Genomic DNA, 108,838 nt, shown 5'->3' on the forward strand with positions numbered 1-108,838 from the left:
CCCGACGAGGGCGAGTCGGTCACGCAGGAAGACGCCTTCGGCGTCGTCGAGTCGATCAAGGCCGTCTCCGATCTCTACGCGCCGGTAAGCGGCGAGGTCGTCGCGGTCAACGAGGCGGTGTTCGACGCCCCCGAACTCGTCAACGACGAGCCCTACGGCGAGGGCTGGATGCTCGAGATCGAGCCGGCCGACGGGGACGAACTCGAGGAGCTGTTGACCGCCACCGAGTACGAGGACCAGATCGCATAAGGCGAAGAGTGGTACCAGCGCTTCTCGTTACCGTTCCAGCGACCAGAGATCGGTCGCCAGTTTCGCCATCTTAGTCGTCCGATCGTCGATGTCGTCCATCGTCCACGAGTCGTACTCGGCGGCGATCGCCCGGGTCATCGCGAACCGGGACGTCTCGTAGACCGCTTTCTTCGCGTCGAACGGATTCGCTCCCGCCTCGACGTTCTTGTCCGTCTCGAGCAGGGTGAGGTTGCCGAGTACGTCCCGTCGCTCCTCGAAGATTGCCTCGGTCGTGTCCAGTTCCGCCGGCCAGGCGTTGTACTTCTCGGCGCTAAACGCCGCTCGAGGGGCCACGTGCTCGAGATCCGCCTCGGGGAACTCGTCCGCACTCACCCCGTCGAATCGTTTCTCCTCGAGTGCGTAGAGCATGTACCTCGTCTGGTCGTTGAGCTTCATCCGCTTGTTCTCGATTCCCGCCCGGACCTCCGGGTCGCTCGGAGCCTTCTCGAGAAGCCGTACTCGGATCGACTCGACGGGATCGTCGCTGTCGAAGGCAGTAGAGCAGACGTCGGCGTAGAGTCGGTCCAGCTCGCTCCCGGTCGCGTAGTTTGCGACCTTCCAGCGGACGAGAAACTTCTCCAGGACCTGCAACGCCTCGATCGCGCGGTTCGGACTCTCGAACTCGCGGAAGATCCGGAGCATGAGCGTTCTCGCCTGTCCGGATTTGAGCATCTCGAGGTGCTCGAGTTTCGTGTTGATTGCCCCGTTACCCGACTCGTCGTAGCTGTCGATCTCACAGTTGACGAGGTCGACGTAGCGTCTGGACTGTCTGGCGATGTCCCTGATGAACTCCTCGATGGTGAGACTCGACTCTGGAACGCGCTCGTCGAGGAACGTCTGGAAGACATCGTAAAGCTTGTAGTTCGAGACGCTGTCGTTGAGGTCCGGCTCTGGCGTCGACATCAGGTAGTGTCGGAAGAACATACTCGGCTTGCGAAGTGCCGGAACGACGGCGTCGACGATGCGTTGCCACTGCGTCTTGACCTCGTCGTAATCGACGTCGTCTCGCTGTGCCGCGAGGCTGAACAGGTAGTTTTTCATCAGGTCGACCGACGAGAGTTCCATTCCCCTGTCGTTCAGCGTCTCGAACAGGCGAAACGCCGACTGTTCCCCGTCGCACTCGATCGTGACGAGCGTCATCGACCGAAGCAGTCGCTTCCGGAGGAAATCGACCTCCTCGATATCGAGATCGTCTAGCTTGTCCGTGTAGAACTCGAACGCCTCCTGCAACAGGCCGTCCTCGGCCTCGTCCCACCGGCGTTCGAGCAACGACTCGTAGATGTCGTTGTCGAACCGGCTGAGGGTCAGCTTCTGGAAGTCGTCCCGGTCAACCTGCGACTCCCAGAGGTACATGTCGTCGATGTTCTCGGCCGACTCCTCCTTCCCCGCCGAGAGATACCGCTCGCGAATCACCATGAGCAGAATCGAAAGCGTCGTAAGCCGCTGCTGGCCGTCGACGACCTCGAGGACGTTGGGGTCGTTCAGTCCTCCCGAGCGTTCGATGACGACGAGCGAGCCGAGGAAGTGCGTGTCGTCCCCCTCCAGCGCAGTCAGATCCTTCCACAGCGCGTCCCACTGCTCTTCTTCCCAAGAATACTGGCGCTGGTAGTCGGGAACCTCGTACCGATAGTTCCGCCTGAAAACGCTCTCGACGGTGTCCTCGTTCGCAGAGAGGCCGATTCCGCTAGCCATGCCAGAAACTCACAAATGGCTGTAATTAGAACTTCCGATCGACGTGTTAGGAAGTCCAGGTAAACTCACCGGTAGAGACGACCGGTGTCGGTACGACGCCGTCCGAAGGCGACGGGCCCGAGATCGAACCGGCCGACGAGGACGAACTCGAGGTGCTGTTGACCGCGACGGGGTACGAAGACCAGATCACGTGAGAGGCTCGACAGAGGATCAGAAAAACGGCACCCAGACGGTCGTCGGCAGCACGGTCACGAGATAGAGGGCGACGACGAGCGCGGTTCCGAAGACGATTCCTGCGGCCGGCGGGTCGACGTGTGTCTCGCCGTGGGCGTAGAAGACTCGCTGGAAGAGTTCGCCGAACAGCGCGGACGCGATTCCGACCGCCGCGCCGACCAGCAGTGCGACCTCGAGCGAGCCGCTTCCGGCGAGGACGGCCGCATCGTTGTACGGAACCGGTGCGTCCTCGATCTCGTCGGGACCGAGCGCGACGGCAAGCGCCGCCGTACTCGCCGGCAGGGTGACGTGGTGGGTGACGGGAACGTTCTCGACGCCACAGTTCAGAAACAGCAGCGTCGCCGCGCTGATCCCGAACGCGAGGAAGGCGCTGCCGGTGACGACGGCGACGTACGCCCCGAGAATGCCGGCGACGAGCCCGGTCGTCGCCACGTGTCCCCACCTGTACTGGTGGGGGAGCCACGGTTCGACGACCAGTCGAGCACGGATCCTCGAGCGGACTCCGGACTCGTGTTCGATCCTCTCGGCCGTCGCCTGGCCGCCGTCCGGCGCGGGCTCGCGTCGTTCGCCCCGTTCGAACGGACTCATGTCGAGGACGTTTCCGCGAACCCTCCCGACGAGACTGTACCTCAGGATCAGCCGGTGAAACAGCGCCGAGAGGACGACGCCCATCGCGATCGGATCGTAGGGCATGCCAAGCGTTACAGAGAGTTCGGTGAGCCAGAATCCGAGGACGCCGAATGCGCCGCCAACCGCGAGGACGTCCGGCTTGGTGCCAAGCGCCCGGGTGACGTTTTTCGCTTCGTGATAGCGAAACCCCGTGTTCAGGTATCCCTGCCGCGCTGCATAGGCCGTGGCTGCGGCCCCGCCGCCGAAGCTCACCGCCGGCGAGAACGCGGGTCCGAACGCGACGTCGTCCGTGATCGCGGTCGCACCCGGATCGACCAGCACTGCCGCTTCGCCGACGATCACGAGAAAGCCGGTGAAAATAAACGCCGGCAGCGCACCGATAGCCGCCCCGAACGCGCCGCCGCCGAAGGCGGCAATAAGCGACTCCAACGAGAACAGCGCCTCGAGAAGGTCCTCGATCATCACCGACCATCCCCGTCGAGTTCCGGACGAGAGACGGCGAAGCTAGCCCTCATCTGTGTTTGTGTATGACTTACCACACCGATAATAGTATTTTATGGCGAACGTGTGTCGAATGACCGTCTACCTATCCAATCCCGAACGGAAGACGGCGACACTGTTCGACGAACTCGAGAGTGAGATGTGACGAGCGACGCTGTCGAGGTCACGCTGTGACAGTCCGACCGTCAGTCACGAGCGTCAGGAAACGTCTCCCGTCCCTCGTCCGTGATCACGCTCTCGAGCAAGGAAACGGGCGTCGCGTCGTAGGCGGGGTTTTCCACGTCGAAGCCCTCGGCGGGTTCGGGCAACACCTCGCTGCCGGGGCGGAACTCGTTTTCGAAGATGAAGCCCTCGGTGACGAGCTTCGAGGACGAGCCGAGTACGGTGACGGGAACCTCGAGGTGATTCGCCGCGGTCGCAAGCTGGAAGGTGCCGACGCGGTTGTACAGCGTCTCCTCGACGATGCAGTCCATGCCGACGACGACCCGGTCGCACTCTTCGAGGTAGTGGCCGCCGGCGCTGTCGGTGATCAACGTGGCCTCGACGCCGGTCATCGACGCGAGTGCGCGGGCGGTCTTGCGGCCGATGTACCGCGGCCGGGCCTCCGTGACGTAGACGTCGAACGTCTTGCCCGCGTCGGTCGCGTACTCGAGGGCCTCGAGGACCGTCGAGGAGTAGTCGTGAGTCAGCAGCGTCGCGCCGTCGTCGAGGACGTCGGCCGCGTTCTCGGCGGCCCGTCGCTTGCCGGACTCGATGCGGGCGACGACCTCGTCGATTCGTTCTGCGGTGCGTGCTTTCGCGTCGTCGACGTCGGCGTACTCGCCGTCTGCGACGGTGTCGACGACGTCCCGGACCGCGTTCTGCAGGGAGGCGTGAGAGGGGTTCGCCTGTCTAAGCACCGTGCCGTTTTGCTCGAGTGCGCGGACGTACTCCTCGACGGTGGCGTACTCCCGGTCGAGCAACTCCTCGAGCGCCCAGGTCGCCTTTACGGCGACCACCGAGGAGCTGTGAGTCTGCATTGCCTGAATCTCCTCGACTGTCTCGTCGATCATACCGGAGTTGACTCTCGTCTACACAAAAGACCTTCCGGGAAAATCGACTCGGGATCACGTCCCGGAACACTTCGTCGACGCGTGTGCGTCTCGAGTACCGACCGGTTCGAAATAATTACTGTCGTTCGCCGCGATACCTGGCGTATGGATACGGCAACGATTAGACGGTCCGGATACGTCTGGCTGATCGTGAGCGGACTGCTCGCTCTCCTCTCGCCCCGCCGTGCGGTCTCGTTCGACGCCAGACTCTGGAACTGTGGCCTCGAGAACGTCGGCGACCTCGAGCCAAAGCCCTGGCTGGTCAGGTCGACTCGCGCCGTCGGCGTCGGCCTGATCGCGACCGGCGTCGTCGGATACGTCCTCGAAGGGCGTGCTGGCAGAGAACGGGCCGAGAGCGAAGAGATCGAGATCATCGACGAGACGACCACCGACGTCGATTGATACGACTGGACAACGGTGGACGTCGATGCTGTCGTCCGAGACAGTTACAAGTCGTCGTGGTCGCTCACGTCTGGCCCCCGAATCGGAACGAAACTGACGGGGCCACAGTCTAGGCGCTCGAGGCGTCCGTCCGTTTTCTTCGCGAGGACGAGTCGCTGCTCGGCGATCCCGATCGGCGCGAGGACGAGTCCACCCTCGCGAATCTGCTCACAGATTGGATCAGGAAACGCCCGGACGGCACAGGTCAGGTAGATCCTGTCGTAGGGGGCGTGTTCGGGCCAGCCTGCCCGGCCGTCGCCGACGCGGACGGAAATCTCGTCGTAGCCGAGTTCGGCGAACCGTTTCCGGGCGCGCTCGGCGAGGTCGCGGTCGTACTCGATGGTGTAGACGTGTTCCGGGCCGACGATCTCGGCCGTCACGGCGGCGTGATAGCCGCTGCCCGTGCCGACCTCGAGGACGTCGTCGCCGGGCTCGGGTGCGAGGTGGTCACACATCTCGGCGACGATGCTCGGTGCGCTGATCGTCGCGCCCTCCCCGAGCGGGATCGGTCGGTCGGCGTAGGACGCGTCTCGCCACGCCTCTGGGACGAACTCGTGTCTGGGAACGGCCCGGAGCGCGTCTTCGGTCGCTTCGAGTTCGGGGTCGACGTGCTCGACCAGCCGTTCGCGCGCCTCCGTGGGGTCTACGCTCACGCTCGAGCGTACGACGGCGAGGTGCAAACACCCGTCGGTGCGGTAGACACCCGCCACCGCTCGTTTATACTGTCGGTCATAGCGACGTGAACACGGCTGGTGACAGCACGGCCAGACACACGTTCAACGGCCGGATCACCCGGACACCAGCTCACCGGTCCATGACCGACAGTATTACTCTCGGGGTCCGTAGACGAGCCCATGGGACAGAACGGGATCGAACGACGCCTCCGCGAGGAGCGACTCGAGGACGGCGTTCTGTTTCCGGCCTACGAGGACTACTGCGTCGCGAACGTTCCGGAGACGGCGCTCGCGATGCTCTCGTCCGGGTTCGACCGGGCGCTTCCCGATCGGGTCCTCGAGGACGTCGCGACCGCCGTCGACCACGTCGTTCTCGTCGTGGTAGACGGGTTCGGCTACGAGGTGTGGCAGCGTGCGTACCGCGACCACGCGTTCCTCTCGCGACTCACCATCCGCGGGACGGTGACGCCGCTGACGTCGGTATACCCATCGGAGACGGCGTCGGCGCTGACGACGCTTTACACGGGGCGCGATCCGATCGAGCACGGACTGCTCGGCTGGTACCAGTACCTCGAGTCCGTCGGTCGCGACGTCGTGACGCTTCCGTTTACGACGCTTTCGGGCGAGGCGCTCGTAGACGTCGCTCCGGACGCGGACGCGAACGAGTTGTTCGCGGGGACGTCGCTGTACGAACGAGCGCGTGCGGCCGGAATCGACGTGTGGACGATCCAGCCGGCCGATTACGTCGGCTCCGGATACACGCGGGCGGCGACCGCCGGTGCCGAACGGGCGGGCTACGACGGAGCGAGCGAGTTCGCCCGCTCGATTCGACGAACGCTCGAGGCCGCCGCCGGGCCGACGCTCGTCCACGCCTACGAGCCGACGCTCGACGAACTCGCCCACGCCGGTGGGACCGACACTCGACGCTACCGGACGGCCCTCGGTGAGATCGCGGACGCGCTCGAGCGTGAACTGCTCCAGGAGCTCGCCCCGGCCGTCGCCGAACGAACCGTACTGATCGTGACGGCCGACCACGGAATCGTCGACACCGTCCCCGAAGAGAACGTCGACCCGACCGCGTGGGACGACTGGGACCGACTTCAGGAGACGTTTCGACGCGACGCCGACGGCGAGCCCCGGCTCCCGACGGGCAGCCCGCGAAACGTTCACGTCCACGTCCGGCCGGACCGGCTCGCGGACGCCCGGGAAATCCTCGAGCGAAACCTCGACGGGCTGGTGTTCGACCGGCGGGAGGCACTCGAGCGGGACCTGTTCGGACTCGGCTCGCGGTCCGGGCTGTTCGACCAACGGTGTGGCGACCTGATCGCCGTTCACCGGAATCGCGGCGTCTGCTGGCGGGCCGGGGATCGCAAGCTGGTCGGGATGCACGGCGGGCTGACCCCGGCGGAGATGCTGGTGCCGTTTGCCACGGCTCGCCTCGATACGCTCCGGGGGTGATCACAGCGACGAGGCATCGACCCGGCCCTCGTTGGACGCCCGATAGGCATCCTCGCGATCGTGGCCCGACGACGCCGAAGATCTCGCCGCGTTCAACCGAGAACGTGCTGTCCTCTACGGCGACGAATCCGCCGTACTCATTGCGGAGGTTCTCGACTTCGATCATCGACTACGCCGACCCAGGGATCGATCTCAGCAAAAGTGAGCGATCCGTAGAATCACGAGCCGGAAACGGTCCGGACGTGTGCCACATACAAAGTTTGATTATTAATTGTGATGATATCCCACTCATGCAGTCCGAAACGACAATGTATACGCGCAGACGGTTCGGGGGACTCGTCGCGCTGGGTGCGGTGGCGCTGAGCGGCTGTATCGGCGACGACGACGAACCGGTAGAAGACGATGACGAGGAGGTAGACGACGAGGAGGTAGACGATGAGGTCGGCGTCGAGGACCAACCCGACGACGCCGCCGCGATGTTCGTGACGCCGGACGACGGCGACACGGTCGAGTCGCCGGTCGAGATCGAAGCCGAGGTCGAGGGGGTCGAACTCGCGCCGGCCGGCGAGGCCGTCGTGGGCGAGGGACACCTGCACGTGCTCGTCGACCAGGACTGTCTCGAGGACGGCGAGACCTTCCCCGGTCCGAGCGACGAGGCCGAAGAGGACGGCTTCTATCACTGGGGCGACGGCCAGTCCGAGGGAGAGATCGAACTCGAGCCCGGCGAGTACGACCTGTGTCTCCAGCTGGCCGACGGGCCACATCGCGCGTTCGGCGAGACCGACGAGATCACGATCACTGTCGAGGAGTGATACGGGTTGCTGTGCCGATGTCCCGGTGCAACCGCAGAACGGTCGCGGGTGCGCCGGGACAGGCGGACAACGGTCCGTATGAGAACGGCTCCCGGCACTGGAGGGTATCGAACCGAGCGTATAGGGTGACAGACGCCGAAGCTCCCGCTATGACACAGGTCCGGACCGTCCCTGCCTCACACGGGACCCGCCTCGAGGTCTCCCACGTCGTCGCCGAACCGCCGGCAGCCGCGTGGGACCTCCTCGTCGACACCCACCGCTGGCCCGACTGGGGCCCGACGATCACCGGCGTCGAGGCTACCGACCGGCGGATCCGGACCGGCACGACCGGCCGGATTCAGCTCGCCGCCGGCCCGTGGCTGCCGTTCGAGATCACCGACTGCGATCCCGAGGCCCGATCCTGGACGTGGAACGTCGCGTGCGTTCCCGCGACCTGCCACCGGGTCGAGACCCTGGGCGAGGAGCGCTGTCGGATCGTCTTCGAGCTCCCCACCGTCGCCGCGGGCTACGTCCCCGTCTGTCTGCGGGCCCTCGAGGCGCTCGCGGACTGTCTCGAGGAAGGTGTGTAACGAGTCAGGGCGGACGCTCCAGCGAGAATCGGTCGTCGGTCCGGGTGTACTGGCTCCCCGCCAGCCGCCCGATGGCGTCGACCTCGCCGACGTCGACCCGCCCGTCGGTCGTCACCGATTCGTCGAGGTGGACGTACCTGACGTCCCCGAGGACGAGCGTCGAGCCGCCGACGTCGATCAGCTCCCGGCGGGTACACTCGAGTGCCGCCGTCGCTCCGGCCACGCGCGGGACGTCGACGACGCTCGAGTCGGCTCGCTCGAGGTCGGCGTGGTCGAACTCGCTCTCGCCGGGAGGCAGCGTCGCGCTCGTCTCGTTCATCGCCTCCGCCAGTTCCTCGGTGACGAGGTTGAGGACGAACTCGCCGGTCGCACGGACGTTGCGCGGGGTGTCTTTCAGCCCGTCGGGGCCGTTGACGGGCGCGAACAGGACGACCGGTGGCTCGACCGACGCCACCGTAACGAAGCTGTACGGCGCGAGGTTGTCGACGCCGTCGGGGCTGTGAGAGCTCACCCAGCCGATCGGCCGGGGAACGATGAGACTCGAGAGCACGCGATACAGCGATCGCTCGCGGTCGTCGACGTCGATCGCGATCGCGTCGTCGGTCCCGGTCATCGGCTCGCCCCCGTCCCGTCGTCGTCGGGCCAGTCACCGGTGACCCGCATCCCGGTCGCCAGGTCCTCGGCCTCGAGGTCGGCCGCAATCGCGTCCCGGTCGCGTCGGTCGATCGTGACGTCCTCGCGGGCGAGGAAGACGACGAGATCGGTCAGGAGAATCGCCTGCTCGCGGAGGTCGCGGGGCTCGAGTTTCTCGAGCGTGTCCGCGGCCGTATGCCCCCAGCCGCGGCCGCGGTCATCCGACGTGCTCGTCACGTGATAGCCCGGGACGCCGTGGGCGACGAACGGCCAGTGGTCGCTGTGGGGGCTCTGTCGGGGCACCGTCTCGATCGGGTGGTCGTACCGGTCGGCGACCGTCTCGGCGGCGGCCTCGAGGTCGTCGAAGCCGTGGGTATAAAGCGACAGCGTCCGGTTCCCGACGACCCCGTCGTTGTTGACGACCGCCGCGATCGACGCGAGATCGACGGTCTCGGCGTGGTGGTGTGAGCCGACGAGGCCGACCTCCTCCGCGCCGTAGGCGACGAACTCGACGCGGGTCTCGAGGTCGTCCTCGCGGGCCGCGAGCGCGTTCGCGAGTTCGACGACCATGGCGGTGCCGGCGGCGTTGTCCAGTGCGCCCTCGGCGACGTCGTGGGCGTCGATGTGGCTCGTGACGAGTACTCGCTCGTTGGTGTCGGGGCCGAGTTCGGCGTGGACATTCTGGCTCTCTGCTGGCCCGATCTCGGCGTCGACGGCGACCGAGACGGGTTCGTCCTCGTAGCGACGACAGAGACGCGCACCGGTCTCGCTCGAGACGCCCACCGCCGGAATCTCGCCGATCGGGTGGTCGTCGGTGCCGACGCTGCCCGTCGGCGGCAGCTGTCCATCGACGTGATTTCGGTAGACGAAGCCGGCGGCCCCGTGCTCGACGGCGTGGTAGTACTTCTCCCGTCGGTGGAGATACCGATCGTAGTAGTCGGGGACGTCGCTGCGAACGACGACGATCGCCCCCTCGAGGTCGGCCGTCTCGAAGTCCGCGGGGAGGCCGTAGCCGAGATCGACGAGCGGTCCCGTGACCGTCTCGGCCGGGCTCCGTGGTAGGGCGATGCACTCGAGGCGGTCGTCGCCGGCGTCGATTTCGCTGTCGCCTCGCGTCCAGCCCTGGATCTCGACGGGCTCGAGGCGGGCGTTTCGCGCGCCGGCGTCGGCGAGGGCGTCGCGGGTCAGTTCCGCCGCCACACGCTCGCCCTCGCTGCCGGCCATACGGGTACCGACGTCGACGAGGTTTTCGAGGTGGCTCCAGCCGACGTCGCTCGTAAATACGTCACCGATCCAGGTGGCCATAGTCGTCCCTGTCGGTGGTAGCACCTAACCGTTCGGAAATCAGTGACGACGGAGACGCGTCTCGGCCGTCGAATGTGATATGAATGGTGGACCCCGCGATTGCCCGGCGTTCCGGTCGGGGGAATCCCGGTCGCGTTCTCCACCCCGCGACCCGTCGAGCGACAGGTGTCCGACGGTCCACTGCTCGCTTCCGCGCCTGATGGGCTGTCGCCGGTTAACCACGATGGGGTGTCCCTGCGGACGGCCACCGTGGACCGCTGTCCCCGACGGACGAGGCTTCCACGTTCGCTCCCGGGGCCCCGGCCGGTCTGACCGGACGCCCGCGGGCTTCGGTCCCCGCTAAAGGCCATAAGGCGGGTTGTGAGCAGGGCCTAGCTGCCCGACCTAGTCCAGTTTCTTCTAGTCGCCTCCCGCTTAAGGGCCTTTCGCCTTCGAAACCGGCACCCGGCGTGGGGGCGGACCGACATCAGAGCGGGGCGAAGCACCGTCTCCTCGGCCGGGAGGGAGTTTGCGAATTTATGACCGAGAGTATCGTACGCCCGCTATGGACCAGCGAGCGACAGTCGACGACGGCGAACGACGAACGCTGCAGGTACTTGCCGTCGTCGTCGGTGTCCTCGCCGTACTCGTCGTCTTACCGTATCTCACGTACGTCCTCGCGGCCGTCGTCCTCGCGTACGTCCTGTTCCCGCTCCAGCGGACGCTCGCACCCCGTCTCGGTCGGTCCGTCGCTGCACTCGTCGGACTCGTCGTCGCGACGATCGCGATCCTGGCTCCGATCACGGTCCTCGTAAGCGTCGCCGTCGAACAGGCACTCGAGCTCGCGGACGCACTCGCGGCCGGGGACGTCGACGTCGACGCCTTCGAGACACAGCTGGCCGAGTACGGCATCGACGTCGACGTCGAAGCGCTGTACTGGGCGCTCGAGGAGCCGATCGAGGCCGGCGCACGCGGACTCGCCGCCGATGCCCTGGGGATCGTCGGCGGACTGCCGGGCGTGTTGATCGGCGTGCTCGTGTTGTTGTTCGTGCTCTATTCGCTGTTGCGTGACGGCGACCGTCTCCTCGAGTGGACCACGTCGGTGATGCCGCTGCGCGAGGAGGTGCAAGCGGAACTGATCGACCGGCTCGACCGGCTCATGTACGCCTCGGTCGTCGCGAACGTCGCCGTCGCGGCCGTCCAGGCGATTCTGACGGTGATCGGGCTGGCGATCGTCGGAATTCCGGGCCTCGCGTTCTTTGGGATCCTCACGTTTTTGTTCGCGCTGTTGCCTCTCGTCGGCGCGTTCGCCGTCTGGGCACCGATCGCGATCTACCTGGCCGTCGTCGACCAGCTGCTCGCCGGCGCGTTCTTGCTCGTCTACGGGAGCCTGGTCAGCCTCTCCGATAACTTCCTCCGGCCGATTACCGTCGGTCGGGGCGCAGACCTCGACGCGGCGACCGTCATCGTCGGCATCTTCGGCGGCGTCGCCATCTTCGGCATCTTAGGCATCTTCTTCGGCCCCGTCATCCTCGGTGCGTCCAAGACGATCCTCGAAGTGTACGCGCGAGAACGGGACTCGACCCGCGAGCGCAGACACGAGCACGAGTACGAGCGTGAACGCGAACCCGGGACACTCGAGTCCGGGTCGCGTCCGGAGCCCGGACTCGTCGGCGTTCGACTGCGCGGCGGGGCGGAACGTCCATCGAGCGACACTCGAGAGGGGTGACCCGTCATCAGACGATCGGTTCGCTCTCGCCGTAGACCGCGATCACGACCGCCGCTGTGTACGTCCCCGACTCAGCGCGGGCCGTCTCGACGCGGATGCGGGGATCGCCAAGTTCCCACTCCCGAAGGTCGCTCCCGGCGGCGAGGCCCTCGAGGACGCGAGTCTCGACGTCGGCGGCGTCGATCTCGCCGGCGGCCTCGTAGAACAGTCCAGGGCCGTCCTCGACGGACTGCACCCAGCCGAGTGCCGCGCTGACGCTGCTCGGTCCCGCGGCCGTCGCCGCCGCCTCGACGACGGTCAGGCGGTTCCCGGCGGGGCCGAGGTCGGGCGCGGTGCCGACTGCCTCGACGTCGACGCCGGCGGGGATCACCGAGGAGACAGGGACGAGGTTGTAGTTCTCGATCCCCGCGTCGGCGAGTGCGGCGTCGTAGGCGGCCATCTCCGTCGGGGCCGTCGCCGCCCCCCAGACGACTCGAATCGTGCTCATGGCCGTCCGTCGGGGATCGGTGTCGTAAGGCCTTGCGATTCCGATGCCGGAGCCGGGCGCGACCGCCGGTTCGACAACCTTTAGCAGTCGCCGGACCCAAGCGAGGGCCATGAGTTCCGTCCCCGACCGCTCCGAGGTCGACCAGCAGTACAAGTGGGACCTCGAGAGCGTCTACGCGACCGACGACGACTGGGAGGCCGCCTCCGAAGAGGTCTCCGACCTGATCGAGGAGCTCGCCGCCTACGAAGGAACGGCGACCGAAGACGCCACGACCCTGCTCGAGGTGCTCGAACTGCGCGATTCGGTTATGCGAGAGGTCTCGACGGTCGCAGCTTACGCCCGGATGCGCCGCGACGAGGACACGACCAACCAGGAGGCCCAGGCGATGTTCGCACGCGCCCAGTCGCTCGTCACCGACGCCCAGTCTGCGGCGTCGTTTCTCGAGCCCGAACTCCAGTCGCTCTCCCGCGAGGAGTTCGACGAGTTCCGGACAGCCGAGCCCGACCTCGAGACCTACGACCACTACGTCGACGACGTCCTCCGGATGAAACCTCACACTCGCTCGAGCGAGGTCGAGGAACTGCTCGCGGACTTAAGCGAGGTGACGGGTGCGACGGGCGAGGTCTACACCATGCTTTCGAACGCCGACATGGCGTTTCCGACCGTCGAGGGCCCCGAGGGCGAGCCCGTCGAGATCACCCAGAGCAACGTCGTCACCCTCCTCAAGCGGCCCGACCGGGAGTTCCGCCAGCGCGTCTACGAGGGGTACTTCGACGAGTGGGCGTCGATGCGCAACACGGTCTCGACGACCTACGAGAAAAGCGTCACAGCCGACGTGAAACTGGCCCAAGCACGGAACTACGACACCGCCCGCGAGGCCGCCCTCGACGGCCCGAACGTGCCCGTCTCCGTCTACGACACCCTCGTCGAGACGGTCACCGACAACCTCGAGACGCTCCATCGCCACGCCGAACTCAAACGCGAGGCCCTCGAGGTCGACGAGCTCCGGATGTGGGACATCTACATGCCGCTGACCGGCGGCGAAGGCCCCGATGTCGAGTACAACGACGCCCGTGAGCACATCGTCGAGGCACTCGCCCCGCTCGGCGAGGCCTACCAGTCCCGCGTCGCCGAGGGACTCGACTCCCAGTGGGTCGACGTCTACGAGACCGACGGCAAGCAGTCCGGTGCCTACTCCGGCGGCACCTACGACACCCAGCCCTTTATCCTGATGAACTACCAGGACGACGTCTCCTCGATGTTCACGCTGGCTCACGAACTCGGCCACTCGATGCACTCCGAGCTGACGAAAGACGAACAGCCCTACGTCTACGCCGACTACGAGATCTTCGTCGCCGAGGTCGCGAGCACCGTCAACGAGGCCTTGCTCACCGAACACTTACTCGAGACCGTCGACGACGAGTCGTTCCGTCGTCACGTCCTGAACGAGTTCGTAGAGCGGGTGCGCTCGACGCTGTATCGCCAGACGCTGTTCGCCGAGTTCGAACACCGCGTCCACGAACTCGAGGAAGCGGGCGAGCCGCTGACTGCCGACCGCTTAGACCAACTCTACCGCGGGCTCAAAGACGCATACTACGAACCGGCCGTCCTCGACGACCGCATCGCCCGCGAGTGGATGCGGATCCCGCACTTCTATCGGGCCTTCTACGTCTACCAGTACGCCACCGGCATCTCGGCGGCGCTTGCCATCGTCGAGCGCATCCTCGAAGAGGGCGACGACGCCGCTGCCGACTACCGCGAGTTCCTCCGGCGCGGCTCCCGGGAGTACCCCCTCGAGCTCTTGCGGACCGCCGGCGTCGACATGAGCACGTCCGAGCCGATCGAACGCGCACTCGCGAGCTACGAGAGACGTCTCGAGGAGATGGCGTCGCTCACGTAGCGAGAACGGGGGAGGTTAGGCGGCGTACTCGACGGTCTCGACACGGACCGCCACCGACTCGCCGGTTCGGTCCTCGATCCGGTCTGCGACGTCGCTTGCGAACGCGTCGGAGTCGGCCTCGCCCTCTTCGGCGAGGACGATCGTCACCGTCCGCGGACCGGTAAACGGCGACAGATCCCCGTACTGAGTCTGGATCGAGACGGCACTGAGGTTCTCGTAGGCGGGGTCCTCGAGCGTCTCGTCCGTGGCACTCGCGACCGACCTGTCGACGGCGACCTGTTCGGCCGTGGCGACGCCGACCGAGAGCGTGAGTCCAACGACGACGATCGCGAGGATGCCGACGCTCACGAGCGACCGGTCGGTGGCTCGATTCCGGTCGGGACGCTCTTTCTGCCGGTAGCCGAACGACAGCAGGACGGCGAGGACGGCGAGGTTGATCAGGATCATCGTCACGACCAGCAAGGTCGCCGTCCCGATCGCGAGCGCCGGCTCGAGCCAGGCGATCGAGAGCCCGGTCGCAGCCGCCGTCGGGATCAACGCGGCGGCGATCATGACGCCGATGATCGAGGTCGGCCCCTTCGTCGTCAGCCCGATCCCGGCGGCTGCCCCGGCGGCCAGCCCGACGACCAGCGAGAGCGCGTTCGGAGCGAGCCGCACGCCGAACAGCTCGAGCGTGGACAGCTCGAGCGTGTCCGGGGTGAAGCCACCGAACCGGAACCCGAAACCGAGTACCGCCGCGGCCCCGACCGCGAGTCCGAGACCGTACAGCTGCATCCAGAGGCTGTCGACGATCATCTTCCGATCGCTCGTCACGAAACCGACGCTCGCGGTGAGCGCTGGCCCGATGATCGGCGCGATCACCATCGAGCCGACGACGATCGCTGGCGAGTCGAGCAACAACCCGGCGGTTGCGATCAGCGCGCTGCAGACCATCAACGCAACGTAGGACATCGTATCGCGGCTCAGGTCCCGCGCTTTGGTGCGTAACTCGACGCCAGTTAGGGGCTCGTACTCGCCCGCGTATCGCTCCTCGAGCAGCTCTGCGGTCTCGGTTACCGCCGTCTCGGTGCTCCCCACGATCGTGTACTCCCCCGTCTCTATCCCGCGCTCCTCGAGGGCATCGAGGACGTTCCCGACGGCGTTGCTCGGTACCGGAACCTCGAGTAACACCATCTCTCGATGGTCGCTCCTGTCCTCGAGCGAGAGCGTGACGAACGTCAGATCCGCGTCCGCGAGCACCTCGCGGGCCGCCTCGAGGTCGTCGCGGGCGACGGCGATCCGGAGGAGACGCACGGAACGTTCGAGAACGGGTATCGGGAAAAACCTCTGCCATGCGCTCGCCCGGGATTGTTCGGTGCCGGACGAAGGTTCGACGCTAGGGCAAGCGAACGACCGAGAGCCAGAACTCTTCGAGCGATCGGATCGCGTCGATGAACCCGTCGGGGTCGACGGGCTTTCTGAGGTAGGCGTTGGCACAGAGTTCGTACGACCTGACGACGTCGTCGTGTGCGTCCGAACTCGTCAGGACGATCACCGGAATCGTCTGAAGATTGGAATCGTTTCTGATCTCTTCGAGCACCTCCTCGCCGTTTTTTCGAGGGAGATTCAGATCGAGCAGAATAATCGCCGGACGCGGTGCGTCGACGTAGTCGCCGCGCTGGTGACAGAACTCGAGTGCGTCGACCCCATCCTCGACGACGTGTAAATTGTTCGCAATGCTCCCATCTTTGAACGCCTCCCGTGTGAGTCGGACGTCGCCGGGATTGTCTTCGACGAGAAGGATGTCAACCGGATCTGGCCCGTCTTGGCCGCTCATTGTGTTCACCTATCGCGGGGAGCGCAAATGAAAACGTCGTTCCCTCACCGGGCTCTGAGTCGACCCGGATCGTGCCGCCGTGACGTTCGACGATCCGCTGACAGAGCGCGAGGCCGATTCCCGTGCCGCTGGATTCGTGACGACTGTGTGCACGATGGAACAACTCGAAGACGCGATCCTGGTCGTCCGAATCGATCCCGATTCCCTCGTCGCGGACCGATACCGTCCACTCCGTGCCGTTCCGGGTTGCGGAGACGTGAATCCGTGGTGGATCGTCGCCGCTGTACTCGATGGCGTTTTCGAAGAGGTTCTGGAACAGCTGTCGGAGCTGGTTCGGGTCGCCGCTGACGCGTGGAAGCGACGCCGCCGTAATCGTCGCGTCGGTCTCGTCGATTTTGACCTGGAGGTCGTCGCGGACGTCCTCGAGGACGGCCTCCAGATCGACCGGCTCTAACGGATCGCCCTCCGTTTCCACCCGGGAGTACTCGAGCAGACCGTCGATCATCGACCGCATCCGGTCGGCCCCGTCGACGGCGAACGACAGGAACTCCGTGCCGTCCTCGTCGAGTTCGTCCTCGTAGCGTCGCTCGATGAGCTGGAGGTACGACGAGACCATCCGCAACGGCTCCTGTAAGTCGTGTGAGGCCGCGTACGCGAACTGCTCTAACCGCTCGTTCGACTCCTCGAGGTCGGCGACCAGCTGTTCGAGTTCCGTCTGGTACTGGTAGCGTTCGATCGTCTCCGCGAGTATGTTGGCGACGCTCTGGACGAACGTGACGTCCTGGTCGGTGAACGTTCGGCGGGCGGTGTCGTGCACGCCGAGGATCCCCCACGGTTCGTCGAACGGACCGACGACGATGCTGATGCCGCTTCGGACGTCGTGGCTCGTCAACAACTCGGGGCCGTCGAACCGCGTTTCCGTCTCGAGGTCCTCGACGACGATTGGACGGTCGTTTGCGAGCGTGTAGGCGGCCTGGGAATCCGCCTCGACGGCTGACACCGTCTCCTCTCCGACAAGACCGTCCGCCCAGCCGACGCCATGGCGAAGGAGGAGGTCGTCGCTTCCCGCCTCGAGGTCGAGCACTTTGCAGTGCTCGGCATCGAGGACGTCCGCCACCTGCCGGGTCGCGTCGTGCATGAGCTCGTCGAGATCGTCCGTTTCGAGCGCGAGCTGTCCGAGATCGGCGACGACCTGTTGCTGGCGGGCTCGCCGTCTCAAGTGTCGCTCGCGTTGCTTTCGACCGGAGACGTCGCGTCCGACCCCCGCAAGCACCGTCTCGCCCGCCGGGTTGTCGAGCGTCGAGGCGACGAACTCGTAAGGAACGTACTCGCCGTCTTTCGTGAACAGTTCCGCCTCGATCTGTATGTGTCCGGTTTCGAACCCCTCCGCGATCACGTCCTCGATCCGATCGCGTTCGTCCTCGTCGAAAAATCCCATGGCGCTCATCGACTCGATTTCTGCGTCCGTGTATCCCGTCACCTCGACGAGGCTCTCGTTCCAGCGCTGTAGCGTCCCGTCCGCCTCGAGCACGTAGAAGACGTCGGTCACGGCGTCGAGCACCTCGTCGGTGTACAGTTTGTAGCGTTCGAGGCGATCGACCGCGTCCTCTAGGGTCTCCTGTGTGTCGTGCAGCTCCCGGTTGCGCTGCTCGAGCTGGTGCGTTCTCGTCTTGGCTTTGCCGTCGTGGACGCCCACGGCAAAGCCCGCGGCGCTGCTTAGCGCCGTCAGGATCGGCACCGACGTCGCGGGATCCGAAACGCCGCCTTCGGGCTGGAGGTGATAGACGACGAGCACCGTCGTCATCGCGCCGAATCCGCCGAGACACCAGCTGGCGACGTCGGGATAGAACCGGTGGGCAACGCCGGAGCGCGACAGCCAGTAACCACTTCCTACGAGGATCCCGCCAGGAACGACGACCAGCAGGGTGACAACGAAAACGTTGCCGGCCGGTTCGCCCTGACTTAGCTGAGCGAAAGCGCGACCGACGGCAAGCATAATATACAGCCCGCCGAGAACGACGATGGTGCGTCTCGACCCGCCCGTGAGAGAAGCCGTTTCAACGAGTCCACTACCGCCTATCACGAGCGGGTCGATAATGTGCGTTACGTCTTATTATCTGGAGTCGAAGGTATGGGAAATAATAGTATTCTGGTTCAACGACCGACTCCCTCGACGTCTCTCACCCCGACCTCGAGGGAGTCGTTCGTGTATTCCGATCGCCGTCGACCCGACCCGACCCGATCCGACCCGATCCGCTCCCGACCTCGATTCTCAAGGCGTGACGACCGCCCGGCCCTCGATCTCGCCGTGCTCGAGCCGCTCGGCGACGGTGTTTATCTCCTCGAGATCGTACCGGTCGGTGTGTAACTCGACGTCGCCGCGTTCGACCAGCGCGACCAGTTCCTGGAGTTCGGTGTACTGACCCACGAGCGTTCCCCGGTAGGAGAACTCGCCGTCGACCAGCGCCTGGCAGGGTTCGTGGATGTGGCCGCCGTAGCCGATCACGTGGTGGTCGCCGCCGGCGGCGACGATCTCGGGTGCGTAGCCGGCCGTCTCGTCGGTGCCGACGAAGTCGAGCACCTGCTGGGCGCCCTCGTCGTCGGTGAGGTCGGCGATGACGTCGGGGAGGTCCTGCTCGCTCGAGTCGACGGTCTCGGTGACACCGAAGTTCTCGGCCAGTTCGAGGGCCTCGTCTTTGACGTCGACGGCGACGACGTCGGCGGCGCTCATCGCCTCGAGACACTGGATCCCGATGTGTCCGAGTCCACCGATGCCGATGGCGACGGCGGTGTCGCCGGGGTTCAGCTCGTCGACGGCCTTCTTGGCGGCGTGGTAGGCGGTGATGCCGGCGTCGGCGTGGGGGGCGATCTCGGTCGGGTCGACGCCATCGGGAAGCGGAATGACCGCCCGTTCGTTGGTCAGCAGGTACTCGGCGAAACCCCCGTCGGTGGTGAGCCCGTTGAAGGCCATGTTCTCGCAGTACATGTCCTCACCCAGCCGGCAGGGTCGACAGATACCACACGTTTGGACGGGGTGACAGATGACCGGGTCGCCCTCTTCGACGAGGGTGACTTCGTCGCCGATCTTGGCGACGATTCCCGCATTCTCGTGGCCCAGCGTCATCGGTAGCTCCTGTGGGGCGTAGTCGGTCCACATCCCCTCGATGATGTGGTTGTCCGTCTGGCACCAGCCCGCGCCCTCGACCTCGACGACGACGTCGTCGGACCGCTCGGCCGTCGGCCGGTCGACCTCGTCGATCGAGAGGGCGTCGCTCATGTCGTCGGTGTACTCGTGGAGTCTCGCGGCGTGCATGGGTCCACGTTGCGAGTCAACACACGGCAATAAAAATCCTCGCGCCCGGCAGGCCGTTCCCGCCGATTTCGCGGGGCGGTACGCCCGACCGGTCCCGATCAAGCCGTCGTTTCCTCGCGAGGCGACGGCGTCCTCGAGACGGCCACGAGTAACGTCGTATTGGTGGAATTGTACGGACTTGGCGAGGGTCACGCTCGCTGAGAGCCAGGGAAAGAGTGATGGACTATGGTGTGTATTCGCATGCCACAATGTACCACCAGAACGGCGAGGACGTGTTCGTCGTCGACGCACACGTCCACCTGTGGGATGCGACCGAAGAGAACATCACACACAACGGGGGCGAGGAGTTCATCCAGTGCTTCTATGACTACCACACAACGTTCACGCCGGAAGAGCGCGAGTGGGAGATGTCGGAGTATCGATACTATGGCCCCGATCGGATGGTCGAGGACCTCTTCGGCAACGCCGCCGCCGACATGGCCATCTTCCAGCCGACGTACCTCACCGATTTCTACGAGGAGGGGTTCAACACAACCGAACAAAACGCCGAACTCGCGACCGAGTATCCCGAGCGGTTCGTCCTCAACGGTACCTTCGATCCCCGGGACGGCGAGGAGGGCCTCGAGTACTTAGAGCAGCTCCACGACACCTACGACATCCCGGGCGTGAAACTGTACACCGCCGAGTGGCGAGACGACTCGAAGGGGTGGCGACTCGACGACGAGGAGGCCTTCGAGTTCTTAGAGAAGTGTGCCGAACTCGGCATCGAGAACATCCACCCGCACAAGGGGCCGACGATCCGGCCGCTGAACCGCGACGCCTTCGACGTGAAAGACGTCGACGATGCCGCGTCGTCGTTCCCCGAACTCAACTTTATCGTCGAACACGTCGGGCTTCCCAGGCTCGATGACTTCTGCTGGATCGCCGCCCAGGAGACCAACGTCTACGGCGGCCTCGCGGTCGCTGCGCCGTTCGCCCAGAATCGACCGGGCAAGTTCTCGGAGATCATGTCCGAACTGCTGTGGTGGCTCGGCGAGGACCGCCTGCTCTTTGGCTCGGACTACGCACTCTGGAACCCCGACTGGCTCGTCGAGGAAGTGATGGAGGCCGAACTCACCGCGGAACACCGCGCGGAGTACGGCGTCGAATGGGACGTGGAGACGAAAAAGAAGGTGATGGGCGAAAACGCCGCCGAACTGTACGACATCGACGTCGAGGAGAAGAAACGCCAGTTCCAAGAAGACGAAATCAGCACCGAGTTCGGACTCGAGGATCACTACGGCGAACCCGCGGCGGCCGACGACTGATGGCGGGACCGCGGCGAGACACGGTGCTCGAGGCCCTCGAGCCCGTAACGGACCCGGAGCTGGATCGCTCGATCGTCGAACTGGAGTACGTCGAGGAGATCGACGTCGACGGCGAGGCGGTGACGGTGACGATCACGCTCCCGACGGCGTGGTGTTCGCCGGCCTTTGCCTGGATGATGACCGTCGACGCCCGCGACGCACTCGAGGCGCTGCCGTCGGTCGAAACGGCGACGGTCGTCCTCGAAGATCACATGCACGAAACGGAGATCACCCGCGGCGTCAACGAGCGACGTTCCTTCGAAGAGACGTTTCCCGACGCCGACGGCGGCGTCGAGGCCGTCCGGGCGGAACTGGACCGCAAGGCCCGGATCGCCCGCCAGTACGACGCCGTCGAGGCGCTGCTCGAGGCCGGTCTCGAGCCGGCACAGGTCGTCGACCTCCGACTCGGTGACCTCGAGGGGATCGGCGACGGTGAGAAAGCGACGGTGTACCTCCACGACCGGGCCGTGGCAGTGACCGTCCCCGCAGCCCCGCTCGTGTCCTACCTCGAGAAAGCGCGCGAGACCGGCGTCGCCACGGACGCCGACGACGTGCTGTTCAGGACGCCCGAGGGAGAGGTCGTCGACCCCGGCGGGTTCGAGGTCGTCCACCGCCGGGGACGACTCGCGAAGGTGAACATGTCCGGTCAGGCCGGGATCTGTAGCGGCCTCCACGAAGCGAGACGTGGACGTCTCGAGGAATCCACCGGTGATTGAAAATCACCGACCGACGACCTCGACGTATCGCACCTCGACTTCGACGGATTCGTCAGTGTGCTGGTCGACCCGGTCGTGTATCCGTTCGGTGAGGTCGGGATACTGTTCGCCGGGTGGCCCACCGATCGTGACCACGACGCGCTCGGGACTCTGGAACGGGTAGTCGTCGCCGAGGGTGACCTGGAGGTCGATGAGCTGTAGCTCCTCGTCTTCCGCCTCGAGGAGGTCCTCGACGTCCTCGCGGGCGTCCTCCTCGAAGGTGCCGGCGAGATACGAGGTGTAGGTGATCCCGGCGAGAAACGCAGAGAGGATCAAGACGACGAGCGCGAGCGCGCCGATCTGTCGTCGAACCCGCCGCTGGGTCACGTCGAGGTCGAACAGGCTCTCGGGGCGATAGCCGGCGTACCACAGCGTGGCCAGCCCCGCGAGGTTGACCGAGAGCACGTTGACGAACACGAGTACCGTCGAGCCGATCGCGGCCGTCGGTTGGCCGAACGCGATCGCGATGCCCGCTGCTGCGGCGGGCGGGATGAGCGCCGCGGCGATCATGACGCCCACGAGCGCGACCGAGACGCCGGTCGAGATGCTCAGGATGCCGGCGACGCCAGCGCCCAGCGCGATCACGAGCGAGAGCAGATCCGGCGCGAGTCGCTCGGCGATCTCGTCGACGGCCGCGATGTTCATTCCGGGTGGGACGATGTTGCCCATCCTGACCAGCCACGCGAAGATGGCTGCGGAACCGATCGCGAGACAGACACCGAGTATCTGGTACTTCGCGCCGCGGTACAGCAGGTCCGGTTCGTCGAGCACCGTTCCGATGCCCGCCCCCAGTGCGGGACCGATCAGCGGCGCAATCACCATCGAGCCGACGACGACCGCCGGCGAGTCGAGCAACAGGCCGGCCGTGGCCACCAGCGCGCTGACGACCGTCAGCGTCACGTAGATGCCAAAGGTTGGCGTCAGGTCCTCGGCGTGTGTCTGCAGTTCCTGGCGCGAGATCCGATCCTCGCCGACGCTGCCCTCTGCGTACTCCTCGCGCAACGCCTCGAACTTCCGGGAGACGACCGTCTCGGCGTCGACGACGACCGTGTAGGAGTCCTCCCCGATTCCCTCGTCGTGGATCGCATCAAGCACCGACTCGACCGCCTGGGAGGGCAACGGAAAGTAGACGACCGCCGTGTACTCCCGGCCGCTCGTCTCGTCGGTGACGACGTAGTCGATGCCCTCGTCTTCGAGCACCTCGAGGATCGTCTCTCGTTTGCCCGTCGGAATCGTCAACTGTACGAGACGCACGGTCGAGGATGACGGAGGCGGGGGTCATAATTCCGGGGTTACGTGTGAGACGAGGTCGTCGACCGCTTGCCGCTCCGATCCGTCTCGCGGCCCTTATGCCGGCCGACGGCGTAGCCTCGGGCATGTTCGATACGCGCCCGGACCGCGAGGCGGAGGTCGTCCTCGTCGGCCGCTCGAACGTCGGCAAGTCGACGCTCATGCGGGAACTGACCGGTCACAGCTTCGACACCGGCGGGAAACCGGGCGTCACCCGCGAGCCGAATCACTACGACTGGACGGCCGAGGACTTCGTCATCACCGATCTGCCCGGCTTTGGCTTCATGAGCGGCGTCGAGGAGGGCCGTCGCGAACAGATCAAGACCGACATCGTCCACTACCTCGAGGCGTACGCCGAGAACGTCCTCGTCGCGATTCTCGTCGTCGACGGCAAGAGCGTGATCGACATCATCGACCGTCACTCCGGCCCCGAGGAAGTCCCCTACGACGTCGAGATGTTTCACTTCCTGCGAGACCTCGAGGTCCCCGTCGTCGTCGCGGTCAACAAGATGGACAAGGTCGACGACGAGGACGAGCGCCTGGACGAACTCTGTGAGCGACTCGGTCTCTACCCGCCGTGGCAACAGTGGCAAGACACCATCGCCCCCATCAGCGCCAAGCGTGGACAGATCGAACCCCTGACCGAGGCCGTACGAACGCACCTCCACGAGCAGAATCGGGACGATCTGTTCACGTTCTTCTAGCGTCTCTTCATCACACGACTCGGTTGTGCAACTCCTCGCCGGCCTCGAGTCGCTCGACGTTCTCGCGGACGAGCTCGCCGACATCGCGGTAGTAGTCTTTCGTGTAGGCCGCACAGTGAGGCGTGACGATCACTTCGTCTAGCTCCCACAGCGGCGAGGAATCGGGGAGTGGTTCGGTCTCGAAGACGTCCAGTGCCGCGCCCGCGATCGCGCCCGCCTCGAGGGCGTCGATCAACGCGGACTCGTCGACGACGTCGCCGCGACCGACGTTGACGACGTAGGCGTCCTCGCGCATCGCCTCGAAGACCTCGGCGTCGATCAGGTCGCGTGTCGTCTCAGAAAGCGGCAGCGTGACGACGACGAACGCGGCGTCGGCGACCGCCTCGAGCAACGCGTCGGTCGGGTAGACCTCCTCGAAGCCGGGGACGGGATCGCCGGAGCGACGGACGCCGGTCGTCCGGACGCCCAGCGAGCCGACGACCTCGGCGACGCCGCGTCCGAGCGTCCCGGTACCGACGACGCAGGCCGTCGTCCCGGGGAGCGTAAACGCCTCGTCCCATGCGGGGCGGTCCCAGGTCCGCTCGGTTTGATTCGTGACGTGGACGTGGAGCCGACGGGAAAAGGCAAGCAGGTAGCCTGCGACGGTCTCACCGACCGTCCGGCCGTGAATCCCCGTGCTGTTCGTGAGGACGGTGCCGTGTTCTTCGAACGCGTCGAACGGAAAGCGGTCGACGCCAGCCTGGATCGAGTGAACCCACTCGAGATCCCAGAATGCGTCGCGGTGCTCGAGGGTGACGACGGCGTCACAGTCGTCGATTCGGTCGTCGTCGATCACGCAGACGTCGACTGACAGGTCCGAAAGCTCTGTGACGAGCTGGTCGGGCGGAAAGACGGCTTCGACGGACTCGTGGACGCCCAGTCGCGACAGCTCGAGAGTCGGTGGCATACGCGTCGCTACGAACGAGTCGGGGTTCAATCTTCGGTCGAAGACGGGCGGCTCGGGTGAAAACCATCGTCACACGGGGCTCGGTGGGGGTAACTCTTCGTCATAGCCGCCCCACGTGGAAGTGAGACGCGAGGGGTTTTCGGTCTGTCGCTCGGGTACGACTCCGACGAGCGTGTCACAGTGATTAATGCCCCGCGTTCTATGGTTGCACCAGAACAAACAACCACCCTCTGTGGATAACACCATTCATGGGGGATTCTAGTGAGACGAGTCAACTGCCCCGCGCACGGTGGCGCGGGGCTTGTCAGTGTCAGTGAACTCCGCCTCTGCCGACCGTAGTTAGTCGGACGAGACAAATCCCCGGTTCGGCGTTGACGAGACGCGTCGCGTCTCGTTCGCACATCAGGTTTCGCAGAAACCTGAGGACGTCACCGTTCCTGACTTCAGGGCGAGTTGACTGTCGCCCGTCCGCCGAGACGACTGTAGGCCCCGACGGACAAACCGCCACCCAACATTCTTTGCACCCACGTAATCCGCATTCTGTGTTGCACCGCAGGATTCACACTCAAACTCCGCCTGTTGCACCCTATTCCCTTCGCTCGTATGCCCACACTCGGGACACCGACGACTCGTGTTCTTCGGACTGACAAGCTCGACACGAATCCCGTGGGCTTCAGCCTTGTACTCCACAAGGTCAACGAGTTGCCGGTGTGCCCACTGGTGGAACTCCTTGACAGGTGGCGCACGCTCTCGAATGTGCTTCAGGTTCTCGAAGGCGATGTATTCGCAGTCGTGTGTGCGTGCTTCTTCGAGAATCTGATTAGCGACCTGATGAAGTTGGTCACGGAGATACCGTGATTCTCTCCCACTCATCTGCTGGATCGTCCGATGGGCAGATTGTGTCCCAGTCTGCTGAAGGTTCCCACGGATCCGTTCGAACTCCCGGTGGCGGTGCCTGAGTTCTCTCCCCGATGCGAAGTACGCAGTGCTGGTGGTGGCGATGTTGACGATGCCGAGGTCAACGCCGAGAACTGTCCTGTCCTCGTCGTCATCCTGTTTTTCGACCTGCTTCTCGGGCTTCGGCTTGCGAAATCCGAGGTGGAGGTAGTAGTCACCACCACGTTTTGACAGCGTAGACTCCGTTACTTCCCACTCGTCATCGGTGAGGTATTCGTATTGATACCCGCCTTCTTCGTCGGGGAGGTTCAGGTCACACCGAATCCGCCCATCGACGGTGGAGAGCGATACAGACCCGTCATCAAACAGCGTCATCGTCCGGGTGTCGTATTTCACCGTGTTACTGGTAAACTCCGGTCGAGACGTTTTGTAGTGTTCGTCAAGGTCTTCGATTGCTTCGACACCATCGAGTGCGGCTGCGGCCTGATGGGTGGCGAGGATTGCGTGCTGGCTCCCGAGACGTGTTTCCTCCAACACCGTGTCGTAGGCGAGGTCCTGGAGGTAGGTTTTCCGCGTCTCACCAACGTCCCATCCGATGCGGCTACTGATGTTACAGGCAGTTTTCCACTCAGTGATGGTGGCGTCGAGCAAGTCCTGTTGCTCGTCGGTGAGGATGGGTCGGGTGATTGCGGTACGTCTCAGGTAGTCGTCTGCCACGAGTTTCAATAGATGATAGAGGTACTTAATGTTTCGTGGTATGTGGCGGCAAGTGTCGGCTTCAACCCCGCCCACGGTGTTGACGCAAATCGGAGATTTGCGAAAGCCGAAAACCGAAGGTTTTCGGAAGGGCGGGGAATCCGCCTTGGTTTTCTTTGAATTCTGTCTGAAGACCCTCTAACGTCTTCTCCCCCTCGTGAACGTCCTCTGGCACGTCTACGGTATCTTGTTGTGGATTGTGGACGAGTAAGGCGACGAGCAGTCTGCGGCGATGAACGTTCGATAACGCCTCGAAATACTCGTCCATACCCTCTGTTATTTTGAGCTACTCACGCATGTGTGTTGCGCCTTAACATACAGGTACTTTCCCTGTCCTGATCGGTCACTACCACGTAGATCGACTCTCAGTCGATGCCGCACTCGCGCTGAGTTCAGCACGACTTGCTTGAACTATTCAGCTTCTGTCAGGAGTGGCGTGACCGACTCAGAGCGTGTAGTCAGCACAACGACTCCATTTTTCAGGCATTTACCTTTGGATCACCGCTCAGTATGCGTCTCTATCACCGGTAGTCGAACGACGTCACGACATGGCGGAGACGGCGATCACCGAGAAGGTCGTTACGAAAGTCGCGGACCGAGAAGGCGTCCCCATGACCGAGCTCGGGCCACCGTTGTACCGGGCGATCAATCCGGCTGCGCTCGATGCGCTGGTTCGAAGCTTCGAGGACAAACAACGCGCCGGAAGCGTCGAGGTGGCGTTTGCGTACAACGGATACCGCGTCACCGTTCGCGACGATCGGACGGTTCGGATCGACGACGGTACGGACGACGATTCGCCCGAAACCGACGAGTAACGACCGGTTCGTTTTCTGGTTTGTATGGCGAGTACCATGCCAGCCTAAATGGTTTGGGATAACCGGGATGGCATCATCTCGTATATGGAAACCTAATGTCCACACTCGAGACGGACGTCGTCCACTCGTTGCTAGCCGACCGTCGTCGCCGGTATCTGCTGTGGATACTCCACGAGAGAGATGCCGTCGACGTCGAAGAGCTCTCGAGCCGAATCGCGACGCGAGAAGCGGAACCGACACAGCCGAATACGGACGACCGTCGGCAGCGGGTCGAGATCTCGTTGCACCACAATCACCTCCCGCGACTCGCCGACCACGGTGTAATCGAGTACGACGCGGAACGTGGTACCGTCTCGGCCACGTCACGTCTGGACGAGCTCGCGTCGACGATCGAACGGCCGGTCGCCGTGTCGGATTCGCAGGGCTCGTCCCCGCCGCTGTAACGACCGGGCTTAACACAGACGCTTCGCTGGCACGAGAACCCACTCGAGGTGGAATCGGACGCGATCGTCAGTACTCCGGGAGCCGATCCGATCGGTCGGAGCCGTCGACGAACGGCAGCGACGCTCTCCTCGCCGGTACCTCCTCGCCGTCGACGCGAACCGTTAGCTCGTCCGCATCGAGCCCCCACTCGACGATCGCGAGTGCGATCGGCGTCTCGAGCAGCGGACTCGCCTCGGCGCGGGTCACCTCGCCGACGCTCGCGTCGCCGTCGAAGACGGCGGCACCCGGTTCGGGGACCGCCTCGCTCTTGCACTCGAGTCCGATCAGCTGTCGGCTCGGCTGGCCCCGGTTTTCGACCCGGGAGACGACCTCCTGGCCGACGTAACAGCCCTTCTCGAAGTCCAGGGCGTTTCGCAGCCCCAGCACGTTTGGAATCGTCCCTTCGAGTTCGGTCACAAAAAGCGGCGAGCCGGCCTCGAGAGTGAGCGTGTCCCAGGTGCGATAGCCGAACGGAGCGGCGTTGAGTCCCTGCGTCTCGAGGGTATCGTAGACCGCGTCGGCGCTTTCGGCCGCACAGATCACCTCGTAGCTCTCCTCGCCAGTCAGGGCGTCAGTCCTGACGACGGTCACGCCGACGTCTCCCATCGAGCCACGGACGAACGAGTAGCGCCGGTCGGGGGAGGCCGCGCCGTTGAGGACGCTCGCGACCTTCTCGGTCGCCTGGGGGCCGTGGACGCCGAAGACTGCGAACTCGTCGGTCGCAACGTGGATCTCGACGTCCTGAATGAAGACTTTCTCCCGCCACTCGGTAGCGAGTTCTTCGGCCCGATCCGGAGGGGTGAAAAGCAAGAGCCGCTCGCCCGCGTTGTAGACGTACAACTCGAGTTCGATCCCTCCCTGGGGATCGAGAACGAGCGCGTAACACCCTTCGCCGTCCGCGTCGGGGACGCGGTTCGAGACGACGTTGTCGACGTACTCGCGGCGATCGTCGCCCTCGACGACGACCACGCCGTAGGCGGGTTCGAACAGCCCGACGCCGTTTCTGACGGCGCGGTGGGCTCGCTCGGGTCGTCCGTAGTGTTCGACGACTCGCCTCCCGTCTCGCTTGTCGAACGTCGCGCCGTGGTCGGCGTGGATAGACTCGATGACGGTCATGCTGTAGGCAAGACTCCGGACGGTATCAGGAGTTTCGATCGATGCGGCGACGGAGCGTCAAAACGGGATCCGTTCCCGGAGCCACTCGACCAGGGATTCGTCCTCGTCGGTAGCCGGCGCGTCTGGAATCACGCGCTCGTCGGGTTTGATCACCGTGCGCCCGTCGTTGGACTCGACTTCGATGAGGCCGTCGTCTTTCAGGCGCTCGAGTGCCGTCTCGAGATCGTCGATCTCCGTCGAGACGGCGGCCCGGAGTTCGAAGACGGTCATCCCGTCGTCCGCCCGATTCACGAGCGCGTCGAGTACCGCCACCTCGGTATCGCTGCGGTTTCGGTACTCACGCTTTGCTCTCATCCATGTGGGTATTCGACAAGCCAGGATTTGACGTTTATCGTTCCACTCTCGACAGCCGATACGTCCACGGCGGTACGACAGTCTTTTCTTCGATATGGTATGCGGTACGTTTTTGCCTTTGCGGGCGGGTGTAGTATTCAATGGGCCTGCGATGTTCGCTGCTCGGGCACGACTTCGGTGAGACCGAGGTCGAGCGCGAGCGCGACGAACAAGGCAGCGAGGTCGTGGTAACCGTCCGCGAGTACCAGGAGTGTACCCGGTGTTCCGAACGCCGCGTCGTCACCGAAAGCACCGAGGTAACGAGCACGACCCCGGAGTCGATCGACGCCGAGTTCGACGGCCCCGAAGCGACGGCCGTCGACACGCAGGGGGCCGATCCGGTCGGCGACGTCTCCGGGTCCGACCCGACGGTCGAGGCCGAGTCCAAGCCCGAGCACGCTGGCAATCTCGAAACCACCAGTGCCGAGGTGATCGACGACGGCGACGACACGGAGCAGGGGGCGACTCTCGAGACCCCGCCGTCCGACGGAGACGCGACGGACGACGATTCGATCCCAACCGACGAGAACGGCGAGCCGATCACCGACGACGCCGAAATCCTCGAGGACGAGCCGGATTCGCCCACGGACCGAGAACACGGCGAGTGGCCGAAATCAGACGACGTCGGCCCCCCGGTAGCGGAAGCCGAGCCGTCGACGTGGCCAGACGCCGACGCCGCACAAGAGTCGGGAGAGCGCGTGAATCCGGCGTCGTCGACGACTGCTGACGCCACCGGGTCGGCCGGCGAGGACGACGACGCCGTCTTCGTCGATGCCGACACCGACACCGTCGGCCGCGGCGATTCGGGCGTCGAGGACGACGCGGAATCGGGAACCGGCATTGCGAGTGCTCAATCCGCTCCAGCGCCCGGCGAAGCCGTCGTCCGTGGAGGCGATCCCACCGAATTCTTCTGTCCGGAGTGTTCGTTCGTCGCTCCCGAGGACCGCGCCTCGTTACGCGTCGGCGACATCTGTCCCGAGTGTCGGAACGGCTACCTCGGAGAACGTGACCGGCGCTGACGCAGCCGACACGGTTTGACGACGAGTTCACGAGCGAACCGTCAGCGACTCGGTGATCGACCGACAGACGGTATCGTACTCGCCGTATGCCCCATCGGGACTCGAGAGACGAGTAACCACACCCGAGAGCTATGAAAAGAGGTAAACACTCCCCCGTGTATCCAAAACCCATGAAAGAGTACAAGATGCGTCGCGGTGAATATCTTGAGGAACGGATTCCGGATATGGAATCGACAGTCGAGGAGTATTTCGGATCCATCACGGACACACAGGAGTACAAAGGAAGCGACCTCTACGTGATCGGAGAGCCGGACAATCCCGTCTTCGAGAGGATCGTCGTCGGGACCGTCGAATACTCCGGCAAGAAGGACAAACTCGGCGTCGAGTTCCATGAACGCGATCCCACGGAGCTTGGCCCCGACGAGCTCGAGGCCGCGGAGGATGCCGTCGATGCGAAAAACGACTTCTTGCTCGAGGCGACCGGCCGGGACGCGAAATCCCGTCGCGACTCGATGAAACGCGCCGTCGAGGACGACCCGGACCACGACCTCTGACCGTCGTCCGGACGTCTCGCGACGGCGAAATCGAACGCCGCCCGTCGGCATCACCTCGTATCGGGCTGCAACGTCGGCGTTCGCTCGCGGTTCGGGAGCCGGGGCAGTCCGAAACCGATTTGGGGGTGACGAAACAGCACTCGAGTAATGGACCTGCAGGCGTTTCTCGTAGCGACGCTGGCCGCACACGTCGGATTTGCAATCTTCGTGACCGCCCACGCCTACGTGACCGGCCGCGAGGCTGGTAACTGGCCGTACCTGACGCTGGCGATCGGACTGGCAGGAGTCGCGGGCTATTTCTTCTACGACCGCGACGAACCCGCGATCTAAGACGACTTAATGCTTACAGCGATAGCGAGGCGAAAGCCCATCGGCTTTAGCTATTGACCTCCTCCTCCGCGTGAACGCGGAGGAATCCCACCACGGGATTTCAGGCCGAGTGTAGCGGCCTGTTAACCCTGTCAGAAAATATATCCCAAGTAGCTAGGAATGTCACTTATTGCTGTCGGTAGTGTCTCAACACACGCTCCCGTCGTGGGAGCAGGCACCTGGCCTCCCCCACCACAGGCCGAACCCCTCCCCACCCCAAACCCAACCCCATCGAGTCTCTCTTTCCGACACACCCCGTCGCCACGAGGCTGCCGGGGAGACGACAGACGGTTTATACCCTCTCGCGAGAACCCTCGAGTATGGCCGCTACGACCCACCGGTGTATCTGTGGGGCGACGCTTCGGTTTCGACAGGACCTTCGGAAAGAACAGCAGGGAATTTATCCGACCTGGAAGTGCAAAGACTGTGGGACGCCGGTCCCCGGCAAGATTGCAGAGAAACTCAGACACCAACACCCATCCTAGTGCGTCGACTACCGCAAGTCGCGGCCGGATCGCAAGAGCAACGACTCACAGAGCGCGTCGACGCCGTTCGTGTTGCGGAGCCGACGCTGTTTGCTCGCGCCGCTTTCTCGCTCGTAGACCGTTTTGATGCCGTCGATCCCGAGTCGTTCACACTCCCGATCGACGAGGTCGCCGAGTTCGACGGTGCTCTCACAGTCCTGGTCGATGAACGTCGCGTCGTGGCCGTACCGGATCGCCCGCCACTTGTTCTCGTCGAGTAACTCCCGGCGGTGTTCGTGACTCGAGGCTCCGTCCTCGTAGGCCTCTGCCAGCGCCTCGACGAGTGCGTGTGAGTATTCGACGAAGGCCATCACGACGTCGGGATCTGCCTGGCCGTCGGGAGTGCGGATCTCGACGGAACCGTGTCCGGTGTGTGGCCGGACGTCGTACCAGAGTTCGCCCCGGTCGCCGATCGCACCGGTCTCGAGCATCCGTCGTTCGAAGCGATCGAACGCCTCGTAGTCCTCGAAGTACGTCGGCATCCCGGTGTTGGGCAGCCCCTCGAAGATCTTCGCGCGGGCGGAGGCGAGGCCGGTGTCGAAGCCGTTCCAGTACGGGGAGTTCACAGACAGCGCGAGCATGACGGGGACGTACCAGCGCAACTCGTTTGCGATCCAGACCGCCTTGTCCGCGTCGTCGACCCCGACGTGGACGTGCAACCCAGCCGTCGTGTTTCGGTGTTGGGGGTACTGGATGCGCTCGAGTTGTGAGCGATAGCGGGGTTTCTCGGCGTGTTCGAGCTCGCGCCACGTCGCCAGCGGGTGGAGGCCGGCGGCGGCGATCTCGAAGCCGTGCTCGCGGGCGTGGTCGACGAGCGCCCGCCGAATCGAGAGGAGCGCGTCTCGAGCCTCCTCCGGCGCTTCGATCAGCGGCGTCTGAGTCTCGATGACGAACTTGAACAGTTCGTGGTCGAGTCGACCCTCGAGGATTTCGGGCGGATCGTGTTCGTAGACGAGTTCGTCGGTGCCGCTTGTCGGACGGCCGCGTTCGTCGACGACGAAACACTCCTCTTCGATTCCCAGCGTGCCCATCCGCGTGAACGATTCCGGCGACCCGCGTTCCATCGTGTCGCCGTTTCGGGCGAGACGGTAAATACGGTTTGGAGTCGGAATCGCACGTGGCGTCTGGCGTCGACGGCTTCGATCGACCGGGCGGAGATCAGAACGGACCCATACCGCCCATGCCGCCACCACCGCCACCGCCGCCTTGCTGTTGCATCTTTTGCATCATCCGTTGCATCTCCTGTTCGGAGCCCATTCCCTGGAACTGCTTGATCGTCTTTTCCATCATCTTGTACTGCTCTAACAGCTCCCGGACGCGCTCTTCGCTCGTGCCCGAACCGCGGGCGATGCGCTCGATCTGGCTCGCGCCGATCGCTTTCGGATACTCCTTTTCGGCTTCGGTCATCGAGTCCATGATGACGCTGAACGTCCGCAGTCGGTCCTGGGTGACGTCCATCGCGTCGTCGGGCAGCTGGTCTTTGATCCCGCCGCCGAAGCCGGGGATCATGTCCATCACCTGATCCAGTGGCCCCATGTTGTTCATCGCCTCCATCTGTTTTTGCATGTCGTTCAAGGTGAACTGGCCCTGAAGCATGTCCTCGGGATCCCAGTCTTCCTCTTCGATCTCCGTCTGCTGCATGGCGCGTTCGACGCGCTCGGCGAGCTGGCCGAGATCGCCCATGCCGAGCAGCCGCGAGATGAAGCCCTCGGGCTCGAAGCGTTCGACGTCCTCGACCTCCTCGCCGGTGCCGAGGAAGGCGATCGAGGAATCGGTCTGGTCGACGGCGGTCAGTGCGCCACCACCTTTCGCGGTCCCGTCGAGCTTGGTGATGGCGACGCCGTCGATGCCGACGGACTCGTCGAACTGCTTTGCCTGGTCTTTCGCGCCCTGGCCGATGGCAGCGTCGAGTACCAGGAGTGAGGTGTCGGGGTCGACGACCGACTCGATCTCTTCGATCTCCTCGATCAGCTCGTCCTCTAAGGCGTGGCGACCGGCCGTGTCCACGATGTGGACGTCGGCCTCGCTTGTCTCCGCGAGGCCGTCGCGAGCGATCTCGACGGGATCGTCGGCGTCGGGATCGCCGTAGAAGTCGACCTCCGCCCGTTCGCACATCTGTTTGGCCTGGTCGTACGCGCCCGGGCGGAAGGTGTCCGTCTGGATCACGGCAGGCCGGAGCCCTTTCGTCGAAAACCACCACGCCATCTTCGCGGACGTGGTCGTCTTCCCCGACCCCTGCAGCCCTGCGAGCAGGATCGTCTGTTCCTCGAGTGGCAGTTCGGTCGACTTGCCGATGAGGTCGACCAGCTCCTCATAGACGATGTGCAAGACGAAATCGCGCGCCGGCGTCCCCGCCGGGGGCTCTTCCTCGAGGGCGCGTTCTTTGATCGAGTCCGACAGCTCCATCACGAGCGAGACGTCGACGTCGGCCTGCAACAGCGACCGTTGAATCTCCTTGACGACCTCCTCGACGTCCTCCTCCGAAATGCGGGACTTCCCGCGGAGTTTGTCGAGGGTGCCGCGGAGAGAACTTCCGAGATCGTCGAGTACCATTTGACGGAGATAGGAGGCGACGGCGTTAAAGGCTTTTTCTCCACGCTGTCAGCAGATATTTCGGCTCGCGGACCTAGCCACCGCGTATGGGCACCGATTCGCGTGACGACGTCGAACGCGATCCGGACGGTTCGATTACCGTCACCGAGGAGGACTCGATCACGGTCACCGACGAAGGCGGCTTCTACGTCGCGAAAGACGAGGAGACCGGCGTCTCGAGCCAGGGCGAGACCAGAGCCGACGCCATCGAACGGCTCGAGCGGGCGCTCGAGGTCTACGTGGAATCGATCGATGAAGACGGTGACGACTGGCTGTAAATGAAAGTCAATTACGACCGCTAGCGAAGACGGCCGTTCGATGCCGAATTGACGCGATGGCGAAACTACATTAGGTTATTTTCTACGTATTTCGGAATTAGAAATGGTTATAGTGCTGGGCGAGAGTAATCAGTATCGTATGACTCACAGCGGCGATCACGACGGCGGCTATGCGAGCCGTCGTGCGGTTCTCACCGCAGTCGGGAGCGCCACAGGCGTCTGCGTCGCCGGCTGTCTCGGGGGTAACACCGACACGGTGAGCGTGCTGTCGGCCGGGAGTCTCGCACAGACGTTCGAGGACCACGTCGGCCCGGCGTTCGAGGACGAGACGGGGATCGCCGTCCACGGCGAGTACTACGGAGCGAACGCGGTGATGCGGATGGTCGAGGATCGAACCAAACACCCCGACGTGATCGTAAGCGCCGACGCAACCCTCCTTCGCGATCGACTCTACGGCGAGTTCACCGACTGGGACGTCGAGTTCGCGGCAAACAGCGTCGGCATCGGCTACAACGACGAGACGTCGTTCGGACGGGGCCTCGAGGACGGCGAGCCGTGGTACGACCTCGCGAGAGCGACTGAGGAAGGCGACCTCGCGATCGGCGATCCCGACCTCGATCCGCTCGGTTACCGTGCGGTTCAGGCGTTCGAACTCGCCGAACGCGAACACGACCTCGAGGGATTCCGCGACGAGCTGCTCGAGCTGGTCTACGAGGAGCCCGAAGAGCCCCAGATGATGGCCGGCGTCGAGAGCGGCTCCCGTGCCGGTGCGGTCGTCTATCGGAACATGGCGGTCGATCACGGCATGCCCTTCCACGAGTTTCCCGACGAGTACAACTTCGCCGACCCCGAGCTAGCCGACCACTACGCGACCGTCGAGTACACCACCGACGAGGAGGGATACACGGCCGAGGGACGGCCGGTGCTGTACAACGCGACGGTCCACGAGACGGCCGACGCCCCGGAGGCGGGCCGCCAGCTCGTCGAATTTCTCGCGGACAACCCCGGCCTGCTCGAGGACGCCGGACTGACCGTCGGCGACGCGCTCCCGCGGCCGACTGGAGACGTCCCGGAGGCGATCGACGTATGAGTCTCGCCAGGTCGACGTCCACACGTGAGTCGAGTCGGCTGCCGGAACTGCTCGTCCCGGTCGTCCTCGGCGGACTCATCCTCGTCTACTTCGCACTCCCATTTGTCGCCTTCCTCGCCCGAACCGGGACGGCGGATCTCCTCGCCGGACTCTCCTCGCCGGAGGCCCAGGTGGCGATTCGTAACTCGTTGCTCACCGCGCCTGTCTCGACGGCGATCGCGACCGTCTTCGGCGTTCCGCTGGCGTACGTCCTCGCTCGCAGCACCTTCGTCGGGAAACGGCTCGTCGAGGCGCTGGTCGTCCTGCCGCTTATCGTGCCACCCGTCGTCGGCGGGGCGATGATCCTCACGGCTGTCGGCCGGTTCACCCCGATCGGCTCGGCCGCGGCTGCCGTCGGCATCTCGCTCACCGACAGCCTGCTCGGCGTCATCCTCGCCCAGACGTTCGTCTCCGCCCCGTTCGTCGTCATCACCGCTCGAGCGGGCTTTGGGGCCGTCGACGAACGGTTAGAGCAGGCCTCCAGGTCGCTGGGCTACGGGCCGCTCGCGACGTTCTGGAACGTCTCAGTGCCGCTTTCTCGCGGTGCGATCCTCGCGGGGATCGTCCTCACCTTCGCCCGGGCGATCGGAGAGTTCGGCGCGACGATGATGGTCGCGTACAACCCGCGAACGATGCCCACCCGAATCTGGGTCGATTTCATCGCCGGCGGCATCGACGCGATCGTCCCGCTCGCGCTCGCGTTGCTCGCTATCACGCTACTCGTCCTCGCGGCCGTCCAGCGGTTCGGTCGGGTGCCGACGGTGATCGACCGATGATCCTCGAACTCGAGGAACTCACCCACCGCTACGGGACCGAGTCGGCCCTCGAGGACGTCTCCTTCGGTCTCGAGGCCGGCGAACTCGTCGCCGTGCTCGGTCCGAGCGGCTGTGGGAAGACGACGCTCGTCCAGGCGATTGCCGGCCACGTCTCTCCGACCGCGGGCCGGATACGGCTTCGCGGCGAGGACGTCACCGACGCTCCGCCCGAAGCGCGCCACGTCGGGCTGGTCTTCCAGGAATCGACGCTGTATCCACACATGACCGTCGGCGAGAACGTCGCGTACGGACTCGCAGCACGCGACGTCGAACCTGGCCGGCGAGACGAGATCGTGACCGACTACCTCGAGCTCGTCGATCTCTCCGAACAGCGCGAGGCCTACCCCGGGGAGCTAAGCGGTGGCCAGCGACGCCGCGTCGAACTCGCGCGGGCACTCGCGCCACAGCCGGACCTGCTGTTGCTCGACGAGCCGCTGTCGGCGCTCGACCGGACGCTTCGCGAACGGTTGCGAGGGGAGGTCGCACGCATCCAGCGCGAGACCGGCGTCACGACGCTGTTCGTCACCCACGACCAGGAGGAGGCGATGGCGCTCGCCGATCGCCTCGTCGTGATGAACGACGGCAGCGTCTCCGCGGTGGGCACGCCGCGGTCGCTCTATGAGTCTCCGCCGACCCCGTTCGTGGCGTCGTTTCTCGGCCGGTCGAACGCACTCTCGGCGACCGTCGTCGGTTGCGACCCACTCACCGTCGCGGTGGACACGCAGGAGCTACGACTCGAGGGCGTCGACGCCGACGTCTCGGAAGCCGACCCCGTCACGTGTCACGTCCGACCGGACGACCTCTCGCTTTCCCCGCCAGAGGCCGCCGATCCGGATACCTCGGTGCCGGCCGAGGTCGTCCGCGTTGCCGACGTCGGTCGCCGGTACGAGGCGACCATCCGGCTCGAGACCGGCGAACAGCTCGTCGTCGAACGGACCACGAACCCGCCGAACACTGGCGACGAGGTCGCCGTCGAGGTTCCCGCACAGAGCGTAACGGTGTTCTGTGCCAACGACGGCGACCGCGTCGTCTCCCCTGCCTCGACGAAGCCGTGATCCCGTTCTCGTTCGCCCGAACACACTTGTCTCTCCCGTGTGATGACTCGAGCATGAGTCGACTGGTCGAACACGACGCCCAGGGACCGCGAAAACTGACCGAAGACGACATCGATCCGGAGAAAGGCGACGTCGCGATCTGTCAGTGCGGGCTCGCCGACTCCTATCCGTTCTGTGACGGCAGCCACCGACGGACCGAAGACGAAGACGCCGACGCCGTCTACGACTACGACGTCGACGACGCCGACCGTCGCCCCGTCGCGGAGATCGTCCACGCCGACGAGGAGTGACTCACGAGCGGTCCGGACCCGCCGCCGACGGGACTATGTGACTCGCCCACGAAACCCCGGCCAGAGACGGATGGCCGACAAACGGCGACTCGGGCGATTCCTCCGGTCGAAACTCGAGGAGGCGGGCGAACAGTACGAGGAGCTGCGCCGCTCGACCGACGAACAACTCGAGGAGGCCAGAGAGGCCTACCAGGTGGCAAAACGCGCACGGCAGTTGCCGACCGACGAGGAGGGACGAGCGAAGATCGTCTGTCGCCGCCACGCCGAACGGCGTGCGGCCCAGCTGGACGAGCAGTACCGGCCGGCGTGTTACGAGGCGGACCATCCGGACTGCGAGGGCTGCGTCGAGGACGTTCACGAGGGCCGGATCGAGACGTGGTGAGCGGTCGAACCGACCGCCGGCGGCCGTGGCCGAACAATCATATAGTTCGCCTCCGGAGGGGAGATAAGAGCGTACCGAAGATGACGAGACACTACGATCACGAGGAAGTCCAGGAGTTCTGGCAGTACGTCTGGGATCGAGACGACGTCTACGCCCTCCCCGAGGACGCCGAGGACCCGACGTACGTGCTCGGAATGTTTCCGTACACGTCCGGCGACGTCCACATGGGCCACGTCAGAAACTACGCGATCACGGACGCCTACGCCCGCTACCGGCGAATGCGCGGTGACGACGTACTCCACCCGATGGGGTGGGACGCGTTCGGACTGCCCGCAGAAAACGCCGCCCTCGAGCGGTACACGGATCCCGAGTCGTGGACTCAAGTGTGTATCTCCCGGATGCGCGAACAGCTCGAGGAACTCGGTTTCGGCTACGACTGGTCCCGCGAGATCACCACCTGCGAACCCGACTACTACCGCTGGAACCAGTGGCTGTTCACCCGCTTCTACGAGAACGACCTCGTCGAGTACGAGGCGGCGATGGTCAACTGGTGTCCCGACTGTGAGACGGTACTCGCCGACGCCCAGGTCGAGACCGACGGCGACAGCCGTCGCTGCTGGCGGTGTGAGACGTCCGTCCAGCGACGCGAACTCGACCAGTGGTTCTTCACGATCACCGACTACGCCGAGGAGCTGTACGCGGGGTTAGACGACCTCGAGAGCTGGCCCGACGGCGTCTGTGAGATCCAGCGTAACTGGATCGGGCGCCAGGAGGGCGCCGAGGTCACCTTTTCGACCCCTGCAGGCGACGTCGAGGTGTTCACCACGCGCCCGGAGACGGTCTACGGCGCGACCTTCCTCGCGCTCTCGCCCAGTCACGACCTCGTCGAGGAACTCGCTGACGGCGAGGACGACCTCGCGGTAGCCGTCGACGACCTCCGGGAGGGCCAACCCGGCGAGGCCGGCTACGACGGCGTCGACACCGGCGTCCGGGCGACCCATCCCCTGACCGACGAGAAGCTGCCGGTCTACGTCGCCCCCTACGTCTTAGAGGACGTCGGCACCGGCGCGGTGATGGGCGTTCCGGCACACAACGAACGCGACCACGCCTTCGCACGAGAGCAGGGCCTTCCGATCGAGGCGGTGATCGAACCCGACGACGGCGAGATGTCCTGCCCCGAGGAGCCCTACACCGGCGAGGGCACGCTCCGGGAAAGCGACGACTACGACGGCCTCGAGAGCGCCGTCGCCGCTGACCGCCTGTGCGAGGAGGTCGACGCGATCGAACCTGCGACGACGTATCGCTTGCGGGACTGGCTCATCTCCCGGCAACGATACTGGGGGACGCCGATCCCGATCGTCCACTGCGAGGCGTGTGGTCACGTCCCTGTTCCCGACGACCAGTTGCCGGTCGAACTCCCCGAGTTCGTCCACACGACGGGCAACCCGCTCGCAGCACAGGAGTCGTTCGTCGAGACGACCTGTCCCGACTGTGGCGGACCGGCCGAACGCGAGACCGACACGATGGACACCTTCGTCGACTCCTCGTGGTACTTCCTGCGCTATCTCTCGCCCGACCTCGCCGAGGCACCGTTCGACGCCGAGGTCGCCGAGGAGACCCTCCCCGTCGACGTCTACGTCGGCGGCGAGGAACACGCCACCTTACACCTGCTGTACGTGCGCTTTTTCACGAAGGCGCTTGCGGATCTCGGCCTGCTCGAGGTTCGCGAACCGATCGAACGGCTCGTCAGCCAGGGAACGGTGCTGTACGACGGCGAGAAGATGTCTGCCTCGAAAGGCAACGTCGTCGCCCCCCAGGAGTACGGCGCGGAGACGACGCGGCTGTTCGTCCTCTCGGCTGCCCATCCCGAACAGGACTTCGAGTGGACGGCGAACGACGTCCGTGGCGTCTACGACCTCCAGCAGACGCTGTACGGGATGGTGGCCGAGTTCGTCGAGGGACCGCTCGGTCGAGACGAACGAACGCGCCGGGACGAGCACCTCGAGCGGGAGATCGATCGAACGATCGCCGCCGTCGAGACGGAGTACGATCGATTCCGGTTCCACCGGGCCATCACCGAGATCCAGGAGCTGGCCCGGCTGTTACGCCGCTACCGGGAGTACGGCCGGCCACACGACGACGTCTACCGCCGGGGGCTGTTGACCGTCGCAGCCGTACTCTCGCCTGCGGCACCACATCTCGCCGAGGAGCTCTGGAACCGCCTCGGCGGCGACGGACTCGTCGTCCAGGCCGACTGGCCGGAGCCCACCGGCGACGTGTCGACGTACAGACTCGAGCGACGCCTCGTCGAACGAACCCGCGAGGACGTCCGGGACATCGTCGGCGTCGCGGACATCGACGATCCCGAACGGATCGAGCTGGTTGTCGCCCCGGCCTGGCAGCATCGCGTCCACGAACTCGTCCGCGAGGCCGACGCCGACGCCGCCGCCGTCGTCGAACGGGTTCGTGGCGACGACGCGATCGATCGCGAGGCCGAAGCCGCCGCGTACGCCGCCGACCTCGCCGAACGGGCGACGGTCGATCCGGTGCTGTCGTGTGAGCGCGAACTGTCCGTTCTCGAGCGTGCCGGCTGGCTCCTCGAAGACGAGTTCGACGCGACGGTGACCGTTCGCAAAGCGACCGAAGACGACGCACTGTCGGCGAAAGCCAGTCCGGGCAAGCCAGCGATACACATCGGCAACGAGACAGGACACGATATGTGATCGAACCGGCAAAGACAAGTTCTTCCACTCCTCCTTGACGGATAGACCACATGATGAAAGAGGGGAACAACGGAGTCGAACAATCCCAGCACATGACTCCGAGCCAGGCCGTCGTCGAGGCCGTCGCCGACGCCGAGAGCGTTCCACCCGAATCGCTGTGCCCGCCGGAGTACGACCCGTTACACAGCGTGATCGATCCGCAGGCGCTCGACGCCCTTTTCGAACCCAGGGCGGACGGGACGCCGCGGTCGTCGGGTCGCGTCTCGTTCACGTTCTGTGGCTACGACGTCACCGTCGACTCCGACGGAACGGTCACACTCGAGTGAGCCGATCGTCGGAAATCACAGGGACGATAGAAACGACGATCCAAACCGAATCGAACCACCGTGACTGTCGCCGAAGAACGGATCGAGCGCCTCGAGGACCTCGCTCGAGCGGCTGCCACTGACTGTCACGAACAGCGGGCACGATACTACGTTCGACTGGCCCGCCGGATCGCGGAACGGAATCGGCTGTCGCTGCCGAAGCGGTTCAAGCGATTCACGTGTGATGAGTGCGACCGGTACCTCCGACCCGGAAAGAACGCCCGCGTCAGACTCGGAGACGGCCACGTCGTCGTCACGTGTGACTGTGGCTCCCAGGCCCGGTATCCGTACGACGACGGCTAGCGACTGCGGACTCCGGCGGTCGCTGTGACGTTTCGATTCGCGAAGATTGAAACCGCTCGCGGACTTCTCACCTCGCATGGACGATCAAGAACTAAGACGGCGCGCACACGATCTCGACGTGACCGTCTGGGTCGGCAAAAGCGGTCTCGAGGCGGTCGTCGACGAACTCGACGACCAGCTTACAGACCGAGAACTCGTGAAGGTGAAGTTCCTCAGAGCCGCGAGAGCGGGGAGTTCGACGGACGAGAAGGCGGCCGAGCTGGCAGACCGGGTGGACGCGGACCTCGTCGACGTCCGGGGCCACACCGCAGTGTTGTACCGATGAGTGCTCCGGTTCTCGAGACGGAACTCGGTCCGGTCGGATCTGCCCTCGAGGACGCCGGTCTCGACGCGACGGTCGCGAACACACTCGAGGGAGTGGTCCTCTTCATCGCCGCGTTCGTCGTCGTCTACGGCCTCGGGCGGACGGTCGTGTTACCTGTTCTCAGCCGGACGTTCGACCGACGCGACCTCGACGAACACGCCCAGAAACCGCTGTTGTTGATCGGCCGATTCGGTGTCGTCTTCGTCGCCGTCGCTGTCGCCTTCGGGTTTGCAGATTACGGTAACTTCCTCGTCTCGATGGCCGGCATCGCCGCAGCCGGGGCGTTGGCGGTTGGGCTGGCGATGCAAAACGTCATCGCGAACTTCGTCGCGGGCGTCTTCATCTACACCGACAAACCGTTTCGGATCGGCGACTGGATCGAGTGGGACGGCGGCGAGTACGCTGGCGTCGTCGAGGACATCAGTCTCCGTGTCACACGGGTCCGGACCTTCGACAACGAGTTGCTCACCGTTCCGAACGGCGACCTCACCGGCGGCGTCATCAAAAACCCCGTCGACGGGGAGAAACTGCGCCTGAAGTTCGTCTTCGGCATCGGCTACGGCGACGACATCGAGCGGGCAAGCGAGATCATCGTCGAGGAGGCAGAACGGCACCCGGAGATCATGGACGAGCCCGCCCCGAGCGTGCGACTCACCGAACTCGGCGACTCCGACGTCGGTCTGCAGTCGCGGTTCTGGATTCCCCAGCCGTCCCGCGCCGACGTCGTTCGGATCAGAGGCGAGTACGTCACGAGCGTGAAAGAGCGGTTCGACGAGGAAGGGGTCGACATCCCCTATCCCGTTCGTACGCTCGAGGGTAGTCTCGATCTGCGCGACGCCGAACGGATCGCCTCGATGGCGGAGTGAGACCGCCACCGAACGCGATCGAGGACAGCCTGCCGCGCTCGATCGTTGCGACCAGAAGAAAAGCCCAATTAGCTGGAGCTCCGGGTATCGTACATGGGACTTGGCAGTACTGCAAAGAAGATCCAGGCGCTGTCGGATCACGCCGAGCAGATGTACAAGCAGGTACAGGAACTCCAGGGTCGGATCACCCGCCTCGAGGAAGAAGTCGACGAGACCCACGAGACGGTGACGACCCTCGATCACGAGCTGGCCGAACAGCGGGCGTTACTCGTCGCGATGGCCGAAGAGCAAGGGCTCGACGCCGAGGCGATTCTCGCGGAGGCGGCGATCGAGGAAGCAGAAGACGACGACGCAGCCGACGCCGACGACGAGGCGACCGTCGAGGACGCACCAGCCGCAGAGTCCGGCGAGTAATACTGTCGGTCATACCGACGTGAACACGGCTGGTGACAGCACGGCCAGACACACGTTCAACGGCCGGATCACCCGGACACCAGCTCACCGGTCCATGACCGACAGTATAAGGCACGACCGACCAGATCGATACACATCGATCGTGACACGATCGCGCGTTCGCTGACTGTTGTCCGGCCACGTCGACCGTAGCGACTCGAAACCAGTGGCGACACAAGAGCTAACAGCTGGGGCAACATTTGCCAGCACGATGACGACCCACGAGCGACCGTTGGACTCCGTCCTCGAGACCGTCGGCGAGACGCCCCTCGTCCGGATACACGACGCCCCCGAGGACGTTCCCGTCTACGCGAAACTCGAGTCGTTCAACCCCGGTGCCAGCGTCAAGGATCGCATCGGCGTCTACATGCTCGAGCGGCTACTCGAACGGGGCGACCTCGAGCCCGGCGGGACGGTCATCGAGCCGACGGCGGGAAACACGGGTATCGGGCTGGCGATCGCGGCCGGCCAGCTCGGTCTGAATGCGGTTTTCGTCGTCCCGGAGAAGTTCAGCGTCGAGAAACAACAGCTGATGGCCGCACTGGGTGCAGAAGTGATCAACACGCCGACCGAGGACGGCATGGGCGGTGCGATTTCCCGCGCTCACGACCTCGCCGAGGAGTTCGACGACGCGGTCGTTCCCCAGCAGTTCTCGAATCCGCTGAACGCCGACGCTCACTACGAGACGACCGCACCCGAGGTCTATGAGGCGCTCGAGGGCGAGGTCGGCGCGATCGTCGTCGGCTGTGGGACCGCGGGCACGCTCGTGGGGATGGCGCGCTACGCGTTCGAGCGCGAACCCGCCACCTACGTCGCCGCCGTCGAACCCGAAGGGTCGCTGTTCGGCGAGTTTCTCGGCGAAGACTGCGAGGAAGGCGAGTACAAGATCGAGGGGATCGGCACCCACGAGCCGTCGACCAACGACCTGTTCGAACCCGAGCTGGTCGACGACGTGTACGCGATCGGCGATCGGGAGACCCACAAGGAGCTGACCCGGCTCGCACGCGAGGAGGGCCACCTGGTCGCCTCGAGTGCCGCCGCGGCGAGCGTCGCCGCCAAACGGGTCGCTCGTCGGATCGACGCAGGCGAGCTCGCAGTTCCCCACGAGACGGTCGTGACCGTATTTCCCGACTCGAGCGAGCGATACCTCTCGAAGGGGATCTATCGGTCGTTCGAGGAGTGGACAGGATGACCGTCTCAGCTGATGCCGGCCGTCCGAACGTCCGGCTCTACACCGTCGCCCTCCGAAACCTCGATGAGACCGTCGAACAGCTGTTTGAGCGTGTTCATCGTCTCGTCGTCGTGGGCCGTCGAGTCGATCACGTAGATTCCGAGTGCGTCGGCGCTTTGGACCCGTCCGGTGAAGACGTGCAGGAACCGAAAGACGGTCTTGAGATCGGTGTACATAAGCAGCGTCGAGATCGAGTGCAACAGGATCCGGTTTCTGGACAGTCCGCGGCTCTCGTAGAACTCCTGGAGGAACTCCGAGACGCCGATCCCGACTCCGGTCATGTCGACCGGAGAGGAGGCGTACTTGATCCGGGGATCGGCCTCGGTCGTCTCCACGCCTCGCTGTCTCGAGACGCAGTCGACGATCCCGACGTCGACGTCTGCGATCGTGGTGTCGGGGCCGAGACGGCCGTCGAACGTCGAGAGGACCTTATCCGCGCTGTCTTTCGTAGTGACGACGATCGATCCCTCCCCTCGCGTGGCCCCACTGGCGAGTACGTCCAGTCCGAGGTTGCGTTTTCCCGTCAACGGCTCGCCGGTAAGGAGCACGTTCGTCCCGGGATCGAGATCGGCGGTCGGGACCACCGTGGCGAGATCATACATAGCAGACGTTCACATCCATCGTCGACTCTATCCCCCTGTACACGTCGGCGTCTGCTATGACAATGCGGGAATCGGCTTATAGAACTTATGATTGGACACGATGGCGGTCCGCTCGACGCTCGGTTCGAGGCGCTCTCGCGGGCGGATCGTCGTCCGAGCGGGCGTAGATATTTCACCGCGACGGCAGTAGTCGTTCGGCATGCCGATTCGTGACTCCGTACCGTCGGTGCCGTCCGATCTCGAGATTGCCCGCTCGATCGACCTCACACCGATCGAAGACGTCGCCACGACGCTTGGACTCTCGAGCGACGACCTCGAACGCTACGGCGACCACAAGGCGAAACTCACGAGCGAGGCGGTCGACGACGCCCTCGCAAGCGAGGCCGACGGCACGCTCGTGTTCCTGACGGCGATGACGGCGACGCCCGCAGGTGCGGGCAAGACGGTCACCGGCGTCGGCCTCGGACAGGCGCTCGAGCGACTCGGCGAGCGCGTCGTCGTGGCGATCCGGGAACCGTCCCAGGGGCCAGTCTTCGGCATCAAAGGCGGCGCAGCCGGCGGCGGCTACTCGCAGGTTCTCCCGATGGAGGAGATCAACCTGCATTTCACCGGCGACATCCACGCCGTGACCGCCGCTCACAACCTGATCGCGGCGACGCTCGACGCCCACGTTCACCACGGAAACGACCTCGGGATCGACGTCCGCAACGTCGACTGGAAGCGTGCGCTGGACGTCAACGACCGCGCGCTTCGGGAGACCGTGGTCGGACTTGGCGGCTCGAGCAACGGCGTCCCTCGCGAGGACGGCTTCCTGATCACCGCCGCCTCGGAGGTGATGGCCGTACTCTGTCTGGCGAGCGATCTGCCGGACCTCAAACGCCGAATCGGCCGGATCGTCGTCGCCGCAGACAGCGAAGGCGAGCCGGTCACCGTCGACGACCTCGCGGTCACCGACGCGGTCGCGACCCTGCTTTCCGACGCGCTCCGGCCCAACCTCGTCGGCACCGTCGAGGGGACGCCCGCGTTCGTCCACGGCGGCCCGTTCGCGAACATCGCCCACGGCACCAACACGCTCGTCGCCGACCGCGTCGGTCTCGCACTTGCGGACTACGTCGTCACCGAGGGCGGGTTCGCCGCCGATCTCGGCTTCGAGAAGTTCGCCAACGTCGTCGCCCGCGAGGGCGTCGTCCCCGACGTCGCCGTCCTCGTGGCCACGGTCCGGGGGCTGAAACACCACGGGCTCGAGCTGTGGCCGATAGAGGAGGAGCGACTCGCCGCGGAGGACGTCGACGCCGTCCGGGCTGGCTTCGAGAACCTCGCTCACCACGCCGGCGTGCTCGAGCGCTTCGGCGTCCCCTACGTCGTCGCGATCAACCGCTTCGCCGACGACACCGTCGCCGAACTCGAGGCCGTCCTCGAGGCCTGCGAGGAGCGGGGGATGCCGGTCGCCGTCTCGGCGGTCCACGCCCGCGGCGGCGAGGGCGGGATCGAACTCGCCGAGATCGTTCGCGAGCTGGCCGGGACCGGCTCGTTTTCACCGCTGTACGACCTCGAGGAGTCACTGGAGACGAAACTCGAGACCGTCGCCCGCGAGGTCTACGGCGCTGCAGACGTCGCGTTCACCGACGACGCCCGCGCCGACCTCGAGCGACTCGAGCGCGACGGCTTCGGGGAACTCCCGGTCTGTGTCTCGAAGACCCAGCACTCCCTGACCGACGACCCCGCGAAGAAGGGTGCACCCGAGGACTGGACGCTGACGGTCCGGGAACTGTATCCTTCCGCGGGAGCGGGCTTCGTCGTTGCACTCACCGGCGACGTGCTTACCATGCCCGGCCTGCCGGCCGACCCTGCAGCCGAAGCGATCGAACTCGAGGACGACGGCACCGTCCACGGCCTATTCTAGCTGTCCGTTGAGCACCTTCGCGGCCGTGAGGATCGGGTCCCAGACGGGGCTAAACGGTGGCGCGTACGCGAGATCGAGATTCTCGAGTTCCGAGACCGTCAGTTCCGCGTGCAAGGCCGTCGCGACGGTGTCGATTCGCTTGACACCCTCCTGCCCGACGAGACTCGCTCCGAGAACGCGCTCGCTCTCGCGGTCGGCCACGAGCGTCACGGTGAGTTCGCTCGCGCCAGGGTAGTAGTTGGCTCGTGACGCGGCGTCGATCGTGACCGAGACGGGGTCGAAGCCGGCCTCTCTGGCTTCGTCCTCGTCGACGATACCCGTCCGCGATGCCCCGAGTTCGAACGCCTTCACGATCGCCGTACCGGCGATGTCGCCGGTCTCGGTCGGTGAGCCGGCCACCGTCTGGCCGATCGCCCGACCCGCGCGATTCGCCGTCAGTCCGAGCGGGACGTGGGCGGGCTCGCCGGTGACGACGTGGCGCTCCTCGGCGCAGTCACCGGCGGCGTAGACGTTCTCGTCGTTCGTCCGGCCGTACTCGTCGGTCGCGATGGCTCCGGTCTCGCCGATCTCGATGCCTGCGTCTTCGGCCAGCGAGACGTTCGGCGCGACGCCGACGCCGACGATCACGACGTCCGCCGGGACGGACTCCTCGTCCTCGAGTTCGACCGCCTCGACCCGCCCGTCGCCGGTAAAGCCCTCGACGGCCGTCTCGAGGTGGAGGGAGACGCCCTGCTCGCGGAGGTGGTTCTCGACGACGCCGGCGGCCGTCTCGCCGAAGGGCGCGAGGATGGTGGGCAACATCTCGAACATCGAGACCTCGAGGCCACGTCCGGCCAGTGCCTCGGCCATCTCGACGCCGACGTAGCCGCCGCCGACGATCGCCGCCCGTTCGAGATCGTCGCTCACGTCGTCCTCGATCGCGTCCGCCGCGTCCATGTCGTGGATCGTGAACACGCCCTCGAGGTCGATGCCGTCAAACGGCGGCTCGATCGCCCGCGCGCCGGTCCCGATCAGCAGGTGATCGTAGGACTGTTCGAACCGCTCGCCGTCTCTCTCGACTGTGACCGTCTCGGCGTCGGGGTCGACCTCGACGACCTCGTGGCCCGTCCGGAGATCGATGTCGCGTTCCTCGCGAAACGTTTCGGGCGTCACGCTGACGAGGTCCTCGAGGTCCTCGATCTCGCCTTTGACGTAGTAGGGCATCCCGCAGGCGGCGTAGGAGACCCACTCGCCGCGCTCGAAGACGGTCACATCGAGTCCCGGTTCGTCCCGTTTCGCCTTGCTCGCCGCGCTCATCCCCGCTGCGTCGCCACCGACGATCACGAACCGTTCGTCCATGCAGCCGTGTAGACGCTCTCGTTTCTAAAGCGTTCCTCAGCCGTCACAACGACGTACAATATATCGAACGCGTCTGGCCAAGGCCAAATCAGGCATTTTACATGACCGGCTACGTAATAGGGGGAGAGCAACGTCGACGCCGACGGTGTCAACGACGGGTGATATACGAACGTAACGCTAGCCGATACTGGCGACGAGTCCGCCCAGCAGACGGCTAGACGAGCAGCTGGATGTCCGACTCGGCCATGTGCTGGATCGCGGTGGCCGCGCCGACACCGGTGGTGACGCCGTCGTAGAAGTCGTCTTCGTCGTAATCCATCAGCTCGATCGTCATCTGACAGGCCTGCAGATCGACGCCCTGATCCAGCGAGAGCTCGATCAGCTCCTCGATAGTGGCGGTCTCGTTGTCGGCGATCTTCTTTCGCATCATCTTGGTGGCCATCGCGTCCATGCCGGGCAGGGCCGCCACGGCGTTTGGCACCGGCATGTTCGGGTTGCCGACGGCGCTGAGTTTGAGCTCTCTGGCCTTTTCCTCGTGGAGGATGTCGAGTCCCCAGAACGTGTGGAAGACGACGACGTCCCAGCCGAAGGCGGCGGCCGTACTCCCGAGGATAAGCGGCGGGTACGCCATGTCGAGTGTCCCCTGCGTGGCGACGATCGTCATCTTCTTCCCGCCGTCGGCCGTCTCGAGGTCGGCCAGCGACGACTCGAGCTCGTCGACGCGTTCACGAAGCGCCTGGAAGTCGGCGGCGTCGACCGCGGGATCGGCGTCGTCGGCCGGTGTGGGGTTGTCCGTACTCATCTCAGTCAGTCTTCTGTACGTAGTGTTTGTAGACGCCGTCGCCCTCGACCTGCTCGAGGAGATCGACGCCGTCGGTGCCCGCTGCCCAGCCGTCGATGTCGCTCATGCTCCCCGAATCCGTCGCCACCACCTCGAGGACGTCACCCTCTGCTAGGTCGTCGATCGCCTGTTTCGTCTTGACGACCGGCATCGGGCAGGACTGTCCTTTCACGTCGAGTGTCTCCGTAACGTCGTATTCCGTGCTCATGATTATTTGTATTGGGTATGATGTACAATACCACTGCGTTGGATAAAAACGTACCGGTCACACTGGTAACCACGCCGTGTTACGCCCGTTCGTTGTGCTGGACGGGACGTTCCAAGTATTGCCTACTGTCGGGAACCGGCCACCTAACCGGACGATGGGTCCGGGTAGCGACCACATACAAATGTAGGTGAGTGTGACAGTCGGGTTCGTGGTCACGTCGTCCGAGAACGGTTCGACGGATCGACCACGGTCGGTACCCATGCTCGATCAACCGCTTACAGCTAGAATCCCCACTGCGATCGCCCTCGGAGTACTCGTCTGTGGTCTCGTTACCGCAGTCGCCGTCGCAGGCGTCGTCCTCGCCGGTCCACCGCCTACTGACGATTCCACGACCGTCGGCACCCACTCGTCCGACGCCAGCGTTGTCTTCCAGACCGAACGCGAAGACCAGTCCGAGGAACCGATCGAACCCGAGTACGTCGAACCGGTGCCCGAAGAAGACGACCCCTACTACGAAGCGGCCGCACGCGACGGCAGCTGGGTCAGTTACGTCAACCCCCGTGACGAGTACCGGGATCCGTATCTCGGCGACGGCTCCGGGAAGCTCTGTGTCACGCTGCTCAACGAAGACGGCGACGTGATCGTCGGCGAGAGCGTGCCCAACACGACCGTTACGGTACCGACCGGCGACTCGCTCGCCTGGCATACCTCGGCCGATCCCTTCACCGTCGAGTATCCGCTCACGGACCACCACGTCCGCCCGCTCGATGCCGACCAGTTCGGGACTACCCCGGATCTACCACAGGGTGACGGCTACATGGACAGTCATTGCATCGAGTGGCACGGTCTCCCCGAGGACGAAACCGTCTCCTACGGCGAGGTCGAGATCGACGGCGAGTACGAGGAGTACATCGACGTCGTCGGCTACCACCAGCAGGCACACGATTCCTGGGACAGCGACGTCGATCCGATCGAGGACGCCGTCTCCTACGAGGAGGCAGGTGGTGGCTGGACGTACCGAACCGACGGCTCGCACGGCCAGGCGGTCGTCGTCCTCCAGCTCGATCCGCCGACCGACGCCTCCGACGACGCCGGGACGGACGATGACGCAGGCGACGACGACACAGCTGACGGAGAAGACGACGAACGTGCCGACCACGACGTCGCCACAGGCACCGCGAGCACCGACGATACGTCCCCGGACGCAGGCGACGACGAGGTTCCCGGGCTTGGCGTTCTCGCTGCGCTCGTTGCACTCGCCGTCGCTCTCGTTTGCGCGCGTCGCTGATCCTCGATTGGAGAGCGAAGCTAGAACAGATCCTCGAGATCGTCGTTCGCAAACGCCGCAGCAGGGTCTGCCTCCGACGTCTGCTCCTCTTCGGTCTGTGCCTTTCGTGCTCGCTCCAGAAACGACTCGAGTCGCTCGGAGCGTTCGGCACCGCCGAGCAAGACCAGGGCGGCGAGACGGTCACTCTCGAGTGGGAAGTCACCGCCTCGGACCTGCATGCTCTCGGTTTCGTCCTCGAGCCAGCGACGGGCGCGTTCGACGCCCTTGCGGGGAATCCGGTCGGGGTCGCCGATAACGACGAGCAGTGCCGCCTCGGCGTCGGTCGCGTCGGGAAGGCTGGTGCCGGTCAGAAGCGCCTGCCTGGCGACGGTCACGACGGTGTGGACGTTCTCCGCGCTGTCTTCGGCGGCGAGTTCGCTCGCGTAGCCGAGCGCGGAGACGCCGCCGTTGCGAAGCGTGTTGATGACCTCGCTCGAGTCGACGACGCTCTCGGCCGCGATGGCACCGCGATCGCTCGAGCCACGTCCGGTCAGTCCGCCACCCCCGCGGTCGAAGACCTCGCCCGAGGCAAACAGGAGGCCGACGCGTCTGGCGATCCGGTCGTTGATCGTCTCGAAGGCACCCTCGATGCTCTCGCCTTGTTCGTGCCAGGCGTCGTTGTCGATCAGCAGCGTCGAGTCGGCCTCCCGGACGAGGGTCTTCAGCGAGCGACCGGCGTTGGCCTGGTACAGCGACCCCTCGTTGCGGCCGGGGAGGATCCCGAGCGCGTAGACGGGGACGTCGTAGATGCGCTCGAGCGTCGAGGCGAGTACCGGTGCGCCGCCGGAGCCCGTCCCGCCGCCGAGTCCGGCGACGATCCAGATCGCTTCCGTCCGCGAGGACATCTGTCGGTCGAACGCGTCGACGACGCTGTCGACGTCGGCGTCCATCACCTCGGCTCCGAGCTCGTTGTCGCCACCGACGCCGTGGCCGTTGACGCGATCCTGTCCGACGAGGAGGGTCTCAGCGACCGACAGCGACTGGAGGTCGGCCGTCGCGGAGTTCACTGCGAGGGCACCCTGCACCGCGTCGAATCCCCGTTCCGCGTCGAACCTGGCGAGCCGTTCGGTGATCTTCCCACCCGCCTGGCCGACGCCGACGAGAGATACTTTCATACGGATACCCGGACTCCGAACCAGTTGAACGTTGCGACTGTCAGCCGAAAATCACGATCCGACGTCCCGGGATTTATCCGGGAAGGCACGGCGAGTCGCCCCGTGGACTCGTCTCCCGACACCGACTCGAGCGAACCACGACCCCGAAAACGCCTGTCGCCGTCGGCCGACGATCGACGACGATGGTAACCCCTATCAGGTAACCAGCCGTTTGCCCGGACATGTTCTACGAACAGCGCCTGTCGGCTCCGGAAACGCCGACAGCGTTGCAGACGGAGTATACGGAGAAGCTCGCGGCTATCCTCGAGGGGATCGACCTCGAGACCGCCGCTGCAGAGACCGGGATCGACCGGGACCGACTCGAGGCGCTGCTCGAGGACGAGTCACCCGACCTCGAGCTCGAGGAGGTCGCCGAGATACAGGCACTCGCAGACGGCGAGCCGGATGCGGAGACGATCGTCGAGATGGCGTGTGACAACCTCCTGCTCGGGATGACCACCGCGGTGCTCGACGTCGAGGCGGTCGCGGCCGACCTCGAGCTCGATCTCGATCCGAAGGAGGTCCAACAGAAGATCGAACGCCGTGCACCGATGTCGTTCGAGGAGTTCGTTCACATTCAGCACGTGATCGCAAGCGCCACGCCGTGATACTGACGGCTGTGGCTGTGGCTGTGGCTGTGGCTGTGTTCCGGCGGGACCGCGAGACGGGTCGCGGTTGCACCAGTACCGACTCGCAGCCGTCGGTATGAGTCCGCAGCGACGTGCGATGCGAATCGTTCGGTAGCCTTTTCCCCACGGATAGCAACCTACCGGGTATGTTTGGAGGAGGCGGCGGCGGACTCAATCCGCGCAAGATGGAACAGATGATGCAACAGATGGGCATCGACGTCGACGAACTCGACGCCGAGGAGGTCATCATCCGCACCGAGGACGCCGAACTCTACTTCGGCGATCCCGAGGTCACCAAGATGGACGCCCGCGGACAGGAGACCTACCAGGTCATCGGTTCGCCCGAGGAACGCGAACGCGGCGCAGGCGAGGCCGAGACGGACGCCGGCCCCGACATCCCCGACGACGACGTCGAGATCGTCGCCATGCGGGCGGACGTCGACGAGGAGACGGCACGCGAGGCGCTCGAGGCAAACGACGGCGACCTCGCGGCGGCCGTCGAAGCACTCGAGTAACGTGCAACGCGTCCTGCTCGTTCGCGAGGATCGCGAGCACCTCGTCGAACCCGGCGAGGAGTTCGGCACCGACCTCGGCGTCCTCGAGGTGCCCCCCGATCCCGAACCCGGCCAGACGCTCGAAACCCACCTGGGTGAGCAGTTCCGGGTGCGCCGACTGCGCGGTCCGGATCTCTTTCATCACTTCGAACGGACGGGTGCGCCGATGGTGCCCCGCGACGTCGGCCTCGTGATCGGCGAAACCGGCGTCGCGATGGGCGATCGGGTGCTCGACGCCGGCACCGGGACGGGCGTGCTCGCGGCGTCGATGGCCCGCGCCGGCGCCGACGTCACGACCTACGAACGCGACCCCGAGTTTGCGGCCGTCGCGCGCGAAAACATGACGCTTGCAGGCATCGACGACGCCGTCGAGGTCCGAACCGGCGACGTCACCGACGACCTCGAGACCCTTTCCGAACACGAGCCGTTCGACGTGGTGACGTTGGATACGGCCGACGCGCCCGATGTGGTCGCCCACACGCCGGGACTGCTCGTCGACGGCGGCTTTCTCGCGGTCTACAGCCCGTTCGTCGAGGACAGCCGCGAGGTCGTCGCAGCGGCCCGTGAGGCCGACCTGGTGGACGTTCGGACCCGCGAGACGATTCAACGCGAGATGGACTTCGACGATCGAGGCTCGCGGCCGTCGACGGCCCCCGTCGGTCACACGGGCTATCTGACGATCGCGCGCAACGAGTGAGTGCCCGGTCCGACGTGGGGATTTAGGTGCCGGGAGCGCGTCCCAGGGCGCATGGAACGTGTCTCACTCGATGACCTCGATCCTGCAGAAGCCATGGACGGCGTCCACCTGGCGATGATGGCCGGCGGCGAATCGATGAACATTCAACACGTGGCGGTCGAACCCGGCGCGGTCATCGACGAACACAGCCACCCACACGAGCAGACGGGCTTTCTCTACGAGGGCGAGTTGACGTTTCTGGTCGACGGCGAGGAGATCGTCGTCGGTCCGGGCGACTCCTACGCGATTCCCGGCGACTGCCCCCACGCCGCTGAAAACCGCGGCGAGGAGACGGTCCGCGGTATCGATATTTTCAGCCCGCCGCGGGAGAATCCGAGCTGGCAGGACTAGAGTCGACGGCAGTCACTCGGCGCGCTACTCGTAGGGGTCTTCGACGATGACGGTCTCCTCGCGGCCGGGACCGACGCCGACGGCGTAGACCGGCACCTCGAGTTCGTCCTCCAAGTACTCGAGGTAGGTCTGTGCGTTCTCGGGAATCGCCTCGTAGCCCTCGGCGGCGACTGCTTCCCAGTCGACCTCGGGCCAGCCGTCGAACGTGCGGAACGTAGCCTCACACTCGCCCCACTGCTCGGTCGTTGGGGGCATCGTCAGCAGCTCCTCACCGTCGCGTTCGTAGGCGTGACCGACCTTGACCTCCTCGAGACCGGCCAGCACGTCGATGTGGTTGACCGCGAGGCCGGTGAAGCCGCTCGCTCGCGCGGCGTGGCGAAGCATCGGGACGTCGAGCCAGCCGACGCGGCGGGGGCGGCCGGTGACGGTACCGTACTCGCCGCCTTCGTCGCGGATGTAGGTCGCGAGTTCCTCCTCGTCCTCGTCGGCATCGTCGGCATCGTAGCCGGGGGTCTGTCCCTCGACGCCACCCAGTTCCGTCGGCAGCGGGCCGGTGCCGACCCGCGAGAGGTAGGCCTTGACGACGCCGATGACCTCGCCCTGGCCGACGACCGTCGGGCCGAGGCCGGTGCCGACGCAGGCCCCGCCCGCGGTTGGGTTCGAGGAGGTGACGTAGGGGTAGATGCCGTGGTCGATGTCGATCGAGGTTCCCTGGGCTCCCTCGAGCATGACCTCGTCACCCGCGTCGATCCGTTCGGCGAGGTAGGTGCCACAGTCGACGGTCATCTCCTCTTCGGCGAGTCGCTTCCCGTACTCGCGGTAGGTCTCGAAGAGGTGATCGACGTCGAATGCCTCACCCGTCTCCGCGCCGAAGACGTCCTCGGCGAGGGCTCGCTTCTGTGGGACGACGTACTCGAGGCGTTCACGCAGCGTGTCGGGATCGAGCAGATCGCCGATGCGCACACCGCGACGGCCCGCTTTGTCCTCGTAGGTCGGTCCGATGCCGCGTTTGGTCGTGCCCGCGGCGAGGTCGTCTTTCTCGTCTTCTTCGATGCCGTCGAGCACGCGGTGGTAGGGAAAGATAGTGTGGGCACGCTCTGCGACGCGGACGTCCGGCTCGAGGCCGCGGTCGCGAAGCGTATCGATCTCCTCGAACAGCGTCTCGGGGTTGACGACACAGCCGTTACCCAGGACGCCGACTTTGTCCCGGACGGCTCCGGAGGGGACGAGAGAGAGCTTGTACTTCTCACCGTCGTGGACGACGGTGTGGCCGGCGTTGTCGCCGCCCTGATACCGGACGACGACGTCGGCAGCGTCGCCGTAGATGTCGACGACGCCGCCTTTGCCTTCGTCGCCGAGTTGCGACCCGACGATGGTGACAGTCATAACAGCGTTCGGTTCTTCCCCGGCCGATAAACCGATTACGGTCCCGCTGCTGGCGGCTGTTCATACTGTCGGTCATAGACCTGTGAACTGGTGTCCGGGTGATCCGGCCGTTGAACGTGTGTCTGGCCGTGCTGTCACCAGCCGTGTTCACGTCGGTATGACCGACAGTATCACTACCGACTGCTGTACGTCCGTTCCGGGGAAACCGCGACTCGTCTTGCGGTTGCCCCAGATAAGCGTTGCAGAATCCTAACGTTCGCCGGCTTTCGGCTAATACAAGTGCGCGCGCCTGCAACCGCCCAACGTCGTCGACGCTCGGTACCTCTGCGACTCGACGGTCAGAACCGTTAACTACCCTCACGTCGTAGTTCGGCCCGACATCGTCTTCTGTCGTTCCTCGAGAGTAACCTTTAAAGGGCGCAAAGACAAGTTAACAAATGCCATGATAGATCGACTTGAGAAGGAAGTTGACATGCTGGAACGTCATCTGCAGGTCCTGAAGATGGTCATCGAGAACGAGCCTATCGGTATCGTCAAGATGTCTAACGAGACGGGCTACCCGCATCACAAGGTCCGATACTCCCTCCGCGTTCTCGAGGAAGAAAACCTCATCGAACCCTCCAGCCAGGGCGCGATCAAAACCGAACGCACCGCCGAGTTCGTCGACGACCTAGACGGCAAGATCGACGAAATCGTCGACAAGCTCGAGGGTATGAAGATCGAAGACGTCGCCGAAATCGAAGGCTGACGACTACCGAAGGCGAGACCGACTTTTTGACGCGAGAGCTGCTCGTCTCTCGATACGGACGTGTCCTCACAGCTCCGGAACGGTCACGTGAAAACCGCCCGAGCGCGCCTCGGCGAGACACAGGTGGTAGCCTGCTTTCCGCGAGAGGTTGACGTAGTTGAGCTTCGAGGACCGACTCAGAAGTCCGCCACTCGTGGCCCGTTCGGAGACCTCGAGTGCGCCCGGCTCGAAGTAACTCGCAGTGACGGCAAACGCCGCTGCGAGGTCCGGATAGTTCGCTTTGACGGCCGAAGCCGCCTCCTCGAGGCCTGCAAGCAGGTCCCGCGAGGCCGGATCGCGGGCGTCGTCGAGGGCGGCGACGATCAACGGGTTCCCCATCTTGTCGAAGGCGACGACGTCGAAGGTCACCTCGTCGGGGACGTCTTCGGTGTCGTCGTCCGCGAGCGAAATCGTCGCGTCCAGTTCCGCCCGGTCGATTCGCGGGATCGCATCGTAGAGATCCTGCAGACCTCCCGACCGACCGGTGTCACGGATCTCGTAGAGGAGTTCGTCGACGAGCCAGTCGACGAACCGGTACTCCATCGTCGTCGCCAGAAACTCCTCGTAGGCGTCCCCGTCGACGACGGCACCCGAGTCGTCGAACGAGGTGTGTCTGTCGAGTCGGAGGTTCGTGGACACCTCGCTCGCATCGGCGTCACCCGCGTGTGCCGTCTCGAGGGTTGGCTCCCCCTTCGACTCGTACCTGACGAAGAGGTTCGTCTCCGCGAGCGCCTCGGCCGGTGAGAGTCGGGGACCGTCGGCCGTCGCGGTCGCGTCCTCGCTCGCGGATCGCGCCCGCTCGAGTTCTGCCTCGAGGTCGTCGATCCGGGACTCGAGGCGTTCGATCGTCGCGGACAGCTCCTGGTTCTCCGACCGGAGCCGATCCCGTTCGGCCGCGAGTTCGTCGCGCTGGGACTCGATCGCCTCGTGGCGCTGCTCGAGCCGTTCGATGCGCGCACGGAGCGTCCGGACGGGTTCCGACGCGTCGGTGCCAGTACCCGACGAGGCGTCTCCGCTGGAGTCGACGTCGCCGCGGCCTCGGGTCGGTTTCGCGTCGGAAAGAGGTTGCGTTCCGGTCGGGTTACCCGCGTCGGTATCGCGTTGCTCTGTCGGCTGATTCGAGCGACGTCCCTCTCCTGTGGACGGTGGCTGCTCGGACACAGCACGCGGGGAGGCACTCGATTCGGGCTCGTCCGTGTTGTCCGGATCGATCGACGGAATTCGTCGGGTTTTTCGCCAGCGCTTTTCCTGCTCGAATCGCTGTTTGAGTTCGGAGGGGTCTTTCTCTTCTTCCGCTTTCGGCTCGTCGTCCGCGTTCTCATCGTCGGTATCCGCGGACGCGTCGGTATCGGGATCTACCTCGGTCGCAGACGTCGTAGCCGTATCGGGTTCGTCGGTCACGACGGTCGAATCGACGTCGGAAGTCGCCCCGGTCCCGGATACGGCCGTCGCATCGGTCGTACAGTCGTCGTCGGCCGTCCCGTCGTGTGGCTCCGTCTCGAGAGCCCCAGGGATCTGGGTCGCGCTCGAGGGGGCTTCCGACTCGTCGTCTGCCGGAGTGTGGTCGTCGACCCGCGCGTCGTCGCGTTCGCCTTCCGTCGTCGGCTCAGTCGGCCCTGTGGCGTCGGTTGCCGGCTCGGTCGTCGATTCGGTGCCGGCGTCGGTCCCGGCCGTGATCTCCGAGGCGTCTTCGGCGAGGCCGTCGACGTCTGACGTGATCTCGTCCACCACGTCGTCCGTCGCGGGCTCGGCCGGGGTGCGACCGGCATCGGCACTCGCCGTGGACTCGTCCGGAACGCGATCGGGGTCTGCCGAGAACGTCACCGACGTTCCGCCCGTCTCGTTCGAGCGTTCATCGGGCGTGGAGCCGGCCTCCGGCGCACTCGAGGGCGTCCTCGAGTCGTCTCTCCCGTCGCTGACCGACGCGGCAGACGACGTCGAGTCGTCGGCCTGTCGTTCGTCGTCCGCGTCCGTCGGTCCCGCTTCGTCCCGGAGGTCGATCACGTCGACGTCAACGTCGACGACCTCGTAGATGCCGACCTCGTCTTCGGCGCGTTCGAACGCCTCCTCACCGGTGAACAGCCGCTCTGCGTTGCCAACGTAGGCGGCCGCCATCCGCCGGCCGCCGTAGTAAACGAGATAGTAGTCGCCACTTAGCACCTGTTCGCTCAGTTCGACGTATCCGGTGAACGATCCCGATTTGAGCGTCTCGTCGACCGCCGACATCGGGGTCTCGTTCGTGTAGTACTTCGCCTGCGTCTCACCGTCGTGGGTCTTCATCGCAGCGAGCAACGGCAAGGCCGGATCGGGCGCGTCGTAGACCGTCCCGGACGTCTCGAAGTCCTCGAGGTCGCCGCCGTCGACGCCGACGATGCGGCCGTTGAGCATGAACAGCCACGTTCCGACGGCAGTGACGGCACCCGAGAACTCGGCGGCGGCGAGGCTGGCGAGTTCGTCTCGACCCCCTCCGAACGAGCGAGAATCCCACCGCTCGACGCGTTCCTGCGTGCGCGATTCCATATCCCAACAAGTGGGATCTGTACCAAATACGTTTCGCCTGTCTTTTCGTTTCGTCTAAACAGGTGATGAGAGCGACAGATACGACCGCTAGATCTTCGATTCGGCGTCCTCGGCGAGCTCTTTCATCCGCTTGCCGATCCGTCCGGCGCTCGAGAACTCGTCTTCGCTCATCGCACTCGCCAGGGCGTTCCCGAGCACGAAGACGGCGTGTTTGTGCTCGCTTTTTGATTTGTGGACGTGCGACGGGTCGACCTCGAGTTCGCGGTAGGGTTCGAATAACTCCTCGTCGACCTCCTCGCGCTCGGCGAAGTACTCCATGATGACCACCAGTTCCTCGTGTAGCTCCAGAAGTTCGTCCTTATGCATACCGACGCGTAGGGGCGGTTCGAAGTTAAGGTTTGTGTGGGTTGACCTCCCAGAATTCGGTGTTTCACGCGGTCTACGAGCCGGTCAGCCGGTACGGGTCGATCCCGTCTACGGACCTGCGAGTTCACCCGGCGACGACGGCTGTTGGACCGGGGCGATCCGCGAGCGAACCGTCGGCTCCCGTCCCGGCGTCGCCCTCGAGATCGACCCGGACGTCCGATCCGACGGCGTCGACGGTCGCCGCAGTGACGAACGACTCGTTCCCGGCGACGATCGCGACCGTTCGGTCGTCGACGGACTCGAGACTGAACGCGTACGGTCCGTCGGTCCACGCCGCGTCGCCGTCTGTCAGCTCGCGTTCGCTTCGCTCTGTGAGGTACTCGCGAGCGGCGGCCTCGAAGGCGTCTGCCTCGTCGGCTCCCTCGAACCGGATCGCCCAGGCGTAGCCGTCGAGGTCGGCCTCGTCGTGTTCGGCCCGGAGTTTCCGATCGTACGTCCAGCCACTCGCCGCGTCGGCGCTTCGGTCCGTCTCGAGTTCCGTCTCGAGCACCTGCCGGAGGACGTACTCGCCCATCACGTCGGCGTCGGCTCGCTCCCATCCCGAGTCGGCCGCCGACAGGCGCGCGTCGAACGGCTCGAGAGCGTCCGTCGCCGGCGACCCCTCGAGCACGCCCCGCATCGTTACGGGAGGATCGTCGTACAGCGTCCAGTGGTCCGCCGGGTCGTCGAACCGTTCGTCGACGTACGCGTGGCCGTGGTGGTACGGTCCCCAGACCAGCTTCGTCCCGGGTGCAGCGCCGTCGTAGAGTCGTTCTACGAGTTCGTCTTCCGGTTCGACGGGCGCGTCGTACCGATCGGTGTAAGCGGAGGAGCCATAGACCGCAGCCCCTTCCATCACGCTAAGACGGGCGAGGTCCGCGTCGGTCGTCCCCCGATGATAGTCGGGAACGTTCGCTCGCAGGCGCTGTGGTGCATCCTGCTGGAACTGCGTCACGTGGACCAGTTCGTGGACGAACACCCGTTCGATCTCCGCGGGTGGGGCGCCGTCCTCGGGCATCACGTAGACCGCCTGCATCGGACTCGCGACGCCGCCGACGCGCAACTCGCCGTCCGAATCGGCCGGATCTGGCCGGTCGATTCCCATGACCGCGTAGAAACTCGTCGGATCTCTCGGAACTCGGGACGTGTCGGGTTTCTCCTCGACGTAGACGACCGGCGGACGCAGTTCGGCCTCGAGCATCGTCTCGACGCGCTCGAGAGTCCGGTTCTCCTCGAACGGGAGCGTCCCGCCACGGACCTCGAGGGGTGGCTCTTCGCGGTCGTCGACGACGGGTTCGGCCGTCTCGTCCTCGGCGGGTTCGCCGGGAGCGTCGACCGCAGGAGCGACACAGCCGGCGAGGACGACTACTGCAAGGACTGCCGCGACCGCGACGCGATTCATGCCACGGAGGTGTAACTCTGGTGAAATAAATCCACCGACACGACATCCGGCCTGCAACCGCATCGACGGCCGTCGGCGCGGTCAGTCCGCACCGACCGACTCGGTCCCGTCGCGTTGCCCGGCGGGGAACCAGGCGAGTTCGTGATCGGCGGTGACCCGGACGGCGACGCGTTCGTCGAGTTCGAGTCGGTCCGAGTGGTTGTGCATACACTCGATGACGTCGCCGGAGTCGAGTTCGACCCGATAGAGGACCGTCGGACCGAGATAGCGCCGGTAGACGACCGTGCCGTCGGCCTCCTCGCCAGTTGCAGGGTACGCCGTCACGTCGTCGGGGCGGACGAGCAAGTCGACGGCCGTACCGTCGTACTCCGCGGTGAGGCCGTGGACCTTCTCGCGAAGCACCCGTCCAAGCGACGTGTCGACGTGATCGCCGTGGACCCGCCCGGAGAGAAAGCTCGCGTGGCCGAGAAAGCCGGCGACGAACCGGGATTCGGGCTGTTGAAAGACCTGTTCCGGACGGTCGATCTGCTCGATCTCGCCGTCGCACATGACGGCGACGCGGTCGGAGATCGACAGCGCTTCCTCCTGGTCGTGGGTGACCGAGATCGCGGTGACGCCGGCTTCTTTGATGATGCGGCGCACTTCCTCGCGCATCTCCACCCGGAGGTCGACGTCCAAGTTCGAGAACGGTTCGTCGAGCAACAGCATCTCCGGTTCGGGCGCGAGCGAGCGGGCGAGTGCGACCCGCTGTTGCTGGCCGCCGGAGAGTTCGTCGGGATACTGCTCGCCGTGGTCGGCCAGCCCGACCAGCTCGAGCAGTTCGTCGACGCGATCCTCGCGATCGGTCTCGTCCCACTCTTTGAGCCCGAACGCGACGTTCTCGCGGGCGGTGAGGTGAGGAAACAGCGCGAACTCCTGGAAGACGACGCCAACGCCGCGGTCCTCCGGCGGGACGAACGTGCCGTTGCCGGCGACTGAGGTCCCGCGGAGCCGAACCTCGCCGCCGTTTGGCCGCTCGAGTCCGGAGATGAGACGCAACGTCGTGGTCTTTCCACAGCCGGACGGCCCGAGCAGGGTGAGAATCTCTCCGTCACGGACCGACAGCGAAAGCTCCGTGATGACTCGTTCGCCGCCGTAGCGTTTCTCGACACCGTCGAGCTCGAGGACGGTCTCGATCTCCGGCGAACTCGTCTCGACCGGTTCGTCGGCAGCCGTCGTGAGGAGGTTCCCGTTTGCCATCGTTGACTCCGGCACCTGCCGGTTCGTCTCTTGCTTAGTTTTAGGTGGGCCTAAAGAACTTATAGGTTCCGATCCCAGCACGGTGGTGGTACCACCGCGAAAAACCCTGTGTCGTCCGCGCCGGCTAGAGCTCGACGCCGCTTGGGATCAGGCTGTGTTGGCGCAAGAGATCGCCCTCGTCGTCGTAGACCAGAAACGTCCGCTTGTCGTAGGTGACGAACTCCTCGCCATCGAGGGTGATCGTCACCACGTAGCGGCCGTCGTCTTCGGACGCAGCCTCACCGTAACTTCGCGCCGCACGAATGAACTGCAGGACGTTCTCGGCGTCTTCGTTGAGCTCGAGGATGAACTCGCCCGTGATCCGGTCGGTGACGCTAACGACACCCGACGCGTCCTCGTCCAGCGGCTCTTGCAGACGCAACGCGACGTCCGTCTCGGCAGCCTCGAGAACCTCGCCGTCGCTGCCTGTGAGGCGCTCGCGAAGCATCGACTCCGGGCCCGTAAAGTCGATCGATACCGACGGCTTTCGTGGTTCCCCGTCGGTATCGATCCAGTCGACGTTGCTGACGTCCAGCGTGAAGTGCTCGCGCCTCATTCCGTACCCGTGGTTTGGGTCTCCCCCGGTATGAACGTAACGCCCTCGACGGCAAGACGCGACGACGGTACCGTTCGGCCAGGTGATGGGTTCGTCGGATGATCGACCGGCGCTCCGGTCGACGACGGCTCGACGTGGGAACGCTTTTGGGCGAGCCCCGACCACGACCGCTATGGAGCGACGGGCCGACGTCCGCGATACGTACGACCGCATCGCGACTCACTTCGCGGCCACCCGCGAGTACGCCTGGCCCGAAGTCGAGTCGTTTCTCGAGTCCGTCCCCCACGGCGTGGTCGGTCTCGATCTCGGCTGTGGGAACTGTCGACACGCCGAGGGGCTCGCCGATCGCGTCGACCGCGTCGTCGGCCTCGACGTCAGTCGCGGACTGCTCGAGACCGGCCGCGAGCGAGCTCACGACCGCACGTTCGACGTCGATCTGGTCCAGGGCGACGCCGCGACGCTCCCGCTCCGGGACGGCGTCGTCGACGTCGCGGTTTACGTCGCGACGCTGCATCACCTCCCGTCCCGGCCGGCACGGCTGGCAAGTCTCGACGAGCTCGCCCGCGTACTCGCGCCCGACGGGCGTGCCCTCGTCAGCGCCTGGTCGACCGCCCACGACCGGTTCGACGCCGACGCGGGCTTTGACACCACGATCGAGTGGACCCTCCCCGACGGCGAGACCGTCGACCGCTTCTATCACATCTACGATCCCGACGAGTTCGAGACCGACCTCGAAGACAGCGGCCTCGAGATCCTCGAGTGGGAGCTCTCGAGTGGCAACTGTTATGCGACGGTCACGGTCGACCGATAACGCTACCCTCGAGTCCTGGCCTCGCCGGGCCAGATCGTCCGGCTTCACTCGTGTACGGCATGCACACTGTCTGTGGAGTACATTAATATACCACCACGTAGTACCACTGAGTGTAGTTGGTGGTGATAGCGCCCAGCGTATCGCGAGTTGACTGGCATCGTCGGTTCGTCACAGCCGTATTCCGGCGAATGATGCCACAGGCCGTGGTACGCACTCGTAGCACATTTCGATGAATATAACTCCAGCGGGAGAGCAGACTCCGGTGAGGGTATTCAATGAAATTGCACGAGTATCAGGCGAAGCACGTCTTCGCCGATGCCGGAGTTCCGACGCCCGACTCCCAGCTGGCGTCGGACGTCGACGACGCCGTCGACGCGGCCGAGGAGATCGGCTATCCGGTCGCGATCAAAGCGCAGGTACAGGTCGGCGGCCGCGGCAAGGCCGGCGGAATCAAACTCGCCGAAGACGAAACCGAAGCCCGCGAGGCGGCCGAGTCGATTCTCGGGATGGACCTCAAGGGCTATCACGTCGACCGGGTGTTGGTCGAGGAAGCCGTCGACTTCACCGACGAACTGTACGTCGGCATCACGATGGATCGCGGCGAGGGCAAACCCGTCGCGATGGTCTCGACGAAAGGCGGCGTCAACATCGAAGAGGTCGCCGAGGAAGATCCCGACGCGATCGCCCGCGAGCACGTCGATCCCTCCTTCGGGATGATGCCGTACCAGGCCCGAAAGGCCGTCTACGACGCCGGCGTCGATCCGGCCGTCGCCCGTGACGTCTCGAGCGTTCTCTCGACGCTGTATGAGCTCTGGAGCGAGAAAGACGGCTCCGACGCCGAGATCAACCCGCTGATGGTCACGGCCGACGACGAGGTCATCGCGGCCGACGCCGTGATGAACATCGACGAAGACGCCCTCTTTCGCCAGCCCGAACTGGCCGAGATGGAAGCGGAAGCCGCCGGTGGCGACGACCTCGAGCAGAAAGCAGACGAGTACGGCTTCGACTACGTCCGCCTGTCGGGTAACGTCGGCATCATCGGCAACGGTGCCGGCCTCGTCATGACCACGCTCGACCTCGTCGACTACTACGGTGGCGAGCCCGCGAACTTCTTAGACGTCGGTGGCGGTGCGAAAGCAGAACGCATCGCGAACGCCCTGGACATGGTGTTCTCCGACGACAACGTCGATAGCGTCGTCTTCAACATCTTCGGCGGCATCACCCGTGGCGACGAGGTCGCCCGCGGGATCAACGAAGCGCTCGAGGGGTTCGAGGAGATTCCCAAGCCGGTCGTCGTCCGACTGGCCGGGACGAACTGGGAGGAAGGCATGGAGATTCTGAACGAAGACCTCGTGACGGTCGAACAGACCTTAGAGGATGCAGTCCAGCGGTCCGTCGAATACGCTGACGAGGTGAACGAACAATGAGCGTCCTAGTCGACGACGACACCCGCGTCGTGGTACAGGGTATCACCGGTGGGGAAGGCAAGTTCCACGCCGAACAGATGATCGAGTACGGGACCAACGTGGTCGCCGGTGCCGTCCCCGGCAAGGGCGGCGAGGAGGTACACGGCGTCCCCGTCTACGACACCGTGTCCGGAGCCGTCGCGGCAGAAGACGCCGACGCCTCCGTGATCTTCGTCCCGCCGGCCTTTGCCGGTGACGCGATCTTCGAGGCGCTCGACACCGACCTCGATCTCGCGGTCGCGATCACCGAAGGCATCCCGACCCAGGACATGGCCCGGGTGAACAAACGCCTCTCCGAGACCGACACCCGTCTCATCGGACCGAACTGTCCCGGCATCATCACGCCTGGCGAGGCAAAACTCGGCATCCTGCCCGGCAACATCTTCGAGGCCGGCAACGTCGGACTCGTCTCCCGCTCGGGGACGCTGACCTACCAGGTCGTCGACAGCCTCACCAGCCGTGGCATCGGCCAGACCACCGCGATCGGCATCGGTGGCGACCCGATCATCGGCACGAGCTTCATCGACGCCCTCGAGGTCTTCGAGAACGATCCCGACACCGACGCGATCGTCATGTGTGGCGAAATCGGTGGCGAGGACGAGGAAGAAGCCGCCGCCTACATCGACGAACACGTCGACACGCCGGTCGCTGGCTTCATTGCCGGTCGTACGGCTCCGCCGGGCAAGCGCATGGGCCACGCTGGCGCGATCGTCTCCGGCTCCGGAACCGGCACCGCAGAGAGCAAGATCTCGGCGCTGAACGACGCGGGCGTCCCCGTCGGCGATACCCCCGAGGAAGTCGCCGACAACGTCGAAGATCTGCTCTAATCTGAGATCGCAGCTTTCGCGTTTTCGATCGCCTACGTTCGTTGGACGGCGAGAGAGCCGTCTCCTAGTCGCTCGCAGGATCGTGCTCGGCGATCACGTTCCGAAGCGTCGTCTCGTCTTGCATTCCGACGAGACGCTCAACCGGCTCACCGTCGACGAACACCACGAGCGTCGGCAGGCCCTGGACGCCGTGTTGCTGGGCGAGACGCTGGTGGCTGTCCGTGTCGACTTTCGCCACCGTCGCCGCCGTCTCCGCGGCGACCGTCTCGAGGATCGGCGCGAGCATCTGGCAGGGGCCACACCAGTCGGCGTAGAAGTCGACGAGAACGACGGGGTAGTTCTCGAGGACCTGCTCGAAGTGACCCGCCCCCGTGACCTCGAGTGGCTCCTCGGGACTGGCGGCGAGTTGCTGTTCGCGTTCGGCCCGCTCGCGCAGTTGCTCGCGTTTTCGTTCCCTGATTCGATCGAGTTCGTCGTCCATACGTGAATATACCCGAGCGGAGGAAAAAACGGTTCCGGACTCACAGAAGCGAGTCGAGCGTCGAACGGAGTCGGGAAGTGACGGAGTCTGTATCGTTCGACTCGTCGGCTTCGGCTTTGGATGGGGGTTCGGCCTCTCCGGACGTCGCCTCGCCGGAATCGGCGTCGTCGGCATCGTTTGCACGTTCGAGGTCGTCGTCCTCGCACTCGACCCAGAGGAATCCGTCCGCTTTCCGTCGCCCGGTGAGCAACAGCGCTTCGACGCCGTCGTCGTCGGTCAACGCGTCGTCGATCTCGGTCACGACGGGGCCGTCGTCGGTCCGGTTCATGATCTCCGCCGGACTCTCGCCTTCGAGGACCGCGTCGGGATCGCGGCGACTGTCGGACTCGTCGCGAAGCCTCGAGAACACCTCGTTTGCCGTCCGGTCCGTGACGCCACCGGTTCGATCGGTACTCGTCCCCGTCCCGCCGCTCCCAAGCCCGTCGACGCGTTCTGTCGACGGGTACGGGTTCTCGATATCGCCGAAGAGTTCGTCGGCGCTGGGACCGACCTCGAGCGCCCCGTCCCCGGTGGTCTCGTCGGTCGTGCTGTTGGTCATGGGCTAGCTTGACTGGTGTCGTTCGGCCACAACCTTTAAATTTTGGGAATGGAGATCGGGTGTATTATTATACTCTTCTGGCCGAGACGGTCCGAGTTCGCGACCGCTCTCGGCGGGCACAACTGCTATTATGCCGGGCGATGTCGGCGCAGGTATGACCGGCATCGAGTACGACGACTTCCTCGATCTCGAGTACGAGCCCGCGGAGACGGATCTGGTCTGTGAGTTCCGGATCGATCCCGCCGAGGACGTGACGACGGAGGCGGCAGCGAGTCGCGTCGCCTCGGAATCGTCGAACGGCACCTGGGCGGCCCTCCACGTCGACGAGGACGAGCTCACCCGCCTCGGCGCGGTCGCCTGCGGGATCGACGGAAACGAGATCACGGTCGCCTACCCCGACGCGCTCTTCGAACCCGGGAGCATGCCCCAGATCCTCTCGTGTATCGCGGGCAATATCATGGGGATGAAAGCCGTCGACACGATCCGCCTCGAGGACTGTCGCTGGCCCGAGACGATCGTCGAGGAGTTTCCCGGTCCACTGTACGGCACGAGCGTTGCGACCGAGAAACTCGACGCTGGCGATCGACCGGTGCTCGCGACGGTGCCGAAGCCGAAAGTCGGGCTCTCGACGGACGCCCACGTCCGGATCGGCGAAGAGGCCTGGACCGGGGGCATCGACCTGCTGAAAGACGACGAGAACCTCACGGATCAGGCCTTCAACCCCTTCGCCGATCGGCTGTCGGAGAGTCTCGCCGCCCGCGATCGCGCCCAGGAGTTGACCGGCGAACGCAAAGACTACCTCGTCAACGTCACCGCCGAGACGACCGACATGTTAGAGCGAGTGGACCTCGTCGCCGAACACGGCGGCGGCTTCGTCATGGTCGACGTCATCACGTGTGGCTGGTCGGCCGTCCAGTCCGTCCGCGAGCGGTGTGAGAGACACGACCTCGCGATCCATGCCCATCGCGCGATGCACGCCGCCTTCGATCGTCTCGACCATCACGGCGTCTCGATGCGCGTCCTCGCCCAGATCGCCCGCCTCTGTGGCGTCGATCACATCCACACCGGCACCGCAGGCCTCGGCAAACTCGAGAACGAGGACACGCCGGGGATCAACGAGTGGCTCACCTCGGAGCTATACGGCGTGAATCCGGTTCTGCCGGTCGCTTCCGGCGGCCTGCATCCGGGCGTGATCGACCAGTTGCTCGAGACGCTCGGCACCGACATCGTCGTCCAGGCCGGTGGCGGCATCCACGGTCATCCCAATGGGACTAACGCGGGCGCGAAGGCGCTTCGCCAGTCGGTCGAGGCCGCGATGACCGGCCGCCCGCTCGAGGCGTACGCCGAGAGCCACCCGGAGCTCGCGGCTGCACTCGAGACGTGGGGGGCGGAGACGCCGCGGTGAGAGCGGTGCCGTCAGCCCGGTGTACGGTGAGGTTATCGAATCGAGTCGAATCGACGCTCGTTCGGATCGGCAGTTGACGGATCGTCCGCGACTGCGTGACCGCCTCCTCGCAGAAAGATAGACGTACGAAATCCTTTCCGATCGGGTCGAAATGGTATTCTGATCCAACAGGGCGAAACGATCGACAGAGTCTTTTCGGCCGGCGGTCGTCCTGCCGACACCGATGGACGTAACGGCCGTCGCGGAACGGATGCTGTCACTGCTGGGGTATCCACGGATCGCACGTCCACTCGTCGATCGACTCGACGACGGGACGACACTCGAGGCCGCGGCGTCCGCCGGGATCGCGCCGGGCTGTCTGCTCCGGGGTGACGTCACGCTCGAGTCGAACGCACGACTAAGCACGCGCTGTGTACTCAACGGGACGATCACCGTGGGACGCGGAACGAACTTCGAGCCCGCGTGCACGCTGATCGGCGACGTCGAGATCGGAAACTACTGTGCCATCGCCAGGGAGAACACCTTCCAGCAGACGAACCACGAGACCGCAAAACCCTCGATGCAGCGACGACTCTACGAGACCGTTCTCGACAGCGACCTCGAGTACGTGACCGACGGGCCGATCACGGTCGGCAACGACGTCTGGATCGGGGCCCGGTGTATCGTCCTCTCGGGCGTGACGATCGGGGACGGCGCCGTCGTGGCCGCCGGCTCGGTCGTCACCGACGACGTCGAGCCGTACGCGGTCGTCGGCGGCGTTCCCGCCGAGCGGCTCAAGTGGCGTTTCCCCCGTGAGGTTAGGGAGGCGCTACAGGATCTCGCGTGGTGGAACTGGGACGAGGAGACGATACGGGCGAACCGAGGCTTCTTCGAACGCGAACTCGAGTCGGCAGACGACGTCCCCGACGTCGGGAACCGATCGCGGCCCGAACCGGTCTCGAAGCCGTAGCGCGGTCACCGCGGGCCGGCGTCCCGTCGATCGCGTCGTGACGAAACTTGTGAGTTACCACAACACTTATCGTATCGTCAACTGAGTTCTAGCGTGTGGTTTACGAGACGGGCAACAAGATGGTCGACGACGCACTCGAGCGGGTACTCGCCGGCGAGCGGCTCGACCGCACCGACGGGCTGGCGTTGATGGCCCAGCCGGTCGAACCGCTTGCCGAGGCCGGGGCCGTCGTCCGCGATCGCTTCGGCGACGGCACGGTCGACGCCTGTTCGATCGTCAATGCGAAGGCGGGCAACTGCGCGGAAGACTGTGGGTTCTGTGCACAGTCGGTCCACTTCGACACCGGCATCGACAACTACGACTTCATCGGCCCCGAAGCGGTTCTCGAGGCCGCGAAACGGGCCGAGGCAGACGGTGCCCAGCGCTTTGGCATTGTCGTCGCCGAGCGCGGCGTCTCGAAGGAACACCGCCCCGAGGAGTGGGCGGAGGTCCTCGAGGCGATTCGGCTCGTGCGCGAGCAGTGTGACCTCGAGATCGACGCCTCGCTCGGCATTCTGACCGAGGAGGAAGCCGCGATCTTGGTCGAGGAGGGGATCAACCACTACAATCACAACATCGAGACCTCTCCGAACTACTTCCCCGAGATCGTCGGCACCCACGAGTTCGAGGATCGGGTACGAACGCTCGAGGTGGCAAAGGAAGCCGGCATGGATCTCTGTGCGGGCGTCATCCTCGGGATGGGCGAGACGCCCACCGACCGGGTCGACGCCGCAATGGCATTACAGGAGATCGGGATCGAATCGCTGCCGGTGAACGTGCTCAACCCGATCGAGGGCACCGAACTCGGCGAGGAGTGCCCGGAGATCACGACCGAGGAGATCGTCACGACGATCGCGGTCTACCGACTGCTTCACCCCGAGGCCCGGGTCCGGCTCACCGGCGGACGGGAGGCGAACCTCGCGCCCGACGAACAGCACCTCCCTCTCGAGGCGGGTGCGGACGGACTGCTCACCGGGGATTATCTCACAACCGGCGGCCAGTCGCCGGGCGAGGACATCGAGATCATCGAGCGGGCCGGCCTCGAGCCCAACCGCGAGGTCAACGACTTCGACCCCGAGGCCGTGAAATCCCGCAGCGAGGACGAGACGCCGCACAGTCCCGCCGTCGACACCGTCGAGAGCACGGCGAGTGTGGAATCGGGAGACGACTGACAGCGACCAAAACGGAACTTCAGGACACATGGACGACGTCAACTTCGCAGTACTCGGCACCGGCGGTATCGGACGACGAACGCTCGAGGTCAGCACGCACAAGGAGCACCTCACCCCCGTCGCGGCGTGTGATCGCCACGGCGTCGCGATCGACTTCGACGGGCTGGACGTCGACGAACTGCTCGAGGCGACGGAGGGCAATATAGAGAACGAGGTCGCGACCGACGGCGGCGCGGCCGCGGTCAAACAACACGGCGAGCAGCGAGGCGTCGTCGCCTCCGCACAGGCCGACCCCACCGAGGACGCGATCGACGACGTGATCGCGGTAAGCGAGGAGGTAGACGCCGTGCTCATCGCCCTGCCGAACTACGAGCACGACTTCATCCCCCGCGTGGCGGATCGCTTCCTCGAGGCAGCGTACGAGGGCGTCCTCGTCGACGTGCTCAAGCGCTCGCGCGTGATCGGGATGCTCGACGAGAAACGGGAACGACTCGAGGAGTCAGGCATCACCTTCGTCTGTGGTGCCGGCGCGACCCCCGGCTTCCTGACCGGCGCGGCCGCACTCGCCGCCCAGTCGTTCGTCGAGGTCGAGGAGGTCGACATCCACTGGGGTGTCGGGCTCAAGTCGGGCTACGAGGACAACCGCGGCACCGTCCGCGAGGACATCGCTCACCTCCCCGAGTACGACATCGAGACCGCCCGCGAGTTGAGCGACGAGGAGATCGAAGCAATCATCGACGACCACGGCGGCGTCATCGAGTTTACGGAGATGGAACACGCAGACGACGTCCTCCTCGAGCGCGCCGGGATCTGTGACGCCGAAGACGTCACCGTCGGCGGGATCTTGGACGTCCGCAGCGACGAGAAGCCGACGACAACGACCGTCTCGGTCACGGGCCGGACCTTCGACGGCGAGCGGGCGACGAACACCTTCCAGCTCGGCGACGAGACGAGTATGGAGGCAAACGTCAACGGGCCCGCACTCGGCTATCTGAAAGCCGGCGTCCGGCGAAATCGGGCGGGCGAGTACGGCGTCGTCGGTCCCGCCGAGTTGATGCCCGGATTCTAGTGTGGTAGGAGACCGAGCCGAACCGTGAGAGTCAAATCGTGGGCCTGCGACGAACGAACCGGATGGAAGACCGTGGGTTCGACCTCGAGGACCGAGTCGCCGACCTCGAGTCCGCCGCTCTCAAGCGATCGCTCGCGCCTGCCGATCGCGTCGCCGACCGAGGATACTTCGCCGCGCCACCGGGTGGTGGACTCCCGGTTCTCGACGCCGAGGAAGCGATCGTCTTCGCGTCGAACAACTACCTCGGGCTGACCGACGACGACCGCGTCCAAAACGCCGCTCGCCAGGCCGCCGCAACGGTCGGAACCGGTGCCGGGGCGAGCCGGCTCGTAACCGGCGATACGATCGTCCACCACGACTTAGAGCGCCAGCTCGCAGAGACCAAACGGACAGAGCGCGCGCTCGCGTTCTCGTCGGGATACGCCGCGAACGTCGGAACGATCGCGGCGCTTCAACCCGACGTCGTCTTCTCGGACGAGTTGAATCACGCGAGCATCGTCGACGGCTGCCGGCTGTCGGGTGCCGACGTCGTCGTCTACGACCACTGTGACGTCGACGACTTGCGTTCGAAGATGGAAACGCAGACGGCACGCGACGGGGCGACCGAGGAGTCCTGGCTGATCGTCACCGACACCGTCTTCAGCATGGACGGCACCGTCGCGCCGCTGGGTTCGATCTGTGACGCTGCCGAGTCGGTCGGCGCGTGGGTGATGGCCGACGAGGCCCACGCCACCGGCCTCTACACGGACGGCGGCGGAATCGTCCAGGCCGAAGGGCTCGAGGACCGGGTCCACGTCCAGCTGGGGACTCTCTCGAAGGCGCTCGCCAGCCAGGGCGGCTACGTCGCGGGTAGCGACGCGTTGATCGAGTGTCTCGTCAACGACGCCCGCTCGTTCGTCTTCTCGACCGGACTCGCCCCCACTGCGGCCGCCGCCGCGAGCGAAGCGTTACACGTTGCCCGCCACAGCGACGCCCGCGAGCGACTCTGGGAGAACGTCGCCCACCTCCGGGACGGCCTCGAGGCGATGGGCTTTGCGGTGCTTGGTGAGTCCCAGATCCTCCCAGTGGTGATCGGCGACCGCCAGGACGCACTCGCACTCGCAGAAGGCGTCCGCGAACGCGGCGTCGTCGCCCCCGCGATCCGCCCGCCGACGGTCCCGGAGGGGACCAGCCGGATCCGGGTCGTTCCCATGGCGACCCACGATCAGGAGGACGTGGTGACCTGCCTCGAGGCGTTTCGTGCGGCCGGCGAGGAGGTGGGACTGCTGTGAGCCCGGATCGACTCGCCGTCGTCGGCACCGGCACCGGCGTCGGCAAGACCGTGATCACCGCCGGGCTGACGGCGTGGCTGTGCGAGGCCGGAGTCGACGCACGGGCGGTGAAACCCGCCCAGACCGGTCATCCGCCCGACGACGACGCGGCGTTCGTCGCCGACGTCTGTGCCGACCCCGACGCCGCAACGTGTCTCCGGTATCTCGAGCCCCCGCTTGCTCCCCGGGTCGCCGCCGAGCGCGAGGACGTCTCTCTGTCCTACGACGATCTCCTGGCGGACTGTGAGCGCGCACTCGAAGAATGCGAGGTCGGCATCCTCGAGGGTATCGGCGGCCTGCGCGTTCCCATCGCCGGCGACCGCGAGGTGATCGACCTCGTGGCCGACCTCGAGTGTGACGCCGTCGTGGTCGCACGCTCGGGGCTTGGAACGCTCAATCACACGGCGCTGTCGGTCGACGCGCTCGCGGCCCGTGGCGTCGACGTTCGTGCCGTCGTTCTCAACGAGTACGCCGGCGAGACCGTCGCCGAACGGACGAACCCGGCCGAACTCGAGCGAATGACCGACCAGCCGGTGGTGACGGTGCCACCGCTTGCAGCGCTCGATACGGAACACGTTATCGCGGCGGTTCGCGACGCGCTGTCGACCGTCGAAACCCTCAGCCTCGTGCCGACGGCGTGAGTTCGTCTCGTTTCACCGTCGAATCCGTCGTCGATTCGTTCGAAACGATGTGCGTCGCGAGCTCCGACTTCCGGTGTTCGACCTCGAGATGAACGCGTAGATCCGTCTCTGCCTCGTACTCGTCGGCACAGAGAGGGCACTCGTAGTTGACTGACATGGGCACCTACCGTCGTATACTGACACTGCTCGCCGACGTAATGGTATCGATCAGTAACTTCAGTTACACGTCGGGGGAGGTGGTATTCAGACGAAATCCGATAGGCCAGACTGGTCGTCGTCGAGGTCGGCGTTGGAACCGTCTCGACCGCCGGTTTCGTCCGGATCGTCTCGATCCTCGGCGTCTTCATCCTCGTCGGTCGGTGAAGGTTCATCGCTCGAGGTCGAAAGTGTCGCCTGGTCGTTCGACCCCTCTCTCTCACCCCCACCGCCGTCGCTGTCATCCTCGCGCGACCGGGAGGCCTCGAGAAAGGCGTCGCCGGTCCCCTCGACGGCCTGTTCTGCCCGGCGCTCTTCGGCCTCGTCGACGATCGAGGCGACCTTGTTGGTGTCCTTTCCGCTGCCAGTAACAAAGGAGACGTCGCCTTCGTCTAGCTCGTAGGCGGCGGCCATTCGAACGGTGAGTTCTCGGTCCCGGCAGTGATGGGTCATCTCGGCGAGAAAGGGCAGGATCTCCCGGCGAGCCGTCGCGACGCTCGTCCCCTCGCGTTCGGCGATCCGTTCGGCGATCGCATCGCGGGTGGTTCGCGTCCCTTTGGTCCGGCCGAGTTTCGACCAGTAGCTCGGCGGCCCGTAGCGGGTCCAGCCGCCTTTTGGCTCCCGGCGAGAGGCGGCGACGCCGGCGGTCATGTTGTCGGTTGCGTACCGCCAGAACGAGTACTCCTGAGTGGCACGCACCCGGCCGAGCCAGCGGTCGGCGTTGGCGAGAAAGTCGTAGGCGTCGGCCAGTTCCGCTCCCGCGTAGTCTTTGGGGACGTTGTCCTCGATCCAGTTGAGCAGGTCGTCGGGCGTCTCGTCGACGTCGTAGGACGCTCGCAGCGCCCCCTCGGCGTCTTTCTCTTTGATCAGGGCGTCGAGGAAGTCGAAGATCCCCTCCGTGGTGTCTCGCTGCCCGGTGACGACGTCGTCGACGGTCAGCCGGTCTGTCTCCTCGGCGATTGCCTGCAGGTCGTTGACCGCAGAGCGCAAGTCGCCGGCGGTCTCGTCGGCGATCGTCTCGAGTGCGGCCTCGTCGTACTCGATGTCCTCTCGTCGGCAGATGTCCCGCAGGACGGGGACGATCGATCGCTTCGAGACGTCGCGAAACTCGATCGTCTCGCAGGTGTTTCGCAGCGACTGGCTCATCTCGTAGAAATCGTTCGCCACGAGCACGATCGGCTGGTTCGCACTTTTGACGACCTCGGTTACTTTCCGGGAGCCGCCGTAGTCGGCCGAACCGTGGAAGTTGTCCGCCTCGTCTAAGATCACGAGCCGTCGGCCCGCCTCCCCGCCGGTCAACGTGCCGCTTTTGGACGCCTCGCCGGCGACGCGCTCGATGACGTCGGCCTTTCGGTCGTCGCTCGCGTTGAGTTCCATCACCGGCCAGCCCATGTCGTTCGCAAGCGCGTGGGCAGCGGAGGTCTTGCCGACGCCGGGGCTGCCGTGGACGATGACCGCCTGCCGGTGATCGTCCCAGCTCTCGGCCCACTCCTCGAGCTGGTCGCGAGCCTTGTTGTTGCCCCGGACCTCCGACAGCGTCGACGGGCGGTGCTTCTCGGTCCAGTCACTCATTATGACGTGGTTGGGGTGAGCGGCGTTTAGTGGTTCCGGAGCCCGGCGGTCGCCGATTCCCTCCGGCGGGCTCGTCCCGACTCACCGACCGGCCTCGTCTCCGGCCACGTCGCGAACTCGCTCGAGGAAGTCGTCGGCCGACGCCTCGACGTCGTCGAACTCGTCACCGACCGTCGTCCTCAGTCAGGGGGCGTGTCACCGTCTCGCCCCAGCCCTCGAAGCCGAGACCCGGTCGTAGGGGCGAATCGTGACGTCCATCCTGCCTTTCGGGAAGACGGCCCCGGAGTCGAGACCGTCGGTACGCTCGAGACGGCACACGGCTTTAGGAGGCGGGGTCCCTTTCTCGAAGTAATGCCAGTCGAATCCGACGAGGAGGTCAGGGCCGTCTTCGACCTCGAGGCGATCGCCGTGGTCGGCTGCTCGAGCACGCCCGGGAAGGCCGCTCACGAGATCCCCCGGTACCTCCAGGACGTGGGCTACGAGGTGATTCCCGTCAACCCCAACGCCGAGGAGGTACTCGGCCGACCCGCGTACGACTCGCTGTCCGAGGTCGAGGAGACCGTCGACGTCGTCGACGTCTTCCGGCCGAGCGAGGAAGTCGCGGACGTCGTCGACGAGGTCATAGCGCGCGAGGACGTCGACGTCGTCTGGCTCCAGCTGGGTATCCACGACGACGAGGCCGTTTCCCGAGCCGAAACCGACGGCCGCAAAGTCGTTCAGGACCGGTGTATGAAACCCGAGCATCGCCGCCTGGTCGCCTGAGCCGAACCGGCCGCGGGCTCTCCGATCAGTCGCGCCGGCGCTCTTCGAAGATCCGGTACGCCACCGTCGCGTAGCCGGCGATCGTGACGACGAACAGCTCCCCCGAAGAGGCGATCGGGAACGTCCGCTCGACGTCACCGGGCGTCTCGCCCCGCGTCGGGTCGAACCCCGTCGAGTAGTGCGTATCCTCGGTCGTCCCGCGGACCGTCGAGTCGGCGACTGTCGCCCCGTCGTCGCCGGCCTCGAGTTCGACGAACGTCTGGACGAGGCCGCGCTGGTCGGTGACGGCGAGCTTGCCCGAGAGGTCGTAGAACCGGTCGTGCAGCGGCCAGAAAAGGTTGACGCCGTTGTAGAACGCATCGAGCAGGATGTGTGCGACCAAGACGGTGACGAGTGTGACCCAGGCGACCCGATAGCCGTAGGCACCCCACCGCCGGAGAACGTACGACTCGTCGCGAAGTGTGACGTCCCACAGGAGGAACGTTCCGGGTATCAGGACGACCCAGACGTTGTGGAGCGCAGCGCGGTGGGTTCCCGGGACGTAGATCCCGATCAGCGTATCGAGGTCGATGATCGCGGTCGCAGCCATCACGACGAGGATCGCTCTCGTGTCGAACTCCTCGCCGAGCAAGGCAGCGCCCATCAGGCCGGCAAGCGCCACGTGGACGACGGTCGATGGCATGTCACACGGTCTGGGAGTGAGAGAACTTGACTGTTCGCCCGGCCGTCGTGGTGTATCGGTCGTAGCGTGTCGGACGTCAAACGCCTGTGACGCGGGTCGATTCGATCGAACTCGGTGCGTATCGACAGTATCAGTACTATAATCATCTTATTAATATTATGGAAGTGGTGATTACTGTATCATTAGTTGTCATTATACAATTTGCACTTCGAATGAATATATGGTAACCAGCAAACACGGCCGGAGACGGTTCCTGAAATACGCAGGATTGGTCGGAGCGGTCGGATTTGCAGGCTGTCTCGAGGGAGAGGACGGATCGAACGGCGACGGTCAAGGTTCCGAATCGTCCGACGATGGGCCGGACGACTCGGGATCGAGCGACGACGGTGCAGGAGAGGAGGACGACGGCGGCGACGAGAACAGAGTCATCGTTGCGCCGGATGGCGACTGGACGTTCGAACCGGAGGAACTCACGATCTCGGTCGGCGAAACGCTGACGTGGTACTTCGATGAAGAGGGCCACAACGTGTCGTCCCATCCTGACGCATCGGACGTGAACGAAAACCCAGACGATGCGGAGCCGTTCGCTTCCTACGAGGGAGAGGATCACTTCGACCTGGACGAGCCAGGTACGGAGTTCGAACACACGTTCGAGGTCCCAGGTGAGTACACGTACGTGTGTACCCCACACGACGGGAGTATGGTCGGTACGATAACCGTCGAAGACGAGTGATACTGTCGGAATCGACGGCATCTTCTCTACCGTTTACGCCTGCCGGCACCTCGAGCGTCTCCGGTAGCTACTTGAGTCGACCGTCCGAGCCAACGAGCATGGGCGGACGTGGGCCGAAACGACAACTCGCGGAGAAGATCGCCGGGGAGATCACGCTAAGCGACGATCCGGGCGCGACACTCCGGAAGTGGCGTACGGACTTCGACGTCTCCCAGACCGATCTCGCGAGCGAACTCGAGGTCTCCTCCTCTGTCATCTCCGACTACGAGAGCGGTCGCCGGGAGAGTCCCGGCATCGGCGTCGTCAAACGCCTCGTCGACGGACTGCTCGCGATCGACGAGCGCCGTGGCGGCGACCGGATCCGTCAGTACGGTCGAGTGCTCTCGGCCGGCTTCGAGAGCGACGTCGTGTTGGACCTCCGGGAGTACGCCACGTCGATCCCACTCTCGCGGTTCTACGGCAACATCGGCGCGACCGAGGTCGCCACCGGCGGCGTCGACCGGATCAGCGGCCACACCGTCATCGACAGCATCGAGGCGATCACCCGCCTCTCGAGTGAGGAGTTCTTCCGGCTCTACGGACAGAGCACGAACCGCGCGCTCGTGTTCACCGGCGTCACCCGCGGAGAGTCTCCGCTCGTGGCGTTGCGCGTCGTCAACCCCACCCCGAACGCGGTCGTCCTCCATGGCATCGACGACGCGGACCTCTGGAACCACGCTGCCGACCTCGCACGCATCGACGGCTACTCGCTTGCCACCACGTCGACGCCGCTCGAGGAGATGCTCGAGGAACTGGTCTCGCTCGAGTGACGCGGAAACCGACTCCCGATCTCCGTGTCACCAGGGTGGACGCTCGAGATCCCGTATCGACTCGAGAACGTAGTCGGGGCGTGGCTCGGGACGACGGTCACCGGTCGCGAGCCACGCGGCCCGAACGCCGGCTGCGCGTGCGCCGGCGACGTCGATCGCCGGACGGTTGCCCACGTACACCGCCTCGTCTGGGGTCGCGTCGATGGCCGAAAGCGCCCGGTCGAACGGCTCCGGATCGGGCTTCGGTGCGGTCTCGTAGCCGGCGAATACGACCGTCTCGAACGCATCGGAGAGTCCGATGGCACGGAGCTTTCGTCGCTGTAACTCGGGATGTCCGTTCGTCACCAGCCCGAGCCGATACTCCGTCGCGAGCGACGGGAGTACGCTTTCTGCTCCCTCGATCGCCTCGAGGTCGCCGGGGTCGCGTTCGTCGTAGAACGCCCGGGTGAGGTCCGCGGCCAGGTCCGGATCACCGCCGTGGTCCTCGAGCAACGCCGCGAACGTCCGTTCGTAGAGCTCGAAGCCGTCCGCGCAGTCGGGCAACAGTTCCACGTACCGATCGTGAAACTGGTGCATGCTGAAACAGGGATCGATACCGAGCCGGTCGAACGCAGCCGACAGCACCGCCGATCCCGGGCGATCGTACGTACAGAGCGTGCCGTCGAGGTCGAAGAGGATGGTCGACGGACGAGAGTCCATACCGGAACCAGAGGCAGCCAATCGATAAAGTACGTGGTGCATGTTGGGGTCCGGACACGCGGTGTGGCGGCGCGGCTCGTTCGTGACGACGACTCGAGCCGTTCGCCGTCGGTCGCCCCCGTTCCGTCCGTGCCTCGACGGACGGTCCAATCGTCTCTCACCGGCCGACGGCCTTTTCCGTCGTCGACCACATCCACAGTCGACAATGGGCGACCCCGAAACCGTCCTGCGTCGCGATCCCGTGCTGGCCGCGGTGATCGACAGACTGGAGCCCCACCCGCTCGAACCGTTCGACTGCGAGTACGAGCGTCTCTGTGTCTCGATCGTCAACCAGCAGCTCTCGACTGCCTCCGCCAGGGCCGTCCGCGAACGCGTCTTCGACGTCCTCGAGGGCGACGTCCGGCCCGAGACGGTGCTGGCCGCCGACGACGAGGCCTTACTCGAAGCCGGCCTTAGCGGGCAGAAACTCGAGTACGTCAGAAACGCCGCCCGCGCCTTCCGCGAGCGCGATCTCACCCGCGAGGGACTCGCCGACCGCTCGAACGCGGCGGTCGTCGACGAACTGACCCGCATCCGCGGCGTCGGCGAGTGGACCGCCAGGATGTACCTCATCTTCGTCCTCGAGCGTCCCGACGTGCTTCCGCTCGGTGATCTCGCGATCCGACGGGGGATCGAGCAGTTGTACAACGACGGCGAGACGCTCACCCGGGTGGAGATGCGCGAGACCGCCGAGCCGTGGCGTCCGTACCGAAGCCTGGGGACCCGGTACGTCTGGGCGGCCTACGAGGCGGACGACTGATACGGTCTGTTGTGATTCGTTACCGGTGATCGCTGCCCCGTTCGATCGATCACCGGCAACACGTTACAACGATCCGTATGATACAGTTATCCCGGTCACGACCGAACGAAACGACGAATGCAGCCGGTCGTCCATCCCATCGTCGGCTACCTCTGTTATGCTGCGTACACGCGCGCCAGCCGCGGCGACGCTCCTGCCGGGGAGCCGGCGCTGGTCGCGGTCGTCGCCGCGACGATTCCCGACGTCGTCGACCAGCCGCTGTGGCTCGCCAGCGCCACGCCCGTCGGGCGAACAATCGCACACTCGCTTCTGTTCGCCGTTCCCGTCGTCGTCGCCGTCTGGCTCCTCTCCCGTCGTCGCGGCCGACCCACACTCGGCGTCGCCTTCGCGGTCGGCTATCTCTCTCACGTCGCGACGGACGTCCCCTGGCACGTCCTCGCCGGCGATTATGACGAACTCGGCTTTCTGCTCTGGCCGCTGACGCAGATGCCACAGTACTCAGGCGTCAAACCTCTCGGCACCGTCGCCGGCCTCGAGATCACGACGCTGTGGCTCGAGGCCGTGATCGCCGTCGCCGGCATCGCGCTCTGGTGGCACGACGGCCGGCCCGGACTCGAGACGATCCGATCCTGGCTCTAATACTGCCGGCTGTACGTCGTGGAAGATTCTCGCCGCCACGGGATAGCGAGAATTGTCACAGTTACAGCCGGTAGTATAACCTCGAGCGACAATTCGTGGTAACGTGTACTATTAACTCGTTCCAAATCGACGTCCCGGGTATGGACGCGTACGGCATCCTCACGGACGACGCCGACCTCGCTCGAGCGGACCTCGGCGACGTCACGTACTACTTCACCGATCAGGTCGACGGGAGCCGCGAGGAGCCACTCGAGGGCGCGGTCAGCTCGGTGGCCTGCTGGGGCGATACGGAAACGGTCCGCGAGAACCCGGACCGGGCCGCCGTCGCCGCCGACGGCACGCGGGCGACCCCCGCCGCCCGCGGCCAGGACTGGGGCACCGTCTGTCCGACGGACCCCGACTACCGCGCCGATCTGCTCGAGCGCATCGCCGAGGCCGGTGCCACGGGCGACGTCCGGCTCACCACGCTCGGGTTCCCGGGCGCGGAGTTCTGTCACTGCCAGCGTTGCGATCGGCTGTTCGCCGACAGCGCCCACGACGACCGCGAGGACTGGCGGGCCGACGTGATCACCGGGTTCGTCGCCGAGGCGGCCGACCGGGTCGCGGGCGAGTTGATCGCGACGCTGTATCCCGACCCCTATCCGGGGGCACTCCGCGAGCGGACCGGCCTCGATCCGGGCGCACTCGCTTCCCACGTCGACGGCTTTCTCGTGCCGCTGTGTGGGGCCGGCTACGGGACGACCTACTGGGTCGAATCGCTCGCGAGCGGGTTCGACCGCGAACTCGCCGGTCTCGATGCGGAGTTTGCGATCCAGCTCTCGACCGACGGCGTCGAGATCGACCGGCTCGTCGATCTCACGCACCGCCTCGAGGCCGCCGTCGACGTCGACAGCGTCGTCTACGGGGCCTACGGCTCCGACCGCGAGACACTCCGGGACGTGATCGGACGACTCCGCGAGACGGATGCGCCGGCGGCACCCGCCTGAGTCTCGGGAGGAGTGTCTCCCGGGGGTAGACGTCACGTCTGCTTTCCCAGCGTGACCCAGAGGATCCCGTCGTCGTAGCTCGCGTCGACGCGTTTCGGGACGACGGGGTCGGGGAGATCGACGGTCCGGGCGACTGCATCGGAGCCCCGTTCGGCCTCGATCGTAACGCTGTTCTCGCTCACACTGACGTCGATGTGTTGTTTGTCGAACCCGGGCAGTTCGGCACCCACGAGAATGTCGTCGCGCTGGTCGGTGACCTCGACCGAGAACGTCTCGGTATCTCGTGAAGCGTCGTCGGACTGGTTCGTGTTTCGTTCGTCTTCCATGTGGACTCCGGGCTACTCGAACCCGACCGAACTGACCACGGTGATCCCAATAAAGGACCACCGAGAAAACGGGGACGACGACCGCCAGCCGAGATCACTCCTCTGGCGTCTCCGGTTCGACCCCCGATAGCCGCATCGCGTTGCCGGTCACGCCCAGACTCATTCCCATGTCGCCGATGACGACCGCGTGGATCACCGTCACGACGCCAAACGGCGCGCCGGCCGCGAGGACGGCCTTCACCGCGAGGCTCGCCCAGATGTTCTGTCGAATCACGCCGTTTGCCGACCGCGAGAGGCGATAGAGGTAGGGCAACCGCGTGAGGTCGTCACCCATCAGCGCCACGTCGGCCGTCTCGAGTGCGGTGTCGGTCCCGGCTGCCCCCATCGCGACGCCGACGGTGGCCGTCGCGAGCGCGGGCGCGTCGTTGATCCCGTCGCCGACCATGACGACGTGGCCGGCCTCGTCCTCGAGCCGGCGGATCTGCTCGAGTTTCTCGTCGGGGAGCAGTTCGGCGTGGTACTCCTCGATGCCGACCTCCTCGGCGATCGCTCGCGCCGTCCCCTCGTTGTCGCCGGTGAGCATCACGACGCGGACGTCCTGGTCCTGGAGTCGCTCGACGGCCCAGGCGGCCTCGGGACGCACCCGGTCGGCGATGCCGATCACGCCGAGCAGCCGATCCTCGGTGCCGACGAGCACCGCCGTCTTCCCGTCGCGCTCGAGGTCAGCGACCGCCTCCGCGAGGACGTCGAGACAGTCCTCCCGATCGCACTGGGGGTCGGCGTCGTCGAGGAGTTCGCCGCCGTCGGTGGCGTGGGCGTGCCGGAGGTCGAGTCCGAGCCCCTCGAAGAGGTCGGGCTTGCCGACGTAGTGCGTCTCGCCGTCGAGGTCGGCCCGGACGCCCGTGCCGGCGAGTGCCTCGAACCGGGAGACGTCGCGGTCGGGATCGACACCCTGTTCGTCCGCGTAGCCGACGATCGCCTCGCCAAGCGGGTGTTCGCTCCGGCGTTCGACGGCGCTCGCCCGTGCGAGCAGTTCGTCCTCGCCGATCCCCTCGAGGGCGACCACGTCGGTCACCGAGAGGTCGCCGGTCGTGAGCGTCCCCGTCTTGTCGATCGCGACGACGTCGCTCTCGCCGGCGGCCTCGAGGTGGCGACCGCCCTTGATCAACACGCCGTTTTTGGCGGCGCTCGTGATCCCCGAGACGACGCTGACTGGCGTCGAGATGACGAACGCACAGGGACAGGCGATCACGAGCAGCGTCAGCCCCCGGAGGAACCAGGTGTTCCAGGATGCCCCGACGGCAAGCGGCGGGCCGGCGGCGAGGGCGACCGCCGCGACGACCACGATCGGCGTGTAGACGCTCGCGAACCGGTCGACGAACTGCTCGCGGTCGGTCTTTTCCCGTTCGGCGTCCTCGACCAGTTCGACGATCCGGGACAGCGTCGAGTCGCCGGCCGGGCTCGTGACCTCGACCTCGAGGTAGCCCGACTCCGCGATCGTGCCGGCGTAGACCTCCTCGCCGGCGGTCCTGTCGACGGGGACGCTCTCGCCGGTGATCGGGGACTGGTCGATCGCGCTCTGGCCCTCGCGGACGACGCCGTCGGCCGGGAGCTTCTCGCCCGGCCGGACGACGACCGTGTCGCCGACCTCGAGGGCGTCGGCCGGCACCGTCTCCTCGGAGCCGTCCGCGCGTTTGACCGTCGCCGTCTCCGGCGAGAGGTCGATCAGCTCCTGCAGGGAGCTTCGGGCCCGGTCCATCGAGAACCGCTCGAGCAACTCGGCAATGCTGAAGAGGACGGCGAGCATCGCCCCCTCGAAGGGGTGGTGTGCGCCGACGGAGGCGAGGATGCCGATCGACATCAGCAGGTCGATGTCGAGGCTCCGGTTGCGCGCGGAGTAGTAGCCGTTGCGGACGATCGGCGCGCCGGCGACTGCGGCCGCGACGATGAAGAGGACGTGTGAGACGGCGAACGTCCGGCCGACGACCTCGAACAGCGCCGGGTTCGACGCCGGGAAGACGAAGGCAAGCGCCATCCCGACGGTCACGAAGACGGCACCGACCGCCGTCCCGGCGGCCCGGCGACCCCGGAAGACCGCATGCGGGTCACGGAAGCGGTCGCCGCCGTCGCCGTCGACGGGCGTCGCCTCGTAGCCCGCCCTCTCGACGGCGTCGACGGCTTCCTCGGCGTCTGTCGACCCCGTAATCGTCACCCGTCCCGCGGCCGGTTGTGTCTCGATCCCCTCGACGCCGTCGACGTCCTCGAGTGCGGCCTCGACCTTGCTCGCACAGGAGGGACAGTCCATCTCCGGCACCGAGAGGGACAGTTCCAGTTCGCTTCCGGCGGGTTCGACGGTGTACCCCGCTGCCTCGACGCGGTCACGGACCGCCGCCTCGTCGACGACCGTCGGGTCGTACGCGACGACGAGCGTGCCACTCGTCACGCGTGGCTCGAGTTCCTCGATCCCCTCGAGGACCTCGACGCTGTTCGTCACCTTTCCTGCACACGACGGACAGTCCATCTCCGGCACCCGGAGCTCGAGCGTTCGCCTCGAGTCCGTGGGCCGAGCCTCCTCGCTCATCGGTGTCGAGTAGGGACGCCTCGCCCATACGGGTTGTTTGGCACACGCCAACCGCCCGGCCGGCGTCCGCGTGGCCCGGGGATTCCGGCCAGAGCGGGAGTCCACGCGAAAGCCCCACCCTCAACGAAGCGAACGGCGATAGCGCGGAACGAAGTTCCGCGGACCATTCGAGCGGGCCTGCGGCCCGCGAGAAGAAGCCGTGAGCGAGTAGGGTGGGGTAGTTTACTGAGGTCATGCTGTCGGTCAGGACCGAAGCTCGGGAACGAGGTCCGCAAGCGACCCCGTCTCGACGAACGCCGTCGCGAGTTCGGCCTCGGCCCGGCGCAGCCGGTAGGAGAGCGTCGACCGCGGCACCCCGAGCTCCTCGGCGAGTTCCGAGAGGTCGATCCGGCGTGGCGTCTCGTAGTAGCCGGACTCGACGGCAGCCCGGAGGGCGTCGCGCTGTTCCCGCGGGAGCCCGTCCTCGCCGGGCTCCGGGTCGACGTCGGCCAGCCGGAGCATCTCGATGCCCGTACAGTCGTCGACCTCCCCGTCCAGGGCCTCGAAGAACGTCGCGACCGTCGCGCCGTTGCCGAGGACGATCCGCCACCGGTAACGCCGGCCCTCGCGGTAGGTCTCGAACAGCAGTCCCTCGCCGAGGGTCTCGAGTGCGATGTGAGGCACCGACGTACAGACGTCCGTTCGGTCCCAGTAGGTGTAGACGACGAGCGTCTCCGCGGCGCGATCCAGCACCTGGGTCTCACAGTCGGCCCCGCAGTCGTCTTTCACGAGACAGTCCGCACAGTAGCTCGCCTCGCTGTAGGCGGCCTCGAGGGCCTCGAGCGCGTCGGGTGGCCCCTCGGCGAGGTCGACACGCCAGAGGCTATCCGTGGTGACGTGACACGACAACGACCGGACCGTCGTCTCCGGGTTGGCCGCGAGGACGTCGGCCACCGGGTTGGTGCCGGGATCGTACTCGAGGGCGAAGACGAGTTCGCGCATACCGTCGCTTGGCGGTCGTGGTACAAAAGCCGTTCAGTCGGCCCGACCACACGCTTAGTCGTCGGTACCGTAGCTGAGTTCCGGCGGCTGTTCGCCACCTCCGACTTTCATATGTCGTTCGTGATAGATGTGTGCCGCCGCGGTCAGGGTAAACGTCGCGGCGATGATCGCTCCCCAGGCCAGGTCTCCGAGTTCGGTGAGCGGATAGACGTCGCCCCACAGCGCAGCGACCAGCGCACAGCTCACTGCACCCAGTGCGAGATAGAGTTCGCGCCAGGCGAACTCCCGTCCCGGCACGATCTCGAGGTAGATGGTGACCTCCCTGGTCCGATCGGTGGACTCGATCACCCCTTCGTCCGAGTCGAACGCAAGAATGCCCGCCTCGTCCATCTTCGGGAGATGGGTCTGCTGGAGCGTCGTGTAGACGCGCTTTCGTTGTGCAGGCGTGACCGCCTCGAGGGTCGTCTCGTACTCCCAGGCAGCGACCTGCTGGGCCAGATCGCCGATCTCGACAGGCCCCTCGTCCCGTTTGAGATAGTGTAACACGTACCGTCGTCGCTGGTTTCGCAACACCTCGAAAATTTCACCTTTCGAGAGCGTCTCGCCACTTCGCATCCCGATCACCCCGTGCAGGCTCCCTCACACTGCCCTCGTCCCCACCGTTCACGTGTCATTGTCTCCTCGAACGAACGCCTCGTATATAACTTTCCTGAACGCTGGACAGTCAGCGAGAATTGACACTCGTGTCGATCGAAATTCACCCGAGGGCTACTCGAGGACGACCGCGAGCGAAGCGGCGATCTCGTCGGCAAGTCCGGCTTTCGTTCCCTCGTACGCGGCAACGTCGCTCGCGTGGACGAGCAAGCCCCGCGTCCGGGTCGCACCCATCACGCCGGCGTCGTTGGCGACGACGAACGCGAGCCCGACCCGCGCTAAGGTCTCTCTGGCCGCCTCGACCATCGCCGCGTCGTCGCTTCCCGTCTCGGCTTTGAACCCGACGATCGGCAACTCGGGCTGGCGCTTTCGGATCGAGTCGATGAGCTTCGGCGTCGGCTCGAACTCGAGGGTCAAGTCGGCGCCGGAGCGGATTTTCTCGTCGCGTGCGGGGACCGTGTAGTCGCTGATGGCAGCGGCGGACACTAACGCGTCTGCGTCCGCGCAGGCGTCGGTCGTCGCCTCGAGCATTTCGGCGGCGCTTTCGACCTGGCGAACGTCGGCGTAGGGTACGTCGCCAGCGGGCGAGACGTCACTGGTGACCGGCTGGGGACCGACGTCGCCGTGGACGAGCGTCACGTCTGCGCCGCGAACGTAACACGCCCGGGCGATCTCCCGGCCCATCGTGCCGCTCGAGCGGTTCGTCAGGACGCGGACGGGATCGATCTCCTCGGTGGTCGCACCACTCGTGATCACCACGTGCTCGCCTGCGAGCGGCCGATCGCCCGCCTCCCGGGCGACGGCACAGGCGATCGCCTCCTCGGTCGCGATCTTCGCTTTGCCCTCCTCGACGCGCGGGTCGACGAACTCGACCCCCCAGGACTCGACGCGTGCGATCGTCTCGAGGACGCCGGGGTGGTCGTACATCGGCTCGTGCATCGCGGGGGCGATCACGACCGGCGTCCCCGATCCCAGCGCGGTCGTCGCCGTCGTCGTCACGGGCGTGTCGTCGACGGCACTCGCGATCTTGCCGACCGTGTTCGCCGTCGCCGGCGCGATCAAGTAGACGTCCGCCCACCCCTCCGTCCCGCAGAGTTCGACGTGTTCGACCCGACCCGTGATCTCCGTGACGACCTCTGTCTCGGTGGCGAACTCGAGCGCCCACGGGTGGACGATCCCGCGAGCACTGTCGGTCATGACGGCTCGTACGGTCGCGCCCCGCCGGCGGAGCTCGTGGGCGAGTTCGACCGTCTTTACGGCCGCGATCGATCCCGTCACCCCGAGCGCGACGTTGACTCCCTCGAGCATTCGCCTTGAGATTCGAAGGCGTGGTACAAAAGACCGATCATCCGACTCACCCCTCGACGAGCAGCGTGTTCAACGCATCCGGCACGACGAGGACGTCGCTACCCGACTCGAGTGCGTCTGCGACGTCGTCTGCCGTCTCCATCAGACACGCCTCGACGACCTCGGGTGTCCGGCTGTTCGTCACGACCACGTCGTGGTCACGAAGCACCCGCGCGACGACGAACGCCCGCTGTGCGCCGGGCTCGTATCCCTCGCGAAGCTCCCGGTAGAGCGCGTCGGCGTCGTTGGCGGCCACGAGCCGGTCGTAAAACCGCTGCTCGCCGGTTCCCTCGCCCGCCCCTTCCGGCAGTTCGGCCGGGACGACGAGCCGACCGCCCTCCGCGAGCGGGTTCCGGTCCCCGAGTGCGACGTAGGTCGCCGCCCGGGTCGCCTGATAGAGGGTGGCGTCTTTCGGTGCGCCGACGCCGCAGACGACAGCGTCGTACTCCCGATCGACAGGCACCGAGAGAGCGTTCCGGGCGACGTCGGCGAGTTCACGAACGACGGACCGGCCGTCGCCGGCGCTCACCCCGAGGACCCCTTCGGGTCCGTGGGTCAGATTGAGACAGCAATCGATTCCGATCCGATCGCCGGCCCGGTCGAGAAACGAGCGAAACGGGTTGTCCTCGAGACGACCCAGTCGAACCCCCTCCTCGGCGAGGACGTCGGGACCGTGGGTGTACCGGATCTGGGACTCGCCGCCCGCGCCGATGACGACCGTCTTCGCCCCGCCGGAGAAGCCGGCGTACTGGTGGGGTTCGACGACGCCCGTCGACAGCACCGTATCGGCCGTGGCCACGGGCTCGCCGATCTCGATCGGGACGCCATCGACCGTGCCGACCTCGACGACGGCCTCCGGATCGTGGTTCACTGCCAGGTCGGCGTGGGAACCGAGCATCGCCTCGAGTTCCTCGTCGGTCATCGGTCGGTGGAGGCCGAGCCCCACGACGACGGTAATCTGTCCTCGACCGACGCCGATCCGATCGAGATCGGCGAGCAAGACCTCGAGCAGGACGTCGTCGGGAACGGTACGCGTGAGGTCGGTGACGACGATCACGACTTCGTCGTCGGCATCGACCCGATCGTCGAGCGACGGCCCGTGCAGGGTTTCGAGGGCCGCCCGTGCGGCTTCACGAACGTCGACTGTCGTCCCGCCGGGCGGTTCGGCGACCGTGGTCGTACAGGTCGGCAGTTGTACCTCGATCGTCCGCTCCCCGAGCGGCAGTTTCATACCCGTCGTTTCGCCCGACGGTCCAAAAACGTCTCCCCGGGCGACAAACGGCGATCCGAACGAGAGATCGACCGCCGGCGTGATGGTTTTGGCACAACTGATAGGTAGGTCCGTCTCAAAGGACACCATATGCCCAGTGAGACCGTCCAGAATCTGATCGACGAGCGAGTACCGGCTCTCGACGCGACGACGTCCGTCGCGTCAGCTATCGACGACATCCGAACGACTTCGACCGGCTCCGAAACGACGATCTACTACACGTACGTCCTCGGCGAAAACGAGCGCCTTGCGGGTGTCGTCTCAATGCGAGAACTGCTGAACGCGCCCGACGACGCGTCGCTTGCGGACGTGATGGTCGAGTCCGTCGTTACCGTCGAGGAACGCAACTCCCTCGGCGATATCGCCAGGACGATTACGAACCACGGGTATCCCGTGCTCCCCGTCGTCGGCGACGAGGGTCGGTTCGTCGGCGTCGTCCGGGCGGAAGACGTCATCGAGGCCCTCGACGAGGAGACGTCCAAAGACGTTCTCAAGTACAGCATGCGCGACGTCGCATACGATCCGAAAGAGGAGGGAGAGTACGAGTGTTTCGAGTGCGGGAACGTCATCGTCACGGCGAGTGCAGAACGGTGCCCCGAGTGTGGCGGCGAACTTCGCAACCTCAGGACGACACTCGAGTAACGGCTCGAGCTACGCCGTTCGTGACGGCGGCACGAGAAACACGTTTCCAGTCGCCCTCGAGACGATCTCCTCGGAGACGCTTCCGATCAGGAGCCGGCGCAACCGGCTGTGACCCCGCGAGCCGACGAGAATCGTCGTGGGTTCGTACTCCGCTTCCGCGGCCAGGAGTTCGTCCGCCGGATCGCCCTGTCTGACGTCGGTTCGGGTCTCGATGTTCCAGTTCTCGAGTTGGTCCGCCCGTTCCGCGAGCCGCTCGTGTGGGTCCACGCCTGCCTCCGAGCCGGGATCTTTGGGCGTCTCGACGTGGACGAGTGTCGCCTCCCGGACAGCGTGGCGGAGATACGAGAACGCCTCGAACGCCCGCTCGGCGTTCTCGGAGAAATCCGTCGCGAACAGCAGTCGGCTGAACAGCCGTTCGTGTACCACGTCGGGGTCGTCTGCCCCGCGTTCGACCCGGTTGACGAGCAACGGCACGACGGTCGTTCGAGCGAGGTTACGGGCGGTCGAGCCGATGACCCGGTTCTCGAGCGGGCTCTTGCCTCGCGAGCCGACCACCGTCAGACTGGCACCTTCCGCCTCCGCGATGCCGTTGATTCGCCGGTAGGGCGTCCCGCGAACGACGTGTGTTCCGACGTCGAAGCCGGCGTCCTCGATGGTACGTCGATACTCCGAGAGTGCGCGTTCGCGTCGCTCTTCGAACCCGATGCCGGGCATTCCCCCGTGAACGTTCGACGGAATCACCGTGACGAGATGGAGCTCCTCGATACCGATTCGCTCGAGACAGTCGAGACAGATCTGATTCTCGATCGCCGCCTCGCTGGCGGCCGAGAGGTCCGTCGCACAGATCGCTTTCATGGACCGTCGTATGGCTCGACGGATAATATTGTTAGTGTTACCACGGTACACCGCTTCCCGGCTCGCCGTCGAGATCGGAAGGTGCGCGCCCGAGCGGCAACCCGTCGCGTGCAACGTCGTCAGACGGCCGTTCGCCCGACGAGTATATTCCCATACGTTATCGGCATATCCTCGTTGGATAGCCGTGTAATACTCAGAGTTATATTGTACGAGTCTCCCAAAACCGTTATTACGGCTCGAAGAGCTAGATCAACTCGAGTAACGATGGAGTACACCCACCCACGGAACGCGCGAGGTGACGACGCATGATCGAACTTGCGTCGCTTTCCCCGCCCGTGCAAGCGACGGTCCTCGTCAGTATCATCCTCCTCGAAGCGGTCGCGCTCTACGTCGGCTACGGAGCGCTCGAGCGAGCCGCCTCACCGCTCATCGAGTCGATAGCGAACTAACATGGTGTTCGGGCTCGGCATCGAACTCCTGGTGTTGTTCGTCGTCTTCGGCTTCATGGTCGGAGTACTGTTCGGATTCTTCGGAATGGGGGGTTCGTTCCTGATCACGCCGACGCTGTTGATCCTCGGCTACCCCGCCTCCGTCGCCATCGGGAGCGGGCTGGCGTTTTACTTCGGGACGTCGGTCATCGCCGTGATGAAACACTACGACGTCGGCCAGGTCGATTACAAACTCGGCGCGGCGTTGTTCGTCGTCCTCTCGATCGGGATCGAACTCGGCAGTCGGCTCGTCTTCGCCCTCGAGGCGCTAGGGATCGCCGAACTCGTCACTGGTGCCGCCTACGTCCTCTTGCTCGCCGGCATCGGCCTGTTGTTCCTCCGGCGTGCGTACGCCATCGACGACGAGGACGACGCTGACGACGAAGACGAGATCGACGACGACGAGATTCCGCCGATCGCTCAGAAGATCCAGTCGTACCGAATTCCGCCGATGATCTCGCTCGTCTCCGGCGGCCGGACGTCGCTGTGGACGGTCACGGGTGCCGGCGGGGGTGTCGGCCTCGTCTCGGGACTGATCGGCGTCGGCGGCGGATTCATCCGGATGCCGGCGATCTACTACCTGATCGGGACGCCGCTTACTGCCGCAGTCGGGACCAGCCTCTTCGCCGGGCTGTTCTCGGGCGCGTACGGTGCGTTCACCTACGGCATGCAGGGCAGCGTCGACCTCGCGGTCGTCGGAACGCTGCTCGTCGGGAGCGCACTCGGTGCTCGCATCGGCTCGGCGGCGACGACTGCCGTCGAGGAAGACGACGTCATCATCTACTTCGCGCTCATGATGCTGTTTGCCAGTGCCGGCATCGCCGTCAGCGAACTCGCAGACTGGCTGGAGATCGGCACACTCGACGTGCTAAGTGTGGTCTTGCTGGTCGGCTCGTCGTTTTTCGTCGGGCTGATGATCCTCTATCAGTTCGCCAGCGAGCTCGACACGGGCGAACCCGACGCCCGTCCGGAAGCCGAAGCCGACGACTGACGACGTCCCGACGACGGACCGGCGTCACCCCGGCGGTTCGTCACGACGACCACACCACCGTCTCTGCACCGGTGTAATTGGAGAGACGGATTCGGCCGTCGATCGACCTGATCCACTCGCGTCTGCGACGCGTGCCTTTCTCGTCCCTCTCTTCTATTGTATAATATTGACAATACCAAACAATACTAACTGGGGTCGGGAGAGTAAAGCGTTTTCATCCTTCGGCGGCTACCTCGAGGTATGCTCCGGTGGCTCCTGGCGCTGTTGCTTATTCCCTTCCTGGACGCGGTAGTTCTCGCGATCGTCGTCAGCCAGACGCCCTGGATCGGCTGGGTGGGGATGGTACTGCTCGTCGTCCTAACGGGACTGATCGGTATGCTGCTGGTTCGTGCGGAAGGCCGCCGGACCATCCGCAAGATGCAACGCTCGCTCGTCCAGGGCGAAGCGCCGACCGACCAGTTGCTCGACGGCGCCTTGTTGATCGCCGCCGGGGCGTTCCTGCTCACACCGGGGCTCGTGACCGACGTCGTCGGCCTCCTGCTCGTCGTTCCGCCGACGCGCATCCCGATCCGGATGGTGATCAAACGCTACGTCGTCGTTCCCTACGCCGACAAGAAGACCGGCGGTTTCGCCTCCGGAACCGTCTGGACGTACGGCTTCCCCGACGACGCACAGGGGTCCGGCGGATCGCCAACCGACGGCTCGGCCGGTCACGACCCCTCGAGTGGGACGTACGACCTCTCCGAGGACGCTTACACGGTCGACTCCAAGCGCGACGACGACAGCTATACGATCGAGTTCGGCGACGAAGATCGCTCCGACGATTCGGACGACCGCCGCGCTCGGTAGCGATTCTCACCCCACTATCGGAAAGAAACGTTTAAACGTTCCACCCGGCAACAGGGTAATGCGAAGCACGCCTGGGCCAATAGCTCAATCAGGTTGAGCGCCACTCTGATAAGGTGGAGGCTCTCGGTTCAAATCCGAGTTGGCCCATACTTCTACGGCGAGCAAACTCGCGAGCCGTAAATTCTGTATCTGACTCGGATTTGCAGCAGAGAGGAGCTTGCTCCGACCGTGGTTCAAATCCGAGTTGGCCCATACTTTTTGCGACGTGTAACATCGCGGGTCGTGAGTCTGGAATCCGAGCCGGCCGTGTTCTCGTGGCAAACCATCCGTGATATCACCTGATACCGGGCGTTTATTTGCCCTCGTGTGAGTGGCCCCCGTATGCAATCGACGGTTGCAGTGTGTCAGCTCGAACTCGAGGAGCTGGCCGTCGAGACGAACCTCGCGACCGTCCGAGAGCGTGTCGAGTGCCTCGATGACGACGTCGACCTCGCCGTCTTCCCCGAGCACACGCTGACCGGATTCGTCGCCGACGGCCGCATCGAGGCTGTGGCACTCGCACGGGACAGCGAGCCGATCGAAGAGCTGCGATCGCTCGCCGACCGCCGAGACGTCGCACTCGTCGTCGGTTTCGTCGAGGCGACGGCCGACGAGCTGTACAATGCGACCGCGTACGTCGATCCGGCCGGCGACGTCACGGTGTACCGGAAGCGACACCTCTGGGAGGGCGAGACGAGCATTCTCACACCCGGTTCCGAGCTGGTCACGGTCGAGACGCCGATCGGGAACGCGGGGCTGTTGACCTGTTACGATCTCAACTTCGTCGCCGAGAGTGCAGCACTCACCCGCGCCGACGTCACGGCGCTGCTGGTAGCTGGGGCGTGGCCGGCCGCGTACACCGAGAACTGGCAGCTTCTCCTCCGGGCGAGAGCACTCGACGGCGTTCGCTGGGCGATCGGCGCGAACCGTACGGGTGAACGGGACATCCCCGGCTCGCGACGGCTCACGTACGGCGGTCGCTCCCTCGTGGCGCGACCGGACGGCGGCGTCCACTGTGGGCTCGATCGCCAGGAACGAACGCTCGTCACCGAGATCGACTCGAGCGTCCTCGAGACACAACGTGACCTCATCGGCGTGTTCTCGACGTGATACGGACCGTTGTACGTCGGCACAGCAATCCGTATGAGTCCATCGTTCAGGTCGACTCGAGTCGTCGTCGTTCGGTCTCGAACTCCATCTGCAAGCCCGCATCCCGAAGCGCTTCGGTGGCTTCCTCGAGCGTGTCGCTCCCGCGAACGCAGTCGGCGATCGACGACGTCGCAGCGACGGCCGTCGGGTCGAGGTAGAACGTCACCGCACTGGCGGGCGTCGTTCGAAGCGATACCTCGCCGCCGCGGATCGTCCGCGGGCCGAACTCGCCGCGTGCGGCTTCGACCGGAATCCGGCTCGCTTCGGTCTCGACGATCTCGAGGAGCGTCTCAAGTTCCTCGAGTGCGACCAGCCCGATCCCGTCGGTCACCGGGCTCCGGACGCCCGGTTCGTCGCCGCGTGCGAGCACGTCGCCACTGCCGCCGACGCCGAAGACGAGCGCCGAGTCGTACGCGAAGCAGTCCTCGAGTGAGGTGATCGCGCTCATGGTTCGAGGGCGTCGGCGACGATTCGATCGTGGTCGAAGCCCATACCCGGGAGGGAAGCGAGGTCGAACGTCGCCACCCGGCGTGCCTCTTCGCGGGGGTCGGGCGTCGGATCTCCCCGTGGGCTGCAACGGTACGCTGCGCTCACGTTCCCGCGGTCGTCGCGGTCGGGATCGTCGTAGAGGCCGACGAACGTCTCGACTTCGACCTCGAGGCCGACTTCCTCGCGAACCTCGCGAATGCAGGCCTCGCGGGCCGTCTCATCGCGTTCGACCAGTCCGCCGGGCAACACCCACTGCCCTTCGAACGGTGGATGGGCCCGTTCCATGAGCAGGACCTCGCCGTCGTCGACGATTACCGCGTCCGTTGCGAGTGCTCGAACCTCCATAGACCGACGTAGACCGCGCCAGGACTAAGGTACCAGGTCTACGTTCTACGTCCGCTCCTCGAGCGGGCGGATCCGGTGGACGTCGCCGTCGACGAGGATGACACAGACGACGTCGCGTTCTTCGAGGAACGGGTACGCCTCGTGAGCGACGACGACCTGATCGACAATCTCGTCGCCGTCCTCGAGCAGGATGACGACGTGCTCGCCGTCGACGATACGGTCGACGACGCCGACGTACGTCTCCGATCGACCCATCGGCCGGCCGTTCCCTGCAGGCGAAGATCGGTTCTGACGGTCGTCACGGCCCGACTCGGTTCCAGGGTTGGAGCCGGCGACGGGCAAGGCCGTGACGGTGGCGACGACGATCGCACAGAGCGTTCCGATGACGGTTCGTCTCGAGTAGTGGCTTTCGTCCCACATGGTGGGGATGGCCGGGGGTTCACTTATAAACGTCCGGCCGAAGGCGTCTGTCGTCGTTCGCTGACTGTCTCTTCCAGCCGGGAAAATTCTCATTTGACCGGTTGCGGTAGGCTAGCTACTGGCAACCCCTCGTGAGACTCGATGAGTGAACCACCACGACCGGAGTACGACAGTATCGATCCCGAGTACGACCACCTGCGAGAGACGACTGCAGACGAGGACGCCCTCGAGGAGTTGCTCGAGCCCTACGCGGTCGGTCGGGACGACCACGAGAACGCACCGGCGTTCGTGATCCGGCCGAACGACGTCCAGGAGGTCCTCGAGACGTTGCACGACGAGGCAGGGTTCGACCACCTCTCGTGTCTGACTCCCCAGGAGTACCCCGACCGCTACGAATCGATCTACCATCTGACGAGGTTCGACGACCGGCGCGAGGAGGTCACGCTCGTCGTTCCGTTACCCAGCGACGATCCGGTCTGTGAGAGCGCCGAGCCGGTCTTTCGTACGGCCGAGTGGCACGAACGCGAGGCCTACGATCTCGTGGGTATCGAGTACGAGGGGAACCCCGATCTACGACGCATTTTGCTCCCCGAGACCTGGCAGGGCCATCCCCTCTCGCTCGAGTACGACCAGGACAAACCGCAGGTCGTCAGATTCGCAGCACACGAAAACCCCCTCGAGGCGACCCAGAGGGAAGCCGAGTCGGACACGATGTTCATCAACATCGGGCCACACCATCCGGCGACCCACGGCGTCCTCCACCTGAAGGCGACGCTCGACGGTGAGACAGTCGTCGACGTCGACCCCGACGTCGGGTACCTGCATCGCTGCGAGGAGCAGATATGCCAGGAAGGCTCGTATCGCTACCAGATCATCCCGTACTCGAACCGCTGGGACTACACGGCGAACCTGCCCAACGAGTGGGCGGTCGCCCGTGCGATCGAGGACATCGCCGACATCGAAGTCCCTGCGTACGCCCAGGTGTTGCGGACGATGTCGACCGAACTCGGTCGGATGTTGGGACACTTCCTGGCGCTCGGGACGTTCGCGTTAGACGTCTACGGCGACTTCACCGCCATCTTCCAGTACGCCTTCCGAGATCGAGAGGTCGTCCAGAACATCCTGGAGGATCTCACGGGCCAGCGAATGATGTTCTACTACTTTCGACTGGGTGGGGTGGCCTGGGACCTGCCGGAACCGCGCGAGGAGTTCTTCGAGAAGGTCCGTGACTTCCTCGACGACCTGCCCGCGAAACTCGAGGAGTACCACGACCTGCTCGTCACCAACGAGGTCTTCCAGATCAGATGTGTCGACACCGGCGTTCTCGAACCCGATGTCGCCAAACAGTACGGCTGTACGGGCCCCGTCGCCCGCGCCTCCGGAATCGATTACGACCTCCGGCGAGACGACCCCTACGGCTACTACGAGAATCTGGAGTGGAACGTCGTCACCGAGGACGGCTGTGACAACTACAGCCGCGTGCTCGTCCGGATGAGCGAAGTCGAAGAGTCCGCGAAGATCGTCGAGCAGTGTCTCGACCTGCTCGAGTCCTGGCCCGAAGACGAACGCGACCTCCAGAGCAACGTCCCGCGAACGCTCAAACCGGACGCGGATACGGAGACCTACCGGGCCGTCGAGTCGGCGAAAGGCGAACTCGGGATCTACATCCGATCCGACGGAACGGAGACGCCGGCCCGGTTCAAGATCCGCAGTCCGTGCTTTCACAACCTCTCGGCACTACCCGAGATGGCAGAAGGCGGTTACGTCGCAGACCTGATCGCCTCGCTCGGCAGTCTCGACATCGTGCTCGGAAGCGTCGATCGATGATCACGCGACGGCCCGATCGGCCGCATCAGATCTCGGTCGACGACTCCGTGTGGGCGGTCAGCACCTCCGGATCGAGCCGGAAGAACTCGAACGAGACCGCCCGCGGATGCTCGCCGAAGACGTCGTGAAGCGGGATGTGCACCCGGTCGAGTTCCTCGAGCGTCTCGGTCGCGATCGGATCCGCGTCGACGTCCTCGAGTCGTCCCTTGGCGAGGACGCTTTTCCACTTCTCATCTTCGTCGCCGTCGCGTCCGTAGACCACGAACGAGACCTCGCGACCGTCGAGATCGCCTTTCTCCCGATCGGGGCCGACAGAGAGCCGGAAATAAAAGTCCGTCGTGGCCGCGTCGTAGCCGTAGGAGACGGGGATCGAGTGTGGCGAGGTGCCCTCTGGCGTGGAGAACGAGATGACGCCCGTCCCCCCGTTCCCGAGGAAGTCGTCCCGTTCGTCGGCGTCGAGTTCGACGGCGTCGGTGTCTGCCATGGGGCATGATACGAGACACACTGCAAAAAGCCATCCGCCGATTCGAGACGCTACCTTGCCGCTTTCCGGAGACACGTCCGTCTGCCGATCCAGGAACCATGTATGCGCGTGCCGATTCCCCAGCCCGGCTTCGGGACCGTCGGACACGAGGGCGAAAGCTGTACCGAAACCGTCGTCAGAGCACTCGAGGCGGGCTATCGCCACGTCGACACCGCCCAGATGTACGACAACGAGACCGCGGTCGGACGGGCGCTCGAGCGCGCCGACGTCCCCCGCGAGGAGATCTTTCTCGCGACGAAAGTCCACCCCCAGAACCTCGCGCCCGAGGGCGTCCTCGAGACGACCGAAGCGAGTCTGGAACGGCTCGGCGTCGACGCCGTCGACCTGCTGTACGTCCACTGGCCGACCCATGCCTACGAGCCGACCGAAACGCTCCCGGCGTTCGACGAGGTCCGCGAACGCGGCCTGACGAGACACGTCGGCGTGAGCAACTTCACACGCGAGTTGCTCGAGCAGGCCGACGAGATCCTCGAGTCGCCGATCGTCGCCAACCAGGTCGAGGTCCACCCCCGGCTCCAGCAGCGAGACCTGATCTCGTACGCGCGAGACCACGACGTCGCGACCGTCGCCTACTGCCCGCTGATGAAAGGTGACGTGACCGACGTCCCCGAACTCCAGGCGATCGCCGCCGCACACGACGCGACGCCGGCACAGGTGACGATGGCGTGGTTCGCAGGGCGCGAGGACGTCGTCGCGATCCCGAAGGCGACGGGCGAACACGTCGAAGAGAACCTCGCTGGATGCGACCTCGAGCTCTCGGCCGACGACCTCGAGCGGATCGACTCGCTCGAGCGAGGCGAGCGTCTGGTCGATCCCGACGAGGCTCCCTGGAACTAGCTCTCGAGCGTCGCCGGTGCGGCCGGATCGATCACCTCGAGCGGGTGTCGTGGCGTTCGCTCGAGCAGCGCCGCGAGCTGGTCCTCACAGGAGGTGCCGCTGGCGACGACGAGCCGATCCCCGGCCTCGGGTGCGGTGAGCTGCTCGCGAAGGCGCTCGCCGACGTCCATGCTCAACTCGTAGTACGCTCGCTTGTAGCCGAAGCTGCCGGCCATCCCACAGCACTCGACGTCGCTCGCTATCACGTCGTAGCCGAGCCGTTCGAGGACGGCAGTCGTATAGACCTCGAGTCCGAGCGTTCGCTGCTGGCAGTGGGCGTGATATGCGAGATCCTCGCTGCCGGTTCGGAGCGTCGACGGATCGGCCCCGTTTTCGAGCAGGCCGTAGACGTACTCGAGGACCTCGTAGCTGCCGTCCCGGAGCCGTTCGTACGAGCGTTCGGGGAGCAGTTTCTCGTACTCCCGGTGGAAGGCCGCGAGGTCAGAGGGTTCGATTACGACGACGTCACGACCCGCGTCGAGGTGTTCGGCGAGTGCGGCGTAGACGTCACTCGCCCGGTCGTCGGCGGTGGCGATCATCCCCTGGGAGAGTGGGGCGCGACCGCTCTCGGGAACGGCAGGAATCCGGACGTGGACGCCGAGTGCCTCGAGAACGCGGACGGCGGCTCTCCCGCGGTCGACGTCGACGTAGTTGGTGTAGACGTCCGGATAAAGCACGACCTGACGGTCGGCGTCGGCCGGCGAGATTCGAGAGCCACCCCGGGACCGGAACCAGTCTCGCAGCGTCTCGCGTTCGAACTCGGGAAGCGGCCGACGGCTATCGATTCCGACGACGCGCTCGAGGCCGCGTCGGACGGGACCCAGGTCGGCGAGCCAGTTAGAGACGGGCGCGGTCGCGCTTGCGAGTTTCGCGAGCGTCTCGTAGTTGCCGAACAGCCGTTTCTCGAGGTCGATCCCGCCAGGCTCGGCGTCGGGAACCAGCTCGTCGTAGACGAACTCGAACTGGCCGGCGTCACCCGCTCGGTTGAGCCGGTCGCGCACGACGGTGTTGATCCAGGGGACGTCGATCTTCACCGGGCAGGCCTCGACACACCGACTACAGCCCGTACAGAGGTCGTTGAACTCGGCTGCGGAGTCGTAGCCGTAGACGCCGGCCTCCCAGCCGGTCGCGATGCCGCCGGTGTAGGTCTCCCCGCCGAAGGCGTGACCGCCGACGGACTGGAAGTTCGCACACGAGTTCGCACACGCCGAACACCGGATGCAGTACAGCGTCTCCCGGAGTTCGTCGTCTTCGCGCATCGCCATGCGGCCGTTGTCGATCAACACGAGGTGAACGTCCCGCTCGTCCTCGCGGTCTGTGAAGGGACGGTTGGGCTCGGAGACGTCGACGACGGGCGAGTCGACCGGCGGTGTCAGCAAGGAGACGTAGGAGGTCATCTCCTGGCCCGTCCCCGACCGGGCGAGCAACTCGAGAAACGGTGTGAGATCCTCGACCGAGGGAATGATCTTCTCGACGCCGGCGACCGCGACGTGGGTGTCGGGGACAACGGCAGTTTTGCGGGCGTTGCCCTCGCTCGTGACCAGCGCGATCGTCCCCGAATCGGCCGTGACGAAGTTCGCACCGGTCATCCCGACGTCGGCCTCCCGGATCTGCTCGCCCAGTTTCTCCCGGGCGAAGGCGGTCAGCTCCTGGGCGGTCTCGAGTGGCTCCTCGGGGTCGAACTCGGCGTTGAACAGGCGGGCGATCTCGGCTTCGGACCTGTGGATCGCCGGTGCGATGATGTGTGAGGGCGACTCCTCGGCGACCTGGATCACCCACTCTCCGAGATCCGTCTCGACGACTTCGACGCCGTCTCCCTCGAGTGCCGCGTTGACCTCGAGTTCCTCGCTGGTCATCGATTTCGACTTGACGACGCGGTCGGCGTCTTTTTCGCTCGCGACCGCCCGAATGTAGCGATTGGCGTCTGCCGCATCGTCGGCGAGATACACCGTCCCGCCGTTTGCCTCGACGGTTTCGGTGACCTCCTCGATCAGCTCCGGCAGTCGCTCGATGGCATCCTCCTTGATCGCTCTGGCTTCGTCTTTCAGTTCCTCGTAGTCCTCGAGGTCGGCTACCGCCTCGTATCGCCGTCGGTTGAACGCCTGAGTGTTTTCCTCGACAGCCTCGCCCTCGGTCTCGAGCAGGTGTCGGATGCGTTCGGCGCTCGCTTCGCGTGCGTCGCCGCTCATGATTCGCCCCCGTCCTCGAGCAAGACGACGTGGACCGTCTTCGGACCGTGTGCGCCCCGGACGAGCGCGCCCATGTCGGCGGTCGCGCTCGGTCCGGTCGCGACGATCGCGCTCTCACCGTCGCGCAACAGCGGTGCGAGCCGTTCGATCGCCGTCGGCACGTCCGCGACGAGATCCCGTTCGTGCAAGACGGCGACGTGTCGCTCCGGAAAGAGACTGACCTGTTCGCTCCCGTCGGGCCTCGCAGGGAGGACGACGCTGCCGTAGTCGGCGATTCCGAGCGAGGCGGCAGTGACGCCCGTGGTCGCCGCCTCGAGGGTCGCCGGGGTCGGCGCGTCGTCGATCCACTCGGGCAGCGAGACGCCCTCGAACGGGAGTGCCGTGCCGACTGCAGGGTCGCGGACGACCGTCTCGAGGACGTCCCCAATCTCCTTGGCATCGGTCCGCGTGAGCGGGACGTCCAGTTCGGCGAGCGACGACGCGAACTGCTCGGTCGTCGCTGAGTCGACGTTCATGTGCCTTTCTTCGAGGCAGAACATTTCACTGTTGGCCTGCGTCGGCCGCCGCCGGAACTCGAACGGCTCGCACTCGTCGGTATCAGTCGTTAGCCCGCGATCGATTCCGCAACGTCGGTACCACCATCGTCTTCGTCGTCGTCATCCTCGGCTGCTCCGTCATCTTCGTCGTCATCTCCGGCTTCTGTGCCGCCATCACCGTCTCCCTCCTCGGGAGCGTCGACGATGTCGATCTCCTCGGGTTCGATCGAAACCGACTCGCCCTCGACGACGTCGGTTTCGCTCACCGCGGTTTCGTCGACGAGTTGCTGCTCGTCGCCGTCGACGACGATCGTGTACTCACCGGTCGCCTCGACGCTACTGTCCGTGTAGCCGTCGTCGACGCCGAGTTCGTCGTCCGTCGCGTACGGGACGGTGAGTTCGAACGAGCCGTCGTCCTCGAGTTCGCCCGTCTGCTCGTAGACGAACGTTCGACCGGGTGCCGTCTCGAGTTCGACCATCGCAGTCACCGTGGCGTTCTCGTCGATCTCGTCAGGGTCGACGGTGCCCGTAAGCGCCGCGCCCTCGACGCGTTCGAACGTCTTCACCGTCGAGATCACCTCTCCGTCCCAGATCGGGATTCCAAGCTGCTGGAACAGCTCGTCGTCGGCTTCCGCCTGTTCGAGTGCGGACTGGACACCTTGGGTCTCGTTGCCCCACGCCGACTCCAGCCCGAGATGACGGAACGGCAGCGAGTACTGTGCGGTTGGCATCCCGGTTCGTGGGTTTACCATCCCGCCGACGACCGCGTAGTCGTCGTTCTCGTGGACCAGCCGGTAGTGTTCCAGTTCGCTCGCGTCCTCGAGATACAGCGAGGCGAGCATCGTGTCGTGGTAAGCCTCGCTCGAGGCCGGAACGGGCTCGCCCTGGTACTCCCGCTGTTCGACGTACGTCTCGTACTCCGGTCCGGTCCACTCGGTGATCGCGCTGAACTTCCCGCCGGCCATCTCGTGATCGATCATCACGTATCGCAGCTCCTCCTCGAGGTCGCTCTCGGCGACGGCCGCCTCGAGGGCGGCCTCGTCTGCCTCGTGGTCCGGCGACTCGCCGGCTGCGACCGCGTCGAGGTAGAGCTCGCCTTGCCCTTCGTCCTGGGCCGTAAAGAACGCCGCCGAGGAGCGGGCGTTCGACTGGAACGGGTTCGAGTGAGGGATCCGTTCGCCCTGGACCGTGATGAGGTGGCCGTAGTCCCACCACGACAACACGCCGTAGGTACCCGGTGGATAGTCGTAGCTGCCGTCCTCGGGGTAATCGTAGCTGCCGTAGTACTCGAGGCGGTCGGCGTTTTCTTCCTCGCCCCAGTCACCCGGCTCGGGCGTGTTCGCGTTCAGCCAGTGGGTCGCTTCCTCCCAGGTCGTCGCGTCCTCGCTGGGTCCGACGTGGTTGCCCCGCTCCCACGCCGTGTCCCCGCTGGCCGCGACCGGCGGGAGCAACGGTGCAAACAGGAGCATGACGACCATCACGAGGACGATGATCTGGTAGGCCTCGACCTCCCGGAGCGACTCGTACCCGCTCCGGAGGTCGACGTCGAGATCGAACAGCCGAACGACGTCGGCGACGAAGACCGCGTTGACGATCGCGACCGCGAGCACGAGGTAGTAGGCGAATCGCATCTGGGTCATCGACATGCTGATCAGAAACAGCGACCAGACGACGACCAGCGTGTATTCGGCACGGTACTCGCGTCCGAAAAACGGCCGGGCGACGAGGAAGGCAAGCCCGGCGAGCATCGTGTAAAACGCCGTGCCGAACTCTTCGAAGACGTGGCCGGTGTAGTCAGGTGGGGGCTGGGCCTCGGCGATGGTGAGTCCCGCGCCACGCTCACCGATCGGCAGGACCCGTCCCTGCAGGTTCGAGACGAACGTGCTGTAGAAGTCCGGGAGGACGAGCGCCATCAGGCCGAACGCGACGACGACGAGTCCGCCGATCGCCACGGGATAGTACCGGCGGTCGGCCCCGTACTCGTTCCACTGTCGGGCCAGCCAGGCCATGAAGACGGAGCCGACGGCGACGAGTGCGGCCGACACCGGTTGGAGGTAGCCGAAACTCGTCACACTCGTTCCTGGCTCCTCGATCAAAAGCGCCGTCAGCACCGCGGTCAGGCCGAGACTGATCGCGCCGACGAAGGCGACGTGGTCGGGCGAGACGCCACGGACGTAATCGAGACAGAGCTGCACCGCGAAGAAGACGCCGAAGATGCCGATCAGGACGACGCCTGGCGGCCACGACCAGATATACAGCGTCAGGGCGATCCCGGCGAGAACGCTGTAGAGGGCGGGTTCGCGAAGCGCGTCGACGTCTTTGTCGGCGACCAGTTCCCAGATCGGCTTCTCGCGTTCGGCTACCCGCAGTGCAGCCATCATCGCGAGCACGGCGATCGCCATGAACAACACCTCGGCGACGTGGTGCTGGAGCTGTCCTGTCGTGGTTCGATAGAAGAACGTTCCCGGTGCGAGCGCGAGCAGGACGATCGAGACGATACCGCCGATCGTTCCGCCGAGACGTCGTCCCATGTAAAACACCGGAATCGCGACCAGCGCTCCCATCACCGGAACGGCGAGCAACGCGACCGTATACAGCGTCTCGGTGGAGGGGTCGCCGAGCCCGACGATCATCGCTGCGATCACGATGAGCTGGTCGAACAGCGTCCCGAACTGGCCGACGTACCGGCCGTCGGGAAAGCTGGTCCAGACCTCATACGGCATCGTGTAGGGGAAGTTCTCCGCCGTCCACTGCACCGTTCGCCAGTGATACCACGAGTCGACCGCTGCCAGGGCGGGCGCGCCCTCTTCCATGGCGAACCGGTCGTACGCCCGGATCCGTGCGAGGAACATGAACAGTATCACGACCCCGAGTACGGGGATGTGATACCACTCGTCCCACCGCTCGAGGAAGGTCGCCTCGACGTCCTCCTCGAGACGCTCGGTGTCGGTACTCATTAGGTTCCACCAGTCCCAAGCCAAGAATAAGCCTTGTCATCTGGTCGCGTCGCTTTCACGTTCGATGGCGAGCGTGCGTGACGTCTCGCTCGATGGTCGACGCCGCCTGTGGGAAACGACAAGGCTTATTGACCGATCACGGAAACCGGAACGCGATGAAGATCTCCGTCGTCGTCTGTACCTACGCGATGGAGCGATACGACGTCTTCACCGAGTGCGTCGAGAGCGTGCTCGCACAGACGTACGAGCCGCTCGAGGTCGTCCTCGTCGTCGACGGAAACGACGCCGTCTTCGAGCGCGTGCGGGAGGATTTCGGCGGCCTCGAGAACGTCGTGCTCCACTGCAACGAGGAAAACCAGGGCATCTCCTACAGCCGGACGAAGGGGGCCGAGATCGCGACCGGTGAGGTCGTGGCGTTTATCGACGACGACGCCGTCGCCGAGGAGGACTGGATCGAGGAGCTAGCTCGAGTCTACGAGGAGAGCGATGCAATCGCCGTCGGTGGCCACGCGAAACCAGACTGGGTGACCGAGAAACCGGACTTCTTCCCCGCGGAGTTCTACTGGCTCGTCGGCTGTGACGAACGCGGAATGGGCGAGCACATGGAAGAGCTCCGGAACACCTACGGCTCGAACATCTCCTTTCGCCGGGACGTCTTCTTGAACGTCGGTGGCTACGACGAGAACACCGGCCGAAAAGGGGACCGCCACATCCAGGCCCACGAAGCGCCCGTCTGTATTCGCATGGCCAACAAGTACGGCAAGGGTGTGATCTACAACACCGATGCCGTGGTTCATCACAAGTTATTCGACTATCGTGGGGACTTCAGGTGGCTGGTATTCCGGTCGTTCTGGCAGGGCTACTCGAAGCGAATCATGGACATCCTGTTGCCCGAGGCCGCGGGTGACAAGAACGAGTACCTGGGACAGCTGCTGCTCGAGTTCGTCCCGATGCGACTGAAAGAGCTCGTGCGTGAACCGTCGTCGGCGAAGGCGAAACAGCTCGTGACGATTTTCCTCTTTACGGCGGCCGTCGGGTTCGGGTATCTGTACGGGTTGCTTGAGGTCGATCGGTCCGAACTCGTCGACAGTCGAGACGCTGTGGCTGGTGACTGACGGCCCTCTTCTGGCTTCAGCGCCTCACCGTACCCGCTCGAGCCTCGAGTCGTGGCACGCGTTTTCTGGTCTCAGTACGTTCGAACGCGAAGCTCCGGTACGCGGTCGAAATCGGAATCGCCGGTGACGAGTTCCTGCCCGTGCTCGATCGCGGTCGCGGCGATCAGACAATCGTTGAACCCGAGTTCCGAACCCGACTCGATCAACTCGGCCTGGATCCGCCCTGCCCGACGCGCAACCGAGCGGTCGACCTCGAGCCACAGCAACGACTCGAGCAACTCCTCGGTTCGGCGAAACTCCCGTGCCGATCCGAGGTTCGCACCGATCCAGAGCTCGGCCGCCGCTACTGGGGTGACGCCGTGTCGTTCGCCCTCTCGATCGAGTTCTTCCATCGTCTCTCGAGCGGCCGCCGCTCCGTCGAGGACGTCGATCAGGAACGACGTGTCCAGACAGGCCATCAGTCGTACAGCCGCTCGAGGCGGTCGTCAGTTCGCTCCCGACTCGTTTCGATCGCCGCTCGAGCACGGTCGGCCGTCTTCTCGTCCCACGCGCCCCAGAACTCCGCGAGTTGGCGTCGTCCGAGCAAGCGGTCGATCGCCTCGCCGAAGCTCTCGTCGGCCCGTCGTTCCTCCCGGAGTTTCTCGTAGACGTCCTCCGGGATCGAGATGTTCTTGCTCCCCATATTCGACTGTGTGTGCTGTGTGTGCAAAAATTCGTCGGCGGTTGCGGTCACGTCTCGAGTCGGGGAACGACCTCGAGGTCTTCGCGGTGCGTTCCCGCCAGGTACTCCTCGTCGTAGCCCAGCCCGCGACGACGGTGAGAAAGCGAGAGAGCGCCCCGAAGGCGAGTCGGTCGTTACTGAGGAGGTCTCGCTCGGGACGTTTGATTCCGCTGGGTCTCGGTGAAATGTCGGGCGTGCCGTTATGTTCCGGAGTAGCTGAAGCTACCGGTGGATACGATTTGCAGGGTTCCGAACAGGAGTCACGCAGATGCACCCTGTCGTTCACCGTCTTTCGTCGGGGGAAATTGAATCGAGACGTCAATCGTATCGACGTCGCCGCGGAGAATCGGCTTCTTGCTCCGACCACTGATTTCGAACTCGACGACGCCTAACGACTCGAGTTCTTCGAGATTCCGGTGGACTTCGCGGTAGTCCCGACCAACGACCGAGGCAGCGTCTCGAATACTCTCGGGTTCGTGCTCGGCGATCGCCTCGACGAGCTCGAGGTTCGACGTCCGCATAAGACGCTCGACGTCGTCGAACTCCTCGAAGTTCAGAACCCGGCGCACGTCCTGTTCGATCGCCTCGCCACTCTCGCCGGCTTCAGCACGACGCAACCGCTCTCGAGCGGTATCGCGATGTTCGTCGGCCTGCCGGAACGTGATTTTGAGCGTGTTTTCAGTCATGGTGTTCGACCTCCTCGATGAACCGGTCCCGGAGTTCCATACGAGTGTGCGAGAACGTCACGAAACCCGACCGCCTCTCGCAACTTTCGATCGAGTTCATCGTCGATAACGCCGGATGCGTGTAGCTCCGAGATCACTCGTTTCCGTCGCTCGGGAACCGTATTCTGTTCGATTCGAAGGATCGTTTTCGCGATGTCGAGCGTCGCTGCGGTGAGCTTCTCGAACTTCCGTTCGACTGCGTCTCGACGGAACCTGTTCGCGTCCGAACGATACTCCGACCGCGACATGTTCTGGAGTTCGCGCAGATCGGACACGTTCCGTTCGATGTCTTCGACGGCGTCTGCGATCCGGTGGACCAGCTCGGCTGGCGGGCCATCGGCATCACCCATGTCAGGACGGCCCCTCTCGAAGCCGTTCGGCGGCAGCAGCGATGCGAGCACGTGCGTCTCTCCGTGATGGTGAGTCTCCCGCCACCTCCCGCTCGAGTTCCCTTCGGCGACTGTCCGAACCGACGATCACGTCCCCATCGTCGAACGCGACCCATGCGAACTGGGGTGGCATCGAGTGGACGTCGACGACGTCCACGTCGGTCGGGAGTACCCCGTCGACGTCGGACACGAGCCGAAGGTATACGTCGCTGTATCCGTCGTCCCCGGGACGGTGATCGTCGAACTCGACGGCCACGTCGACGTCGCTTCGGTCGTCCATCGAGCCGCGTGCGGCCGATCCGAACACCATCGCAAACGAGACGGGATGGCCGTCGAGCACGCTCCGAAGCGTCCGCCGGATCGAATCCGCGACGCCGTCCGTCGGATCGCTATCGGTCATACTCGAGACGTGGCCGCGAAACACCAATAGTGTTACCCGTCGTCGCGGATGTGCGGCGAACTCGTCCCGAAAGATCGTCTCAATCCAGGAGTCGCGGCACACCCTCGAGATCGCCGCGCCGATCTCCGGCGAGGTACTCCTCGTAGTAGCCCAGCCCGCGAACGGCGGTGAGCAGTCTCGAGAGCGCGCCGAAGGCGAGGCGGTCTCTCGTCGGGAGGTCCCGCTCGGGGCGTTTGATCCCGCTGGGTCTCGGTGGGACGCCGGGCGTACCGTAGCGGTCGGGGTGAAAGCGCTGGAGCTGACAGAGCCCGCGGCCGACGCGGCGATCCTTTTTGACGTGCGCCCGGAGGCTGTTTCTCGTCGGGTGGTACATCGTCACGTCCGCGGCGAAGTGGAGATCGTACCCCGCATCGTGAACCCGGTTGCCGAACTCCTTGTCGCCGCCGGACTCGAGGCGGTGATCGAACAGGCCCACGTCCTCGAAGACGGCTCGGCGGACGAACAGACAGCAGGTCGGGGCGAACTGCTGGGACTCGAGGTAGCCTTCGACGGGAAAGCCCGTGTGGTGATCGTAGCGGGCCGGGAGCGGCGGGTTCTCGGGGAGGGTGAGCTCGACGTTACAGCCCACGTAGTCGGCATCTGTGGACTGGAGGGTGTCGAGGGCGGACTCGAGCCAGTCCTCGGGGACGGTCATGTCGGCGTCGACGAACGCGAGGATTTCGCCGTCGGTGTTTCGGATGCCGGTGTTGCGGGCCGCGTAGGAGGACTGGATCTCGCGTTCGTGGACGAGGGTGAGATGGTCGTGGTCTTTGTCGTAGGTGCGAACTATCTCCGGGGTGCGGTCGGTGGAGTCGTTGTCGACGACGACTATCTGGTGGGGATGATCGGTGGACTGAGCGACGAGGGAGTCGATGGTGGCTCGGATACCGTCGGGGTCGTTGTAAACGGGGATGACGATCGAGACCGCCGGGTGAGCCATCGCTGGCAACGACGGGAGTTGGATGAATAAATCCGTTGATATACCTGATTCGACGGATCAGGTGGCGTCGGCGGCGTCTAGCACGTCGTGATACAGTTCGTCGCTGATCCAGAACCCTTCGGCTCGAAGCCGATCGAGTTCGTTCCAGACCTGTTCGGGGGCGGTGACGCCGTCGAACTGCTCTCGAAGGAGATCGAGTCGGCCGATCAACGCCAAATTGAGAAGCGGCGACGTGTCCGCGACGACGAGTTCACCGTCGGGCATACTCGAGGTCTTCGTCGAGTTCCGCCGCGGTGTAGTGGCGATCGACCTCGCGGTCTCCGAGCAGGCGATGGAACTCGCGACGCGACAGCCCCGAGAGTTCCCGTGCTTTGCCAACCGAGAGGATACCCTCGCGATACAGCGCCACGGCCAACTCGCGACGCACCACGTCCTCTCGTTCGCCCTCGGGGACGTTCAGCGCCTCGTAGACGTCCGTCGGGAGATCGATCGTTCCCATAGGTACTGATTCGCGGAGTCGATATAAAGGCCTTTGGCGGGTCGATGGTCTCGACTTCCCGCCGCCGTCGGTCCAGTCGCACTCCGCTCTGAGAGCGGCGTTCGAAGACGGTTCGTCGGACGAACAGACAGCACGTGGGGGCGAAGTGGTGGGACTCGAGGTAGCCTTCGACGGGAAAGCCCGTGTGGTGATCGTAGCGGGCCGGGAGCGGCGGGTTCTCGGGGAGGGTGAGCTCGACGTTACAGCCCACGTAGTCGGCATCTGTGGACTGGAGGGTCTGGAGGGCGGACTCGAGCCAGTCCTCGGGGACGGTCATGTCGGCGTCGACGAACGCGAGGAGGTCGCTGTCGGTGTTGCGGATGCCGGTGTTGCGGGCCGCGTAGGAGGACTGGATCTCGCGTTCGTGGACGAGGGTGAGGTGGTCGTGGTCTTTTTCGTAGGAACGGACGATCTCCGGGGTGCGGTCGGTGGAGTCGTTGTCGACGACGACTATCTGGTGGTTGGTGGCGGTTTGAGTGAGGAGGGACTCGAGGGTGGTCTGGATGCCCTCGGGGTCGTTGTAGACGGGGACGACTATTTCAACAGTCGGCCGGCTCATTCGAACTCTTCAATCAGCTCTCGCGTGGCCGTCCGCACCGCCTGATCACTGGTCAAGGACGGTGACCAGCC

At 65.2% G+C, this 108,838-nt stretch carries 117 protein-coding genes, 1 tRNA gene, 1 other RNA gene and 1 pseudogene (2 of these 120 only partly in view); 60 read left to right on the forward strand and 60 right to left on the reverse strand.

The window, feature by feature from the left end; genetic code table 11:
* On the forward strand, window positions 1-249 hold the 3' portion of the coding sequence (gene gcvH / locus QQ977_RS11200) for a glycine cleavage system protein GcvH (RefSeq protein ID WP_285925837.1). The gene continues 135 nt to the left of window position 1, outside the view; the window shows 249 of its 384 coding nt (coding positions 136-384); the start codon falls outside the window, past its left edge; it ends in the stop codon at window positions 247-249.
* Between the two features lie 27 nt (window positions 250-276).
* Here the strand turns inward: gcvH and QQ977_RS11205 are convergent, their stop codons facing one another.
* The 3 genes from QQ977_RS11205 to QQ977_RS11215 form a co-directional block, all read right to left on the reverse strand.
* The gene (locus QQ977_RS11205; RefSeq protein WP_285925838.1) at window positions 277-1,980 is read right to left on the reverse strand and encodes a DUF262 domain-containing protein; all 1,704 of its coding nucleotides are present in this window, start codon (window positions 1,978-1,980) and stop codon (window positions 277-279) included.
* A gap of 210 nt (window positions 1,981-2,190) precedes the next feature.
* The gene (locus QQ977_RS11210) at window positions 2,191-3,306 is read right to left on the reverse strand and encodes a hypothetical protein (protein WP_285925839.1); all 1,116 of its coding nucleotides are present in this window, start codon (window positions 3,304-3,306) and stop codon (window positions 2,191-2,193) included.
* A gap of 224 nt (window positions 3,307-3,530) precedes the next feature.
* On the reverse strand, window positions 3,531-4,397 hold the full coding sequence (locus tag QQ977_RS11215) for a translation initiation factor eIF-2B (RefSeq protein ID WP_285925840.1): 867 nt from the start codon (window positions 4,395-4,397) through the stop codon (window positions 3,531-3,533).
* A gap of 144 nt (window positions 4,398-4,541) precedes the next feature.
* Here QQ977_RS11215 and QQ977_RS11220 point away from each other — a divergent pair, with 144 nt between their 5' ends.
* Complete coding sequence (locus QQ977_RS11220; RefSeq protein WP_285925841.1) at window positions 4,542-4,838, forward strand: hypothetical protein; 297 nt, start codon at window positions 4,542-4,544, stop codon at window positions 4,836-4,838.
* Between the two features lie 44 nt (window positions 4,839-4,882).
* Here QQ977_RS11220 and QQ977_RS11225 read toward each other — a convergent pair whose 3' ends face one another.
* Window positions 4,883-5,530: a protein-L-isoaspartate(D-aspartate) O-methyltransferase gene (locus QQ977_RS11225; protein WP_285925842.1), complete on the reverse strand. Its 648-nt coding sequence runs from the start codon at window positions 5,528-5,530 to the stop codon at window positions 4,883-4,885.
* Window positions 5,531-5,731: 201 nt separating this feature from the next.
* Between QQ977_RS11225 and QQ977_RS11230 the strand changes: the two genes are divergently transcribed.
* From QQ977_RS11230 to QQ977_RS11240, 3 genes are all read left to right on the forward strand, one after another.
* Window positions 5,732-7,009, forward strand: a complete 1,278-nt coding sequence (locus QQ977_RS11230; protein ID WP_285925843.1) for an alkaline phosphatase family protein — start codon at window positions 5,732-5,734, stop codon at window positions 7,007-7,009.
* A 308-nt stretch (window positions 7,010-7,317) separates the two neighbouring features.
* A complete protein-coding gene (locus QQ977_RS11235; protein ID WP_285925844.1) occupies window positions 7,318-7,821 on the forward strand; it encodes a DUF4399 domain-containing protein in 504 nt (167 codons plus the stop codon).
* Window positions 7,822-7,970: 149 nt separating this feature from the next.
* Window positions 7,971-8,390 (forward strand): SRPBCC family protein, encoded by a 420-nt coding sequence (locus tag QQ977_RS11240; protein WP_285925845.1) that lies wholly within the window; start codon window positions 7,971-7,973, stop codon window positions 8,388-8,390.
* 4 nt (window positions 8,391-8,394) lie between these two features.
* Here the strand turns inward: QQ977_RS11240 and QQ977_RS11245 are convergent, their stop codons facing one another.
* The 3 genes from QQ977_RS11245 to ffs form a co-directional block, all read right to left on the reverse strand.
* The gene (locus tag QQ977_RS11245) at window positions 8,395-9,003 is read right to left on the reverse strand and encodes a flavin reductase family protein (protein WP_285925846.1); all 609 of its coding nucleotides are present in this window, start codon (window positions 9,001-9,003) and stop codon (window positions 8,395-8,397) included.
* Window positions 9,000-10,328 carry a M28 family peptidase gene (locus tag QQ977_RS11250; RefSeq protein ID WP_285925847.1) on the reverse strand — a complete coding sequence of 443 codons (1,329 nt, stop codon included), beginning with the start codon at window positions 10,326-10,328 and terminating at the stop codon, window positions 9,000-9,002. The genes QQ977_RS11245 and QQ977_RS11250 overlap by 4 nt, the downstream gene beginning before the upstream one ends.
* Window positions 10,329-10,412: 84 nt before the next feature.
* Window positions 10,413-10,723: signal recognition particle sRNA (gene ffs / locus QQ977_RS11255), an RNA gene on the reverse strand.
* 149 nt (window positions 10,724-10,872) lie between these two features.
* On the opposite strand from ffs, the gene QQ977_RS11260 reads away from it, so the two are divergent.
* Window positions 10,873-12,036, forward strand: coding sequence for an AI-2E family transporter (locus tag QQ977_RS11260; protein WP_285925848.1), 1,164 nt, complete (start codon window positions 10,873-10,875; stop codon window positions 12,034-12,036).
* A gap of 7 nt (window positions 12,037-12,043) precedes the next feature.
* Here QQ977_RS11260 and QQ977_RS11265 read toward each other — a convergent pair whose 3' ends face one another.
* Window positions 12,044-12,523, reverse strand: coding sequence for a pyruvoyl-dependent arginine decarboxylase (locus QQ977_RS11265; protein ID WP_285925849.1), 480 nt, complete (start codon window positions 12,521-12,523; stop codon window positions 12,044-12,046).
* Window positions 12,524-12,632: 109 nt separating this feature from the next.
* Here QQ977_RS11265 and pepF point away from each other — a divergent pair, with 109 nt between their 5' ends.
* The gene (gene pepF, locus QQ977_RS11270) at window positions 12,633-14,423 is read left to right on the forward strand and encodes an oligoendopeptidase F (RefSeq protein WP_285925850.1); all 1,791 of its coding nucleotides are present in this window, start codon (window positions 12,633-12,635) and stop codon (window positions 14,421-14,423) included.
* A gap of 15 nt (window positions 14,424-14,438) precedes the next feature.
* Here the strand turns inward: pepF and QQ977_RS11275 are convergent, their stop codons facing one another.
* The 4 genes from QQ977_RS11275 to QQ977_RS11290 form a co-directional block, all read right to left on the reverse strand.
* Window positions 14,439-15,716, reverse strand: coding sequence for a DUF389 domain-containing protein (locus QQ977_RS11275; RefSeq protein WP_285925851.1), 1,278 nt, complete (start codon window positions 15,714-15,716; stop codon window positions 14,439-14,441).
* Window positions 15,717-15,798: 82 nt separating this feature from the next.
* A complete protein-coding gene (locus tag QQ977_RS11280) occupies window positions 15,799-16,239 on the reverse strand; it encodes a response regulator (protein WP_285925852.1) in 441 nt (146 codons plus the stop codon).
* Complete coding sequence (locus tag QQ977_RS11285; protein ID WP_285925853.1) at window positions 16,208-18,235, reverse strand: sensor histidine kinase; 2,028 nt, start codon at window positions 18,233-18,235, stop codon at window positions 16,208-16,210. The genes QQ977_RS11280 and QQ977_RS11285 overlap by 32 nt, the downstream gene beginning before the upstream one ends.
* Before the next feature lie 276 nt (window positions 18,236-18,511).
* Window positions 18,512-19,552 carry an NAD(P)-dependent alcohol dehydrogenase gene (locus QQ977_RS11290; RefSeq protein WP_285925854.1) on the reverse strand — a complete coding sequence of 347 codons (1,041 nt, stop codon included), beginning with the start codon at window positions 19,550-19,552 and terminating at the stop codon, window positions 18,512-18,514.
* Between the two features lie 248 nt (window positions 19,553-19,800).
* On the opposite strand from QQ977_RS11290, the gene QQ977_RS11295 reads away from it, so the two are divergent.
* Together QQ977_RS11295 and QQ977_RS11300 are read left to right on the forward strand one after the other, a co-directional pair.
* Window positions 19,801-20,859, forward strand: coding sequence for an amidohydrolase family protein (locus QQ977_RS11295; RefSeq protein ID WP_285925855.1), 1,059 nt, complete (start codon window positions 19,801-19,803; stop codon window positions 20,857-20,859).
* Window positions 20,859-21,614 carry an iron-sulfur cluster assembly protein gene (locus QQ977_RS11300; protein WP_285925856.1) on the forward strand — a complete coding sequence of 252 codons (756 nt, stop codon included), beginning with the start codon at window positions 20,859-20,861 and terminating at the stop codon, window positions 21,612-21,614. The genes QQ977_RS11295 and QQ977_RS11300 overlap by 1 nt, the downstream gene beginning before the upstream one ends.
* Before the next feature lie 3 nt (window positions 21,615-21,617).
* Here the strand turns inward: QQ977_RS11300 and QQ977_RS11305 are convergent, their stop codons facing one another.
* Window positions 21,618-22,907: a TIGR00341 family protein gene (locus QQ977_RS11305; protein ID WP_285925857.1), complete on the reverse strand. Its 1,290-nt coding sequence runs from the start codon at window positions 22,905-22,907 to the stop codon at window positions 21,618-21,620.
* 122 nt (window positions 22,908-23,029) lie between these two features.
* On the opposite strand from QQ977_RS11305, the gene engB reads away from it, so the two are divergent.
* Entirely contained in the window at window positions 23,030-23,647 is a 618-nt protein-coding gene (gene engB, locus QQ977_RS11310; protein WP_285925858.1) for a GTP-binding protein EngB, read from the forward strand.
* A gap of 10 nt (window positions 23,648-23,657) precedes the next feature.
* On the opposite strand, the gene ddh is transcribed toward engB, so the two are convergent.
* Both ddh and QQ977_RS11320 read right to left on the reverse strand, forming a co-directional pair.
* The gene (ddh, locus tag QQ977_RS11315; RefSeq protein WP_285925859.1) at window positions 23,658-24,593 is read right to left on the reverse strand and encodes a D-2-hydroxyacid dehydrogenase; all 936 of its coding nucleotides are present in this window, start codon (window positions 24,591-24,593) and stop codon (window positions 23,658-23,660) included.
* A gap of 402 nt (window positions 24,594-24,995) precedes the next feature.
* Window positions 24,996-26,207, reverse strand: a complete 1,212-nt coding sequence (locus QQ977_RS11320; protein ID WP_285925860.1) for an RNA-guided endonuclease InsQ/TnpB family protein — start codon at window positions 26,205-26,207, stop codon at window positions 24,996-24,998.
* A 587-nt stretch (window positions 26,208-26,794) separates the two neighbouring features.
* Here QQ977_RS11320 and QQ977_RS11325 point away from each other — a divergent pair.
* Entirely contained in the window at window positions 26,795-27,061 is a 267-nt protein-coding gene (locus QQ977_RS11325; RefSeq protein WP_285925861.1) for a HalOD1 output domain-containing protein, read from the forward strand.
* A 95-nt stretch (window positions 27,062-27,156) separates the two neighbouring features.
* Entirely contained in the window at window positions 27,157-27,504 is a 348-nt protein-coding gene (locus tag QQ977_RS11330) for a DUF7344 domain-containing protein (RefSeq protein WP_285925862.1), read from the forward strand.
* A 67-nt stretch (window positions 27,505-27,571) separates the two neighbouring features.
* Here the strand turns inward: QQ977_RS11330 and QQ977_RS11335 are convergent, their stop codons facing one another.
* Both QQ977_RS11335 and QQ977_RS11340 read right to left on the reverse strand, forming a co-directional pair.
* Window positions 27,572-28,660, reverse strand: coding sequence for an aminomethyltransferase family protein (locus tag QQ977_RS11335; protein WP_285925863.1), 1,089 nt, complete (start codon window positions 28,658-28,660; stop codon window positions 27,572-27,574).
* A gap of 57 nt (window positions 28,661-28,717) precedes the next feature.
* The gene (locus QQ977_RS11340; RefSeq protein WP_285925864.1) at window positions 28,718-29,014 is read right to left on the reverse strand and encodes a DUF6432 family protein; all 297 of its coding nucleotides are present in this window, start codon (window positions 29,012-29,014) and stop codon (window positions 28,718-28,720) included.
* 140 nt (window positions 29,015-29,154) lie between these two features.
* On the opposite strand from QQ977_RS11340, the gene QQ977_RS11345 reads away from it, so the two are divergent.
* From QQ977_RS11345 to QQ977_RS11360, 4 genes are all read left to right on the forward strand, one after another.
* Window positions 29,155-30,072: a DUF7093 family protein gene (locus QQ977_RS11345; RefSeq protein WP_285925865.1), complete on the forward strand. Its 918-nt coding sequence runs from the start codon at window positions 29,155-29,157 to the stop codon at window positions 30,070-30,072.
* Window positions 30,073-30,242: 170 nt separating this feature from the next.
* Window positions 30,243-30,626 (forward strand): DUF5611 family protein, encoded by a 384-nt coding sequence (locus QQ977_RS11350; RefSeq protein ID WP_285925866.1) that lies wholly within the window; start codon window positions 30,243-30,245, stop codon window positions 30,624-30,626.
* Window positions 30,627-30,773: 147 nt separating this feature from the next.
* Complete coding sequence (locus QQ977_RS11355) at window positions 30,774-30,956, forward strand: hypothetical protein (RefSeq protein ID WP_285925867.1); 183 nt, start codon at window positions 30,774-30,776, stop codon at window positions 30,954-30,956.
* Window positions 30,957-31,315: 359 nt separating this feature from the next.
* Complete coding sequence (locus QQ977_RS11360; protein WP_285925868.1) at window positions 31,316-31,480, forward strand: hypothetical protein; 165 nt, start codon at window positions 31,316-31,318, stop codon at window positions 31,478-31,480.
* Window positions 31,481-31,488: 8 nt separating this feature from the next.
* On the opposite strand, the gene QQ977_RS11365 is transcribed toward QQ977_RS11360, so the two are convergent.
* Entirely contained in the window at window positions 31,489-32,583 is a 1,095-nt protein-coding gene (locus tag QQ977_RS11365) for a glutamate--cysteine ligase (RefSeq protein WP_285925869.1), read from the reverse strand.
* Window positions 32,584-32,677: 94 nt separating this feature from the next.
* Entirely contained in the window at window positions 32,678-34,072 is a 1,395-nt protein-coding gene (locus QQ977_RS11370) for a signal recognition particle protein Srp54 (protein ID WP_285925870.1), read from the reverse strand.
* Between the two features lie 86 nt (window positions 34,073-34,158).
* Here QQ977_RS11370 and QQ977_RS11375 point away from each other — a divergent pair, with 86 nt between their 5' ends.
* From QQ977_RS11375 to QQ977_RS11435, 13 genes are all read left to right on the forward strand, one after another.
* Complete coding sequence (locus QQ977_RS11375) at window positions 34,159-34,389, forward strand: type II toxin-antitoxin system HicB family antitoxin (protein ID WP_285925871.1); 231 nt, start codon at window positions 34,159-34,161, stop codon at window positions 34,387-34,389.
* A 139-nt stretch (window positions 34,390-34,528) separates the two neighbouring features.
* On the forward strand, window positions 34,529-35,479 hold the full coding sequence (locus QQ977_RS11380) for an extracellular solute-binding protein (RefSeq protein ID WP_285925872.1): 951 nt from the start codon (window positions 34,529-34,531) through the stop codon (window positions 35,477-35,479).
* Window positions 35,476-36,294 (forward strand): ABC transporter permease, encoded by an 819-nt coding sequence (locus QQ977_RS11385; protein ID WP_285925873.1) that lies wholly within the window; start codon window positions 35,476-35,478, stop codon window positions 36,292-36,294. The genes QQ977_RS11380 and QQ977_RS11385 overlap by 4 nt, the downstream gene beginning before the upstream one ends.
* A complete protein-coding gene (locus QQ977_RS11390) occupies window positions 36,291-37,388 on the forward strand; it encodes an ABC transporter ATP-binding protein (RefSeq protein ID WP_285925874.1) in 1,098 nt (365 codons plus the stop codon). Before QQ977_RS11385 ends, QQ977_RS11390 begins: the two co-directional genes overlap by 4 nt.
* Before the next feature lie 53 nt (window positions 37,389-37,441).
* Window positions 37,442-37,678, forward strand: coding sequence for a CDGSH iron-sulfur domain-containing protein (locus QQ977_RS11395; RefSeq protein ID WP_285925875.1), 237 nt, complete (start codon window positions 37,442-37,444; stop codon window positions 37,676-37,678).
* Between the two features lie 70 nt (window positions 37,679-37,748).
* Window positions 37,749-38,060, forward strand: a complete 312-nt coding sequence (locus tag QQ977_RS11400; protein WP_285928703.1) for a DUF7091 family protein — start codon at window positions 37,749-37,751, stop codon at window positions 38,058-38,060.
* Window positions 38,061-38,140: 80 nt separating this feature from the next.
* Window positions 38,141-40,783 (forward strand): leucine--tRNA ligase, encoded by a 2,643-nt coding sequence (gene leuS, locus QQ977_RS11405; RefSeq protein WP_285925876.1) that lies wholly within the window; start codon window positions 38,141-38,143, stop codon window positions 40,781-40,783.
* A gap of 53 nt (window positions 40,784-40,836) precedes the next feature.
* A complete protein-coding gene (locus QQ977_RS11410) occupies window positions 40,837-41,109 on the forward strand; it encodes a HalOD1 output domain-containing protein (protein ID WP_285928704.1) in 273 nt (90 codons plus the stop codon).
* Window positions 41,110-41,169: 60 nt separating this feature from the next.
* Window positions 41,170-41,451, forward strand: a complete 282-nt coding sequence (locus QQ977_RS11415) for a ribonuclease P protein component 4 (protein WP_285925877.1) — start codon at window positions 41,170-41,172, stop codon at window positions 41,449-41,451.
* Between the two features lie 76 nt (window positions 41,452-41,527).
* Window positions 41,528-41,776 carry a YhbY family RNA-binding protein gene (locus QQ977_RS11420; RefSeq protein ID WP_285925878.1) on the forward strand — a complete coding sequence of 83 codons (249 nt, stop codon included), beginning with the start codon at window positions 41,528-41,530 and terminating at the stop codon, window positions 41,774-41,776.
* On the forward strand, window positions 41,773-42,681 hold the full coding sequence (locus QQ977_RS11425; RefSeq protein ID WP_285925879.1) for a mechanosensitive ion channel family protein: 909 nt from the start codon (window positions 41,773-41,775) through the stop codon (window positions 42,679-42,681). Before QQ977_RS11420 ends, QQ977_RS11425 begins: the two co-directional genes overlap by 4 nt.
* A gap of 93 nt (window positions 42,682-42,774) precedes the next feature.
* Window positions 42,775-43,095 carry a DUF5798 family protein gene (locus QQ977_RS11430; protein ID WP_285925880.1) on the forward strand — a complete coding sequence of 107 codons (321 nt, stop codon included), beginning with the start codon at window positions 42,775-42,777 and terminating at the stop codon, window positions 43,093-43,095.
* Between the two features lie 250 nt (window positions 43,096-43,345).
* Window positions 43,346-44,326, forward strand: coding sequence for a PLP-dependent cysteine synthase family protein (locus QQ977_RS11435; protein ID WP_285925881.1), 981 nt, complete (start codon window positions 43,346-43,348; stop codon window positions 44,324-44,326).
* A 5-nt stretch (window positions 44,327-44,331) separates the two neighbouring features.
* On the opposite strand, the gene QQ977_RS11440 is transcribed toward QQ977_RS11435, so the two are convergent.
* Window positions 44,332-44,967, reverse strand: a complete 636-nt coding sequence (locus QQ977_RS11440) for an RAD55 family ATPase (RefSeq protein WP_285925882.1) — start codon at window positions 44,965-44,967, stop codon at window positions 44,332-44,334.
* Window positions 44,968-45,166: 199 nt separating this feature from the next.
* Here QQ977_RS11440 and QQ977_RS11445 point away from each other — a divergent pair, with 199 nt between their 5' ends.
* On the forward strand, window positions 45,167-46,870 hold the full coding sequence (locus QQ977_RS11445; RefSeq protein WP_285925883.1) for a formate--tetrahydrofolate ligase: 1,704 nt from the start codon (window positions 45,167-45,169) through the stop codon (window positions 46,868-46,870).
* Here QQ977_RS11445 and QQ977_RS11450 read toward each other — a convergent pair.
* The 3 genes from QQ977_RS11450 to QQ977_RS11460 all read right to left on the reverse strand — a co-directional run bounded on the left by QQ977_RS11450 (window position 46,862) and on the right by QQ977_RS11460 (window position 49,257).
* Window positions 46,862-48,208 carry an FAD-dependent oxidoreductase gene (locus tag QQ977_RS11450; protein ID WP_285925884.1) on the reverse strand — a complete coding sequence of 449 codons (1,347 nt, stop codon included), beginning with the start codon at window positions 48,206-48,208 and terminating at the stop codon, window positions 46,862-46,864. The two genes, QQ977_RS11445 and QQ977_RS11450, sit on opposite strands and share 9 nt — an antisense overlap.
* A gap of 214 nt (window positions 48,209-48,422) precedes the next feature.
* Complete coding sequence (locus QQ977_RS11455; RefSeq protein WP_285925885.1) at window positions 48,423-49,010, reverse strand: DsrE/DsrF/DrsH-like family protein; 588 nt, start codon at window positions 49,008-49,010, stop codon at window positions 48,423-48,425.
* A gap of 1 nt (window position 49,011) precedes the next feature.
* Window positions 49,012-49,257 (reverse strand): sulfurtransferase TusA family protein, encoded by a 246-nt coding sequence (locus tag QQ977_RS11460; protein ID WP_285925886.1) that lies wholly within the window; start codon window positions 49,255-49,257, stop codon window positions 49,012-49,014.
* Between the two features lie 259 nt (window positions 49,258-49,516).
* Here QQ977_RS11460 and QQ977_RS11465 point away from each other — a divergent pair, with 259 nt between their 5' ends.
* On the forward strand, window positions 49,517-50,545 hold the full coding sequence (locus QQ977_RS11465) for a PGF-CTERM sorting domain-containing protein (RefSeq protein ID WP_285925887.1): 1,029 nt from the start codon (window positions 49,517-49,519) through the stop codon (window positions 50,543-50,545).
* A gap of 20 nt (window positions 50,546-50,565) precedes the next feature.
* Here the strand turns inward: QQ977_RS11465 and QQ977_RS11470 are convergent, their stop codons facing one another.
* The gene (locus tag QQ977_RS11470; protein ID WP_285925888.1) at window positions 50,566-51,699 is read right to left on the reverse strand and encodes a tubulin/FtsZ family protein; all 1,134 of its coding nucleotides are present in this window, start codon (window positions 51,697-51,699) and stop codon (window positions 50,566-50,568) included.
* Between the two features lie 221 nt (window positions 51,700-51,920).
* On the opposite strand from QQ977_RS11470, the gene QQ977_RS11475 reads away from it, so the two are divergent.
* From QQ977_RS11475 to QQ977_RS11490, 4 genes are all read left to right on the forward strand, one after another.
* Window positions 51,921-52,346, forward strand: coding sequence for a DUF5791 family protein (locus QQ977_RS11475; RefSeq protein ID WP_285925889.1), 426 nt, complete (start codon window positions 51,921-51,923; stop codon window positions 52,344-52,346).
* Window positions 52,347-52,513: 167 nt separating this feature from the next.
* Entirely contained in the window at window positions 52,514-52,882 is a 369-nt protein-coding gene (locus QQ977_RS11480; protein ID WP_285925890.1) for a nascent polypeptide-associated complex protein, read from the forward strand.
* Window position 52,883: 1 nt separating this feature from the next.
* On the forward strand, window positions 52,884-53,618 hold the full coding sequence (locus QQ977_RS11485; protein WP_285925891.1) for a methyltransferase domain-containing protein: 735 nt from the start codon (window positions 52,884-52,886) through the stop codon (window positions 53,616-53,618).
* A gap of 51 nt (window positions 53,619-53,669) precedes the next feature.
* Window positions 53,670-54,008 (forward strand): cupin domain-containing protein, encoded by a 339-nt coding sequence (locus tag QQ977_RS11490; protein WP_285925892.1) that lies wholly within the window; start codon window positions 53,670-53,672, stop codon window positions 54,006-54,008.
* A gap of 24 nt (window positions 54,009-54,032) precedes the next feature.
* Here QQ977_RS11490 and QQ977_RS11495 read toward each other — a convergent pair whose 3' ends face one another.
* Entirely contained in the window at window positions 54,033-55,394 is a 1,362-nt protein-coding gene (locus tag QQ977_RS11495) for an adenylosuccinate synthase (RefSeq protein WP_285925893.1), read from the reverse strand.
* 442 nt (window positions 55,395-55,836) lie between these two features.
* Between QQ977_RS11495 and QQ977_RS11500 the strand changes: the two genes are divergently transcribed.
* Window positions 55,837-56,142 carry a hypothetical protein gene (locus QQ977_RS11500; protein WP_285925894.1) on the forward strand — a complete coding sequence of 102 codons (306 nt, stop codon included), beginning with the start codon at window positions 55,837-55,839 and terminating at the stop codon, window positions 56,140-56,142.
* A gap of 66 nt (window positions 56,143-56,208) precedes the next feature.
* Here the strand turns inward: QQ977_RS11500 and QQ977_RS11505 are convergent, their stop codons facing one another.
* The 5 genes from QQ977_RS11505 to QQ977_RS11525 all read right to left on the reverse strand — a co-directional run bounded on the left by QQ977_RS11505 (window position 56,209) and on the right by QQ977_RS11525 (window position 62,342).
* Window positions 56,209-58,701, reverse strand: coding sequence for a DUF7527 domain-containing protein (locus QQ977_RS11505; protein WP_285925895.1), 2,493 nt, complete (start codon window positions 58,699-58,701; stop codon window positions 56,209-56,211).
* Between the two features lie 87 nt (window positions 58,702-58,788).
* Window positions 58,789-59,067, reverse strand: coding sequence for a UPF0058 family protein (locus QQ977_RS11510; protein WP_285925896.1), 279 nt, complete (start codon window positions 59,065-59,067; stop codon window positions 58,789-58,791).
* A 124-nt stretch (window positions 59,068-59,191) separates the two neighbouring features.
* On the reverse strand, window positions 59,192-60,508 hold the full coding sequence (locus QQ977_RS11515; protein WP_285925897.1) for a hypothetical protein: 1,317 nt from the start codon (window positions 60,506-60,508) through the stop codon (window positions 59,192-59,194).
* A gap of 81 nt (window positions 60,509-60,589) precedes the next feature.
* The gene (locus QQ977_RS11520; protein WP_285925898.1) at window positions 60,590-61,747 is read right to left on the reverse strand and encodes an ABC transporter ATP-binding protein; all 1,158 of its coding nucleotides are present in this window, start codon (window positions 61,745-61,747) and stop codon (window positions 60,590-60,592) included.
* A 124-nt stretch (window positions 61,748-61,871) separates the two neighbouring features.
* A complete protein-coding gene (locus QQ977_RS11525; protein WP_285925899.1) occupies window positions 61,872-62,342 on the reverse strand; it encodes a DUF5793 family protein in 471 nt (156 codons plus the stop codon).
* A 172-nt stretch (window positions 62,343-62,514) separates the two neighbouring features.
* On the opposite strand from QQ977_RS11525, the gene QQ977_RS11530 reads away from it, so the two are divergent.
* The 3 genes from QQ977_RS11530 to sucD all read left to right on the forward strand — a co-directional run bounded on the left by QQ977_RS11530 (window position 62,515) and on the right by sucD (window position 65,446).
* Window positions 62,515-63,153: a class I SAM-dependent methyltransferase gene (locus QQ977_RS11530; protein WP_285925900.1), complete on the forward strand. Its 639-nt coding sequence runs from the start codon at window positions 62,515-62,517 to the stop codon at window positions 63,151-63,153.
* Between the two features lie 275 nt (window positions 63,154-63,428).
* Window positions 63,429-64,580, forward strand: a complete 1,152-nt coding sequence (sucC, locus tag QQ977_RS11535) for an ADP-forming succinate--CoA ligase subunit beta (RefSeq protein ID WP_285925902.1) — start codon at window positions 63,429-63,431, stop codon at window positions 64,578-64,580.
* Window positions 64,577-65,446, forward strand: coding sequence for a succinate--CoA ligase subunit alpha (sucD, locus tag QQ977_RS11540; RefSeq protein ID WP_285925903.1), 870 nt, complete (start codon window positions 64,577-64,579; stop codon window positions 65,444-65,446). The genes sucC and sucD overlap by 4 nt, the downstream gene beginning before the upstream one ends.
* A gap of 64 nt (window positions 65,447-65,510) precedes the next feature.
* Here the strand turns inward: sucD and trxA are convergent, their stop codons facing one another.
* Both trxA and QQ977_RS11550 read right to left on the reverse strand, forming a co-directional pair.
* The gene (gene trxA / locus QQ977_RS11545; protein ID WP_285925904.1) at window positions 65,511-65,927 is read right to left on the reverse strand and encodes a thioredoxin; all 417 of its coding nucleotides are present in this window, start codon (window positions 65,925-65,927) and stop codon (window positions 65,511-65,513) included.
* A gap of 40 nt (window positions 65,928-65,967) precedes the next feature.
* On the reverse strand, window positions 65,968-66,525 hold the full coding sequence (locus tag QQ977_RS11550; RefSeq protein ID WP_285925905.1) for a hypothetical protein: 558 nt from the start codon (window positions 66,523-66,525) through the stop codon (window positions 65,968-65,970).
* Between the two features lie 154 nt (window positions 66,526-66,679).
* Here QQ977_RS11550 and rbcL point away from each other — a divergent pair, with 154 nt between their 5' ends.
* The 6 genes from rbcL to bioD all read left to right on the forward strand — a co-directional run bounded on the left by rbcL (window position 66,680) and on the right by bioD (window position 73,110).
* Entirely contained in the window at window positions 66,680-67,930 is a 1,251-nt protein-coding gene (gene rbcL, locus QQ977_RS11555; protein ID WP_285925906.1) for a type III ribulose-bisphosphate carboxylase, read from the forward strand.
* Window positions 67,931-68,153: 223 nt separating this feature from the next.
* A complete protein-coding gene (locus tag QQ977_RS11560) occupies window positions 68,154-68,879 on the forward strand; it encodes a CatB-related O-acetyltransferase (RefSeq protein ID WP_285925907.1) in 726 nt (241 codons plus the stop codon).
* A gap of 95 nt (window positions 68,880-68,974) precedes the next feature.
* Complete coding sequence (gene bioB / locus QQ977_RS11565) at window positions 68,975-70,090, forward strand: biotin synthase BioB (protein WP_285925908.1); 1,116 nt, start codon at window positions 68,975-68,977, stop codon at window positions 70,088-70,090.
* A 28-nt stretch (window positions 70,091-70,118) separates the two neighbouring features.
* Window positions 70,119-71,159 (forward strand): transcriptional regulator, encoded by a 1,041-nt coding sequence (locus QQ977_RS11570; protein WP_285925909.1) that lies wholly within the window; start codon window positions 70,119-70,121, stop codon window positions 71,157-71,159.
* A 62-nt stretch (window positions 71,160-71,221) separates the two neighbouring features.
* Window positions 71,222-72,430: an aminotransferase class I/II-fold pyridoxal phosphate-dependent enzyme gene (locus tag QQ977_RS11575; RefSeq protein WP_285925910.1), complete on the forward strand. Its 1,209-nt coding sequence runs from the start codon at window positions 71,222-71,224 to the stop codon at window positions 72,428-72,430.
* Window positions 72,427-73,110: a dethiobiotin synthase gene (bioD, locus tag QQ977_RS11580; protein WP_285925911.1), complete on the forward strand. Its 684-nt coding sequence runs from the start codon at window positions 72,427-72,429 to the stop codon at window positions 73,108-73,110. The genes QQ977_RS11575 and bioD overlap by 4 nt, the downstream gene beginning before the upstream one ends.
* Here bioD and QQ977_RS11585 read toward each other — a convergent pair.
* Window positions 73,088-73,267, reverse strand: coding sequence for a hypothetical protein (locus tag QQ977_RS11585; RefSeq protein ID WP_285925913.1), 180 nt, complete (start codon window positions 73,265-73,267; stop codon window positions 73,088-73,090). The two genes, bioD and QQ977_RS11585, sit on opposite strands and share 23 nt — an antisense overlap.
* Window positions 73,268-73,353: 86 nt before the next feature.
* Window positions 73,354-74,877 carry a replication factor C large subunit gene (locus tag QQ977_RS11590; protein WP_285925914.1) on the reverse strand — a complete coding sequence of 508 codons (1,524 nt, stop codon included), beginning with the start codon at window positions 74,875-74,877 and terminating at the stop codon, window positions 73,354-73,356.
* A gap of 351 nt (window positions 74,878-75,228) precedes the next feature.
* On the opposite strand from QQ977_RS11590, the gene QQ977_RS11595 reads away from it, so the two are divergent.
* Window positions 75,229-75,639 carry a CoA-binding protein gene (locus QQ977_RS11595; RefSeq protein WP_285925916.1) on the forward strand — a complete coding sequence of 137 codons (411 nt, stop codon included), beginning with the start codon at window positions 75,229-75,231 and terminating at the stop codon, window positions 75,637-75,639.
* Window positions 75,640-75,664: 25 nt separating this feature from the next.
* On the opposite strand, the gene QQ977_RS11600 is transcribed toward QQ977_RS11595, so the two are convergent.
* A complete protein-coding gene (locus QQ977_RS11600; protein ID WP_285925917.1) occupies window positions 75,665-76,321 on the reverse strand; it encodes a metal-dependent hydrolase in 657 nt (218 codons plus the stop codon).
* A 220-nt stretch (window positions 76,322-76,541) separates the two neighbouring features.
* On the opposite strand from QQ977_RS11600, the gene QQ977_RS11605 reads away from it, so the two are divergent.
* A complete protein-coding gene (locus tag QQ977_RS11605; RefSeq protein WP_285925919.1) occupies window positions 76,542-77,054 on the forward strand; it encodes a cupredoxin domain-containing protein in 513 nt (170 codons plus the stop codon).
* Window positions 77,055-77,152: 98 nt separating this feature from the next.
* Complete coding sequence (locus QQ977_RS11610; RefSeq protein ID WP_285925920.1) at window positions 77,153-77,863, forward strand: helix-turn-helix domain-containing protein; 711 nt, start codon at window positions 77,153-77,155, stop codon at window positions 77,861-77,863.
* A 27-nt stretch (window positions 77,864-77,890) separates the two neighbouring features.
* Here QQ977_RS11610 and QQ977_RS11615 read toward each other — a convergent pair whose 3' ends face one another.
* Window positions 77,891-78,562, reverse strand: a complete 672-nt coding sequence (locus QQ977_RS11615; RefSeq protein ID WP_285925921.1) for an HAD-IA family hydrolase — start codon at window positions 78,560-78,562, stop codon at window positions 77,891-77,893.
* 205 nt (window positions 78,563-78,767) lie between these two features.
* On the opposite strand from QQ977_RS11615, the gene QQ977_RS11620 reads away from it, so the two are divergent.
* The 3 genes from QQ977_RS11620 to QQ977_RS11630 all read left to right on the forward strand — a co-directional run bounded on the left by QQ977_RS11620 (window position 78,768) and on the right by QQ977_RS11630 (window position 80,986).
* Window positions 78,768-79,361: a DNA-3-methyladenine glycosylase family protein gene (locus tag QQ977_RS11620; protein ID WP_285925922.1), complete on the forward strand. Its 594-nt coding sequence runs from the start codon at window positions 78,768-78,770 to the stop codon at window positions 79,359-79,361.
* Between the two features lie 117 nt (window positions 79,362-79,478).
* Complete coding sequence (locus QQ977_RS11625) at window positions 79,479-80,000, forward strand: metal-dependent hydrolase (RefSeq protein ID WP_285925923.1); 522 nt, start codon at window positions 79,479-79,481, stop codon at window positions 79,998-80,000.
* A 140-nt stretch (window positions 80,001-80,140) separates the two neighbouring features.
* Complete coding sequence (locus QQ977_RS11630; RefSeq protein WP_285925924.1) at window positions 80,141-80,986, forward strand: hypothetical protein; 846 nt, start codon at window positions 80,141-80,143, stop codon at window positions 80,984-80,986.
* Window positions 80,987-81,018: 32 nt separating this feature from the next.
* On the opposite strand, the gene QQ977_RS11635 is transcribed toward QQ977_RS11630, so the two are convergent.
* The 6 genes from QQ977_RS11635 to QQ977_RS11660 all read right to left on the reverse strand — a co-directional run bounded on the left by QQ977_RS11635 (window position 81,019) and on the right by QQ977_RS11660 (window position 88,106).
* Entirely contained in the window at window positions 81,019-81,312 is a 294-nt protein-coding gene (locus QQ977_RS11635) for an Hsp20/alpha crystallin family protein (RefSeq protein ID WP_285925925.1), read from the reverse strand.
* Between the two features lie 94 nt (window positions 81,313-81,406).
* On the reverse strand, window positions 81,407-83,893 hold the full coding sequence (locus QQ977_RS11640) for a heavy metal translocating P-type ATPase (RefSeq protein WP_285925926.1): 2,487 nt from the start codon (window positions 83,891-83,893) through the stop codon (window positions 81,407-81,409).
* Between the two features lie 243 nt (window positions 83,894-84,136).
* Complete coding sequence (locus tag QQ977_RS11645) at window positions 84,137-84,874, reverse strand: helix-turn-helix domain-containing protein (protein WP_285925927.1); 738 nt, start codon at window positions 84,872-84,874, stop codon at window positions 84,137-84,139.
* Between the two features lie 54 nt (window positions 84,875-84,928).
* On the reverse strand, window positions 84,929-85,489 hold the full coding sequence (locus tag QQ977_RS11650; protein WP_285925928.1) for a DUF7344 domain-containing protein: 561 nt from the start codon (window positions 85,487-85,489) through the stop codon (window positions 84,929-84,931).
* Between the two features lie 153 nt (window positions 85,490-85,642).
* Window positions 85,643-86,836 (reverse strand): bifunctional phosphopantothenoylcysteine decarboxylase/phosphopantothenate--cysteine ligase CoaBC, encoded by a 1,194-nt coding sequence (gene coaBC / locus QQ977_RS11655; protein ID WP_285925929.1) that lies wholly within the window; start codon window positions 86,834-86,836, stop codon window positions 85,643-85,645.
* Between the two features lie 46 nt (window positions 86,837-86,882).
* Complete coding sequence (locus tag QQ977_RS11660) at window positions 86,883-88,106, reverse strand: lactate racemase domain-containing protein (RefSeq protein WP_285925930.1); 1,224 nt, start codon at window positions 88,104-88,106, stop codon at window positions 86,883-86,885.
* Between the two features lie 129 nt (window positions 88,107-88,235).
* Here QQ977_RS11660 and QQ977_RS11665 point away from each other — a divergent pair, with 129 nt between their 5' ends.
* A complete protein-coding gene (locus QQ977_RS11665) occupies window positions 88,236-88,787 on the forward strand; it encodes a rubrerythrin-like domain-containing protein (protein ID WP_345783333.1) in 552 nt (183 codons plus the stop codon).
* 9 nt (window positions 88,788-88,796) lie between these two features.
* Here QQ977_RS11665 and QQ977_RS11675 read toward each other — a convergent pair whose 3' ends face one another.
* The gene (locus QQ977_RS11675) at window positions 88,797-89,642 is read right to left on the reverse strand and encodes a universal stress protein (RefSeq protein WP_285925931.1); all 846 of its coding nucleotides are present in this window, start codon (window positions 89,640-89,642) and stop codon (window positions 88,797-88,799) included.
* Between the two features lie 305 nt (window positions 89,643-89,947).
* Here QQ977_RS11675 and QQ977_RS11680 point away from each other — a divergent pair, with 305 nt between their 5' ends.
* The 5 genes from QQ977_RS11680 to QQ977_RS11700 all read left to right on the forward strand — a co-directional run bounded on the left by QQ977_RS11680 (window position 89,948) and on the right by QQ977_RS11700 (window position 93,119).
* Window positions 89,948-90,091 (forward strand): DUF7512 family protein, encoded by a 144-nt coding sequence (locus QQ977_RS11680; RefSeq protein ID WP_285925932.1) that lies wholly within the window; start codon window positions 89,948-89,950, stop codon window positions 90,089-90,091.
* Window position 90,092: 1 nt separating this feature from the next.
* Window positions 90,093-91,121 carry a sulfite exporter TauE/SafE family protein gene (locus QQ977_RS11685; RefSeq protein WP_285925933.1) on the forward strand — a complete coding sequence of 343 codons (1,029 nt, stop codon included), beginning with the start codon at window positions 90,093-90,095 and terminating at the stop codon, window positions 91,119-91,121.
* Window positions 91,122-91,361: 240 nt separating this feature from the next.
* On the forward strand, window positions 91,362-91,970 hold the full coding sequence (locus QQ977_RS11690; RefSeq protein ID WP_285925934.1) for an FxsA family protein: 609 nt from the start codon (window positions 91,362-91,364) through the stop codon (window positions 91,968-91,970).
* Between the two features lie 73 nt (window positions 91,971-92,043).
* Window positions 92,044-92,117 (forward strand) — tRNA-Ile (locus QQ977_RS11695).
* Window positions 92,118-92,351: 234 nt separating this feature from the next.
* Window positions 92,352-93,119: a carbon-nitrogen hydrolase family protein gene (locus QQ977_RS11700; RefSeq protein WP_285925935.1), complete on the forward strand. Its 768-nt coding sequence runs from the start codon at window positions 92,352-92,354 to the stop codon at window positions 93,117-93,119.
* 46 nt (window positions 93,120-93,165) lie between these two features.
* Here the strand turns inward: QQ977_RS11700 and QQ977_RS11705 are convergent, their stop codons facing one another.
* The 3 genes from QQ977_RS11705 to QQ977_RS11715 are packed head-to-tail and all read right to left on the reverse strand — an operon-like array spanning window position 93,166 to window position 94,412.
* Window positions 93,166-93,606, reverse strand: coding sequence for a DUF1152 domain-containing protein (locus QQ977_RS11705; RefSeq protein WP_285925936.1), 441 nt, complete (start codon window positions 93,604-93,606; stop codon window positions 93,166-93,168).
* Window positions 93,603-93,992: an NUDIX domain-containing protein gene (locus tag QQ977_RS11710; protein WP_285925937.1), complete on the reverse strand. Its 390-nt coding sequence runs from the start codon at window positions 93,990-93,992 to the stop codon at window positions 93,603-93,605. Before QQ977_RS11710 ends, QQ977_RS11705 begins: the two co-directional genes overlap by 4 nt.
* Window positions 93,993-94,037: 45 nt before the next feature.
* Window positions 94,038-94,412: a hypothetical protein gene (locus QQ977_RS11715; RefSeq protein ID WP_285925938.1), complete on the reverse strand. Its 375-nt coding sequence runs from the start codon at window positions 94,410-94,412 to the stop codon at window positions 94,038-94,040.
* 141 nt (window positions 94,413-94,553) lie between these two features.
* Here QQ977_RS11715 and QQ977_RS11720 point away from each other — a divergent pair, with 141 nt between their 5' ends.
* Window positions 94,554-96,239 carry an NADH-quinone oxidoreductase subunit D gene (locus QQ977_RS11720; RefSeq protein ID WP_285925939.1) on the forward strand — a complete coding sequence of 562 codons (1,686 nt, stop codon included), beginning with the start codon at window positions 94,554-94,556 and terminating at the stop codon, window positions 96,237-96,239.
* A 25-nt stretch (window positions 96,240-96,264) separates the two neighbouring features.
* Here QQ977_RS11720 and QQ977_RS11725 read toward each other — a convergent pair whose 3' ends face one another.
* Window positions 96,265-96,723 carry a pyridoxamine 5'-phosphate oxidase family protein gene (locus QQ977_RS11725; protein ID WP_285925941.1) on the reverse strand — a complete coding sequence of 153 codons (459 nt, stop codon included), beginning with the start codon at window positions 96,721-96,723 and terminating at the stop codon, window positions 96,265-96,267.
* Between the two features lie 102 nt (window positions 96,724-96,825).
* On the opposite strand from QQ977_RS11725, the gene QQ977_RS11730 reads away from it, so the two are divergent.
* On the forward strand, window positions 96,826-97,620 hold the full coding sequence (locus QQ977_RS11730; RefSeq protein ID WP_285925942.1) for an aldo/keto reductase: 795 nt from the start codon (window positions 96,826-96,828) through the stop codon (window positions 97,618-97,620).
* Here the strand turns inward: QQ977_RS11730 and QQ977_RS11735 are convergent.
* The 3 genes from QQ977_RS11735 to QQ977_RS11745 all read right to left on the reverse strand — a co-directional run bounded on the left by QQ977_RS11735 (window position 97,617) and on the right by QQ977_RS11745 (window position 103,341).
* Entirely contained in the window at window positions 97,617-99,848 is a 2,232-nt protein-coding gene (locus tag QQ977_RS11735) for an LUD domain-containing protein (RefSeq protein ID WP_285925943.1), read from the reverse strand. The genes QQ977_RS11730 and QQ977_RS11735 overlap by 4 nt on opposite strands.
* On the reverse strand, window positions 99,845-100,363 hold the full coding sequence (locus QQ977_RS11740) for an LUD domain-containing protein (protein ID WP_285925944.1): 519 nt from the start codon (window positions 100,361-100,363) through the stop codon (window positions 99,845-99,847). Before QQ977_RS11740 ends, QQ977_RS11735 begins: the two co-directional genes overlap by 4 nt.
* 89 nt (window positions 100,364-100,452) lie before the next feature.
* Window positions 100,453-103,341, reverse strand: coding sequence for an oligosaccharyl transferase, archaeosortase A system-associated (locus QQ977_RS11745; protein WP_285925945.1), 2,889 nt, complete (start codon window positions 103,339-103,341; stop codon window positions 100,453-100,455).
* Between the two features lie 155 nt (window positions 103,342-103,496).
* Here QQ977_RS11745 and aglG point away from each other — a divergent pair, with 155 nt between their 5' ends.
* Entirely contained in the window at window positions 103,497-104,456 is a 960-nt protein-coding gene (aglG, locus tag QQ977_RS11750; protein ID WP_285925946.1) for a glucosyl-dolichyl phosphate glucuronosyltransferase, read from the forward strand.
* Between the two features lie 71 nt (window positions 104,457-104,527).
* On the opposite strand, the gene QQ977_RS11755 is transcribed toward aglG, so the two are convergent.
* The 10 genes and pseudogenes from QQ977_RS11755 to QQ977_RS11800 form a co-directional block, all read right to left on the reverse strand.
* Window positions 104,528-104,914 carry a PIN domain-containing protein gene (locus QQ977_RS11755; RefSeq protein WP_285925948.1) on the reverse strand — a complete coding sequence of 129 codons (387 nt, stop codon included), beginning with the start codon at window positions 104,912-104,914 and terminating at the stop codon, window positions 104,528-104,530.
* Complete coding sequence (locus tag QQ977_RS11760) at window positions 104,914-105,138, reverse strand: antitoxin VapB family protein (RefSeq protein ID WP_285925949.1); 225 nt, start codon at window positions 105,136-105,138, stop codon at window positions 104,914-104,916. Before QQ977_RS11760 ends, QQ977_RS11755 begins: the two co-directional genes overlap by 1 nt.
* A gap of 299 nt (window positions 105,139-105,437) precedes the next feature.
* Window positions 105,438-105,863 carry a transcriptional regulator gene (locus QQ977_RS11765; RefSeq protein ID WP_285925950.1) on the reverse strand — a complete coding sequence of 142 codons (426 nt, stop codon included), beginning with the start codon at window positions 105,861-105,863 and terminating at the stop codon, window positions 105,438-105,440.
* Entirely contained in the window at window positions 105,860-106,252 is a 393-nt protein-coding gene (gene hepT / locus QQ977_RS11770) for a type VII toxin-antitoxin system HepT family RNase toxin (RefSeq protein WP_285925951.1), read from the reverse strand. Before hepT ends, QQ977_RS11765 begins: the two co-directional genes overlap by 4 nt.
* A 1-nt stretch (window position 106,253) precedes the next feature.
* Window positions 106,254-106,691: a type VII toxin-antitoxin system MntA family adenylyltransferase antitoxin gene (gene mntA, locus QQ977_RS11775; protein WP_285925952.1), complete on the reverse strand. Its 438-nt coding sequence runs from the start codon at window positions 106,689-106,691 to the stop codon at window positions 106,254-106,256.
* A gap of 79 nt (window positions 106,692-106,770) precedes the next feature.
* On the reverse strand, window positions 106,771-107,670 hold the full coding sequence (locus QQ977_RS11780; RefSeq protein ID WP_285925953.1) for a glycosyltransferase: 900 nt from the start codon (window positions 107,668-107,670) through the stop codon (window positions 106,771-106,773).
* A gap of 57 nt (window positions 107,671-107,727) precedes the next feature.
* Window positions 107,728-107,934: a hypothetical protein gene (locus tag QQ977_RS11785; RefSeq protein WP_285925954.1), complete on the reverse strand. Its 207-nt coding sequence runs from the start codon at window positions 107,932-107,934 to the stop codon at window positions 107,728-107,730.
* On the reverse strand, window positions 107,921-108,169 hold the full coding sequence (locus tag QQ977_RS11790; RefSeq protein WP_285925955.1) for a UPF0175 family protein: 249 nt from the start codon (window positions 108,167-108,169) through the stop codon (window positions 107,921-107,923). The genes QQ977_RS11785 and QQ977_RS11790 overlap by 14 nt, the downstream gene beginning before the upstream one ends.
* A gap of 100 nt (window positions 108,170-108,269) precedes the next feature.
* Window positions 108,270-108,767: pseudogene (locus QQ977_RS11795) on the reverse strand (glycosyltransferase family 2 protein); the annotation flags it as partial.
* On the reverse strand, window positions 108,764-108,838 hold the 3' end of the coding sequence (locus tag QQ977_RS11800; protein ID WP_285925956.1) for an NAD-dependent epimerase/dehydratase family protein. 849 nt of this gene lie beyond the right edge of the window; only the last 75 of its 924 coding nucleotides appear in the window; its start codon lies off the right edge, out of view; its stop codon occupies window positions 108,764-108,766. The pseudogene QQ977_RS11795 and the gene QQ977_RS11800, both read right to left, overlap by 4 nt.

This window comes from Natrialbaceae archaeon AArc-T1-2 (assembly GCF_030273315.1).
Classification (GTDB): Archaea; Halobacteriota; Halobacteria; order Halobacteriales; family Natrialbaceae; genus Tc-Br11-E2g1.

What these genes read in the sequence shown, in the direction of transcription:
- QQ977_RS11205 (WP_285925838.1), bottom strand. Translation starts at nt 1,980, where the DNA reads ATGGCTAGCGGAATCGGCCTCTCTGCGAACGAGGACACCGTCGAGAGC.
- QQ977_RS11210 (WP_285925839.1), bottom strand. Translation starts at nt 3,306, where the DNA reads ATGATCGAGGACCTTCTCGAGGCGCTGTTCTCGTTGGAGTCGCTTATT.
- QQ977_RS11215 (WP_285925840.1), bottom strand. Translation starts at nt 4,397, where the DNA reads ATGATCGACGAGACAGTCGAGGAGATTCAGGCAATGCAGACTCACAGC.
- QQ977_RS11220 (WP_285925841.1), top strand. Translation starts at nt 4,542, where the DNA reads ATGGATACGGCAACGATTAGACGGTCCGGATACGTCTGGCTGATCGTG.
- QQ977_RS11230 (WP_285925843.1), top strand. Translation starts at nt 5,732, where the DNA reads ATGGGACAGAACGGGATCGAACGACGCCTCCGCGAGGAGCGACTCGAG.
- QQ977_RS11235 (WP_285925844.1), top strand. Translation starts at nt 7,318, where the DNA reads ATGTATACGCGCAGACGGTTCGGGGGACTCGTCGCGCTGGGTGCGGTG.
- QQ977_RS11240 (WP_285925845.1), top strand. Translation starts at nt 7,971, where the DNA reads ATGACACAGGTCCGGACCGTCCCTGCCTCACACGGGACCCGCCTCGAG.
- QQ977_RS11245 (WP_285925846.1), bottom strand. Translation starts at nt 9,003, where the DNA reads ATGACCGGGACCGACGACGCGATCGCGATCGACGTCGACGACCGCGAG.
- QQ977_RS11250 (WP_285925847.1), bottom strand. Translation starts at nt 10,328, where the DNA reads ATGGCCACCTGGATCGGTGACGTATTTACGAGCGACGTCGGCTGGAGC.
- QQ977_RS11260 (WP_285925848.1), top strand. Translation starts at nt 10,873, where the DNA reads ATGGACCAGCGAGCGACAGTCGACGACGGCGAACGACGAACGCTGCAG.
- QQ977_RS11265 (WP_285925849.1), bottom strand. Translation starts at nt 12,523, where the DNA reads ATGAGCACGATTCGAGTCGTCTGGGGGGCGGCGACGGCCCCGACGGAG.
- pepF (WP_285925850.1), top strand. Translation starts at nt 12,633, where the DNA reads ATGAGTTCCGTCCCCGACCGCTCCGAGGTCGACCAGCAGTACAAGTGG.
- QQ977_RS11280 (WP_285925852.1), bottom strand. Translation starts at nt 16,239, where the DNA reads ATGAGCGGCCAAGACGGGCCAGATCCGGTTGACATCCTTCTCGTCGAA.
- QQ977_RS11285 (WP_285925853.1), bottom strand. Translation starts at nt 18,235, where the DNA reads ATGCTTGCCGTCGGTCGCGCTTTCGCTCAGCTAAGTCAGGGCGAACCG.
- QQ977_RS11290 (WP_285925854.1), bottom strand. Translation starts at nt 19,552, where the DNA reads ATGCACGCCGCGAGACTCCACGAGTACACCGACGACATGAGCGACGCC.
- QQ977_RS11295 (WP_285925855.1), top strand. Translation starts at nt 19,801, where the DNA reads ATGTACCACCAGAACGGCGAGGACGTGTTCGTCGTCGACGCACACGTC.
- QQ977_RS11300 (WP_285925856.1), top strand. Translation starts at nt 20,859, where the DNA reads ATGGCGGGACCGCGGCGAGACACGGTGCTCGAGGCCCTCGAGCCCGTA.
- engB (WP_285925858.1), top strand. Translation starts at nt 23,030, where the DNA reads ATGTTCGATACGCGCCCGGACCGCGAGGCGGAGGTCGTCCTCGTCGGC.
- ddh (WP_285925859.1), bottom strand. Translation starts at nt 24,593, where the DNA reads ATGCCACCGACTCTCGAGCTGTCGCGACTGGGCGTCCACGAGTCCGTC.
- QQ977_RS11325 (WP_285925861.1), top strand. Translation starts at nt 26,795, where the DNA reads ATGGCGGAGACGGCGATCACCGAGAAGGTCGTTACGAAAGTCGCGGAC.
- QQ977_RS11330 (WP_285925862.1), top strand. Translation starts at nt 27,157, where the DNA reads ATGTCCACACTCGAGACGGACGTCGTCCACTCGTTGCTAGCCGACCGT.
- QQ977_RS11335 (WP_285925863.1), bottom strand. Translation starts at nt 28,660, where the DNA reads ATGACCGTCATCGAGTCTATCCACGCCGACCACGGCGCGACGTTCGAC.
- QQ977_RS11340 (WP_285925864.1), bottom strand. Translation starts at nt 29,014, where the DNA reads ATGAGAGCAAAGCGTGAGTACCGAAACCGCAGCGATACCGAGGTGGCG.
- QQ977_RS11345 (WP_285925865.1), top strand. Translation starts at nt 29,155, where the DNA reads ATGGGCCTGCGATGTTCGCTGCTCGGGCACGACTTCGGTGAGACCGAG.
- QQ977_RS11350 (WP_285925866.1), top strand. Translation starts at nt 30,243, where the DNA reads ATGAAAGAGTACAAGATGCGTCGCGGTGAATATCTTGAGGAACGGATT.
- QQ977_RS11355 (WP_285925867.1), top strand. Translation starts at nt 30,774, where the DNA reads ATGGACCTGCAGGCGTTTCTCGTAGCGACGCTGGCCGCACACGTCGGA.
- QQ977_RS11360 (WP_285925868.1), top strand. Translation starts at nt 31,316, where the DNA reads ATGGCCGCTACGACCCACCGGTGTATCTGTGGGGCGACGCTTCGGTTT.
- QQ977_RS11365 (WP_285925869.1), bottom strand. Translation starts at nt 32,583, where the DNA reads ATGGAACGCGGGTCGCCGGAATCGTTCACGCGGATGGGCACGCTGGGA.
- QQ977_RS11370 (WP_285925870.1), bottom strand. Translation starts at nt 34,072, where the DNA reads ATGGTACTCGACGATCTCGGAAGTTCTCTCCGCGGCACCCTCGACAAA.
- QQ977_RS11375 (WP_285925871.1), top strand. Translation starts at nt 34,159, where the DNA reads ATGGGCACCGATTCGCGTGACGACGTCGAACGCGATCCGGACGGTTCG.
- QQ977_RS11380 (WP_285925872.1), top strand. Translation starts at nt 34,529, where the DNA reads ATGACTCACAGCGGCGATCACGACGGCGGCTATGCGAGCCGTCGTGCG.
- QQ977_RS11385 (WP_285925873.1), top strand. Translation starts at nt 35,476, where the DNA reads ATGAGTCTCGCCAGGTCGACGTCCACACGTGAGTCGAGTCGGCTGCCG.
- QQ977_RS11390 (WP_285925874.1), top strand. Translation starts at nt 36,291, where the DNA reads ATGATCCTCGAACTCGAGGAACTCACCCACCGCTACGGGACCGAGTCG.
- QQ977_RS11395 (WP_285925875.1), top strand. Translation starts at nt 37,442, where the DNA reads ATGAGTCGACTGGTCGAACACGACGCCCAGGGACCGCGAAAACTGACC.
- QQ977_RS11400 (WP_285928703.1), top strand. Translation starts at nt 37,749, where the DNA reads ATGGCCGACAAACGGCGACTCGGGCGATTCCTCCGGTCGAAACTCGAG.
- leuS (WP_285925876.1), top strand. Translation starts at nt 38,141, where the DNA reads ATGACGAGACACTACGATCACGAGGAAGTCCAGGAGTTCTGGCAGTAC.
- QQ977_RS11410 (WP_285928704.1), top strand. Translation starts at nt 40,837, where the DNA reads ATGAAAGAGGGGAACAACGGAGTCGAACAATCCCAGCACATGACTCCG.
- QQ977_RS11420 (WP_285925878.1), top strand. Translation starts at nt 41,528, where the DNA reads ATGGACGATCAAGAACTAAGACGGCGCGCACACGATCTCGACGTGACC.
- QQ977_RS11425 (WP_285925879.1), top strand. Translation starts at nt 41,773, where the DNA reads ATGAGTGCTCCGGTTCTCGAGACGGAACTCGGTCCGGTCGGATCTGCC.
- QQ977_RS11430 (WP_285925880.1), top strand. Translation starts at nt 42,775, where the DNA reads ATGGGACTTGGCAGTACTGCAAAGAAGATCCAGGCGCTGTCGGATCAC.
- QQ977_RS11435 (WP_285925881.1), top strand. Translation starts at nt 43,346, where the DNA reads ATGACGACCCACGAGCGACCGTTGGACTCCGTCCTCGAGACCGTCGGC.
- QQ977_RS11440 (WP_285925882.1), bottom strand. Translation starts at nt 44,967, where the DNA reads ATGTATGATCTCGCCACGGTGGTCCCGACCGCCGATCTCGATCCCGGG.
- QQ977_RS11445 (WP_285925883.1), top strand. Translation starts at nt 45,167, where the DNA reads ATGCCGATTCGTGACTCCGTACCGTCGGTGCCGTCCGATCTCGAGATT.
- QQ977_RS11450 (WP_285925884.1), bottom strand. Translation starts at nt 48,208, where the DNA reads ATGGACGAACGGTTCGTGATCGTCGGTGGCGACGCAGCGGGGATGAGC.
- QQ977_RS11455 (WP_285925885.1), bottom strand. Translation starts at nt 49,010, where the DNA reads ATGAGTACGGACAACCCCACACCGGCCGACGACGCCGATCCCGCGGTC.
- QQ977_RS11460 (WP_285925886.1), bottom strand. Translation starts at nt 49,257, where the DNA reads ATGAGCACGGAATACGACGTTACGGAGACACTCGACGTGAAAGGACAG.
- QQ977_RS11465 (WP_285925887.1), top strand. Translation starts at nt 49,517, where the DNA reads ATGCTCGATCAACCGCTTACAGCTAGAATCCCCACTGCGATCGCCCTC.
- QQ977_RS11470 (WP_285925888.1), bottom strand. Translation starts at nt 51,699, where the DNA reads ATGAAAGTATCTCTCGTCGGCGTCGGCCAGGCGGGTGGGAAGATCACC.
- QQ977_RS11475 (WP_285925889.1), top strand. Translation starts at nt 51,921, where the DNA reads ATGTTCTACGAACAGCGCCTGTCGGCTCCGGAAACGCCGACAGCGTTG.
- QQ977_RS11480 (WP_285925890.1), top strand. Translation starts at nt 52,514, where the DNA reads ATGTTTGGAGGAGGCGGCGGCGGACTCAATCCGCGCAAGATGGAACAG.
- QQ977_RS11490 (WP_285925892.1), top strand. Translation starts at nt 53,670, where the DNA reads ATGGAACGTGTCTCACTCGATGACCTCGATCCTGCAGAAGCCATGGAC.
- QQ977_RS11495 (WP_285925893.1), bottom strand. Translation starts at nt 55,394, where the DNA reads ATGACTGTCACCATCGTCGGGTCGCAACTCGGCGACGAAGGCAAAGGC.
- QQ977_RS11500 (WP_285925894.1), top strand. Translation starts at nt 55,837, where the DNA reads ATGATAGATCGACTTGAGAAGGAAGTTGACATGCTGGAACGTCATCTG.
- QQ977_RS11505 (WP_285925895.1), bottom strand. Translation starts at nt 58,701, where the DNA reads ATGGAATCGCGCACGCAGGAACGCGTCGAGCGGTGGGATTCTCGCTCG.
- QQ977_RS11510 (WP_285925896.1), bottom strand. Translation starts at nt 59,067, where the DNA reads ATGCATAAGGACGAACTTCTGGAGCTACACGAGGAACTGGTGGTCATC.
- QQ977_RS11515 (WP_285925897.1), bottom strand. Translation starts at nt 60,508, where the DNA reads ATGAATCGCGTCGCGGTCGCGGCAGTCCTTGCAGTAGTCGTCCTCGCC.
- QQ977_RS11520 (WP_285925898.1), bottom strand. Translation starts at nt 61,747, where the DNA reads ATGGCAAACGGGAACCTCCTCACGACGGCTGCCGACGAACCGGTCGAG.
- QQ977_RS11525 (WP_285925899.1), bottom strand. Translation starts at nt 62,342, where the DNA reads ATGAGGCGCGAGCACTTCACGCTGGACGTCAGCAACGTCGACTGGATC.
- QQ977_RS11530 (WP_285925900.1), top strand. Translation starts at nt 62,515, where the DNA reads ATGGAGCGACGGGCCGACGTCCGCGATACGTACGACCGCATCGCGACT.
- sucC (WP_285925902.1), top strand. Translation starts at nt 63,429, where the DNA reads ATGAAATTGCACGAGTATCAGGCGAAGCACGTCTTCGCCGATGCCGGA.
- sucD (WP_285925903.1), top strand. Translation starts at nt 64,577, where the DNA reads ATGAGCGTCCTAGTCGACGACGACACCCGCGTCGTGGTACAGGGTATC.
- trxA (WP_285925904.1), bottom strand. Translation starts at nt 65,927, where the DNA reads ATGGACGACGAACTCGATCGAATCAGGGAACGAAAACGCGAGCAACTG.
- QQ977_RS11550 (WP_285925905.1), bottom strand. Translation starts at nt 66,525, where the DNA reads ATGACCAACAGCACGACCGACGAGACCACCGGGGACGGGGCGCTCGAG.
- rbcL (WP_285925906.1), top strand. Translation starts at nt 66,680, where the DNA reads ATGACCGGCATCGAGTACGACGACTTCCTCGATCTCGAGTACGAGCCC.
- QQ977_RS11560 (WP_285925907.1), top strand. Translation starts at nt 68,154, where the DNA reads ATGGACGTAACGGCCGTCGCGGAACGGATGCTGTCACTGCTGGGGTAT.
- QQ977_RS11570 (WP_285925909.1), top strand. Translation starts at nt 70,119, where the DNA reads ATGGACGACGTCAACTTCGCAGTACTCGGCACCGGCGGTATCGGACGA.
- QQ977_RS11575 (WP_285925910.1), top strand. Translation starts at nt 71,222, where the DNA reads ATGGAAGACCGTGGGTTCGACCTCGAGGACCGAGTCGCCGACCTCGAG.
- QQ977_RS11585 (WP_285925913.1), bottom strand. Translation starts at nt 73,267, where the DNA reads ATGTCAGTCAACTACGAGTGCCCTCTCTGTGCCGACGAGTACGAGGCA.
- QQ977_RS11590 (WP_285925914.1), bottom strand. Translation starts at nt 74,877, where the DNA reads ATGAGTGACTGGACCGAGAAGCACCGCCCGTCGACGCTGTCGGAGGTC.
- QQ977_RS11595 (WP_285925916.1), top strand. Translation starts at nt 75,229, where the DNA reads ATGCCAGTCGAATCCGACGAGGAGGTCAGGGCCGTCTTCGACCTCGAG.
- QQ977_RS11600 (WP_285925917.1), bottom strand. Translation starts at nt 76,321, where the DNA reads ATGCCATCGACCGTCGTCCACGTGGCGCTTGCCGGCCTGATGGGCGCT.
- QQ977_RS11605 (WP_285925919.1), top strand. Translation starts at nt 76,542, where the DNA reads ATGGTAACCAGCAAACACGGCCGGAGACGGTTCCTGAAATACGCAGGA.
- QQ977_RS11610 (WP_285925920.1), top strand. Translation starts at nt 77,153, where the DNA reads ATGGGCGGACGTGGGCCGAAACGACAACTCGCGGAGAAGATCGCCGGG.
- QQ977_RS11615 (WP_285925921.1), bottom strand. Translation starts at nt 78,562, where the DNA reads ATGGACTCTCGTCCGTCGACCATCCTCTTCGACCTCGACGGCACGCTC.
- QQ977_RS11620 (WP_285925922.1), top strand. Translation starts at nt 78,768, where the DNA reads ATGGGCGACCCCGAAACCGTCCTGCGTCGCGATCCCGTGCTGGCCGCG.
- QQ977_RS11625 (WP_285925923.1), top strand. Translation starts at nt 79,479, where the DNA reads ATGCAGCCGGTCGTCCATCCCATCGTCGGCTACCTCTGTTATGCTGCG.
- QQ977_RS11630 (WP_285925924.1), top strand. Translation starts at nt 80,141, where the DNA reads ATGGACGCGTACGGCATCCTCACGGACGACGCCGACCTCGCTCGAGCG.
- QQ977_RS11635 (WP_285925925.1), bottom strand. Translation starts at nt 81,312, where the DNA reads ATGGAAGACGAACGAAACACGAACCAGTCCGACGACGCTTCACGAGAT.
- QQ977_RS11640 (WP_285925926.1), bottom strand. Translation starts at nt 83,893, where the DNA reads ATGAGCGAGGAGGCTCGGCCCACGGACTCGAGGCGAACGCTCGAGCTC.
- QQ977_RS11645 (WP_285925927.1), bottom strand. Translation starts at nt 84,874, where the DNA reads ATGCGCGAACTCGTCTTCGCCCTCGAGTACGATCCCGGCACCAACCCG.
- QQ977_RS11650 (WP_285925928.1), bottom strand. Translation starts at nt 85,489, where the DNA reads ATGCGAAGTGGCGAGACGCTCTCGAAAGGTGAAATTTTCGAGGTGTTG.
- coaBC (WP_285925929.1), bottom strand. Translation starts at nt 86,836, where the DNA reads ATGCTCGAGGGAGTCAACGTCGCGCTCGGGGTGACGGGATCGATCGCG.
- QQ977_RS11660 (WP_285925930.1), bottom strand. Translation starts at nt 88,106, where the DNA reads ATGAAACTGCCGCTCGGGGAGCGGACGATCGAGGTACAACTGCCGACC.
- QQ977_RS11665 (WP_345783333.1), top strand. Translation starts at nt 88,236, where the DNA reads ATGCCCAGTGAGACCGTCCAGAATCTGATCGACGAGCGAGTACCGGCT.
- QQ977_RS11675 (WP_285925931.1), bottom strand. Translation starts at nt 89,642, where the DNA reads ATGAAAGCGATCTGTGCGACGGACCTCTCGGCCGCCAGCGAGGCGGCG.
- QQ977_RS11680 (WP_285925932.1), top strand. Translation starts at nt 89,948, where the DNA reads ATGATCGAACTTGCGTCGCTTTCCCCGCCCGTGCAAGCGACGGTCCTC.
- QQ977_RS11685 (WP_285925933.1), top strand. Translation starts at nt 90,093, where the DNA reads ATGGTGTTCGGGCTCGGCATCGAACTCCTGGTGTTGTTCGTCGTCTTC.
- QQ977_RS11690 (WP_285925934.1), top strand. Translation starts at nt 91,362, where the DNA reads ATGCTCCGGTGGCTCCTGGCGCTGTTGCTTATTCCCTTCCTGGACGCG.
- QQ977_RS11700 (WP_285925935.1), top strand. Translation starts at nt 92,352, where the DNA reads ATGCAATCGACGGTTGCAGTGTGTCAGCTCGAACTCGAGGAGCTGGCC.
- QQ977_RS11705 (WP_285925936.1), bottom strand. Translation starts at nt 93,606, where the DNA reads ATGAGCGCGATCACCTCACTCGAGGACTGCTTCGCGTACGACTCGGCG.
- QQ977_RS11710 (WP_285925937.1), bottom strand. Translation starts at nt 93,992, where the DNA reads ATGGAGGTTCGAGCACTCGCAACGGACGCGGTAATCGTCGACGACGGC.
- QQ977_RS11715 (WP_285925938.1), bottom strand. Translation starts at nt 94,412, where the DNA reads ATGTGGGACGAAAGCCACTACTCGAGACGAACCGTCATCGGAACGCTC.
- QQ977_RS11720 (WP_285925939.1), top strand. Translation starts at nt 94,554, where the DNA reads ATGAGTGAACCACCACGACCGGAGTACGACAGTATCGATCCCGAGTAC.
- QQ977_RS11725 (WP_285925941.1), bottom strand. Translation starts at nt 96,723, where the DNA reads ATGGCAGACACCGACGCCGTCGAACTCGACGCCGACGAACGGGACGAC.
- QQ977_RS11730 (WP_285925942.1), top strand. Translation starts at nt 96,826, where the DNA reads ATGCGCGTGCCGATTCCCCAGCCCGGCTTCGGGACCGTCGGACACGAG.
- QQ977_RS11735 (WP_285925943.1), bottom strand. Translation starts at nt 99,848, where the DNA reads ATGAGCGGCGACGCACGCGAAGCGAGCGCCGAACGCATCCGACACCTG.
- QQ977_RS11740 (WP_285925944.1), bottom strand. Translation starts at nt 100,363, where the DNA reads ATGAACGTCGACTCAGCGACGACCGAGCAGTTCGCGTCGTCGCTCGCC.
- QQ977_RS11745 (WP_285925945.1), bottom strand. Translation starts at nt 103,341, where the DNA reads ATGAGTACCGACACCGAGCGTCTCGAGGAGGACGTCGAGGCGACCTTC.
- aglG (WP_285925946.1), top strand. Translation starts at nt 103,497, where the DNA reads ATGAAGATCTCCGTCGTCGTCTGTACCTACGCGATGGAGCGATACGAC.
- QQ977_RS11755 (WP_285925948.1), bottom strand. Translation starts at nt 104,914, where the DNA reads ATGGCCTGTCTGGACACGTCGTTCCTGATCGACGTCCTCGACGGAGCG.
- QQ977_RS11760 (WP_285925949.1), bottom strand. Translation starts at nt 105,138, where the DNA reads ATGGGGAGCAAGAACATCTCGATCCCGGAGGACGTCTACGAGAAACTC.
- QQ977_RS11765 (WP_285925950.1), bottom strand. Translation starts at nt 105,863, where the DNA reads ATGACTGAAAACACGCTCAAAATCACGTTCCGGCAGGCCGACGAACAT.
- hepT (WP_285925951.1), bottom strand. Translation starts at nt 106,252, where the DNA reads ATGGGTGATGCCGATGGCCCGCCAGCCGAGCTGGTCCACCGGATCGCA.
- mntA (WP_285925952.1), bottom strand. Translation starts at nt 106,691, where the DNA reads ATGACCGATAGCGATCCGACGGACGGCGTCGCGGATTCGATCCGGCGG.
- QQ977_RS11780 (WP_285925953.1), bottom strand. Translation starts at nt 107,670, where the DNA reads ATGGCTCACCCGGCGGTCTCGATCGTCATCCCCGTTTACAACGACCCC.
- QQ977_RS11785 (WP_285925954.1), bottom strand. Translation starts at nt 107,934, where the DNA reads ATGCCCGACGGTGAACTCGTCGTCGCGGACACGTCGCCGCTTCTCAAT.
- QQ977_RS11790 (WP_285925955.1), bottom strand. Translation starts at nt 108,169, where the DNA reads ATGGGAACGATCGATCTCCCGACGGACGTCTACGAGGCGCTGAACGTC.